The sequence below is a fragment of the Anoxybacillus ayderensis genome (genome assembly GCF_000833605.1).
In the GTDB taxonomy this organism is placed as follows: domain Bacteria; phylum Bacillota; class Bacilli; order Bacillales; family Anoxybacillaceae; genus Anoxybacillus; species Anoxybacillus ayderensis.
Genome location: NZ_JXTG01000010.1, coordinates 1 through 92,269, shown reverse-complemented (window position 1 = coordinate 92,269; position 92,269 = coordinate 1). Strand labels below are relative to the sequence as shown.

Genomic DNA, 92,269 nt, shown 5'->3' with positions numbered 1-92,269 from the left:
CTTTTTATCTCGTTTTTCCGCTAATGTGTGATCGATGTCCTCCAACAACTGTTGAAGCAGTTGACCATATTCTTTTTGCATATGCCGAAACAAAGATTGTTCAATGTCTTTCAATGTGACTCCATTTGTGATATAATCCTGCATGGGCTCTACTCCTTTCTTTGGTTGTTTTTTCGCACTTACTACCTTACAGGAGGAGGGCCCATTTTTCATCTATTTTGCTTTCACATCCAACAGATTCCTAATTATACTGAATTAGGAATCTGCTTTCTTTTCTCCCACAAACATTTTACTCATACGGATTTGTTCATTATGGATATAAACGATTTAATAAACGCGGGAATGGAATCGTTTCACGAACGTGTTCGACGCCACAAATCCACGCAATTGTCCGCTCAAGACCTAATCCGAAACCAGAATGCGGCACAGAACCGTATTGACGAAGCTCTAAATACCATTTGTATGCATCAAGCGACAGTTGATGTTCTTCTAACCGTTGCTTTAATAAGTCGTAGTCGTGAATGCGCTCCGAACCGCCGATAATTTCGCCGTATCCTTCTGGAGCAATTAAATCGGCGCAAAGAACAACTTCAGGACGCTTCGGATCCGGCTGCATGTAAAACGGCTTTAATGTCGTTGGATAATGTGTAATAAATACCGGTTTATCAAAACTTTCGGCAATCGCCGTTTCATGTGGAGCACCGAAGTCATCGCCCCATTGAATGTCGTCAAACCCTTTTTCATGAAGAAGCTGAATCGCTTCATCATACGTAATGCGCGCAAATGGCGGCTTTACATTTTCTAATTTCGACGTATCACGACCGAGCGTTTTTAGCTCTAGCTGACAATGTTTTAACACCGACTGTACAATATGCGATACGTATTGTTCTTGTACTTGTAAATTGTCTTCAAACTGATAAAACGCCATTTCCGGCTCGATCATCCAAAACTCAATTAAATGGCGACGCGTTTTTGATTTTTCGGCACGAAACGTCGGACCGAACGAAAATACTTTGCCGAGCGCCATCGCTGCTGCTTCCATATAAAGCTGGCCACTTTGAGAAAGGTACGCATCTTCATCAAAATATTTTGTATGGAACAATTCTGTCGTTCCTTCTGGCGCGCTTCCTGTTAAAATGGGTGGATCGACTTTGACGAAGCCATTTTCATTGAAAAATTCATACGTTGCCCGAATGACTTCGTTGCGAATTTTCATAATTGCATGTTGACGTTTCGAACGAAGCCATAAATGACGGTGATCCATTAAAAACTCGATCCCATGTTCTTTTGGTGTAATCGGATAATCAACAGCCATATGAATGAGTTCAATGTTTGTGACAGAAAGCTCGTATCCGAACGGTGAACGGGCATCTTCACGCACAACACCTGTGACATAGAGCGAACTTTCTTGCGTCATGCTTCTTGCCGCTTGAAAGACGTCTTCGCTCACTTGCGCTTTTTCCACGACTCCTTGAATAAAGCCTGTACCATCGCGCAATTGTAAAAAGGCAATTTTTCCGCTTGACCGTTTGTTCGCAAGCCAAGCCCCAATCGTTACTTCTTGACCTACATATTTATGTACTTCTGCAATCGTCGTTTTCACAAAAAGTCCCTCCAAAGACGTTCAACTAGTATGTACATCATCAATATTATACATTTCGACAAAAAAACGCAAGATCATCTCGCGTTCAGAAGAAAAGGCTAGTCACATCGACTAGCCGCGCGTCTTTTCACTAATAAACGTTTCAATGCGATCGAGTGCTTTATGCAGAAGATCAAGCGATGTCGCATATGATAAACGCACGTTATTTGGCGCACCGAAACCTGAACCTGGCACGAGCGCCACTTTCGCTTCTTCAAGCAACGCTTCGACAAACGCATCGACGTTTTCATATCCGGTCATCGTCGCCGCTTCTTTTGCATTCGGGAACAAGTAAAATGCTCCTTGTGGTTTCACGCAAGAAAACCCTGGAATTTGAACGAGACGATCATAAATAATGTTTAAACGTTGTTCAAACGCTTGACGCATATGTTCTACTGGCTCTTGCGGCCCGCTATATGCGGCAATTGCTGCATATTGAGCAATCGATGTCGGATTCGATGTGCTATGGCTTGCTAAGTCTGTCATCGCACGAATGATGTCAGCATCGCCTGCTGCATAACCAATTCGCCATCCTGTCATTGAATGTGATTTGGACACACCGTTAATAATGATCGTTTGTTTTTTCAATTCCGGTGAAAGTTGCGCAATCGAAACGTGTTCATGTCCACCGTAAACGAGCTTTTCATAAATTTCATCAGAAACGATGAGAATGTCGTGGGCTAAGCATACTTCACCGAGCGCCTGTAGCTCTTCTTTCGTATAAATGACGCCCGTTGGGTTGCTTGGCGAGTTAATAATAACCGCCTTCGTCCGATTTGTTATTGCCTGTTTTAGTTGCTCCGGTGTAATTTTGAACTCGTTTTGTTCAAGCCCTTCCACATAAACAGGGACGCCACCTGCCAGTTTGACTTGCTCTGGATAACTAACCCAATACGGCGTCGGAATAATGACTTCATCGCCTTCGTCTAAAATAACTTGAAATAGCGTATAAAGCGCATGTTTTGCTCCAACACATACGATAATTTCTGACGGTTTATAATCGAGCTGTTGATCTTGTTGAAATTTTTTTATAATCTCTTGTTTTAACGTTGCTAATCCACCGGATGGCGTATATTTTGTATGTCCGTCGTACATCGCTTTTACAGCAGCTTCCATAATATGTTGAGGCGTATTAAAATCTGGTTCACCAGCACCAAGCCCAATTACATCATGCCCTGCTGCTTTTAATTCTTTTGCTTTTGCCGTAATGGCAAGCGTTGATGACGGCGTTAATGCGGCGACGCGTTTCGCTAATTTCATACATCCTTCCCCCTCGTCAAATGATATCTTTTCAAAAAGGCCCCGTCTTCAAAACGAACGTAATAAAACGAGTAACGGTTTTGTTCGTCAATATATGTAATTTCCCAAAGCGGGATCCCTTTTTCCATTCCTAATTTTACGGAAATGACTGTTTTTGGACGATACGGCTTAACGGAAGATAACGCTTGTTGTTTCGTCAGTCCTTCTGAAGCCCGATGCATCGCAGCCACTTTCCCTTTTTCTGTCACCCATACGATCCATTGTTCACCTTCATCGTCTTTCCCTGTCACAATGACGTATACGTCGTTTCCTCGATACGTATATACGTCAGTCACTTGAACAATTCCTTTTTTCTCGGCTTGTTTCACCGCACGCTGCTCGCTTTCATTTTTAGACGATACCGCATCACTATATGCATGAATATATAGCGATAACGCAGCGAACAAAACGCACGCGAAAGCAATGATTATTTTTTTCACCCTCATCCCTTCTTACGTTCGATAAATCGTAAACACGGCCTTTTCTTTATTTTCTTCATCAAGCGCGAGCCCGAACATTAAGTCTTTTTCTTTTAACGTCCGATTTAAACAATCGACAATTTTGTATAAATCTGATGAGTATTCAACTTTTACAGTAGCTAACACTTCTATTTTACTTTCCACGACCCGATCCTCCATGTGCACAAATTTTGTTACTTATATCGTTCATCGCGAACGGAAACAATACAACTACACACCGATTTTAGTGTATAAACATCTTCATTGTAGCAACGGTTTCCTACATTGGTCAATTTGAAATAAAAAAATTCCTATCGTACACACCGCGGGCCGAACGTTGGCCCTTTTTTTAAAACGTTATGACGTCATATTCGTGTAAATTACATTTCACAGCAATGACTCCGAAACGGCTCGTTTCATAGCAATCAATCCAGGCCGCATACAACCGTTCAAGCAATCGTTCATTCGGCCAACTTCCGTGCTTTTTAAAGATGATGGCCACTTGCGGATCGACATGTTTTAAAAAAGAGGTACGCGGATAATCATTTAAACCAAAATGTGCAATTTTCAATATGTTTACATCGCTAAGTGGCATCGTCATTAATTTTCGTTCAACGTCATTGTCAGCATGCGCCATATATAAAAGGCGAAGCTGGCCGTATTGAAGAGACATCGTCACATCCCCATGGGCAATATAGAGCGGCTGCATACGAAAATGCGGAAACGGCTCATACACTTTTTGTTCTTCCCATTCATTCACAATTTTCGGACCGTACGTTTGTTCAATCCATTCTACATTTCCCACATACTCTTCATCATCGCTCGTGAGAATGAGTTCATCAATTTCAGTAATATGAAAATGTTCAAACCATCTTTTTAGTTCCCGCTCTGTATGTGGGGCACCTGTATTGAACAATATTGTCTTTCCGCTTGCATGTTTAAATAACGTCGCTTCCCCGTTACTGAGGGGCAAAAAAATGATCGCCATTTCTTCTTCTTCAAGCATCATATCAATTTTTTGAATATGCTCTCCTGTCGCAGAAGGATGCATTAAACTATTGAGTAGCAAAAATAATAACGCCCACGGCAAAACCGCCCACTCCCTTCATCTACCCCTTTTATTTTTCACCGATGAAGGGAAAATTATAGCCACTCATTTACATGTTGTAAAAGTTCCGTAAGCGGCGCATGATATACACGGATAGGCGGTAAAGATTGCAAAAAATATTTACTGTATGATGCGGTTAATAAACGTTGGTCTAAAACGAAAATGATCCCGCGATCTTCTTTTGTGCGAATTAATCGTCCGAATCCTTGTTTAAAGCGCAAAATCGCTTGTGGCAACGATAAATCGTAAAATGGATTGCCCCCTTTTGAACGAATATAATCGCTTTTTGCCGCCATGACCGGATCGTCTGGTGGAGCGAAAGGTAAACGAACGATAACGACGCATGTCACTTCATCTCCCGGAAGATCTACCCCTTCCCAAAAGCTACTTGTCCCAAATAAAATGGCTTGCTCAAACTGTTGAAAATGGCGTGTTAATTTAGCTGCATTGCCTCCGCTCACTCCTTGCGCAAGCAATACAAATGATTGCTCGTCATTGAGCTGTTTAGCAAATGCATACGTTTGTTTCAATAGCTCATACGACGTAAATAATACGAGCATTCGTCCTTTCGTATGTTTAGCGATACGTATTATTTGTTGTGCCGCTTGCTCAGCGTATTGTTCAACCGTAGCGGAAGGAAACGTCGGCAAATCGGTCGGAACCATAAGCGCTGCTTGTTTTTCATATGAAAATGGCGACGGAATGGTACGTGTAAACGGATAAAAATCATCGAGACCAAGCCGTGAAATCATGAATGAAAAACGATTGTTTGTCGTTAACGTAGCCGACGTTAAAATGACGCTTCGCTTACGTGAAAATAGTTGATCTGCAAAAAACTGGGCTAAATCAAGCGGCTGTGAAATAACCGTAACCGCATTGACCGCCGCTTTTGTATCTACCTCTAGCCAGCGGACGATGTCGTCATCGTCGCTCGTGAGTAAATGTTGTAACGTATATAAAACGTCTATAAACGTTGTAAAAGGTTTGACATCTTCTTTCGGAACATCGTTCATCATATATGACAATTGCTGTACATCGCTCATAATACGCATAAGCAATTCTATCGTTCCGCTCCATTCTTTTCCGTACTCTTTCCAAGGAACGAAACGGTAACGGATGCGACCGTCCCCTTTTTGTCGGCGCAGTACGTAATGGCGAAGAGATTGAAACAGTTGATTTAGTTCATATTCTAAATCCCCAAGAAGCGAGCGAAGTGCGCCCATTTGGTGCACCGTGGCTATATCGTTCATCCGCGTCCATAATAGCCGAACGTACTCATATGACACGTGCCGTCCGAAAAAATGAGCAGCGACATCTTCCAAATGGTGTGCCTCATCGATAATAAGCTGTTCGTGTGGCGGCAAAAACTTTTCGTCTGCTGTTAAATCATGCATAACGAACGAGTGATTTGTAATAATCACATGCGCATGTTTCGCTTTTTCTTTAGCGCGCACAAAAAAATCGTGTTCTTCATTTGTTTCATCGCTATGCACCTCTTCCCAAAATAGCGCTCCCCCTGCAGTTAAGTTTAATTCATCGACATCTCCTGTTTCCGTTTCCGTTAGCCAAACGAGCAATTGACATTTTGTTAAAGCAATATCATAGTTTGCATCGACATGTTTTAACGTACGGGCAAATTTTCGCACGCTCATATAGTTTCGTTTACCTTTTAACATCGCGGTCGTAAATGAAAAAGGAACGAGCTTAGCGACGCGTGGTAATTCTTTTTCAATCATTTGTTTTTGCAACTGGAGGGTATGTGTGCTAATGACGACAGGGCGCTGTTGTGTTACTGCATAAAACGCTGCAGGAAGTAAATAAGCGAGCGTTTTTCCAACGCCTGTTCCTGCTTCAATGAGCGCATGTTGACACGTTTGCAACGCTTCGTTTACGTCGATCATCATTTGCTGTTGCCCGTCGCGATATTCAAATGGCGCAACAAACGGATTTGTCGCAAGCCATTGTGAAAAAGACGGAACATGTTCATTCCGTTCTTCACGTTTCGGCAAAAACCATGCTTTTAAAGCGATTCCTTCATATTCAACGACTGATTCATCCGGTTGAACCGTGCGTTCTTTTTTAGCAATGAAATGATTGAACAGAGCGGTCAAATCGCTTTTTAACGGTTGGCTATGTCGGCGTAATTGCTTTAATGTCACAAGCGGTAAGCGAGATAGCTTGTGAAGTAAAAAAAGAAGAAGTTGGGCAGTCGCTTCCGCGTCGTAATCGGCTTGATGTGGGCGATCGTGCGCAAGCGACAACGATTCAGCTAAATGGCTAAGCTTATAACTTGATTGTGTCGGCATGAGAAAACGTGCGAGCTCTACCGTATCTAAAAGCCGACATGTCGGTGGTTGTACCCCGCTACGAATAAATTCCTCTTGCAAAAACGCCCAATCAAAATGGACGTTATGGGCAACAAAATAAGCTCCTTCCCATTTTTCAACAAGCATCGGTGCAATATGATGAAACGAAGGAGCATCATGCACCATCGTATCATTAATGCCTGTTAACTGTTGAATAAATGGCGGGATGTCCCGCTCAGGCTGAATAAATGTTGAAAAACGTTCGCTAACTTTGCCGTCCTCGATGACGACAAAACCAATTTGAATGATACGATCTTCTTTTTTCGGGGCATTTCCTGTCGTTTCAATATCGACGACGACAAAGCGATCATTCATATTTCTCCACCTCACATGTATAACAAACAAAAAGAGGCGGCATGGCTCCCGTTATAAAACGGTCGCCGCCGGCTCTTGAACAATAAGCTCTTTAATGCGATTATGCTCGTCCATAATCGCGATTTTCGGACGGTGTGAAGCGACTTTTTCTTCTGGTACGAGCACATATGAAATGACGATAATGACATCGTCTTTTTGAACGAGACGAGCTGCTGCCCCGTTCAAACAAAACACGCCGCTCCCTCTTTCGCCTGGAATAATATATGTTTCAAATCGTGCACCGTTATTGTTATTTACAATTTGCACTTTTTCATTTGGAACCATGCCGACTGCATCTAAAATATCTTCATCGATCGTAATGCTGCCAACATAGTTTAAATTCGCTTCTGTCACGCGAGCACGGTGAATTTTAGCGTTCATTAATGTGCGAAACATGATGTTTCCCCCTTATTGTACGTTCATAACGATATTATCAATCAAACGAGCGTTTGTAAACCGCACAGCGAGCGCAATAATGATATTTCCTTGCAACGTTTGAATTGGCTTTAATTCAGGATACGAATACATTTCAACATAATCAATCACACCGCTTGTATGTTGTTCGATATGATGCACAATGGCTTGTCGTACCTTCTCTACGTTGCGTTCCCCAGCTTCGATGCATGCTTTTCCTTTTTGTAAAGCAGCATATAATGCAGGGGCTTCTTGTCGCTCACGCTCGCTTAAATATACGTTGCGCGAGCTTTTAGCAAGTCCGTCCTCTTCACGAACGGTCGGAACGACAATTAACTCAATCGGAAAATGAAAATCCCGAATAAGCCCATCGATCACAGCGACTTGTTGTGCATCTTTCATTCCGAAATAGGCGCGATGTGGCATGACAATATGAAATAGTTTCGTCACAACCGTCGCAACACCATCAAAATGACCTGGGCGCGATTTTCCACAAAGCACATCGACGCGCTCATGCACTTTCACCGTCACAGATGGCTCGTGTGGGTACATTTCATCGACGGATGGATAAAAAACAATGTCGACACCTGCCTGTTTAGCCATTTCACAATCGCGTTCAAAATCGCGCGGATAACGATCAAAGTCTTCATTTGGTCCGAATTGGAGCGGATTGACAAAAATACTTAAAACAACGATGTCATTTTCTTGGCGTGCTCGTTTTAATAATGCGACATGCCCTTCATGTAAATAACCCATCGTCGGTACAAAACCGATTGTTTTTCCTTTTTGTCGTTCAGCAATGATATGCGCTTGCATTTGCTTAATTTTTTCAATGATAACCACCTTATTTCCCTCCATACAATGCAATCCATTGTTGCTCGTTCATCGTAAATGATTGTTCATCGCTCGGGAATTGACGTGTTTTGACGTCAGCAACATACTCGGCAAGCGCTTGTTGCATCGTTTGTTGAACGTTCGCATATTGTTTAACAAACTTTGGCACACGGTCTACACCATATCCAAGCACATCGTGATAAACGAGCACTTGTCCGTCAGTACCAACTCCCGCTCCAATGCCAATCGTCGGAATCGTTAGTTGTTTCGTGATCGCCTCTCCAAGTTGTTTCGGCACACATTCTAACACGAGCGCGATCGCTCCTGCTTGCTCACACGCTTTCGCTTCTTCTAAAAGACGCTTTGCACTTTCGGCATCTTTTCCTTGCACTTTATATCCTCCTAATACGCCGACCGATTGTGGCGTTAAGCCGAGATGGGCAACAACAGGAACGCCCATTTCTGTTAAAGCAGAAATGACTTGCAATACGGAACCTGCTCCTTCTACTTTTACAGCATTTGCACCGGATTGTTGCATGATCGCTTTTGCATGTTGCAAAGCGTCGTTCACCGTACTATAAGACATAAAAGGCATGTCTGTGACGATAAACGTATTCGGTGCACCACGTCGAACAGCTTTCGTATGATGAATCATATCTTCAACTGTTACAGGGATCGTTGAGTCGTATCCTAATACGACCATGCCGAGCGAGTCGCCAACTAAAATCATATCAACACCGGCCGCTTCAGCAAGCTTGGCTGACGGATAATCGTAAGCCGTCAGCATAACGATTGGCTCGTGATTTTTTTTCATGCGAAGAAAATCTAATTTTGTTTTCATATACATCCTCCTCTCATATGCAGAGGAAATGGACAAAAAAAGCCTTCTTTCTGCCAACATCGAGAAAGAAGGACTTTTTGTTTCGCTCCATCCCTCTGTCCCCGTCCGCTTCATCGGATCAAGGCAGAAATCATTTTCAACGTATCGTCCATGCGTGGTGCAGTTCTTACAAAGATACTGCCCAATTTCAACCGCTTTCATTTTAACAAATATTTCGAAATTTTCCTACTGTTTTTTTATTTCAATATCTGCTGAGTAAATGTAATGAATCGCTCCGTCTTCTGTTTGTACTTTTAATGTCCCCGAATCTGTAATGCCAAGTGCAACACCGCGAATCGCTCCGTTTAGCGTACGCGCTACAATTTGTTGACCAATCGTTACCGCATAACCTTCCCACAACAGTTTAATTGGTAAAAATCCGTGCTGTAAATATTGTTCATATAACTGTTCTAATTTTTGCAATAACGTTTGAACAATTTTCGGACGATGAAACGTTCGTCCTGTTTCGATCGCAAGCGATGTCGCAATCGAGGCAATATCGCTTGGAAATTGTGTTTGATTGACGTTCATGCCAATGCCGACGATGACCGCCCGCACTTGATCGGGATCCGCTTGCAATTCTGTTAAAATGCCCACAACTTTTTTCCCGTTGATTAATACATCGTTTGGCCATTTAATGTCTGGTACGATGCTTGTTACTTCTTGAATCGCTTGGGCAACCGCAACGGCAACTAAAAGCGTCAGCTGAGGTGCTTGTTGTGGCGGAACGGACGGACGTAAAATGACGCTCATCCAAATGCCTGTTCCTTTCGGTGAATGCCATGATCGGTTTAAACGTCCTCTTCCTGCTGTTTGTTCCTCAGCAATGACAATCGTTCCTTCTTCGGCACCTTCGTGCGCAAGTTGATGGGCTAATTGTTGCGTGGATGGCACGCTTTCTTGATCGTATACGTTCCAACCAAAACGTTTCGTTTTTAACCCAAGTTGTAATTCATTCGCGTTCAGTTTGTCAGGCATTTGTTTTAGGCGATAGCCGAGCCTTCGAACAGCTTCGACCTCAAACCCTTCTTTTCTTAAGTCTTCAATATGTTTCCAAACTGCTGTTCGTGAGCAACCGAGCAGCTCGCTAATTTTTTGTCCCGATAAAAATGACTCGCCTGCTTCTGTAAATAGTTTCAATAGTTGTTTTCTCGTCTCTGATTGCACACCGCCCACTCCTTTAACTTCTCTTTCTCGTTTTCCACTTGACGATGCAGTACGGCACGCTCGATATTTTCAATCATTTCAGCTAACCACGGACCGGATTTTCTTTCGAATAACGCAAGCAAATCGTGACCGTTGATCGCAAGCTCTTTCCGATCACGAATCGGCAACGCTTCCCACTGTTTCATTAACAGAGACACATGCGGTTCGTCACCATAAAGCGCTGCGCGTGTACGCTCGATATGCGGAATGTACGGTCCGTACTCATACAGTGCATCGATTGTCCAATCCGCAAGAGAACGAATATGTTCGAGCGCTTTTAAACAAATCGAAACGTCGCGAATGAGGTGGTTTGGCAATTTCCATTTTTTCAATTGTTGGTTGTCAAAATGGACGACAAATGCTAATCGCGCCCACGCTTCAATGCGATGAGCTGGCACAAGTGAAGAAGCACCGAGTTGAGCAAGCTCTCCTTTTTTTGTCGCAAGCTCAGGCAAGTACAAAAATAAATTCGTTTCCATTAAAAGCTCGATCGCTTTAGACATGAACGGGCCGAGCAACAACTTTTCGAATTCAACCGCTATGCGCTCAACTGCAATATGTTGTAATAAATGACCGTATTGCATGATCGCTTGTTTTGTCCCTGTTGATAAAGAAAAGCCCAGCTGACTAACAAATCGAAGCGCGCGCATCATTCGCAACGCATCTTCGTTAAATCGCTCTGCGGCATCGCCAACTGTTTCGATGATGCGTCGTTTTAACGCTTCGATTCCGCCAAACGGATCGATCATCTCACCGTGTTCATTCATCGCAATGGCGTTCATCGTAAAATCCCGTCGCTGCAAATCTTCATAAAGAGAACGAACAAACGTGACGTCTTTCGGTCTTCGATAATCTTCGTAACGCCCCTCTTTTCGAAATGTCGTCACTTCATATGAAATGCCGCGCTCAATGACCATCACTGTTCCGTGAGCAATACCAACGGGGACGGTTTTCGGGAAGATGGCCATCACTTCTTGCGGGTGGGCGGATGTCGCAATATCAATATCTCCGATTGGTCTTTGCAATATGTAGTCACGAACTGCGCCGCCGACAAAATACGCTTCATGCCCGTGACGTTTTAATGTTTCAATGACAGAAAGCGCCTGTTGAAATTGTTCGTTCATCATTCATCCCCTTTAAGTTGAAAATAAATGTGTTCATATTGTGCCACAATTCGCTCGGAATAAAATTTTTCATACACCGTTTCATACGCCTTTTGTCCCATCGTTTCCCGAAGATCTTCATCCGTCAATAAGCGAACCGTGTGATGCGCCGCTTCGTTTATATCACCGAGCGCACATAAAAAGCCGTTTTTTCCATCTTCAATCACTTCAGGAATGCCGCCAATCGCAGTTCCTACACAAGGAACGCGACAAGCCATCGCTTCAAGCAAGACGAGACCGAAACTTTCTTTTTCTGACAATAACAATTTTACATCGCTCATTGAATATAACTCCGCTAAGTTTTCTTGTTTTCCTAAAAAACGAACGTGATCGCATAGTTTTAATTCTTTTACAAGGCGACAAACGACCGTCATTTCCGGTCCATCGCCGACAAGAAGCAATTTCGCAGGGACTTGTTTCACGACGAGCGCAAACGTGCGAACGACATCGCATACCCGCTTCACTTTACGAAAATTCGAAACGTGAATGATCACTTTTTCATGCGGGGCGATGCCGTATTGACGACGAAGTTCATCATTTCGCTGTTTGCTGTATACACGTTCATCAACGAAGTTGTACACCGTTTGAATTGGCTTTTGTACGTCAAGTAGCTCATACGTTTGAATCGCTAACGCATTCGATACCGCCGTTACAACATCTGATTGTTCAATGCCAAATTTAATTAAGTCGCTTAATGACGGGTCGTATCCAAGAACGGTAATATCTGTCCCGTGTAGCGTCGTCACAATTTTCAAATGGTCGCCGACCATTTGTTTTGCTAAAAAGGCGCAAAGGGCGTGCGGAACAGCGTAATGTGCATGAATAATATCTAGCTGCTCCCGCTTTGCCACTTCCGCGATTTTGCTCGCCAACGCTAAATCGTATGGCGGATATTGAAATACAGAATACTGATTGACTGTCACTTCATGATAATAAATGTTTGGATACACTTTATTTAGCCGAAACGGAATGCTTGAAGAAATAAAATGAATATCATGACCGCGTTCGGCAAGCATTTTTCCTAATTCCGTCGCAACGACTCCAGAGCCGCCGACTGACGGATAACAAACAATTCCTATTTTCAGTTTCATCGTTCTTCCCCTAACAAGTCATGTGCAAGTATAAGTGGTTTTTTTGAAATAAATCCTTCCGCAAACGAAACACCAACTTCTTTTCCGAACAATCGCTCGCGGCTTTCAACGGTTTCAATATAGCCGTTTGTTAACGGTGTGTCAACTGAACCGCTCATTCGTTCAAACTGGCTTTCATATGCTCGTAAACTCGCCAATTTTTTGTCGATCGTATCGCTAATATCAACGACAAAATGAGGGCGATGAAATCCGTTAATCATATAAAAATAAACCGCTTGCACGCGATGAGGGGGAAGTTCTCCGTAACGGCGAATAGCGGCTGAAAACACCGCTTCTTCCACTAACTTCGCACATTGTCCATGATCGGGATGGCGATCTTCCCAATATGGTGCAAATACGATGCGCGGCCGATACGTACGAATGACAGTCACGATCGGATCAATATGCTCCTTTTGGATCGTTAATCCTCGATCAGGAAGTTTTAGCTGTATGCGCGTGCGAACGCCGAGAATGTCGGCTGCCCGCTTCGCCTCTTGTTGCCGAATATGTACGGTTCCGTTCGATGAAAGTTCTGCTAGCGTCAAATCGCATATGCCGATGTCATATCCTTGTTGGGCGTATTTCGCAATCGTCCCACCCATTCCGATCTCTACGTCGTCCGGATGGGCGCCAAACGCTAACATATGCATTATTGTTTTCCTCTCTTCACAATATTTCGCCATGCAAAATCGCCACGCTCTAAACCGTGTATGAGCACCTCAGCTGTTCCCATGTTCGTCGCTAACGGAATGGCATACACGTCACAAAGGCGAATGAGCGCGCTCACATCTGGTTCATGTGGTTGGGCAGTCAACGGATCGCGAAAAAAAATAACCATATCCATATCGTTATTTGCAATCATCGCACCAATTTGTTGATCGCCGCCAAGCGGGCCAGATTGAAAACGGTGAACAGAAAGACCGGTCGCCTCTTGAATACGCAATCCTGTCGTACCTGTCGCATATAACTCATGTTCCGCTAAAATATGTTGATAAGCTGTCACAAATTGTACCATGTCTTCTTTTTTCTTGTCGTGCGCAATTAATGCAATTTTCATTGTCCTCGCCTCCTTATTCAATTAAATGCTCTAATCCATATACGAGCGTTTCTAGCTTCATCACCGTTTCAACAGCAAAGCGAACGCCTGACATAAATGACGCGCGGTTAAACGAATCGTGACGAATCGTAAGCGTCTGTCCATCGCCACCAAAAATGACTTCTTGATGCGCCACAAGCCCCGGCAAGCGAACGCTATGAATGCGCATGCCGTCATATAATGCACCGCGGGCACCTTCAATCGTCTCTTTCTCAGCTGGATGCCCTTGCATGAATGAAGAACGCACTTGTTGAATGAGCTGGGCCGTTTTTAACGCTGTCCCTGATGGGGCATCAAGCTTTTGATCGTGATGAAGTTCAATGATTTCCACGTGAGGAAAATATTTGGCCGCCATTTGTGCAAATTTCATCATTAAAATGGCACCGATAGCAAAGTTTGGCGCAATGATTGCACCTATTTTTTTCTCTTCAGCAACTTGTGTTAAACGTGCGATATCATCTTCTGTAAATCCCGTCGTACCAACAACAGGCCGAACACCATAGCGCAATGCGATTTCTGTATGAAGTTTTCCGACTTCTGGCGTCGTTAAATCGATCACTACATCCGCTTGCACCGTTTGCAAGCACCGTTCTAAATCGGTAAAAATCGGCGCCTCTATCGCAGGAAAGCCGTCAAGTTCCGCTAACGTTTTTCCTTCATTCATTCGATCTACAACTGCCACGAGTTGAAAATGTTCTGTATGATGAACGAGAGAAACAGCCTCCCGTCCCATTCGTCCACGTGGTCCAGCAATGACAATTCGAATCATCGTTCCTCTTCCTTTCTTGTCCAACGATCGCGATCTCGCGTTTGAAATTTATGCATGACTGCATCATGTGCCTCTTGTAAATCGATATGTAACGAATTCGCCATGCATATAAGTACAAACAATAAATCGCCTAGTTCTTCTTGAATCGTTTTTTCTTGTTCCGTTTTCTTTTTTGGTTTTTCCCCATAATAATGGTTGACTTCACGAGCGAGCTCCCCCAATTCTTCTGTTAAACGAGCGAGCATCGCCAGCGGACTAAAATACCCTTCTTTAAACTGTCCGATGTATGCATCGACTTCTTGTTGTAGTTGCCGCATCGTTTTCTCCATTGCGATCACCTCTTACATTCATGTTAGCCAAAAGTGGGACATTTGACAAATGTTTTTGACGGGTATGCTGACATTCCTCTATAATAAAAAACGCAGTCATATTCAAGGGGTGAAGTTAATGAAGCTAAAAAACGTAGCATTTATTTTACTAGGTTCGGCCATTTTTGCGTTTGGACTTGTCCATTTCAATATGGAAAATAAATTAGCGGAAGGCGGGTTTACAGGAATTACGCTTCTTTTATACTTTTTGTTCGGGATCGATCCTTCGATTTCGAACTTAGTGTTAAATATTCCTCTCTTTTTTATCGGTTGGAAATTGCTCGGGCGAACGACGTTTTTTTATACGATTCTCGGAACGGTTAGTTTATCTGTCTTTCTTTGGATTTTTCAACGATACGGATTTCACATTCCGTTAAATAACGATCTCACGTTAGCTGCGTTGTTTGCAGGGGTATTTATCGGAGTCGGTCTCGGTATTATTTTCCGCTACGGAGGAACAACAGGTGGTGTCGATATTATTGCTCGACTCGTTTATAAATATAAAGGCATTAGTATGGGAAAAACGATGTTTCTATTTGACTCGTGCGTCATTTTTCTCTCGTTGCTTACGTATTTACCTTATCGTGAAGGGATGTATACGCTCGTTGCGGTGTTTGTCGGTGCGCGCGTCATCGACTTTTTACAAGAAGGAGCATATGCAGCAAAAGGGGCAACGATCATTTCTGAAAAAAGCGACTTAATTTGCGAAAAAATTATGACAGAAATGGAACGAGGGGTTACGATTTTAAAAGGAATCGGCTCTTACACAAAACGCGAGCGCGATGTTTTATATTGCGTTGTAGCGAAAAACGAATTATCGCGTTTAAAATCAATTATTACGTCCGTCGACCCGTATGCATTCGTTGCGATTAGCGATGTGCATGATGTGCATGGAGAAGGATTTACGTTAGATGAAAATAAACAACCGCTACATGAATAAAAGCGTCCGACGTTGGACGCTTTTATTGTTTATCCCTTACCATTTTTCGTTCTTTTTCACCACGGTATTTTCGCCACCCTACATACGTTAACGTCATCACGATCATGCCACCGATCGACGTCATCACCCACCAAAGTGAAGGAAGTGCCGTTTCTTTTTTTCCATCCGCAAACAACGCTTGCAAATCTTCTTCCATTTGCCGCAACTCTTTCATTCGCTCCGTTGCATGCAGTTGACGAAAAGCGGGTGCTTCCAAAAGGGAAATATGGGCAGATACACGTTGTACTTGTTCACGATCAGCGTTAATTTTCACGCTCGGTTCAATGAGTTGGTACCGTTGTAAAAATTGATGAAACGCCTGTTGAAACGATTGCTCGTCTTCTCGCTCCATCGCTTGCTTCATCTTGTCAAACGCGGACATGACAGCGTCTTTCATTTCTTTCCAAAGCGGTTGATGTTTGGCGTGAACAGCATCCACCGCAAGCCGAAATTGCGTCAATTGGTTAATTCGTTGTTCCATCGGTACACTTGATGCCGTGACCGCTTTCAACGCTTCTTCGTGTGTAGCTGTTAACACATATATGACATCCATCGAATGAATATCTTCACGAAATAAAGTGAATTGTTGTTCAAAGTATTCCAATAACTGCTTTGCTTCTTGCAAGCGGTCATTTTTTGTTAGCTGAAGCGCTTCGTCAGAAATTTGATCTAGTTTGTCCCATTCATGACCGGTTGCATATACTGTATACGGAAATAAATAAATGATGATAAACATCACGACGAGTCGAATGCGCATCTCCTTGTCCCTCCTTACGATCTTACTATTGAATATATGACCGTAAAAAGAGACATAGACCATGATTTATCGCCGACGTGAAAAAATGTAAGCCACAGCAATCGAAACGATGCTGAGCCAAAACGTAAAATAGCCAATTTGTAACGTATATTGCGCTAACATATGATATTGTGGCATCATGCCAAACACGTAATCGATGACGTCGTTATGCAACGTCCAAATCGCTGCGACAACAACATGAACGAACGACATTCGATAGTGTGGAGCATACAACAACGCTTGCACCGCCATCGCCCCGTGCGATATAACGAGCATCCATCCTGCCCAACCGAGTTGCCCGGTCACAACAAATACAAGCATATTCATCACAACAGCCCAAATGCCATATTTCACAAGCGTTACAACGGCTAACGCTTCCATAAACGGCCAATGCGTATGACGAAGCCATGCCATTAAAACAAATACGAAAAATAAGCTCGCTGTCGGACTATCTGGAACAAACGGAAGAAAGATCGTTGGCGTTTCCGACAATTGTGGTCCGTACCATATGTAACCGTAAATCGTCCCAATGACATTCACGATCAACAAAAGCATAAGAAACGAACGATGCATTAACAAAGTACGTATGTGTAGCATATATTGACCTCCCGTATGTACAAAAAAGCTGACTGATGTTCAGTCAGCTTTTACACATTATTCTGCTTTTAAACCGGCGACAAACTCTGCAAGTTTTTGCAATTCTTCATCTGTACCTTTGAAAATACCTGCAGGCATGCTCCCTTGACCATTTTTAACAATATTAATAACTTCTTCAGGAGATAATCCTGTGCCAACGAGCGATGGTGCCGCTGGGCCCCCTTGCAAGTTTTCACCGTGACATGTTAAACATGTATTTGCTTCTAAGATTTTATATCCTTCTGCATTTTTGTCAATGTCTACTTCCGCACGAATTTTTCCTTGCTCAGCCGCTGCTTCCCAGTCGTGCGTGACGACAGATTCCCATGTTAAGAAAATGATTGCCGCAAGCGTAAGCAACATCATCCCGACAGCAACTGGACGTTTTGATGGACGACGTTCTGGACCACGATCTAAAAACGGCGCAAGCAATAGCGCTCCAAACGCAAGCCCAGGAATAATAATCGCTCCAACAACTGTATATGGACCAGATGCAAACGAGTACTTCAATAGTTGGTATAAGAATAAGAAGTACCAGTCTGGAAGCGGAATATAACTTGTATCTGTCGGATCCGCAATTCGCTCAAGTGGCGACGGATGCGCAACGGTTAAACATAAAAAGCCGATTAAAAAGACGGAGCCGACCATCCATTCTTTTAATAAAAAGTTCGGCCAAAACGCCTCTGTTTTCCCCGGATATTCGGAATAGTCTTTCGGAATGTTCGGCTTGCGTACTGCAGGTACGCGCGAGTCGCCGACAAATTTCATCCCTTTTCCGCGATGCATAGTGTTCCCTCCCTTATGCTAAATTTTACAGTGGACCAGAAATTCCTTGTTTCCGAATCATTAAGAAGTGTGCAGCCATTAATCCTAATAACGCTCCAGGCAAGAAGAAGACGTGAATCGCAAAGAAGCGCGTTAACGTTTGTGCCCCAACGATTTCGTGATGACCCGCTAATAACGTTTTAATCGCTGGACCGATTACTGGTGTCGCCTCAGCAATTTGCAATCCTACTTTCGTCGCAAAGAGCGCTTTCATATCCCAAGGCAATAAGTAGCCTGTGAAACCAAGACCCATCATGACCATAAAAATAAGTACGCCAACGATCCAGTTTAATTCACGTGGCTTTTTGTAAGCACCTTGGAAAAATACGCGCAACGTATGTAAAAACATCATCACGATAACGAGACTTGCTCCCCAGTGATGCATGCCGCGCACAATTTGTCCAAAGGCTACTTCGTTTTGTAAGTAATAAACAGATTCCCAAGCGTTTTTAATATCTGGTACGTAATACATCGTTAAAAACATACCAGATAAAATTTGAATGACTGTCACGAAAAATGTTAATCCACCAAAGCAGTAAACAAAGGCAGAAAAGTGATGCGCAGGGTTTACGTGCTCTGGCACTTCATGGTCTGCGATATCGCGCCACAAAGGCGTAATATCTAGCCGTTCGTCAACCCAATCATAAATCTTATTAAGCATGTATTACGCCTCCCCTCGTGGTTTCGCTTTCCCTAAATACAACGTGCCATCTTTTACTTCGTACTCATATCGATGCAATGGAGCCGTTGGCGGTGTGTTCGGCACGTTCGTTCCGTCCTTTTCATATAAACCGTAGTGACAAGGACAGAAGAAACGGTTCGGATTGCTTTTTTCACCGTTCCAGTTTACCGTACAGCCAAGATGTGTACAAATTGGTGATAGCGCAACGATATCCCCTTTTTCATCTTTAAATACCCAAGCAGATCTTGGCTCTTCTGATTCGTACCACGCGTCTTTTACTTTTACTTTAAAGTCAAAGCGCTGTGGCTCTGTCGTAATGTCTTTTACTTGGGCAACCGCAACCATATCTTGCCCAGCTTCTTCTTTCAAGATCGGATCTAAGGCGAAGCGCACCATCGGTGATAAAATGCCAGCCGCCATAAATCCGCCTACACCTGTTAACGTGTAGTTTAAAAATTGCCGTCTTGACACGCGATGCTTTTTCTCGCTCATCGTTTTCCCCCCTCTATGCGAAGTTAAGTCCATCCGGACGAATTGTTATAACACATATATAAAACTAGGACAACCTAATGATATATCATGTTTCCACCAAGGTCAATATAATGATAGTGTAAACGCTATCTAATTTTTTAACGTCCATTTTGCGACTAACGCATCCATTACTTGTTCCACTTGTTGACGAGCAACTTTTTGCTTATATTCCTCATCCGCATGTTCAAGCGGAAGCGCTGGTACATAAATAAACGAATCATCAGCAACGTCCGCATGTGAAGTGACAAAACATACATGTTGAAATCCCGCTTGTTTAAGCACGTTTGTCCATTCATGCACGCGCGCTTGGATTTGTTCTTGTACGAAATATGTCAATGGTGGAAATAGCATCACCCTCCCTTTAAACTGTCGTTCTACTTCATTTGTAATAAACAACGTATGCTCGCTCATTTCAGCAAACGCTTTCATATTTGTGCTTCCTATCGGTATGCACGGAACGAGCGCTGTATCAACATACTCTTTTGCTTGATGATACGCATCTACATCTTTTGCTGTCCATTTCATTGAAACCACTCCTTATGTTTCCATCTTACACGAAACGCATATGTATTTTTTTGAACATTTTGTGAAAAATATATGCATCGTAAAAAGCGTTGCGAAACCACGAGGTTAACGCAACGCTTTTAATTGTTCGGTCAGCTCGCGAAATTTTTGTTCATCTTGCTGATCAAGCGCCTCGTCAATTAATCGCATAATTTTTTGCCGTTGAAAATGTTGAATCGATTGATGAACGATTGTTTCTACCAGTTGTTCATCTTGTTTATTCACCCGTTTTGGCATGTACGGATTTTCTTCAAGCACCGCCACATATTGTGGCGAATGAAAGGCCCCGCGAAAGTTTAATTGAATGTAAATGTCTTCATCGCGGTTTAACCGAATGTCGTGAAACGATTTTTCTGCATCCGTCGTGATGACGTTTTGCTTATAAAACCGAAACGGTACGTCGTCTACACAATGTGTCGACATCATCATGCCGCGCGGGCAATATTCAGCATGTTCTACAAAATGCACTTTTTCCATTAGCGCATCATGGCTAAGTAAATAGTTTAAAATCCATACACATTCGCGCCGTTTTAATTGGTAATTATTCAAAAACCAGCGCACGAACTCTTTTTTCTCCCGGACAGAAACCATTCCCTTTCCCCCTTGCATCCGAATGACATCTTCATTCAAATTGCAACATCATGTGGGCAATCTCTTCGTTTGTCGGATCAATACGCAATAGTTGTTCAAATATGTCTTTCGCCTTTTCTCTTCTCCCCTCCTCAAATAAAAAATAGCCAAAATCATATAAAAAGTTTGGGTCATCTTTAAAAAAAGTATATGCCTCTTCATAATGATTTAATGCCTGATCATACATTTCAAGCTTTTGCTTCGCTTTCGCAAGCTCCCACTCAAATTGCGGATCGTATTCCCCTTGATCGAGCGCTTGTTGAATGATACGGACGACATCTTCGTACCGTTCTTCGTGAAACAGCAAGCTTGTCTGTATGAACAACGCTTCTAAATAGCCTGGATCGATACGAAGCGCTTGCTCGATATACCCGATCGCTTCTTCCCGCTTCCCAAGCTTCAATGCAATTTTTCCAGCATATACGAGCAATTCTTTATTCCATTCATCAATCGTTAACCCTTCTTTTGCTATTTCGTAACTTTGTTGTATATCTCCTTCTTGTTCATACGATTTTGCTAAAAATAAATAAAGCGGCACGTATTCGCGATCAAGCGCCTTTAACTCACTTAGTTTGGCAATCGCTGTTTTATATGCTTCCGCTTGATATGCCGTAAATCCGTATTGGAATAACGTGTGAGCATCGAAACGTTCATTTAATGCTTGTTCATAATAAACCATCGCTTGTTCAAATTCACCTAGCAAACTATAGGCTTCCGCCATACGTTGAGCGAGCACTGTGCCTGCCATCGTCTTTGTTTGCTTCATGACTTGCTCATAATACGGCAAGCTTTTTTGATATTGTCCGCTCGTAAAATATAGCTCAGCTAACGCAAATTGAACAAGTGGTTCGTTTGGCATTTTTTCGTACGCTTTTAATAGTTTTTGTTCACTTACTTCATCTAATCCTTGCATTTGATAAAGATCCGCCATTAGCAAGCATGCGCGCACGTAATACGGATCGTCTTCTTCTATATCAATCAACAACTCAAGCGCTTCTTCCTCTTTATCCATTTCTGTATATATTTCTGCTAAAAAAAGTTGCAATTCACGTTCATCTGGATAGCGCGCAAGCAGCAGGTGAACGAGCGCTTCTGCTTCTTCTAAAAACCCCCATGAAAACAAGTGATCCGCTAGCATATATCGCTCTTCATCGCTTCCGTTTTGTTTCACTTGCTCCACAAGCGCTAACGCACGTTCAACGTCACCTTGTTCAACAAGTTGCACGATTTCATCTAGTTTTCCCATCAATCTCACCCTTATCATTCATATCGTCACGCTTTATCATACCATCGAACAAATAAGCATGCAAAAAAAGAAGCTGATCCATGATCGAATCAGCTTTGTAACATGCGGAGATGGTCAAAAAACGTCGGATATGACACCGCAATCGCTTCCGGACGTTGAAGAGTAACATGTCCTTTTGTGATGCACGATGCGATCGCTAACATCATGCCGATGCGATGGTCGCCATAACTATCGACGAGGACATCGTTCGCATGTAGCGGCGTTTTCCCATGAATAATCATTCCGTCTTCTGTCGCTTCAATGTGTGCGCCAAGCTTTCGCAATTCAGACACGACCGTCGCAATTCGATCTGTCTCTTTCACTTTCAACTCGCTCGCATCTGTAATGACTGTCGTTCCTTCTGCTTGCGTCGCCAAAAGAGCAATAATTGGAATTTCATCAATTAATCGAGGAATGATGTCACCACCAATATGCGTTGCCTTTAACGTCGATGTGCGAACAGTAATGTCAGCTACCGGTTCACTTTCTTCGTGGCGAACATTTTCAATGGAAATGTCTGCTCCCATATTTTTCAACACATCAATAATCCCTGTGCGCGTCGGGTTTATTCCGACATGCTTTAGCGTAATTTCGCTGTTTGGAACGATCGCACCAGCCACTAAAAAGAAAGCTGCTGAAGAAATATCTCCCGGCACTTCTATATCGATCGCGCGAAGCGTTTGCCGTCCTGTAATAGAGACGCTCAATCCGTCCACACACACCTCTGCACCAAATGCCCGCAACATTCGCTCGGTATGATCGCGCGATTGGTGTGGTTCGATTACTGTCGTCGTTCCGTCCGCATGCAATCCTGCAAGCAAAATGGCCGATTTCACTTGCGCGCTTGCAACTGGGGAATGATATGTGATGGGCTGGAGTTGTCCGCCACGTACCGCTAACGGTGTATATCGTCCTTGTTCCCTTCCATCGATGTGTGCGCCCATTTGTTTTAACGGTTTTGTGACACGATCCATCGGCCGTTTAGCAATCGAATCATCCCCAATTAAACAAGCATGAAACGGACAAGCAGCTAAAATCCCTAACAATAAACGGGTAGTTGTACCTGAGTTGCCGACGTTTAATATATGTGTAGGTTCTTTTAACCCGTCGATTCCTTTTCCTTCAATGATCACTTCATTTCCTTGTTGCGTAATGGCTACACCCATTTTCCGAAAACAATCGATGGTGCTTAAACAATCTTCCCCTGTTAAAAAGTTGGTCACCCGTGTCGTTCCATTCGCCAATGCTCCAAACATAACGGCACGGTGAGAAATGGACTTATCACCTGGAACAGCAATTTCTCCTCGTAATGCATGGACATTTGTTTTTAAATTCACAATCTCACCCTCTTTTACACAACATACGTTTCGTAGTTCGTATTCGCTTCGATGCAATGTTTCGCGCGTTGCCGATCATCGTCTGTTTGAAAACTTAAACGAAGCACGCCGTAAATATCTTCCCGCGTTTCGATGATGCGAATATTCGTAATGCTAATACGCTCTTTTGCCAAATAACCGGTAATTTCAGAAATAACCCCCGGATAGTCTGGCACATCAACATATAAATCGTAAAAGGAAGGAATCGCTCCTTTCGTTCGGACAGGCAGCCCATCACGAAACTGTTTCGCCTCACGAAAGTATTGATAAATCCGTTCGCTATCACCGTCCGCAACGTACGTACGAATTTTTTTCATTTCCTCTATCCAACGATCAAACAAATGTAGCAATTCCTCTTTATTATGTATGAAAATATCGCGCCACATTTCTGGGTTGCTAGAAGCAATGCGCGTAATATCACGAAAACCACCTGCCGCTAATCGACTCACAAGCTCATCTTCCCGTTCGTACTGTTGCGCTTGGTGAACGAGGCTTGCCGCAATGATGTGCGGAAAGTGGCTAATGACGCCAGCGATGCGATCATGTTCTTTCGGTGTTAATGTAACAAAGTGTGCTTTCGTTCCTTCAAGCCATCGCTTTAATCGCGTGATTTGTTCTTCTTTTACATGTTCTGTCGGTGTTAAAATGTAAAAGGCATTTTCGAACAAGTGTGCCCGCGCAGCCGCAACTCCGCTTTTATGTGAACCGGCCATCGGATGTCCGCCGATAAACGTGACTCCTTGTTCTAATAACGGCCATGCTTGTTTCACAATGCGCTCTTTCGTACTCCCAACATCTGTGACAATGACGTCTGGTCGTAAAGGAAGAGCGACTAATTCACGAAGCAATTGTTCCGTTTGGGCAACAGGTGCAGCAAGCACGATGACATCCGCCTCACAAGCCGCATGAGCAAACGACGGTACCGCTTCATCAATTACGCCAAGTGAGCGAGCCAAACGCAACGACTCGCCTGATACGTCATACCCAATCATTGTCGCGTCCGGATGCACCCGCTTGATCGCAAGCGCAATCGAACCGCCAATTAAGCCGAGACCGGCAATTAAAACGTTTCCTCGCAAAGTTTTTCCCTTCTTTCTTTCAACATGTTTGTTAACGCTCGGATGATCGTTTCGTTTTGTTCTGCCGATCCGACTGTAATGCGCACAGCTGTCGGAAAACCGAGAGCGCATCCTGAACGTACAATGATGCCACGTTGAAGCAAATACGTAAACACTTCATCACCGCTAAAGCCAAAATCAATTAAAATGAAATTTCCCTCGGACTTGTAGTAGTGCAAACCGTATTGATCACAAAAAGAATAAAATTCGTTTAACCCTTGTTTATTTTTTTGGACACATTGTTGAATAAATGTTTGGTCGTTTAATGCGGCTAATGCAGCGACTTGCGCAAGACGTGATGTATTAAATGGCTCGCGTGCTGGCTCCATCGCTTGTAACATATGCTCATGTCCAATGCCGTATCCGATACGAAGCGCGGCTAACCCGTATGCTTTTGAAAACGTGCGTAAAATCATTATATTTTCATATTGTTGAAGCAAAGAAACGGTATTTGGATAGTCATCCGCTTGCACGTATTCATAATACGCTTCATCGACAACGACGAGCACATGTTTCGGTACTTTTTCTAAAAATGCACGCAAAGAAGCGTCATTGACATACGTACCTGTCGGATTGTTTGGGCTACAAATCCAAACGACGCGCGTATCGTCATCGATCGCTTCAAGCATCGCTTCTAAATGATGATGTCCGTCTCGAAGCGGAATTTCACGCACTTCTGCACCTTCGATGATCGCGTTATGACGATATTGCGGAAACGTTGGTGTAGCCATCACCGTGTTCGTTCCTTTTTGTAAAAAAGCGCGACAAATCATTTGAACAACTTCATCCGACCCGTTTCCAAAAATGAGTTGCTTTTCATTGACGCCAACATGCTTAGCGAGCGCCTCGCGCAACGCTCGGCTATATCCGTCAGGGTACAACGCCAAATGAGCAAGCTCGGCAGTGATCGCTTGCTGAACGAGCGATGAGCAACCGTACGGATTTTCATTTGATGCTAACTTAATGACCGTTTCTAATTGATATTCGCGTTTTACTTCTTCAATCGGTTTGCCCGGTTGATACGGTTTTAGTTGTTTTAGTTGTTGTTTCACTTTCATTTTTTCTCACCCTCATTTTCAGTGGTTCAATGAGCGAAGCGACGTATTGTGAAAAAACGCGAAGCGCCTCTTGACGTGTATGCACATCGTTCAATTCGTCTTGAAGTTGTTCAATTTTTTGTACAATGGCGCTGCCGATGACGATTCCATCACATACATGCTGAAGTCGCTCCACTTGTTCTGCTGTCGAAATGCCGAATCCGACGACAACGGGAACACGGCTATATGATTTCACTTGTTGCAAAAATTCGTGCAATTTTGTCGGCAACGAGTCCCGAACACCTGTGACACCTAATGATGAAACACAATATAAAAACGATTGTGCTTTCGATGCAATCATCGCGATGCGTTCATTAGACGTTGGAGCGACAAGTGAAATATAAGGGATGTCGTACGTTTCGCCTAACGTTCTCATATGCTCGCTCTCTTCGAAAGGCAAATCTGGAATGAGCACACCGCTCGCACCGTTTTGTTGCGCTAAAGCAAAAAAGCGTTCTTCTCCTAATTGTAACACAGGATTATAATACGTAAAGACAATAATCGGAATTTTTACACCTTTTTTTCGCATTTGACCGATGAGAGTAAGCGCTTTTGTTAACGTCATGCCATTTTTCAACGCCCGACTCGCTGCTCGCTGAATAATCGGTCCGTCTGCAAGCGGATCAGAATAAGGAACGCCAAGCTCTAACATCGTTGCCCCTGTCTGCTCAAGAGCGATCGCTAAATCAATCGTCACTTCTTCACACGGATCGCCCGCCACGATAAATGGAATAAAATGTTTCATTCCTGTTCATCCCCTTCCAAATAGTTCATCACTGTCTGCACATCTTTATCCCCTCTTCCTGATAAACAAACGAGAATGATTTCCTCTCGTGAGCGAAGGGGAGCGATTTGAAACGCTTTGGCGAGCGCGTGTGCGGACTCGATAGCTGGGATGATCCCTTCCATTTCTGCTGTCATTTGAAGGGCAGCGATCGCTTCTTCATCTGTGACACTTTCATAGCGAACGCGTCCAATGTGTGCTAAATACGCATGCTCCGGTCCGACACCTGGATAATCTAAACCGGCTGAAATCGAATACGGTTCTGTAATTTGACCGTGCTCATCTTGCAATACGTATGTGAGCGAACCGTGAATGACACCTTTTGTTCCTTTTGTGATTGTGGCGGCGTGTTCCGTTGTATGCACACCTTTTCCAGCCGCTTCAACACCGATACATTCCACGTCATCGTCTAAAAATGGATGAAACATGCCGATCGCGTTACTCCCTCCACCAACACAAGCGATAATTGTATGAGGAAGTTTTCCTTCTGCTTTTAACATTTGTTCGCGCGCTTCTTCCCCGATAATGCGTTGAAATTCCCGTACCATCATCGGATACGGATGAGGTCCAACGACAGAGCCAATCATGTAAAAATGATCATCACAATGCTCGACCCAATAACGAATCGCTTCATTTGTCGCATCTTTTAACGTACGATTGCCACTTGTCACCGGAATGACTTGCGCACCAAGCAATTTCATGCGAAAGACATTTAATGCTTGCCGTTTCACATCTTCTTCGCCCATAAATACTTTGCATTCCATGCCAAAACGAGCGGCAACGGTCGCCGCAGCTACTCCATGTTGCCCTGCCCCTGTTTCAGCAATAATTTTTCGTTTTCCCATTCGTCTCGCTAACAACGCCTGACCAATGGCATTGTTAATTTTATGAGCACCTGTATGGTTCAAGTCTTCACGTTTAAAGTACATTTTCGCCCCGCCTAATCGTTCTGTCAAGTTTTTTGCAAACGTTAAAGCGGTCGGTCGTCCCGAATATTCATACAAATGACGCATATATTCAGCGTGAAACGAAGGATCCGCTAACGCTTCATATAATTGTTGTTCGATGTCAGCTAACGGACGCATTAATGTTTCAGGCACAAATTTTCCACCAAACATCCCAAAACGGCCACGTTCATTTGGTAATGTCAACATGTTTTCACCTTCTGTTCAATGGTTTTTATTTTTTGTTCACTTTTCCGCTCATTTTCTTCAATTCCGCTACTCATGTCTATCCCGAACGGCTCATACATCAACAACTGTTCGACGTTATCTGGTGTAATGCCTCCTGCAATGAAACAAGGTACACCTTGACGACTCGCTTCTTCCATGTAATAAGGAACAACGCGCCAATCAAACGAAATGCCTGTTCCACCCCACGCTCCTTTCCGACCGCTATCAATAACAAAACCGTCCGCGATTCCTTTCCAAGCGCGCATATATGTCCACGCCTCTGGAGCATGATGGATGACTTTCCAAACAGGAAGTTGGAACGTTTCTTTTAATTGCTTTACCGTTTGTATCGTCTCCATCCCATGACATTGAATGATCGATAAAGGAACGTGCGCAAGAACAGAAGCGACAGACGTCATTGTTGGATGAACGAAGACGCCAACAATTTGTTTCGTTTCTAGTTGAACGACAGATAGCCATCTTTTTACATGTTGCGGTTTGACCTTCCGCTTACTTTCAGCAAACACGAATCCGATGTAGTCTGCTTCGCTTTTTGCAACAAGTTGCACATCTTGCAACGAGCGATTGCCACAATATTTCAAAACGGTCATACACAACGCTCCCCAAACAATTCATAAACAGCCGCCCGAACATCTGGCTTGCGCATGAGCGCTTCGCCGACGAGCATCGCATGTGCACCTGCTTGTTGTACCGTCTGCACATCATCGAATGTGTGGATGCCGCTTTCACTAACAATGATGCAATTTGGCAATAGCGGAACGATTTGTTTTGTTACATGAAGCGATGTATGAAACGTCATTAAGTCACGGTTATTAATGCCGATCACTTTCGGTGTGAACCGTTTTAAAATGGCCTCTACCGTGTTTGGAGCATGCACTTCCACTAAACAGTGCAATCCCATTTCGTGCGCTTCTTCATATAATTCGTGTAAAACACTTGGATCGAGCGCCTCACCGATGAGCAAAATTGCATCTGCCCCAATACGGACACTTTCAACAAGCTGTTTGCGATCAATAATAAAGTCTTTACGTAAAACCGGTATTTGAATATGTTTTTTCACCTGCGTGACATATGAGCGATGACCAGCAAAATATCGTTCATCTGTTAATACAGACACAGCATCCGCACCTGCTTGTTCATATGCACGTGCAATATCAACGACATTCATATGTTGTCGAATGACGCCTTTCGACGGCGATGCTTTTTTCACTTCCGCAATTAACCCTAAAAAGCGATGCGGCTTTGCTAATGCGTCATAAAACGAGCGACGAGAAAATCGTTCGCACGGTTCTGGTAATTGTAACGATGCCACTTCTTCTCTTTTCGTTTGCAAAATCGTTTCAAGCATATAGTTCACCTCTTAATCTTTGTAAATACGCATATGCATTGCCGTTCTCAATCGCACGTTTTGCCATATTTACTCCATCTGAAATATTCGACACAACACCAGCGACATATAAAGCAACACCCGCATTTAGTAAAACAACATGAGTTGCACTTTCATTCGCGCAGTTTGCAAACACGCGCTCAATGAGTTGGGCACTTTCATCTACACTATGAACACATATGTCGGACAACCGCCCGCGCGGTAAACCTACATGTTCGGGAGCGATGATGCGTTCAATCATATGTCCGTTTTTTAGTTCAATGAGTTTTGTTTCGGCAGCAATGCTACATTCGTCTAAGCCGTCGCGGCTTGTAACGAATACGGCATGTTCGGTTCCGATTCGCCACAACGCTTCCGCCATTTTTCGCGCATCTTTTTCATCATGTACACCAATCACTTGTCGTTTCGGTTGAGCCGGATTAACGAGCGGTCCAAGCAAATTAAATACCGTTCGCATTTTTAAACTTTGACGAACAGGGGCAACGTGCTTCATCGCTTCGTGATAAAATGGAGCAAATAAAAAGACGAGTCGATGTGTACGCAACGCTTTTTTTGCTTCTTCTTCCGTTTTCGGCATCGGAATGTGAAAATGTTCAATGACATTTGCGCTTCCACTCTTTGATGAAACCGCCCGATTCCCATGTTTTGCAACTGCGACATCGAGCGAAGCAACAAGCAAAGCGACGGCTGTCGAAATGTTAAACGTCCCTTTTCCGTCTCCACCTGTTCCACACGTATCGATCACCGATTCCCCAAGGGAAACCGTCCGCATTCGGTCGCGCATCGCCTGAATAAAGCCGACAAGCTCATCGACCGTTTCACCGCGAAACCGTAATAAAGCTAAAAAAGCTGCCACTTGCTTTTCATCCACTTCCCCGCTCATCATCGCATGCATCGCTTCATACGCCTCATGCTCCGTTAACGTTTCGCTTCTCGCACATTTATGCAGCAACTGTTCAAACACGTTGTTCTCCTCCTTTAAATACGTGCTCTGCAAGCTGAATCGCATGAATTAAAGCGCTCGCTTTATTTCTCGTTTCTTTCCATTCTAGCTCGGGCAATGAATCAGCAACGACTCCCGCCCCTGCTTGCACATATGCTACTTTATTTTTTAACACCGCCGTTCGAATGGCGATGCACGAGTCAATATTGCCGTCGAAGCCGATATATGCAATCGCCCCTGCATATACGTTGCGTGCCGTCGGTTCTAACTCTTGAATAATTTGCATCGCACGAATTTTCGGTGCCCCGCTCACCGTTCCAGCAGGAAAAGCAGCGATTAACGCATCAAGCGGATGAACGTCTTTCCGAAGCGTTCCCGTTACTTTTGAAATTAAATGCATGACATGCGAGAACTTCCCCACTTGCATAAATTGCGGTGTACGAACCGTTCCATACATAGCGACGCGACCAATATCATTGCGGGCAAGATCGACAAGCATATAATGTTCCGCTCGCTCTTTTGGGTCATGAAGCAACTCATTCATAAGCACAGCATCTTCTCGTTCATCTTTTCCGCGACGACGCGTGCCAGCGATCGGATCGATCTCAAGTTCCCGATTTCGTACTTGGATGAGCTTTTCCGGAGAGCTGCCGATAATTTGTTCTTCACCGAGTTGTAAATAAAATAAATACGGCGATGGATTTAATAGACGCAATAATCGATATAGCTCAAGTCCATCAATGGACGTTTCGATCGCAAATCGTTGCGACAAAACCGTTTGAAACACATCTCCGCTTGCAATGTATGATTGAATGTTTTCCACCGCTTTATAAAACGTCTGTCGATCCATATTCGAATGAACACGATCAAACGAAACCGAAATATTTCGATCGAACATCATATGTGCTTGTTCATTACAGCCTTGAACCATTTTGCGCGCAAGCTCATCGATTGTTCGACATGCAGCTTCATACTTTTCTACTCGCTTTGCCTCGTCATCTGTTTCTTGTACACGCACATAATGGATAAGCAACAACTCTTTTTTTACATGATCAAACGCAAAAAGTGATTCACAAACGACGAAATGAACGATTTTCATTTGTAAATCGTTATACGCATGATAAGGAACTTTCTCAATAGAAGAAATAAAATCGTAGCTAATATAACCAACAGCTCCCCCACGAAATGGAACGTCTAATGATAACAGTTGAACGTGAAGATGTTGCTGCATAATAGCAAACGCCTCTTGAATCGTCCCGGTGCACGCTAACACTTGTTTTTGTTCTTTTACAAAAAATTGTTTGCCATCATCGCTTTCAATGGACATGAACGGCCGAATGCCGATGAATGAATAGCGAGACCAAGGCGACACGTCGTCTCCACTTTCAAGCAAAAAGGCTGCCTCATCGCGTAAAGACATAAATAGTTGAATCGGTTGAAGCGTGTCAGCGAAAAACCGACGCACAATCGGAATCGTCCGAAATTGGGAAGCTGTCTGCAAAAATGTAGATATATTCATGATCGTTCTCCTTTCTCGGAGAATGAACATGAGGGGAAACAAAGAGGAAACAAAAAAGCCTAAAGACGGGCAGTCTTTAGGCATACGTACCTTAACGATCCTCTGCTCCGCTCTCACTCATTCTCTACTCAACTCTTACTCTACTCAGCTAACTTATAAACCATCATATTATATGTCTGACTTTTTTGTCAACTGCAGATCCGGCCGAAGCTGGATTGCATCGCGTAAATATACGTGATGAATATCTTGCTGCGCTCGCTTCGTATGTACAGTCATCATGACGCGAATACATTTCGGTAATGCATGCGGAACGTTAATTTCGCGCATACACATCACTGGAACATACGTCCATCCATCGAGATGACGCAACGCTTTCGCCGGGAACGTGGCGTTTAAATCATCGGTCATCGAAATGAGTACCGATACGACGTCTTCTGCGTTCACATCGTTTTGGCGGATCATTTCTATTAACAATCGTTTCGTTTCATCGACAATCTCTCGTTCATCGTTATTGCTCACAGTCGTTGCCCCGCGAATCGCTCGAATCACATGTTTCCCCTCCTTCTTCGGCAAACGCGTATAACCATTGCAACAATTGTTCATCGCTTATCTGTTCTACACATACCGTTCCGATCTCTTTCATTAACACCATGCGCACCGTTTGATCTTTCGCCTTTTTATCTTTTTTCATTTTTTCAAGCAAACGTTCAGGCGATACGTGTGATGGAAGCGAAGTCGGAAAGCCGTAATGATGAAATAACGTCCGAAACGACGAGTAAAAAAGCGGTTGGTTGTAAAAACGTTCACTGACAAAAATGGCAAATAACATCCCGAGGGCAACCGCATCTCCATGCGTCATCACTCCGTACCCGAGCTCGCTTTCTAGCGCATGACCAAGCGTATGACCGAAGTTCAAGTGGGCGCGAACCCCATGCTCTTTCTCATCTTGTGAGACAACTGCCGCTTTAATTTCAATTCCTCTTTGAATCGCATATTGTAATCGTTCGCCATTCAAATCCTCTATCTTTTCTACGTTCGCTTGTAACCAGCCAAAAAAAGCGCGATCATAAATTAAGGAATGTTTAATAATTTCCGCAAAACCAGATCGCATTTCTCTTTTTGGGAGGGTGGACAGAAGAGAAATATCATAAAAAACGAGTTCAGGCTGATAAAAAGCACCAATCATATTTTTCCCAAGCGGATGATTGATGGCCGTTTTTCCTCCAACAGCGCTATCGTGCGCTAATAACGTTGTCGGCACTTGAACAAACCGAATGCCACGCATATATGTCGCTGCGACAAAACCAGCTAAATCTCCAACGACCCCTCCGCCGAGGGCAACAATTAATGAATCACGATCTAAATGGTTTGTTAACGCTGCGGTATGACAAGCATAAAATTGTTCAAACGACTTCGCCTCTTCCCCGCTTGGAATCACATGCGCGTACACACGGTCATATGTTTGATGAAGAGCTTGTTGCACATCAGCTAAATAAAGCGAAGCGACCGTTTCATCTGTAATGATGAGCACAGCTGTCACATGCGGGCAAACGCGATCAATCATCCGATCCATCATGTGCAATAATTCATTCCCAATGACGACTTCATATCGTTTCGACGGCGTAGCGATGTGAATGCGTTTCATCATTAAAACTCCTTTGCGTACCGACGCATGTTTTCGACATTTTGGATAATCAGATCCATGCGATCTTGTCCAAATTGTTCGACAATGGCTGCGGCAATTTCCCACGCCACTACTGCTTCAGCGACAACGCTTGCGGCAGGGACAGCGCAACTATCTGAACGTTCAATGCTTGCGGCAAACGGTTCTTTCGTTTCAATATCGACACTCATAAGCGGTTTATATAACGTCGGAATCGGCTTCATCACCCCGCGCACAACGATTGGCATCCCTGTCGTCATGCCACCTTCAAATCCGCCAAGTCGATTCGTTTTTCGCGTATATCCCGTTTCTTTGCTCCATATAATTTCGTCATGCACTTCACTTCCGAAGCGGCGTGCCGCTTCAAAGCCGATGCCAAACTCAACTCCTTTAAACGCATTAATGCTTACAATAGCTGCGGCAATTTTTGCATCTAACTTGCGATCATAATGGACGTAGCTTCCAACGCCAGTCGGAACACCTTCCACAATGACTTCGACAATTCCACCGATCGAATCACCTTTTTCTTTCGCTTCATCAATGGCCGCCATCATCTTTTTTTCCGCTTCTGCATCAAAGCAGCGAACAGGAGATTGCTCTGTCACTCGTTGCAACTCTTCAAGCGATGTATATGCGATATGCTCCGCCTTGACTCCTCCAATTTCAACGACGTGGCTTGCGATACGAATGCCTAACTCCGACAAAATTCGTTTCGCTACCGCACCAGCAGCGACGCGCACCGTTGTTTCACGCGCTGACGAGCGCTCTAACACATTGCGCATATCGCGGTGGCCGTATTTTATCGCCCCATTTAAATCTGCATGCCCTGGACGTGGACGCGTCACTTTTCTTTTCACTTCTTCTGTATCGTCAACTAACGGTTCAATGCCCATAATGTTCGTCCAATGTTTCCAATCGCGATTTTCAACGACAAGGGTAATTGGAGAACCGAGCGTTTTCCCGTGTCGCACCCCGCTTAAAATTTTCACTTCGTCTTTTTCAATTTGCATGCGTCGTCCGCGACCGTATCCTTTTTGCCGACGCGCTAAATCTTCGTTAATATGCTCTGCGAAAAGCGTCAATCCTGCCGGAACACCTTCAATAATTGTTGTGAGTTGTGGACCGTGAGACTCACCAGCTGTTAAATACCGCAATTCCCTCTCTCCCTTCATCTCTTTAAAGCGATTATGTATGAATATAGCACATTTTTTCTACAGACGTAACCCCTTAATTACACAGAAAGCGACCGAGTTCGGCCGCGGCTACATTTTTCGATAAAAAAACGTATCTTCCACTTCAAAACCGTATGCAGTCGGATTAAAAATTTGTTCCGTGCTACCGACAAAAAATATTCCTCCCGGACGAAGAGCGCCATTAAATTTCAAATACAATTCGTGTTTTGCTTCTTCCGTAAAGTAAATGAGCACGTTGCGGCAAACGATTAAGTCGAAATTCGCATCAAACGGGTCGGCAAGCAAATTATGTTTTTTAAATGTGACCGTTCGTTTAATGTCATCAATAATTTTGTAATGAGATCCTTCTTTGACAAAAAATTTTTTCTTTACATCTTCTGGCACTTCTTGAAGGGAACGCTCCATATAAATGCCGAGCTTCGCCCGAGCCATTGCGTTATCATCAATGTCAGTCGCTAGCACACTGACTTGCGATAGCGGCATAAATTTGGACAAAATGATGGCCAACGTATACGGCTCTTCTCCTGTCGAGCAGGCAGCGCTCCATACTTTTAATCGTTTGTTTTTTTCAAGAAGTTTTGGAATAATCTTTTTTTCAAGCACTTCCCATCGTTTCACATTGCGGAAAAATTCAGATACATTAATCGTCATGCGATCTAAAAACTCATGGAACAACGCTTGATCATGATTCATCGCCCGAAAAAATTCATCGAAATTTTTAAATCCTTTTTTTTCGTACAGAGAAGTTAAGCGCCGTTTCATTTGCGCTTCTTTATACAACGCTAAATCAATACCTGTTTTTCGTTTCACGTTTGCAATAAATTGTTGATAATCACTCATACAAAAAACTCCTCTTCCTTTTCTTTCATAAATACAGTATAACGAAAATGTGAAAAAACAGAAATAAAAAAATAAAGATAGGCGTGTGCCTACCTTTTTATTAGTATATCCACTCGTTCATCAGTTTGCTGTAAGAAACGAGCTCTTCTTCTTTGAAAAATAGTTGAATTTCGCGCGCTGCGCTCTCTTTTGAGTCAGAACCGTGAATAATATTTTTTCCGACCGTTAAACCGAAGTCACCACGAATCGTCCCAGGCAACGCTTCTTGCGGGTTTGTTTTCCCCATCATTTGACGAGCTGTAGCGATGACGTTTTCGCCTTCCCATACCATCGCAAATACTGGACCGGACGTAATAAATTCAACAAGTTCACCAAAAAACGGGCGCTCTTTATGCTCTGCGTAATGTTGTTCAGCAAGCTCGCGCGATACTTGCATGAGCTTTGCGCCTACAAGCTGAAAGCCTTTGCGCTCAAAACGCGCAACGATGTCACCAATGACACCGCGTTGTACCCCATCTGGTTTGACCATTAGAAATGTTCTTTCCATGACGAATTCTCCACCCCTGATACGTTATGTATTGGAATTCACTCCTCCGCAATTATACCACCTTGTATGCAAATTAGCAATATTCGCCATGAAAACGATTTAATTTTTTCTTTTCATACGTCTAATATTTCCGTTTTCCGATATATTTCGCAATGTTGTAAAGTGCCGTCCAAGCACGGTTGCGTGGCAGTTTTTGTAATGTGTGAAGTGCTTTTTGTAAGTAGCGATCTCCGAGCTCATATGATTTTTCAATGGCGTCTGTTCGCTTAATGCCATCAATCACGTGCGCCATTTCATGACTTGTTGTATGTTCGTTTACTTTTATAATTTGTTCTTTTAACGTCTGTTCCTTCATCGCGTACAAAACAGGGAGCGTCACATTTCCTTGCGATAAATCGCTGCCTGCTGGCTTGCCGAGTTGTTTTTCTGTTCCGATAAAGTCAAGAATATCGTCTGTAATTTGAAAAGACATTCCAACGTAATAGCCAAACCAATACAACTTTTTATGAACCGCTTCAGGCGCCCCTGCAACGACGGCACCAAGCTGACAGCTTGCCGCAATAAGTAGAGCTGTTTTTCTTTTGATTCGTTGTAAATAGCGACGCAAATTTTGGTCAAAGCGATATTTGTCGCTAATTTGTTCGATTTCTCCACGACATACTTCGACGATGGTTTTCGCTAAAATATGATGGGCAACAGGATCATCAATTTCACACATTTGTTCAAGCGCTCGAGCGAACAAATAATCGCCAACGTACATCGCAAATTGGTCGCCCCATTTCGCTTGAATCGTCTCTTTTCCGCGTCGTAACATCGCGCCATCAATGACATCATCATGGACAAGAGAAGCCATATGAATGAGTTCAAGAGCAACAGCTACCCGTTTCATTTTCTCAAAATGATATGTGCCAAATTGTCCACCAAGTAAAACAAAAACCGGACGAATGCGCTTTCCGCCCGCCTCAAGCAAATGCAACGATGCTTCATTGACGAGCGGATCAGACGTTTGCACCGTCATTTTTAATTGTTCTTCAATTCGGTTTAAATCTCCATTTAAAAACGAATACATCGCTTTTAGCTTCATCACTATTCACCTTAACGTCCATCAGGTTTATATCCGAGATGCATCGCTGCCACTCCGAACGTATACGGTTTCACTTGTACACGCACGAGACCAGCTTGGCGAAACATGTCTGCTAGCTCGTCCATTCCCGGAAATTCACGTGCCGATTCTTGCAACCACGAGTATTCTTCATAACTTTTCGCGAAAATTTTCCCGAAAAAAGGCATGATGTAACGAAAATATGCATAGTACAGTTGTCGAAAACCGATGAGCGTTGGCTGTGACGTTTCTAAACAAACGACTTTTCCACCTGGCTTTGCTACGCGATACATTTCTTTTAATACGGTCATATAGTCGGGAACGTTACGCAATCCGAAACCAATCGTCACATAGTCAAACGTGTTGTCAGGAAACGGTAAGTTCATCGCGTTTCCGTGCACGAGCGTCACATGTTGAAACCCGCGCTCTTTTACTTTTTCTTCCCCTACTTTTAGCATATTGCGACTAAAATCAAGCCCGTACACTTCGCCGCTCGGTCCGACCGCTTCCGCCAACGCAATCGTCCAATCTGCTGTTCCACAGCATACATCGAGCGCTTTCGCTCCTTTTTGTACATTCATTCGTCTCATCGTATCTTTTCGCCATGCGACATGACGTTTAAAGCTAATGACTGAGTTCATGCGATCATAATGATCTGAAATTTTTTCAAATACGCGATGAACACGTTCTTCTTTCGACTGTTGCATAAAAATCCCCTTCTTTCAACTGAAATCAAGCGAGGAGATGAGAAAACCGCTCTTTTACCTCTTCGTGTATATGAAGCGGAAGAAGATCTTGTAATTTCCGCTTACAGTAGTCGATATAATCTATCGATGCTTTCGATTTCGCTCCATCACGATGAACGCGTTTCAGCGAGAACAAGTAATACGCTAATTCTCCCCATTCATCAGCATGAACATGCTCTGCAAGCTTACAAAGCAAGGCGGACTCAATGACACCGATGCAATGAAAGCGCTCAAGATCATCCAAGGATAGTTGCCGTAAACGAATTTTTTGTATATTGATCTCTTTGATCGCTTCAGCAAAGCGACGAATGAGTGAAATGTCATGCCGTCGCGCTAAAAACTCGTAATACAATCCGCTATATAAATCTCCCGCAAGCACTGTTAATTGCCTTTGTTGTATCGTTTGTTGCTCATCTATTTCATCATGGGTATCAAGGGCGAGCTGAATGAACATCATGGCAAACACATAATCGAGTGCGATGTTTGCGTCCACTTGAGCCGAACGTAGCATAGAAAGAGCAAACAATATGCGATCTTCGTCTACGATACGTGGCTGTATATAGCGATCGACATACGAATGGGCAATTGCCCGTTGAATGCGCGTTCGTACTTGTTCCATTTGCTGTTGCATATCCATGACTCATCACCCTTGCTTCCCAAAAACTCAAACTTTATTATATCATAAACTGCCTTTACGTTAACGATGATTTTTCGCATCAGATTGGATTTCACCGTGCTGCGTTTGAATCAGCGCTTTTCCGCGCACTTTGATCGCTGATGTATGCTCCGTAAATTGTGCAATGAGCACTTCCCCTTGATCGAGCTTTTCTGAATGGTGGAAACGCGTATCTGAACCGCGTGTCAATCCAATGACGTTCACTCCGTCCTCTAACGCTTTAATGACGACATAATCTCCTTGCATCATGATCCCTCCTACTTAATGAGCGCTAATATTTCAGCACGTGCTTTCTCGTCCGTTGCAAGCGTTCCACGAACCGCAGTTGTGACCGTTTTCGCTCCTGGTTTTTTCACGCCGCGCATCGTCATGCACATATGTTCTGCCTCAACAACAACCATCACTCCATGCGGCTCGAGCGTCTCCATAATCGCATCAGCGACCGTTGCCGTAATTCGTTCTTGTAACTGCGGACGGCGCGCCACTGTTTCGACTGCTCGTGCGAGTTTGCTTAACCCTGTGACTTTGCCGCCACGCGGGATGTATGCGACATGAGCCACGCCGAAAAACGGGACGAGATGATGTTCACACATGGAATAAAACGGAATATCTTTAACGAGGACAAGCTCTTCATGATCTTCACTAAACACCGTTTGCAAATGTATTTTCGGATCTTCATTCAAGCCTGAAAACACTTCTGCATACATTTTCGCCACTCGCTTCGGTGTATCGAGCAACCCTTCGCGATTCGGATCTTCTCCAATCGCTTCTAAAATTAAGCGGACAGCCTGTTCGATTTGTTCTACATTCATTTGTTGCATCCTCCTAGCATTCAACTTCACGTAATCCGATTCTAGCATATAAAGATGAAAAAAGGCAAAAAAGAAGAGGTAGCTCGCAACCGGCTACCTCTTGGCTGTATGTAATTTCTTACTTTACAGCATCTTTTAACGCTTTCCCAGGTTTGAAAGCAGGAACTTTGCTTGCAGCAATTTCGATTTCTTCTCCTGTTTGCGGGTTGCGTCCTTTGCGCGCCGCACGCTCACGCACTTCGAAGTTACCAAAACCGATTAATTGCACTTTATCACCGTTTTTAAGCGCTTCTGTAATCGCGTCAAAAACAGCATCAACTGCTTTAGATGCATCCTTTTTAGAAAGACCGCTTGCTTCAGCTACCGCATTAATTAATTCCGTTTTGTTCATGCCATTCACCTCCTCCCAAAGCGTATGTATCATACATTACTTTCAGTTGTTTACACTTTCTATTGTTTCTATACATTAACATGCCTTATATTAACTGATTCTTGCTCATAATTCAACATTTTTTCAGCAAAATCATGCAATTTGCCTATTATTCTCCAAGGAGCCTAACATTTTCTGAATAAAGATTATCATATTGCTCTTTTTCACTGCAAGAGAAAATTTTCGTTTAAAAGCAAAAAAGACCCCAAATGGAGTCTTTTTATAAGATGATGGCAATGAGTCCACCGGATCCTTCATTAATGATGCGCTCTAACGTCTCTTTTAATTTATAACGCGCATTTTCAGGCATGAGAGCAAGCTTGGCTTGAATGCCTTCACGAACGATCGAGCTGAGCGAGCGGCCAAATATATCTGAGTTCCAAATAGAAAGCGGATCATCCTCAAAATCTTGCATTAAGTAACGGACGAGTTCTTCACTTTGTTTTTCTGTTCCGATGATCGGTGCAAACTCCGATTCGACATCGACTTTAATCATATGAATAGACGGTGCTACCGCTTTTAAACGCACACCAAAACGTGATCCTTGGCGAATAATTTCCGGTTCATCTAAGCTCATATCAGAAAGCGATGGAGCAGCAATGCCATAACCTGTTTGTTTCACCATGCGGAGCGCATCAGCAATTTGGTCGTATTCCGCCTTCGCATAAGCGAAATCTTGCATTAATTGCAACAAATGATCTTTCCCGCGAATTTCTACGCCGACAACTTCTTTTAAAATTTGATCGTACAATTCGTCTGGGGCGTATAAATCAATTTCTGCGATGCCTTGCCCCATTTCAATGCCAGCCAAGCGAGCTTCATCAATAAAATCGTACTCACTAAATTGTTGAACGACGCGATCGACATCACGCAAACGCTTAATATCTTTTACTGTATCGCGCACCGCTTCTTGATAACTTTCACGCAACCAATGGTTTTCGCGCAAAACCATGACCCAGTTCGGTAAATTTACATTCACCTCTAATACCGGGAATTCATACAATGCTTCACGAAGCACTTGATACACATCCGCTTCACGCATTCCTTCCACGCTTAACGCTAATACCGGAATATCGTATTTTTCACTTAGTTGTTGCTTCAATGTTTCTGTTTCAGGATGTTGTGGACGAACGGTATTAATAATCATAATAAATGGCTTACCAACTTCTTTTAATTCATTTACAACACGTTCTTCTGCTTCCACATAGTTTTCACGCGGAATTTCTCCAATCGAGCCATCCGTTGTAATGACAACACCGATCGTCGAATGTTCTTGAATGACTTTGCGCGTACCGATTTCAGCTGCTTCTTGAAATGGAATTGGTTCTTCATACCACGGTGTATGGATCATACGTGGCCCATTTTCATCTTCAAATCCTTTTGCCCCTTGTACTGTATAGCCGACACAATCAACGAGGCGAATATTTACTTCCAATCCATCGTCTACTTTTACTTTCACCGCTTGATTCGGAACAAACTTCGGCTCTGTCGTCATAATTGTTTTTCCCGCTGCGCTTTGTGGCAGTTCATCTTGTGCTCGAGCTTTATCTGCTTCGTTTTGAATATTCGGAATGACAACAAGTTCCATAAACTTTTTAATAAATGTTGATTTGCCTGTTCGAACGGCGCCGACAACTCCTAAATAAATATCTCCGCCTGTTCGTTCGGCAATATCTTTAAAAAGATCGACCTTTTCCAACTGCCTTCCCTCCCTTATATTTAAAACATATGAGGACACTATATGCATATGTCGTTGTCCTAATTGTTTATGACTAAAAAAATCCCTTCTCTAAAATGTATTTGCTTAGAGAAGGGATCATGACTTATTTCACAAGAAAAATAGGTTCTTTTTTCTTTTCATCAATCGTGTAGGGAAGGGAATAAGCTGGGACAAAAAGCGAATGCTTAACAAGCAAGTCGCGAATATCATCTCCATAGCGATAGTGATGCGCCTCTGATTGCAATTTTTCATACAAGTCGATACGGTAGTCGATATAAATTTCTCCCTTGCCGTCAATAATGAGCGGAAGATTTTTTCCTGAATATGGGCTGACGACATAAGGCGGTGCGTCTAAACGAAGTTTTTTATAATCGAGCGTAAATACTCCTTTAGCGAGCACATCTTTAAATGGTGGATAACCGTGAGCGTCTTGATACATGCGAATGCGCAACTTTAAATCGCGAATGGCTTCCGCCGCACGCAAATCTAGCAATTTGACCGTCGGATTTGTTTCTACATCGACAAGAACGTATTGATATACGCCGCCGCTTTCAAACGCATTGCCCGGTGGTTCAGCCATATATCGCGGCACAAGCAAATTGAAATCAATCGGATATTTTTGATAAATGGGCGTAGACATATCTCGTGTTTTAATAGGTAACAAACCGCCTGTCGCCTGCTTATATTCATTTACTGCTTGTTGAACACGTTCGACTTGTTCTTTATATGGAATTTGGTTTTGCGCTAGCCGCTCTTGCGGGTATAAACACCCAGATAATAACACAGACACGACAACGATCATTGCAGAAAGTATCCACTTTTTCATCATTCATCCATCCTTCTATTCTTGCACCGGCCCGCTAAATACGACAAATACAATAATAAGGCCAGCGATGATCATACTTATGTATGCAATCGTCGCTAAAACAATTTTTACCACCTTATTTTTCACCTTGTATCGACTAAAATAAATCGAAAATACAGCAACAAACATTAACCCGATTCCTGTTAACGAAATCCACATTTTTAAAAGACCCGGTGACATTCCTCTCCCTCGCTTTCTCTTAATTGCTGCATAAAAAAGCTGAAGTAAAGCGGGGCTTCTTTACTTCAGACGATGACTAAACATGCACCATCCATTCGAGTCTGAGAATGTTTTCATAGCATTGTATGCAACATACATAACAAAGCTCTCTTCACATGCCTATTTCAAAGAAAATTATAACGAAATGTTCGCTAAATCTTCAAGTTCTGACGTTTTCCCGCGCGCCATAAGCGAATCGACCGCACTTTTCACATCTTTTCCGTTAAACAAAACATCGTAAAGTGCATTTGTAATCGGCATATCCACATTCATTTTTTTCGCTAGCTGATAGGCCGCTTTTGTCGTTCGAACACCTTCAACGACCATTCCCATGTTCGCGAGCACATCATCAAGCGCATATCCTTTTCCAAGCAAATTGCCCGCACGCCAGTTGCGTGAATGGACGCTTGTACACGTCACAATTAAATCACCGATGCCAGTCAACCCTGCAAATGTGAGCGGATTGGCACCGAGACGGCTACCGAGACGAGCCATTTCTGCAAGTCCGCGCGTCATAAGCGCCGCTTTTGCATTATCCCCATAACCAAGTCCATCCGTAATTCCAGCAGCTAGCGCAATAATATTTTTTAACGCCCCGCCAATTTCTACGCCAATTAAATCTGGGTTTGTATATACGCGGAAATATTGATGATTCATAAATAAATCTTGAATGCGTTCGGCTGCTTCCATGTTTTTCGATGACACCGTCACGGTCGTTGGATGGCGTAAACTCACTTCCTCCGCATGACTTGGACCTGATAAAACGACGACATCTTGCAATTGTTCTCCCATTTCTTCTTCAATAATTTCTGAAATGCGTTTATGTGTATCCGGTTCAATTCCTTTACTAACCGAGACGATTGTAATTGGCTGTTTCAAGCACGTACGAACACGCTGCAACACTTCGCGAATCGCTTTTGTCGGAACGGCTAATACAACCGTTCCAACTCCTTCAAGCGCTTTGGCAAGATCGATATAACCAACAATCGCCTCAGGAAGATGAATATTTGGCAAATATTTTTCGTTCGTATGTTTTTCATTTATTTCATCCATTTGTTCTTGACGTTGTCCCCATAGCCGAACGTGATGTCCGTTATCAGCAAGAACGATCGCTAAAGCTGTGCCCCAACTACCTGCACCTAATACAGTAACCATTTTATCCCCCCTTTAATTTCGTGGGCGTGCAATAATTTTAATTGGCGTTCCTTCAAATCCGAACGTATCGCGAATTCGGTTTTCTAAAAAGCGTTCGTATGAGAAATGCATCAATTCCGGATCGTTGACGAATACAACGAACGTTGGTGGCTTTACCGCTACTTGCGTCATGTAATAAATTTTTAATCGTTGTCCGTTATGCGTTGGTGTCGGATTCATCGCCACGGCATCCATTAGCACTTCGTTTAATACGTTCGTTTGAACGCGCATCGCATGGTTTTCACTGACCATTTGAATAACTGGAAGTAACTTATGCAATCGTTGTTTCGTTTTTGCTGATACGAATACAATAGGTGCATAGTCAAGAAATTGGAAATGATCGCGAATTTTTTGCTCAAATTCGTTCATCGTCTTTTCATCTTTTTCAATCGCGTCCCATTTATTCACAACGATTACGACACCACGACCTGCTTCATGCGCATATCCCGCAATTTTTTTATCTTGTTCAATAATTCCTTCTTCTGCGTTAATGACGACAAGCACAACATCGGAGCGCTCAATGGCTTTTAACGCTCGCAACACACTATATTTTTCGGTGCTTTCATACACTTTTCCTCTTTTGCGCATCCCTGCTGTATCAATAATGACATATTCTTGGCCGTCGCGCTTAAATGTCGTATCGATCGCATCGCGCGTCGTTCCTGCTATATCGCTCACAATGACCCGTTCTTCACCTAAAATGGCGTTCACGAGCGAAGATTTCCCAACATTTGGACGACCAATTAAACAAAACTTAATGACATCCGCATCATATTCTTTCGTCTCGCGCTTTGGAAAATGGGCAACGACAGCATCTAACAAATCCCCGATCCCTAATCCGTGCGTACCAGAAATCGGAATCGGCTCTCCGAATCCGAGCGTATAAAAATCGTAAATGTTTTCACGCATGTCTGGATTATCAATTTTGTTTACTGCCAAAACGACTGGCTTATTGGAACGATATAAAATTTTCGCCACTTCTTCATCTGCTGCTGTGACACCGTCCCGACCATTCGTCATGAAAATGATCACATCCGCTTCATCGATCGCAATTTCGGCTTGTTGACGAATTTGCGTTAATAGCGGCTCATCGCCAATATCAATACCACCTGTATCAATAATGTTAAACGTTGTATTTAACCATTCTGCGCTACTATAAATCCGGTCGCGTGTCACTCCCGGTACATCTTCTACAATCGAAATGCGTTCCCCGACAATGCGGTTAAAAATCGTCGATTTTCCGACGTTTGGACGACCAACGATTGCTACAACTGGTTTCGTCATATTCTCACACTCCTTCACTAAAATTCGAAACCCGAACAAAAAAGAAGCCCTTCGACTGAAGGGTCTAGCTTTCCCATTTTATCAAAAAAATCAATGTTTCACAATAATGAGCAAGTCATCGCTTAGCGCATGGGCAATCCCGTCTAAAATCGCTTCTAAATTCGCTGCGATTCGTTGCATTTCTTCATTGTTTTCACAAACGAACGTAACGCCGCCAGCCACTTTATGTGGCGACGTTGTAATGACAGCTAAAATCATTTTTTCTACAGTCATCGTAACACCCTCCCTGCTTGATTCGTTTCAGATTTCGTCGGCATGCGAATCGCATTTTCTAACGTCGGTACATTACGAATGATCGCTTTTGCTTTTTCGACATCTTTTTCTTGAGGCAAAATAAAAATACCAACTCGTCCATCGTCTAAATCGCGTTTCGCAAGTGGCACAAGCGCTGGCGTACCTGAATCGCGGTATACGCCTAATGCCGTTGAAATATCGTGTAAAATCGCTTGGCGTTGTCCGAGATTAGCGATTGTTGAGCGAGCGTTAAAGTTTTTCGGTTTTAAAATAAATCCCATGCCATACCGTAAAATTTCTTCTCGTCGCGCTTCTAAACCGATGTTCATAATATAAATATTGTCAACGTATAATCCCGCTCCTTTGAAATGCGGCTTCACGTATTCTACTTCAACAATATCGCCGAGCCGGCTGCCAGACATAAGTTTGCGAGCAACGATAAAGGCAATCGCTGCCGCAACAATTCCAAGCCATATATTCCAAACTAAATAAGCGAACGTGCTTAAAAATGACGCAAAAATAACTAAATAGTTTCTCCCTTCAAAAACAATAGCAATTCCTTCAATATACGTTTTTCCGCGTGGGACGAGTTCATACTGGTCAAGCTCATTTAACGTATTTCGCTCCATATTGCGCACATCACGAAACTGTGAAGCAGCGAGTGCTAAAAATGTAATGGCAGCAAACTCTTTTTCCATAATGGCAGGCACTGCAATCGTCCCAAGCCCTGCAGCAATAAAACCTAAAGCAATATGAATAATTTTCCCATGCAAATACGTCGGATATTGACGATAATCTGTTTTTAATAAATACAAGCGGGTCAATACACCAATGGTTACGCCAAATAAAATCGGATACGTATATTCGTTCACGTATTAGCCTCCTTTGCTCGCTTTTGAAATCGTGCATCGATATATATTGGTAACTGTTCGAGCCATTTCCATAAAAATAAACATACGGTTGCTAACGCCCATCCATCTAAAAACGAAAGGGAACCGATCGAATGAGAAAAAGAAAATTGTTTTAACACAAACGCATACAAAAAATCACCTTGACAGCATCCGACCGTCAAAACAAGCAAGCGTTCATCAAACGATCGATATAGCGCAAACGAAGCAAGCAAAAGCGCAAATGCAAGCAACCATGTCGCTTCAACAAACGCCCAAACCGGATCAAACAATAACAAAAAATGAAACGCAGCATACAACATCGTGACACTTGCACTTGCAAAAGAAAAATAAATGAATGCTGTTCCTGTTTGTTTCATGACAAACGAGTAACTAACAATCAACATCAATATGTAAGCAAATGAAATATGAAAGGAATAAATCGTTATCTCATGCGCAGATAGGGTAATTAACAATAAAATATATAGACAAATGCGTAAACGAACATGATTTTTCGGAGCGAGAAACGTATACACAATCCATAAAAACCAAGAAACCCAGTAAAAATAACTTCCTTCCAACCATAACACCTCCACTTTCCATTATGTCTTATTTTTAAAAATTTAATCTTTGTATGCGAAAAAAGGGAATGGAGAAAATAAAGGACTAAGGAGGGATGAAAATGGGGAAAGATCGCCAAGAAAAAAAATTAAAGCAATCGCGTCGTGTCGAGTCCGATCGGGATCCAGCAAAAAATTTTAAAGGAAGTACAAAAACAGAACAGTAAATATACACATAGGAAAAGGTGTCCTCTCAAGGACACCTTTCTCCGTTATCGCTGGCTATAACGGGTCGTTTCAATGCCACGCTCCCGCAACCAATGGTATGTTGTTCCCGTAACGACGAGCGGGACGTTTTGCAAATCGGCAATCGTTCGAGTACCGAGCGCGGTCATAATAAGTGTTAAATCTTCGTGCAGTTGATTGATTTCTGCAATTAACGCTTCCACTCCTTGCTCGATAAGAAGACGCAACATATAGCCAGCCATTCCTACCGCGGAAGCGCCGAGTGCAATACATTTCGCTACATCAAGCGCATGCTGCACCCCTCCGCTTCCAATAATACGGATGCGTTGAACTTCCGCTGCTACTTCGGCAATCGATGCCGTCGTTGTTATTCCCCACTCGTTAAAATAAGCAAGCTGTCTTTCGCGTCGCTTATTTTCAATTTGCGCAAAATTTGTGCCTCCAAAACCGCCAACATCAACGGCACATACCCCTACGTTTTCTAACTGTCGTGCCGTTTCTTTACTCATTCCAAATCCGACTTCTTTTACGATAACAGGTACATCAACAGCAGACACAATTTGTTCAATGCGTGAAAGCGCCCCGCAAAAGTTGCGATCTCCTTCGGGCATAACGAGCTCTTGAACGACGTTTAAATGAATTTGAAGGGCATTCGCCTCGATCATATCGATCGCTCGTTTTGCTTGTTCAACCGTTGCTTCGCTCCCTAAGTTCGCAAATACAATGCCACGTTTATTGACTTGGCGAATAATTGTAAACGATTGTCGCTCTCGTTCATCTTTTAAAGCGGCCATTTGCGAACCAACAGCCATCGCAATGCCGCATTCTTTCGCAACATAAGCGAGCTGCTCGTTAATTTTTGTCGTCCCCTCGCCTCCACCGCCTGTCATCGCATTAATAAAAATCGGCGAACGGAAAGAAAGTTCGCCGATTTTTGTTTGCAAGTCAATATGGGCAGTGGAAATATTCGGCAAGCTATTATGCACAAATGTAATATCTTCAAAACCATGCAAGCGACGTTGTCCCGTTGAGAGCGCATATTCAATATGTTGTAGTTTTCGTTTTGCACGTTCCACTGCCATCACCGTTTATTTTAATTTTTTTAACTGGTCTCCGATGACTTCACCAATTTGAAATCCTGTCGTCGTCTCTGTTGACGTTGTATATTCATGATAGTCTTCTTCCACATCTTCTTCAAGCAACTCACGAATGCTTAACGATAATCGTTTTTCTTGTTCGTTTACTGCAAGCACTTTCACTTTGACGACATCGCCTTCTTTCAACACTTCATGCGGCGTGCCGATATGCTTTGTTGAAATTTGCGAAATATGAACGAGCCCTTCAACGCCCGGCAATACTTCGACGAACGCTCCAAACGGGGCTAAACGTTTCACTGTCCCTTCTAATACATCGCCTTCTTTTATTTTTTGTTCGATTCCATCCCAAGGAGCTGGCAATGCTGCTTTCACAGACAAAGAAACGCGGCCGCTTTCTTCATCAATCGCAAGCACTTTTACTTTGACGACATCGCCTTCTTTTACAACATCTGACGGATGATCTACACGCGTATGGGCAAGTTGAGAAATATGTACGAGACCATCAACCTCGCCGATATTGACGAATACGCCGAAGTTCGTCATGCGCACGACGGTCCCTTCAAGCACTTGACCAACTTGAATTGACTGTAATGCGGCTTTCTTTTTCGCAGCCTCTTCTTCTTCTACAACTGCCCGATGTGATAAAACGACGCGATTTTTTTCACGATCGAGCTCAACTACTTTTACAGTTAATGTACGTCCTTTATAGTCTGAGAAATCCTCGACAAAATCTTTTTCCACAAGCGACGCTGGGATAAATGCGCGAACACCGACATCCGCAACGAGCCCACCTTTTACAATATCTTTCACGACTACATCAAACGTTTCACCGTTTGCAAGCTTCTGTTCAAGCACTTCCCATGCTTGTTCTGCATCTGCTGCTTTTTTCGATAAAATAAGCGCTTCATCTTCTACTTTTTTCACTTTTGCGACGACTGCATCTCCGACTGACAGAACATCGCTTGCTTTTTCGATATGAAGACTTGATAGCTCGCTGATCGGGATGATGCCGACAAGCTTGCTTCCTTCCACATCAATGAGCACTTGTTTGTCTTCTACTTTCGTTACTTGACCTTTCACCGTGTCGCCTACTTCATAGACGCGCACATCGACTTGATTCATCTCTTCCATAGTGAATACCTCCTTACACTCCACACCTGCTCGACGACAGAAATATATGTTCAATGGGCGAACAACAATATGCTCGTCCATTTGACACAAAGAAAAAACTTCCTTTTTTACTAATCTGTATTAAAACATTCATTTTGTCAAGTCATAACTATTGATGCGCATGTAAAAGTTTTTGAATATGTTCCATAATGACTGCGGTCACTTCATCGGCACTCGCCTTTCTTTCGCGCCATGGTGTAAAGTCAATCGGGGCACCGTATACAACTTTTAACTTCTTTCCGATGCGATAAGGACCGACGATAGCACAAGGCACGACAACCGCATCGCTACGCAATGCAAAAAATCCTGCTCCGGCTAGCCCTTTTTTCAACTTTCCATCCTTACTTCGCGTTCCTTCAGGAAATAGCCCGAGTACATGTTTCTCTTTTAATAAGGCTAATCCTGTTCGCAACGCTTCACGATCACCCATTCCGCGACGAACGGGAAACGCATGTAAGCGAGAGACGAGTTGTTTAACGATAGGTGTGCGAAACAGTTCTTCTTTTGCCATAAAATGAACCGGGCGCGGGCATGTAATACCGACAACTGGCGAATCTAAGTTGCTAATATGATTGGCGCAAATGATAACCGCACCTTCTTTTGGAATATGTTCGACTCCACTAACTTCAATACGATAAAGTGGAGTAAGCACTTGTTTCACAAGCGCGCGGGCAAACGTGTAAAAACTCACTACCCCTTCACCCTTTCTTGGACAATGCGCATAATGCGATCAACAACTTCATCAATGGATAGCGATGTTGTATCAATTTCAATGGCGTCTTCTGCTTTTTTTAACGGAGCGACGCTACGTTCAGAGTCAATTCGATCACGCTGAGTAATTTCCTCTTTTAGTTGTTCTAAATTAGAAGGAATGCCCCGCACCATATTTTCTTCATGGCGACGTTTTGCCCGCTCTTCTACAGAGGCGAGCAAAAAAATTTTTACTTCAGCGTGTGGCAACACGTGCGTACCAATATCGCGACCGTCCATCACAACACCGCCATGCTGCCCTAACTCGCGTTGGCGTTTCACCATTTCTTCTCGCACTGCCGGATGTTTAGCAACGTACGACACGTTGTTTGTCACATCGTTTTTCCGAATGGCCTCCGTTACATCTTCACCGTTGGCAAACACAAGCTGTCCAATTGGAGACGGCTTTAATTCAATATATGTATCATGAAGGACGTTCATTAATTGTTTTTCATCATGAACATCTACTCCGCGCTGTAAAGCGCAATATGTTAAGGCGCGATACATCGCTCCTGTATCAATATAAACATAAGATAATGCTTCAGCTAATCGTTTCGCAACCGTGCTTTTTCCAGCCGCTGCCGGTCCGTCAATCGCGATCGAAATTTTCTTTTCCATAATGCCTCCCATACATCGTTTTGTTTTCAACAAAAAAGCAGGAACACTCCTGCTTCTTATATTGTATCATACCGTTTATCGTTGGTCGAATGTTTCAACCGTTTTCGTAGCGGAATTTTTCATTACCCCTTCGTAATGAATGACTTTCACAATATAAGGGGCAATGGACGAATGGGAAACGATAAGTTGGGCGATAAATAAAAAAATAAATTGAATGATCGCTAGCTTCCATAACATTCGTTCAACCGTTTTCATTCGTTTCTCCCTCTCTTTTTTATTTTTTATTATGGGAGAAAACGGTTATATTTATGCGTCCAATTGCTCCTTTTTTCTCATCTCAAGCTGCTTTTCAAAACTGTAACGAATCAATGTCAGACGGTCTACATCGTTCACTTCCAAAAATTGCAAAGATGCTTTTAAAACATTTTCTTCAAAAATGCGAACAACGCGCGCAAGAAAACGTAAATAGTGATAATCTCCTGAACGCATATGGAGTGCGAGCCAAATTTCAATGGTCATCCCGTGTTTTAATCCTGTTTCATCGTTTGGCAATACAATCGCTGCACCACCCGCACTTATATCGCTTGTCACAGTCGTAAATGGGACAAATTCGTCATTGAGCGGATGAACAGCCACGTCTACAGTCGCATCGACACGTACAAACTGACGACGTTGAATACGAATGAGATGTTGATCCCCAGGATACGACAAAACAAGAAGCGGAATATTGCGCTTTGTTCGGCCTAACACTTCTGCTTCAAACGCATAAACAGCTTCATCTTCCCCGACAAAACTTACTTTTAATTGCGTTCCGTCGATCAAAAACGCAGTGCGATTCGTGCTCATATCAATCGGATAATCAATATAAATTTTCCCATCTTCCATTTCTGCTACTTTACATTTGTATTTTTCCATTTTTTCGCTATATTTCGGTTCAAGCGTTAACGGCACCCCAATTTTAATCAACGTATAAATCCCCCTCGCTAAAAACAGTTCTTTCTTTATTGAAAAATACACCTTATAGCATTTTCAATTTGACAATAACATGATACCATCAAAATGAAAAGAAAAGAATTGGGAACGAGGAAAAAATGATGTGGGCTATTATTTCTGCAGGGATTGCTCCCGGATTAGCGCTGCTCAGTTATTTTTATTTAAAAGATGAATACGAAACGGAACCGTTATCACTCGTTTTACGCATGTTTTTATACGGTACGTTTTTAGTGTTTCCACTCATGTTTATTCAACACGTATTAAAAGTCGAGCATATGCTCCCAAACGCCTTTGTTGAAGCGTTTTTATCAACAAGTTTGCTAGAAGAGTTTTTCAAATGGTTTGTTTTTTACTATGCGATTTATGACCATCGAGAGTTTAACGAACCATATGACGGCATCGTTTACGGGGTAAGTGTATCGCTCGGATTTGCTACGCTTGAAAACATTTTATATTTATTTGCAAATGGCGTTGAATTTGCGGTTACGCGCGCCCTTTTACCTGTATCAAGCCATGCGTTGTTTGGTGTCATTATGGGCTTTTATTTAGGAAGGGCAAAATTCGGTTTACCTAAAAAAGAAAAAAACTATATATGGTTATCTTTTCTCCTTCCGTTTTTATTTCACGGCATATACGACTATATTTTATTAACGCAAGAACGTTGGATATATTACATGCTTCCGTTTATGATTTTTTTATGGTGGCTCGCTTTGCGAAAAGTCAAACTTGCGAGAGGCATGACGGTCGAGATTGCCCAATCATCAAGCCAGGCGTAACGCTTGGCTTTTTTATTTATGTGTATAAAAACGTTATTGTGACAAAAAATAGCGTCAAAAGGTATTGTTTACACATCAAGGGAGGAGTCACAATGCGCAAATGGTTCATTTGTTTATTTTTGATTTTTTCGTTTAGTTATACATCGCAGGCGCACGCGTTTTCGAAACAAGTCATCCAACGCGGAGCTGTCGGCGATGATGTCATTGAACTACAAGCACGATTGCAATATCTCGGCTTTTACAGAGGGAAAATTGATGGAGTGTTCGGTTGGCGGACGTATTGGGCGCTAAGAAAGTTTCAATACAAATTTAAGTTGCCTGTCGATGGGCTAGCAGGAGAAACAACGAAACAAAAACTCGTACGCGCTTCAAAATATTACAAATCATTTGTTTATAACAATTTACGAAAAGGAAATACGTTTACTCATTACGGCGGCGTTCCGTTAAGCAAACAAGTGAAAGCACGTCAAACAAAAACGAAAAATCAAGCAACCGCTGCAAAAGCAACAAATACAAAACAAATGGCCGTAAAACGCGTCAAATCCGCTGCAGTGAACGTTCCAAACGGATTCTCACAAAATGATATACAGCTTATGGCAAACGCTGTACACGGTGAAGCACGCGGGGAACCGTATATCGGACAAGTGGCTGTTGCCGCAGTCATTTTAAATCGCATCAATAGCCCTTCGTTTCCAAACACTGTCGCGGGCGTCATTTTTGAGCCAGGAGCGTTTACAGCTGTCGCAGACGGACAAATTTGGCTTACCCCAAACGAAACGTCTCGCAAAGCCGTACTTGATGCCTTAAACGGATGGGATCCATCAAGTGGAGCGTTATATTATTTTAATCCACATACAGCGACAAACGGGTGGATTTGGAGCCGTCCGCAAATTAAAAAAATCGGAAAACATATTTTTTGTAAATAGGAGGGGAGTTTTTTGCTACGAATTTTACTTATTGGAGCACTATCGATCGGCATCGCTGGCACAGCCTATTGGGGATACCGCGAGCACCAACAAAAAAATGCGATTTTAATTCATGCGGAAAACAATTATCAACGCGCATTTCATGATTTAACATATCAAATTGACTTACTTCATGATCAAATTGGAACAACGCTCGCGATGAATTCTCGCCAATCGCTGTCACCAGCACTGGCGGAAGTTTGGCGTCTTGCGTCAGAAGCACACGCGACAGTCGGACAACTTCCGCTCTCACTTTTACCGTTCAATAAAACAGAAGAGTTTTTGTCTAATATCGGCTCATTTAGCTACCGTGCTGCCATTCGCGATTTAGATAAGCAGCCATTGAACGCTGAAGAATATAAAACATTACAACAACTATATAAAAAATCTGCTGACATTCAACAAGAGTTGCGAAATGTACAACATCTCGTATTAGAAAATAACTTACGCTGGATGGATGTCGAGTTGGCGCTCGCGACAAACAATCGCCCAAATGACAACACCATTATTGATGGATTTAAAACGGTAGAGAAAAACGTCCAATCTTATAACGAAACCGACTTTGGCCCTTCGTTTACAAGCATCGAAAAGAGAACGAAAGGGTTTGAACATATTTCTGGGAAAAAGATTACAAAAGAAGAAGCAAAGCAAATTGCAAAAACGTTTCTCGGTTTAAAAGGAAATGAAGACATACAAGTCGTGCATAGCGGAGAAGGAGCAAGCGATGCTTTTTATAGTGTAACGATTAAACATCCGAAAACAAAAAGTGAAACGTATATGGATATTACCGAAAAAGGAGGATATCCGATTTGGGTCATTGAAAACCGTCCCGTCAATAAACAAAACATTAGTTTAAATGAAGCAACGATGCGCGGGCTGCAGTTTTTAAAACAACATAAATTTAACAACTTCGAATTGTACGAAAGCACGCAGTATGATCACGTCGCTGTTCTCACATTCGTTACAGCACAAGATGGCGTTCGTATTTATCCTGAATCCATTAAAATGAAGATTGCATTAGACGATGGAAACATTATCGGCTTTTCCGCTCGCGATTACTTATCGTCGAAACGCGAACGGAAGATTCCAAAACCATCTATTTCTATTGAACAAGCACGAAAAAAAATGAACCCAAATGTCGCCATTATGGAAGAAAGAAAAGCGATCATTATGAACAATATGAATCAAGAAGTGCTTTGCTATGAGTTTTTAGGAACGCTCGGAGATGACACGTACCGCATTTTTATTAATGCGCAAAATGGGATTGAAGAGAAAGTAGAGAAACTTCAAAATCCTGAACCTATATATGGTGAAATATAAGGGGCTGACCATTAGCCCCTTTTTTCTGTCGTTTCAATAATCGCCTCTTTCATGATCGCAATCATCGCCTCTAACTGCTCAAACGTACTCGCTAACGGCGGCATGAAGACGATCACATCGCCAAGCGGACGTGTTAACATCCCTTTTTCTCTCATTTTTAACGTTGTTTTATATCCCATCCGTTCCGTCCACGGATACGGTTCATGTGTATGTCGATCGCGCACAAGCTCGATGCCGCACATGAGCCCAAGCTGTCGCACATCACCGACATGATTGAGTTCATTAAACGATGCGAGCTGTTCGGCGACAAATGTCGCTTTTTGCTCAATTTGTTCAATGAGTCGCTCGCGCTCAAAAATTTGTATATTGGCTAAAGCAGCGGCACAGCCAAGCTGATTTCCTGTATAAGAATGTCCATGAAAAAACGTTTTAAACTCCGTGTAATCGCCATAAAACGCTTCATAAATCGTTTCCGTCGTCAACGTAGCGGCAATCGGCAAATAACCGCCCGTAATTCCTTTTGCAACTGTCATAATATCTGGTTTCACGTCTTCATGTTCAATCGCAAATCGTTTTCCTGTCCGTCCAAATCCAGTCGCCACTTCATCGACAATGAATAAGATGTGATAGCGGCGACATAATTGTTCGACTCCTTTTAAATACCCCGCTGGCATGACATGCATGCCACCCGCTCCTTGAATCATCCCTTCGACAATAATCGCAGCAATTTCTTCATGACGTTCGGCTAGTAGTGTTTCTAATGCATGCAACGCTTCATCGCGCACAACGTTTGGATCGTTGCTCGGATGGCGATAGACGAGCGGAAACGGTGCTTTATAGCTTGTAAACATAAGCGGTTCGTATACGGTATGAAAAAGATCAATTGCTCCGACGCTAATGGCGCCGACTGTATCTCCGTGATAACCATTTGTCAATGTGACAAATTTTTGTTTTTTATGTTCCCCGATGTTTCGCCAATATTGAAAGGCGATTTTGAGCGCAATTTCTACAGCTTCCGCTCCGCTGTCTGAATAAAACACGCGCGTTAAATGACTTGGCGTCCATTCAATTAATTTTTCTGCCAATGCAATCGCAGGAATATTCGCTGCGCCTAAAAGCGTCGAATGAGCAATTCGCTCAAGTTGAGCGCGAATCGCATCATCAATTTCTTTTTTGCGATGCCCGTGAACGTTTAGCCAAAGTGATGAATATCCATCATAATACGTTTTTCCGTTCACATCTGTTAAAAAAATCCCTTCCCCACTTTCAATGACGAGCGGATGTTGTTCATAATCTTTCATTTGCGTAAACGGCAACCATAAGTATGTTTTGCTTTTTTCGATCCACTCGTTCATTGCCACCATTCCTTTCTCCATACAATGTCACTATCAGAAACGCTTGGCATATGTGGAATTTCACCAATTACCGGAACACCTGTCATCGTTTCAATCATCCGTATGTTGTCTTGTTCAATTTCATTTTTCGGTGTAGAAAAGCCGTTCATCACAATGCCGGCAATTTGCAAGCCAAACGCTTTCGCATATTCCACCGTTAACACCGTATGGTTAATTGTTCCGACGCTCGCTCGCGCAACGATAATGAGCGGAAGCGATAACAATTGAGCTAAATGAGCAACGAGAAATGATTCGTCAACGATCGGAACAGCAATTCCTCCCGCCCCTTCGACAAGCACGAAATCATACGTTTGTTGCAGCTTTTGCATATGCGCCACAATCCGTTCCGGCTCTATAGTTACCCCATCGATTTTTGCAGCTAAATGCGGAGAACAAGGGGTTTTCAATACATATGTACATCCTTCTTCATCGGTGACATCGATGATTTTTCGATACATGTCCACATCAGGTGCAATCCATTTTCCCTCTTTCCATTGCGCTCCGCTTTGAACAGGTTTATAAGCCGTTGCACGTATACGTTTATCGATCAGGGCGCGCAACATACAAGTGGTGACAAATGTTTTCCCTACATCTGTATCTGTACCTGTAATAAAAAATCCTCTCATCCTCTTCCTCCTCCTTTTTGTTAACTTATATTTTACGATAGTTAACAAAAAGAAACAATAAGAAAAGCGCAAAGCGCCCGCCTATCGGCGAAGAGCGCACAAGCCCCACCGAGGAGGCTGTCGCCGCCGCAGTGTGGGGCGGAGCGACTCGAGCCGATGGCGCTTGGAGCTAGACAGCTCCCCAAATCTGAAATTTTATACTTTCTTATCTTGTAAAAAAGCGTCCGAAAGTTATTCGGACACTTTTCCTTCTCTTTTTGCGATACACGCAGCAATTAAATCGCCATGAAAGCGACCGTTTTCAATAAAAATTTCATTCGCGTTATTTCCAGCGGCAATGACACCGGCAATAAAAATACCTTCCACATTTGTTTCCATCGTTTCCGGATGATACATCGGCCGCCCTGTTTCAACATCGATATGAACGCCCATTTTCCTTAAAAAATCATGGTCAGGATGATATCCTGTCATCGCAAAAACGAAATCGTTTTTGATTGACTTCACTTCATCGTCAACGCGATAAATAACCGCGTCTTCCGTAATTTCTTGCACATGGGCGTTAAATTCCATTTGAATGATCCCTTGGCGTACAAGCGAGTCAAATTCGGGCAAAATCCACGGTTTAATGCTCGAAGAATATTGTGAGCCGCGATATAATACGGTGACGCGCGCCCCTGCTTTCACGAGTTCTAATGCTGCATCGACGCTTGAGTTTTTCCCACCAATGACGACGCAATCTGTATTGTAATAAGGATGTGCTTCTTTAAAGTAATGCGTCACTTTCGGCAAATGTTCCCCAGGCACGTTCATATAGTTCGGGTTGTCATAATATCCTGTCGCAATCACGACGTACGTTGCTTCGTACGTATGTTTGCTCGTTTCAACGATAAATGTTCCATCCGCTTGCTTCGTGACACGCTCTACTTTTTCAAACGCATGAACGCGAATGTTTTTTCGCGTCACCACTTCACGATAATAAGCAAGCGCTTGATTGCGTTTCGGCTTTCGATTTTCTGTAATAAACGGCACACCACCAATTTCTAACCGGTCACTCGAACTAAAAAAAGTTTGATGTGTCGGATAATGGTATATAGAATTCACGATATTTCCTTTTTCAATGACAAGCGGTGAAAAGTGCGCGTTTTGTAACGAGATCGCAGCAGCTAATCCACACGGTCCTCCACCAACAATAACGATTTGTTCTTTTTTCACTTGACGCTCACCTCAATGAAAAATCTCCTATCATACAATGATAGGAGATTTTTCGCATTCGTGCAAATATTAAATCCAGCCACGGAAACGGCAAGCTTCCGCCATTTTCCGCACCCCGACCATATATGCAGCTAAACGCATATCGACGCGACGTGTTTGCGACGTTTCATATACGTTATTGAACGCTTTTACCATCACTTTTTCGAGCTTTTCTTCTACTTCTTCTTCCGTCCAATAATAACCTTGGTTGTTTTGTACCCATTCAAAGTAAGAAACGGTAACTCCGCCAGCGCTTGCTAGGACGTCAGGAACAATTAAAATTCCGCGTTCTGTTAAAATTTCTGTCGCTTCTAATGTTGTCGGACCGTTTGCGGCTTCAACGACAATTTTCGCTTTAATGTTGTGCGCATTTTCTTCTGTAATTTGATTTTCAATCGCTGCTGGAACTAAAATATCACAATCTAACTCAAGCAACTCTTTATTTGTAATTGTATTTTTAAATAGTTTCGTCACCGTACCAAAGCTGTCGCGACGATCTAATAAGTAATCAATGTCAAGACCGTTTGGATCATATAAACCGCCGTATGCATCAGAAATGCCGATCACTTTCGCTCCCGCATCGTGCATAAATTTCGCTAAATAGCTTCCAGCGTTACCGAATCCTTGCACAACAACACGCGCGCCTTTTAAGTCAATGCCGCGCTTTTTCGCTGCTTCACGAATACAAATCGTAACCCCTTTGGCCGTAGCCGTTTCACGACCGTGCGAACCACCTAACACAAGCGGTTTTCCGGTGATGAACCCCGGCGAGTTAAATTCGTCAATGCGGCTATATTCATCCATCATCCACGCCATAATTTGTGAGTTTGTAAACACATCGGGCGCAGGAATATCTTTTGTTGGACCAACGATTTGGCTAATGGCGCGAACGTAACCACGACTGAGTCTCTCTAGCTCACGGAATGACATTGTACGCGGATCACATACGATTCCACCTTTTCCACCGCCATACGGTAAATCAACAATGCCACATTTTAAACTCATCCAAATGGAAAGTGCTTTCACTTCGCGTTCTGTTACGTTCGGGTGAAAGCGAATACCCCCTTTAGTTGGACCGACCGCATCGTTATGCTGTGCACGGTAGCCAGTAAACACTTTCACTGAGCCATCGTCCATGCGCACCGGAATTTTCACCGTTAACATGCGCAACGGCTCTTTTAACAGCTCGTATACTTCTTCAGGATATCCGAGCTTTTCAAGCGCTCTATGTATGACGATTTGCGTCGCTCGTAGGACATCATGTTTTTCTTCGTTGGTATGCTTTTCGGCTACCATTTGTAAACCTCCCATGACCTTTTGTAAAATATTGTCCGCCCTTCATGTCATAGTATACACCTTCTATGCGCATATGCAAAGAAGTTTTTATCGATTTTTTGTAATCGTTTTCAAAAAAAATCGCTCATTCACATCATTATACGAAAGAGATATAATGAGTGTACGCATAGAAAGGGGCGAAAAAATGAAAAAGCGAATTTTATTTTGCTTTGCACATCCGGATGACGAAACGTTTACTGTTGGAGGGTTGCTTGCTTCATTAGCGAAACGTGAAGATGTGGAAACCATTGTATATAGCGCCACGCTTGGCGATGCAGGAAAATGTGGGAATCCACCGGTTTGTACAAAAGAAGAACTACCTCACGTACGTAAAAAAGAATTAGAACAGGCGACAGTGATTTTAGGCGTCGATCATGTCATTACTGGTACATATCCAGATGGGAAGCTGCCTGAATATGAAAAACAACTTGTCGATTCGATTTGTCATATCATTGAACAATATAAGCCGTCCGTTGTCGTTACGTTTCCGCCACACGGCATTTCCGGTCATCGAGACCATCAAGCTATTCAACGAGCAACGTATCAAGCGGTCAAAGCAATGGATCATATCGTAGAACAGCTATATTACGTGACTGTCGTCGGTCGTCCGGATCGCTACGGTGATCCGATTGAAAATATTGATATTGTCTTCACGTTTACAGATGAAGAGGCAAAAAAAGTGCGTCAAGCGCTGCTCGCGCACCGTACGCAACATTTATCGGTCGAACGTGTATTTCCAACTGTTCATCATGATTCGTTTCATAAGTTTCAAAATCGCGAATACTTCATCCGCGCATGGTCAAAAGAAAGCGAGCCACCTTATCCATTTTAAAAATAACCTTCGCGTGTGAGCGAAGGTTATTTTTTCACAAAGTATTGATATAGCTGGGCGATCGCTTCATTTGCGATCAATTTTTTCCCGTACTCTTCGACACGATAAATCGTTAATGTGGACGGACTACCATATTCAGCCAAAATGGCAACAAAGTTATCTGTTTGAATGACAGATTCAGCAAAATGTAAATAAAAGCGTCCTTCATAACTGTAAAGCGAGCCACCATGGCAACCGAGCGAATAGAGACGCGTCGCTAATTGGATAACATCTTCAAACGTTTGAAATTCGAAAAATATATCATCGCTTTCATCTAGCGTGACTTGCATTTCAATATAATCATCGCTAAACTCGTCTTCCTCATCTGTCATCTCACCTTCGCTCGTTACGATGACAACCATCCCCTGTGCCGGTAAAGAGTACACTTCCACAGCGACCGACCCGTTAATTTCAAAGCCGAGCTCTTCACTTGCTTCCTCAATCATATCACGAAATAGCTCATGCACTTTGAACGTATCTTTCCATAAATCTTCTTTCGTTAAACCGCGCTCGACTAAATCGTCAAATGTGAGGAATATTTTAATTTTATTGTAGTTTAAGCGTTCAAGCCGCATAAACATCCCTCCTTACCTACACAGACTTTACTGTTAGCATATGACGAACGCATAAAAACGTTCGTCATATTACTAATGAGTTTACATCGTTTTCTCCCTTTTAGACAAGTATTTTTCATTCGATTTTAGCCATTCGTCCCATTGTTCTTTTGATTGTCCAAGAAAATGAGCACCGTACGTTTTTTTTATTTGCTCATCCACTTCATCAAACGCCCGTCCACCTACTCCAATACGAATAGATGGATACGTTTGTTTCAATTGATCGACAAGTTGTAGCGTCGCCTGTACGTTTTGTTGTAACGTGCACGATAAAAATATATAAGATGGCTTCACTTCATCAATGACAACAGGTAAGTCCTTTTGGTCAATACTTGCCCCTAAATAAATCGTTTCGTATCCTCTTCTGCGTAAGTATAAGGTAAAAATAAGCAGCCCAAGTTCATGCCATTCATTTGGCCCGCAAACTGAAATTGTTTTTGGTAACAAACGATTAACGGGTAGCATAGAAAAAGCCATTCCAAGTCGTGAACGTAAAAAAGCAGAGGCGAAATGTTCATGAGCGCTCGTAATTTTTCCGTTTTCCCATAAGTCCCCGATCCGTACAAGAAGCGGACCTAATATATCAATTGCCACTTTTTCAACCGTATATAAACTGAACGCCTCATTTAGCAATTCATGCGCTGTCCACTCTTCAAACGATAAAAGAGTTTGCAACAAACGTTCGCGAAGCCCAGTCACATGATCTTCTGCTTGCACGCGCACGTCAGAAGGTTGTTGTTCTAAGAGAGATACGGCTTGACTAATCGTAAAACCTTGATTCACTTTATCAACAAGCCATTTTAATATTTGGACTTGTTCCTCCGTATATAGCCGATGCCCAGCTTCATTGCGCGGTGGAGCGATGATTTGATAACGACGCTCCCATGCTCGTAACGTCCCAGGCTGAATGCCTAACATATTTGATACGGCTTTGACATTATACTTTCCTTCTTGCGTTGACATATAAAATCCTCCATCTTTCGCATCATTCTGTCAACATTATAGCGAACATGAGGGAGGTGTGTAAAATTTGTATAAGTTTTGCTTAACCTTTTTTATGTTCTAACTCGATCAAATGCGTCTCCGCACGCGCACCTAAACGAAGCGGAAGCGTCGTTGTTCCATATCCGTTGCTAACAAGTAGCATCGTTCCATTCACGTTTTGTAAACGTCCTTTTTCATATAAACCAAACGGACCGAAACGAATTTGCCCACCGTGCGTATGTCCGCTTAAAACGAGAGAAATGTTATGTTCTGGCGTTATTTTTTGAATGATGCGCGGATCATGACTAACAACGATGCGAAACGTCGCATCGCCCGCATCACTTAACGCCAAATCAAGCCGATCTCGCCTTTTATTCATATCGTCCACACCAAGTAAAGCGATGCGATCACCTTGCTCACTTTCAAATATGACCGCCGTATTATCTAATATTTTCACACCACTTTCAAGCAATAGGGCATCTAATTCATGGTAATCTACTTCATAATCATTATTTCCCCAAACAAAATAAACAGGGCCGAGCTGCTTTAACCATTCAATGTTTTGTTTGACACGTGAGAACGGTACTCCTTTTTCTGTTAAATCTCCGCCGATGACAACAAGATCGACTTTTCCTTTCAACGAGCGAATGAACGTTTCGGATAAACGCCGTCGATGAATATCTGAAATAAAGAAAATACGAAACCGAGAAAAGCTTTCCGGAAATGTCGGAAACGATAATGACTGAACAATGATCCGATTGCGATGCGCTTCGATCCACATGTATATGATGAAGCTAACGAACGCTATGACAACATACATCATTTCAATTTTCCCTCTCTTTGTATACACTCATTGACATCATACCATATACGAAAGAAAAGAGAAAAAAAATGACCGTTTTTTTCACATCAATGGCTGCTAATATCATAAACGTTAGCAAAACACTGTACGAAAGAAAACATTCTTTTTGATTCATCGTCTCCTTTCGCCATGCCCGTAACGTATGCCAAATGGCCGTGCGAATTAAAACAGCATTGGCGATAAAACCGATCAAAAAACTAACAAGCGCAAAAAATGTTTTCATTGGATCAAAAATCATATCGGTCAAAAGCAATTCAAGTTCAAATGGTTCCACTGTTGGCGTCCAAGCAATCATAAAATAACCACAAGTCAAACCAATGATTAAAAAAAGCCACATATGTCTCCCTCCTTTTCTCACTGTATGAAACGAGAGAGCATGTGGTCACTTATTTTCATGGTAAAGCGAAATATCATATTTATCTTTTAGCCAAGCATAAAGAATATGTCGTTTTTCCCATGTTTCTTTTTGAAGTAACTCGCTACTTTTTTGAATCAACTCGCAGCGGAGTGCATGAAAATCTTGCTCCGCTTTTTCGCTTTTCTTTTTATAAAAAGAGACGAGCCAGCCAAATGATGAAATAAATGCAACAAACCAAAAAATACGTTCGTCAATAAGAGCCATCACGACTCGCTCCACAGACGTACGATGTAAAACGAAAACCGTTTGATATACATACATTCCAAATAAAGCGAGAGAAAATAAAAATAAACTGAATGACCACTTCATTCTTTTTTTCATATCGTCCCATTCTTTTTTGTGAGCGATGATGCGCTGTAAAATGACTTTTGTCACTTCATCTAATTCCATTGGGAAAATCATAGCCACCCCTACCGATCGTGTTTTACTACGATTGTATGTCCATCGGCAGAGGTGTATACCTTATTTTCCGTTCATATTTGGGATTTTTAATACTTGTCCTTTTTGGAGCTTCGTGCTCGTTAAACGGTTCCATTCTTTGATAAGGTCCATTCCTTTTTCATTTCCGTAATATTTCATCGCAATGCTATATAACGTTTCATTTTCTTGTACTGTATGATAAATAAAAGACGGCTCTGTTTCATCGGATCCATCTTCCTCTTGCTTTGCTTCATTTTCGAGCGGTTTTTGTTGTGGCATCTCTTCTTTTTGTTGATCGACGTCTATCGTTTCATAACTCTCGTCATCAATCGTCACAACTTGGATTGGGCGTTTGTCGACTAAATGGTATATGCTATAAATCGAAATCGGCAATAAAACGAAAAAGAGCGCAAGAATGCGAACGAGTGGGTGTTTTATTTTCCATTTCGTTTTTTTCTTTTTATGCACTTCACTTCGTGGTGGCAAATGAAGTTCGTCGCTCTCTTGTTGCTTATCGATACTTTCCATTTTTTTTCTCAAGTTTTCTGCTTGATCTTCACGCATCGTTATTCACCTCTTTTGTCCGATATCGAATGTGTAACGCTAAAATAAAATCAATGAGAAAGTGGGCAAAAATCGTAACCCATAAATTGCCCGTCCATTCATATATAAAGCCAATCCAAAAACTTAAACTGACGACAGCAACAAGAAGAAGCCATTTTCTCCAATAACGAATATGCAATAAACCGAAAATGACGCTCGCAAAAAGTAAGCCAACGTGCGTCTGAATGACACCGCGAAATAACAATTCTTCACAAAATGCAATTATTGCAGTCATAATAAAAATGTGCGGAACCGAGCGAGAACGAAATAGCTTTTCGTTAATCCCACCATCATCATACCACTGTTCAGGCACATAACGAATGAGTAAAAAATCGACAAAAAGAACGAGCGCTGCACAACCGCCACCATATAATAATATTTCCCGCACATCCCATTGCCATATCGCAAAAAATGTTGCAGGGGTAAATAAATATATGCCTAATGCGAGCGCAATAAGAAAAATAAGCGCTTGTGTGAAATACAAGTGATATACTATTTCCTGTTCACTTATTTCATTGGCGATCTCGATTTGTTTTTTAATCATTTGTCCTCCACCTTTATCGAAAACATCGCACGAAGCTCTTCGCGCCACGGGCGCAACCGCATTTGCGGAATATGTTTCACAGGAGCATTTACGTATATATGGGCACCACATCGGTCACAACAACGTTCATTCGGAAGTGGTTGTTGTTCAAAATAGGAAAGCATCGCACGCCGACGACAAGTTTGTTCGTGTACCCATCGTTGCATAAATATCCATTTGTTCATTTTTTCTTTTTTTCTTTGCTCGATATAGGCATACAGTTGTTTGGCTAATATGTGTATATCTTCTTGAGCATTCATTTGTTCTAACCAATATAAAAGAAGCCGTTGTTGTACATCTGTTAATCCCGTCTCTTTCTGTCCATGACGTAAAGCATCTAGCGCATAAACGATTTGCTCTTTTGTCGGAAATTCCGCATCGATCATCGCTTGTCCAAGTTGTTCGTCTCCTAGCGCATACAATAATATCGCTATACTTTCTTTTCCGTCTCGCCCGGCGCGTCCAACTTCTTGCCAATATGCTTCCGGTTGCGTTGGCAAATGAAAATGAATGACGAAGCGAACGTTCGGTTTATCAACACCCATTCCAAACGCATTCGTACAACAAATGACATCTAACTGATCATAAACGAACTGTTGTTGAATAAGAAGCCGCTGTTCGCCATCCATGCCTCCATGATAGTAGCCAACACGATGATCTCCATGTAACATGTTTGCTAACGTCTCTGCCCATTGCCGACTCGATACATAAACGATGCCTGGCTTAGGCAATATAGCGATAAGCTGTTTTAACACTTCTATTTTCTCTTCTAACGTATGGACGTATTGAACATATAAGCAAATGTTCGTCCGATCAAGTGGGTACATATGCTGTTTCACTTGATCAAGTTGAAGCGTTGCTACAATGTCATCAATCACTTGACAGGTTGCGGTTGCTGTTAGCGCTAAACAAGGCGGGTTGCCGAGCGTTTCACGAAGAAGACCGAGCTTTAAAAAATCCGGACGAAAATCGTGTCCCCATTGTGAAATACAATGCGCTTCATCTACAACAAACAACGAAATGTTTATACGCGTTAGCGCTTCAATGAGCAAAGGAGATTGTAAAATTTCAGGCGAAGCATAAATAAAACGGTACGATGCTAATTCATGTAGCACGTCTTTTTTTCCCGATAGGAAAGAAAACGATTCAGTGCGACAACACGTTTTTCGCCGCGGTTTTTAAGCTGTTGTACTTGGTCTTCCATAAGGGAGACGAGCGGTGAAATAATTAGCACACTACCGTCCAATATGTAGCCAGGAAGCTGATAGCAAAGCGACTTTCCCCCACCGGTCGGAAGCATAGCGACACAATTTCGTCCGTTAAGCACATCTTCAATAATTTCTTTCTGTCCGATGCGAAACGAATCGTAGCCAAATCGCTCCTTTAATATGTTAATCATCTTCCTGATCCCACCTTGCTAGTGCGAGCCGAATTTCAAAATAAGAAACGTCTGGCAGCGCTTCTTTCATTGCCCGTAATTTTTTCGTTTTTAATTGTCGTGCCTGTTGTATAATGCGCTTACGTTTATTTTCCTCTAAAAATGGCGCTGTCACAAACGACGGGATATATGTCGCAATCTCTACAATATGATCTTCAATCGTTCCTTTTTTCAATCGCCGCAACTCGGCAATTTGTTCAATTGAATATCCTTCTTTTAACATTTCCCAAGTTTTTTGAGCTGAACTCGTTAATTGTGTGCGCGTTTGTTCACGCAATGAAAAGAGAAGCGGAAATGTTTCCTTTTCTTTTTCTATCGTCTCAAGTATAAAATGCAACACATTTTGAAACGATAGCGATACAGCTACATCTTCTTCTTTTATGGCATAAGCAATTTGTTCGTTCGTCCATCCGATGCGCTCATGACTTGTCAACCGCCAAACAAAAATGTTTGCGTCTTTTTCTTCTACACGGCTGAGTAGCTCATACATTTCTCCATATAACGACCGCGCGATCGTCTGCATATGTTTATGTTGAAAAAGCCATCGCTTTACAAATGATTGAATGCGCTCATCGCGATGTACGGGCTCAAACGACATACGATGAATGATGTTTGTGACCGTTTGAATAAGCAAAGAAAGTCTCTTCCAAAATAAAGAGGCTTCATTCATATATTTCCATCCATTCACGTAAGGAGGAAAGACAAAACGACGAAGTTCCTCTTTTCCACTTAAAGTTGTGCGATATATATGCTCGTCTACTTGTCTAATCCATCCGTTAGCTTCTAATTCGCGCGCCATATGAAGCAAACGAGAACGATCAATCGGCACTGTTCCAAATAGCCGACTAACGTTATACCATTTACTATCTTGCAACGTTTGCGCCGTTTTTTTCCCATTCAGCAAATGATCAATGGCAGCGAGTGACCGCTCACCACGAAAACGATCGATACAAAATAAAACGATGTGTTGTAACATGCAACATTCACTCCATTTTCCCTTTCATTTTACCAGATTAAGCGAAAGGATGTGAGGGAAAACTAAGGACTGATAAGCATTTTCAATGGAGTTTTTTATTGAAAAGTTGTCGGAACACATTTATTATAAAAGTGTGAGGAATACGTTTCCAACGTTTCATACGAAGCGATTGGTTCCATATAATTAAGGAGGGTCATTGTATGCCAAAGTACACAATTGTTGACAAAGAAACATGTATTGCCTGTGGTGCATGTGGAGCAGCTGCACCAGACATTTACGACTACGATGATGAAGGCATTGCGTACGTTACATTAGACGACAACCAAGGCATTGTGGAAGTGCCAGACGTATTAATCGATGATATGATGGATGCGTTTGAAGGCTGTCCAACAGACTCCATCAAAGTCGCGGACGAGCCATTTGATGGCGATCCAAACAAATTTGAGTAAGAGCACCGAAGGGCAAACTTCACATGAAGCTTGCCCTTTTCTTTTGTTCAGTCATTGTCACTACTTGTCCAATCGACTATAATAAAAAAGTATACATAATGAAAAGGAGGAATTTGGCATGGCGTTTGAAAACAAAGTTGTTGAAGCGTTTATTGAAATTCCAACGGGTAGCCAAAACAAATACGAATACGACAAAGAGCGTGGTGTGTTTAAGCTCGATCGCGTCTTGTATTCACCAATGTTTTATCCTGCTGAATACGGTTATTTGGAAAATACACTTGCGTTAGACGGCGATCCACTTGATATTTTAGTGATCGTCACAAATCCAACATTCCCTGGTTGCGTCATCGAAACGCGTGTGCTCGGCTACTTAAACATGGTAGACGGCGGAGAAGAAGATGCAAAATTAATCGGCGTTCCTGTTGATGACCCTCGCTTTGCTGATGTACGCAGCCTTGAAGACCTTCCGCAACATAAGTTAAAAGAAATCGCTCATTTCTTTGAACGTTACAAAGACTTAGAAGGAAAGAAAACAGAAATTGGCACGTGGGAAGGTCCGGAAGCAGCAGCGAAACTTATTGAAGAATGCATCGCTCGCTACAATGAACAAAATAAATAAATGTCACGTTTGAAGCTGGCTTTTCGCCAGCTTTTTGTCTTTTTTCCGAACATTTATACATAAAAACGCTTTCATTTGTATGACCTTTCCGAAAGTTATTGACACATGTATACGGTTATGTTAAATTATCAGAAATTTAAAAACTTATGATTTGAAAGGAGCGGATATTTGTGGTTCGCATTTTAGTATCTGATGCGATGAGCGAAGAAGGTCTTGCCCCACTTCTTGCTGATCCAACGATTGAAGTCGTACAAAAGAAAGTCACAGAAGTAGAAGGTGAGCTTGACACATTTGATGCGTTGCTCGTTCGTAGCGCAACGAAAGTCACGGAACAACTACTTCAAAACATGCCGAATTTAAAAATTGTTGGGCGTGCTGGAGTCGGCGTCGACAATATCGACGTTGACGCAGCGACACGATACGGTGTCGTCGTCATTAACGCTCCAAATGGCAATACGATTTCTACAGCGGAACATACATTTGCGATGATGGCTTCATTAGTGCGCCGTATTCCACAAGCGCACATTTCAGTCAAATCACGTGAATGGAATCGTTCCGCTTTCGTCGGTGTCGAGTTATTCGGAAAACATTTAGGAATCATTGGCTTCGGGCGCATCGGTTCTGAAGTAGCGAAACGGGCGCGCGCGTTCGGTATGCACGTCCATGTGTACGACCCATTTTTGACGAAAGCACGGGCAGAAAAAATTGGCGTCGATGTTTGCACGCTTGATGAATTGCTTGCGCAAGCGGATATCATTACGGTACATACACCGCTTACAAAAGAAACGAAAGGTCTTCTCGGCCCAAAAAACTTAGCAAAAACGAAAAAAGGAGTCTATTTAATTAACTGCGCGCGCGGTGGAATTATCGATGAACAAGCACTTCTTTCGTTTTTAGAAAACGGACACGTGGCAGGCGTCGCCCTCGATGTATTTGAACAAGAGCCGCCAGGAGATCATCCGCTTCTTTCGTTTGATAACGTTATCGTCACTCCGCATCTTGGGGCATCAACGATCGAGGCGCAAGTGAATGTCGCGACACAAGTCGCCGAAGAAGTATTAAAATTTTTACAAGGAAAACCGGTCACATCGTCCATCAACTTACCGACATTATCAAAAGATGTATACGAAAAAATTCAAGCGTTTTATACATTAGCTCGCAAAATGGGCATTGTCGCTTCCCAATATATGAGCGAACCTGTACAAGAAATTGCAATTACGTATTCCGGTTCCGTCGCCGATTTAGAAACGACATTTATTACACGTAGCTTGCTCGCTGGATTTTTAAAACCGCGCGTCGCTTCAACAGTCAATGAAGTGAATGCGGCAATGATCGCTAAAGAGCGCGGTATCGCCTTTAGCGAAAAGTTTTCAGCTAATGGCAATGACTATAACAACAGCATTACATTAACGGTATATGGCGAAAACAAAACGTTTACGATGAAAGGAACGCACATCGCCCACTATGGCGATCGCATCGTTCATTTTAACGGCTTTGCGATCGACTTTGCACCAGAAGGACACTTACTATACATTCAACATCATGACAAACCAGGAATGATCGGAAAAGTCGGAAACATTTTAGGCGACCATCAAGTAAACATTGCAACGATGCAAGTCGGTCGCCAAGAAGCGGGCGGAAAAGCGATTATGATGCTTTCGCTCGATAAACCGCTCGATGATGCACTCGTTGAAATACTTGAGAAAATTGACGATATTGACGTTGTAAAGAGATTGGAAGTATAAAAGGTTCAGCCTCGTGGCTGAACCTTTTTTATCCAAGCGGAACGGCTTTTCGTTGTCCTTTCGAAAACGTCATAATTTCCGTGTAACCGACTGTTTTTGCGAGAGCGATCGCTCGATCATAATCCGCTCCGACATCTTGAGGAACGTGCGCATCAGACGATAACACAATCGGAATGCCTTTGTCATAGCACATTTGCAGTAGACGAGGATCAGGGTATAGCTCTCCGACTGGTTTACGCAATCCTGCGGTACTAATTTCTACGCACGTTTTCGAGTTTGCTAATGCTGTCGTTGCCCGATCGTACTGTTCAAGCAAAAATTCCTCATTTTCTGGCACGTATTTAAAAATTTTTACTAAATCTAAATGACCGATGATATCGAATAAGTTCGATTCAGCTAACGTCACGACTTGATCGAAATATTTTCGGTATGTATCATATAGATCCCGACGATCCCATTCTTTTCGAAACTCAGCTAAATCAATGCCGAAGTCATCCACCCAATGAATCGAGCCGATGACATAGTCAAAATCATAAGCGCGAATAAATTGCGCCATTTCTTCATGTTTACCTGGCGTGTAGTCCATTTCAATCGACATTTTCACATCAATTCCAGCATTCCACGCTTCGTGAAATAAACGAACATAATCAGCCATATCATAATAACGGCGCTCTTCAATCCACGCATTCGATAAAATGTTTTTCGTTTGATAAAAGTGATACGCATGTTCGGAAATACCAAAATGTTCAATGCCTTTTCGCGCGGCTTCGTCCGTAAATTTCTTCAAATAGTCGAGCGTCAACGTCCCGCGCTCTAAATGATTATGGTAATCTGTTAACATTGTTCTCTCCCCCTCTCTCGTATTGTTTTACATTATATAGCACATCTCTCTCTTTTTCTAGTTATTTAAACCAACAAGAAACAATAAATGAATGCACGCGGCCATACCAACAACAACGAGCACTCGTTTCATCATATCTTCCATCGTCTATTCCCTCCCGTTTGCTATAACCATATATGTTGTATGCAAAAATACGAACGGTTAGAACGATAGAAGGTTACATTTTACAATGGGATAAAAAAGTGGTCCAGCGAGCGATTGCAAGAAATGTTGTTGTGCCCGATCATAGCTAATAAGCACACACGTAGCTGGACCAGCAGAAGCATATAGCGGAAGGGAACAACGAAGTGGTCGTTCCCCATGCAGAAGCTTCCACTCATGCCATATTCCTTTTGAGCCAACTGGAATGATTTCATATACACTATCTAACTGCAACAACGTGCGAAATAACGAAAGCGGAATGATCCGATCTTTTTTTTGTATAACCGCCTCACCAACGAGCGGCTCGCCAATGACCGCCCAACATGCATCATTTGGCGTAACATTTATCCTTTTTTCTGTTTTGCGCACCGTGCCGACAGCTACAAAACCGACAGCTGATTGCATGAGCGGCATATTTGATTCGCTACTTCCTGTTATAGGGAGCGACAACTGCAATTCTTCCATCGTTTGTTGAACGCCTGCGACAAGTGCATGCCATGCATGGTCGTTCACAAAATTTTGTAAAACAAAAGCTTTTGGTGTGGCCCCTATACTCATCAATTCCATCCATGCTACTCGCGCGCCGTAGTACGCAACAACATCGTATGGTACATTTACAACATCATCTTGTTTTAAGCCAATGCCACCCGAACAATCTGTCGCCAAAACGAGTTCGTTTTCTTCATCAAGCGGCACACATAATACGTCACGCATGCCGTTCCCCCCATACTCGTTGCAACGTTTTGGAAACGACAACAGCAATCGCTACATTGACTCCCGTAGCTAGTGCAAGAGAAGGGATGATGGAAAGTACAAATGCTGGGCTTATGATCCATACAAAAGGCAACGGTGCAATTAGTGCATTACCGATAAAAAAACATACATAACTAGAAATGAACCATCCTCTTCTCATCAACAAGCCGACAACGTATAAAAGAGCTGCCATTTCCACCGCCACAAGTATATGAAAAGGCCCAAGCGGAAATCCGCCAAATAGGGCCGATACAATATGCCCAACACTTGCAACGACCGCCGCAGCTGTTGGACCGAGCAAAAGCGCAGCAACAACCGCCGGTGCACTATCTAATGCAATGCTTCCAATTGTAAATGGAATTTTTATAAGTGAACCGATGACAGATAAACTAATAAACATAATGAGCAACGTGAAACGCCTCATCATGATTCACCCTTTTTTTCATTTTTATCACGAAACACGATGGCGCTTCGCTCATATTCTACGTCTTTTACGTGTAAACGAGCGTTAACAACGCGTGCAATCGCAAATAAATAGTCTGATAAACGATTCATATATTGTAAGACGACTTCATTCGTTTGTTGTTGCTTCATCAGCGCAACGACACAACGTTCTGCTCTTCGCGTCACGGTACGTGCCATATGCAAAGCTGCTGCTTGTGGTGAACCTCCCGGCAAAATAAACCGTTCAAGCGGCGGCGCTTGTTGAATATATGCATCGATGCGTTCTTCTAAAAACGTCACCATTTCCGCTTTTACTTTGTATGGTATTTTTTCACCGACAATAGCTAAATCACCGCCACAATCAAACAGTTCATGTTGAATGCGTTGCAATTCTTCATAAATGTCGCGAAATTTCTCATCCTGTAATAACGTCATTGCCCAACCGATGACAGAATTCGCTTCATCAATCGTTCCGTACGCTTCAACACGTACATCGTTTTTATCGACTCGCCCTCCAACTAAACTCGTTTGCCCTTTATCGCCTGTTTTTGTATATAATTTCATGTTCTCCCTCCTATTTGATTCGTTCATTGATTCCACACCATACGTAATCGACACGGTTGCATATGCTCGCTAACTGTTGATACGTCCAGCCAACGATATCTCTCCATGCTCGTTCATGCGCATCGATCGGCACGATACCTTGCCCAATATCGCAACCGATCCAAACGACCGTCCGTTCTCCCGCTTGTTCCCATCGCTTCCACGCACACATATACGATCGGATCGCTTCTTTTTCATCGTCCGTATAAGGAGAAAAATATTCGCGAATCCAATGTTCTATTCCTTCAAGCACAACAACAGATGCAGTTTCTTCATATGGAAGCGGAAACATATTTTCATATGCACAATACCAACTGTATGATGTATGCGCGAATGAATAATGGGCATTTACCCATTTTCGCTTCCCTTGAAATGCACCGCCGCTAACGAAATGCATCGCATTCTCTCCTTCCATCGTTCCTTCGTATTATAAAGCGTCACTCCTTCGCCAAACGGAACGTGCCATTCCCAAAACGGACGGATGTCCGGTGCGTACTTCGATAATATATAACGAATCACACCGCCGTGCGTCACAACGACAACATGTGAAACGGATCGATGAATCGCATCGCTAACGGCTTGTTCAATACGAGCTTCAAACTGAGCAAACGTCTCACCGTTTGGAGGAGCATAGCGAAACGGATCGTCTAACCAACGACGATACGCCTTGACCGTTTGCAATTGTTCATACGTTTTTCCTTCAAAATCACCAAAATTTAGTTCTCGCCAACGATAAGAACATTCAATGACGTGATTCGGAAACAACAAATGCGCCGTTTGGCGACAACGAAGCAAATCGCTTGTCATGACGATTTCTGCCTTCAGCTCATGCGACACATTTTTCGGCTGAATTACTGGCACATTCGTCCAACCGATATATTGTTTCGCTTCATTTTCTTTCGTTACAAAATGGCGAACGTATGTAATAGCCAAATGACGAGCCATAAAAACGTTTCGCCTCCTTCAACAAACGCCCCAAGCACATCGCCTGTAATTCCACCAAATTGCTTCACAGCAAATGCACGCGCGACAACATAAAACAACATAAGCGCCAAAAACAATATGATCGTTTCACGCGATAACAAAACAATGAATGCGTACACCATAACGAAAGGTACATAGCGGTGATCGACATGTTGACGAAATGCGGCTGCCATCCCTGTCTGTTTCGCAAGCGGCGTCGTCAATAAAAGCAACGTCATGCCAAGACGTGAAAGTAACGGAATGCAAAAAAGAGAAAACAACGACACGTGCGCAACGGTCTCAAATAGAAAAACGAAACGGAAGCCAAGTAAAAATAAAATGGAGAGCACCGCAAACGCCCCGACGCGCGAATCGCTCATAATATCAAGACGACGCTGTCGATCGCGATATGAAAAATACGCATCGCTGCAATCCATCCATCCGTCAGCATGCAAACCTCCGGAAAGAAAAATAGAAAAAAACATGAGCAAAAATGATAAGACGAGCACAGACACATGATGAAACATGAACATGTACAAAACAACGAGAAACGATCCAATTATCGCACCGACGAACGGAAACGACAGAACAGCTGCGCGTGCTGTTCGTTCATTCCAGTCCACTTGTATACGGAGCGGAAGCACAGTTAAAAATTGCGCAGCCAACATTACGCCACGCCACATGGCCATCTTCCTTTCTTTACAATCGGCAATCCGTAACGCATCAAAATCGCCACATCGCTTAATGTGACAAGATGTTGATGTAATAAACCGAGACCGTGCATATACATATACGTTCCTCGTTCATTAGGTACACCATCATAAAACACTTCATTACTTACAATGATTAGTCCTTTAGCTTTGTTACCTAACTGTTTCATTTGTTGAACGATGCGCGGTACTTTTCCATGTACATCCCATATATGATCGCGAAACAACTCATTTGCCCATAAATTTGTTAAGCAATCAAGCAGCACGATATCACGTTTGGAAAACATAGAAATGATGCGATCGAGATCATACGGCTGTTCCCACGTTTGCCACCGATCACGTTTTCGTTGTTGTTGATGATGAGCAATGCGCGCCTCCATTTCTTCATCTGTGCGCATCGCTGTCGCAATATAATGAAGTGAATGTGTTGCTTCCGCCATTGTTTTTGCCCATTGTTCTGCAAATGAAGACTTTCCGCTACGCACCCCACCGCTAATAAATACGATCATTTATTCCACCTCTTTAAATAATGAAGGAGGCGATCGTTCTCTTCTTTCGTTCGAATCGCCAAACGGATATATTTTCCGTCCAGTCCTTGAAAATTAAACGTATGGCGAACGACGATACCTTGTTGCAACAAAAAAGGAAAAAGCGTCATCGTCTCATCATGCAACATATAAAAATTGACAACAGACGGTGAATAGCGATAACCCATCTCAGTAAGCTGTGAAAATATTCGTTTTCGCTCTGAAGCGATGTATGTTTTTGTTCGTTCGACAAATGCCTCATCGTTCAATAATTGTTTTCCGATTTGTTGAGCGATCGTGTTCACGCTCCATGGCGGTTGCTTTTCCGTTAACTTTTTTACGACATGCTCATGCGCTAACACATAACCGAGCCGTACACCTGCCAATCGGTACATTTTCGTTAATGACCGTAGCACAATTAAACGATCAAATGTGTGTAAAAAAGAAGAAACGGAATAACCATCGAGCCAAAAATCGTAAAACGCTTCGTCGACAATAACATATACCCCTTCATCATGTGCTGCTTTTAATAAAGCATACATCGTTTCTTTTGGCCATATCGTGCCTGTTGGATTGTTTGGATGACAAACGAATAGCGCGTGTAAAGACGGCAAGCGTTCTATCATTTGTTCGATCGGTAGTTGCCAATGTTCATCTAACATAAACGAGTGAACGGTACAACCGTAAGCTTCACATGCGCGACGATATTCTGTAAACGTCGGCTCAATGATGCCAATATGTTGACCGGCAAATTGTTCAGCAAGTAAATAAATGCATTGGGCAGCACCATTTCCGACAAATACATGGCTGCGCGCGACACGCTCTCGTTCAGCAATCATCGTTTGAAGCGATTCACTTCGCTCCTCTGGATATTCGCTCATCCAACGTAACCACTGTTGTTCTGTTAGTATATATTCGTACTGCATTGGATTGACATTGACGCTAAAATCAATATATGAGCTCGGCATATTTATTTGCATCGCTTCATATAAACGATGTGGATTAGCCCCATGTGCAGGCAAGCGCAAGCAAACTCCCTCCTATCGTAAAAGCAACGGTCGTGCGTATCATGATTGCCACCGCTCGTTTAATGTGCCGAGCAGCAAGCGGAACAGACGCATCTCCAATCGTTGGTCGGACGGATACGACACTGTAATATGTGTTTACTCCTCCGAGTTGAACATGTAACAACGCAGCCATCGCCGCTTCGCACCATCCGCTATTTGGACTTGGGTGATTGCGGGCATCGCGAAATAATAGTTTCCATGCTCGTTTATTTGCACGATGAACAAACAGCATAACGAACGCTGTTAGTCTAGCAGGAATGTAATTAAGTACATCATCAAATCGAGCCGATGCCCAACCAAATTGAGCATATCGCTCGTTTTTATAGCCGAGCATCGAATCGCACGTATTTACAGCGCGATACAACATCGCTAACGCTCCCCCGCCAATAAAAGCATAAAAAAGAGGGGCGGTTACTCCGTCACTCGTATTTTCGGCTACTGTTTCCACACATGCACGTACGATCCCTTCTTGTTGTAACGTTTTTGTATCACGCCCGACAATCATTCCCACCTTTTTTCGGGCTTCATCAATATCCCCTCTTTCTAACGGATCGAGGACATCGTACGCTGCGTTCGCTAAACTGGTTGGCGCAATCGAAGTAAAAATGATCATTGCTTCAATGAATATGCCGAATATAAATGAAAGTCGGTAGGCGCTAACAATCAGTCCGTAACTTATGATCAACGTCACCGTACAAACGACAAACAGCGTGAATATTCCTTTTCCTTTTCTCCATCTTCCTTTGTTCAAATGACGATCCATGAACGCAATCATTTGCCCAATCCAACAAACAGGATGAAATCGACGAGGATCAGCAAATATGCGATCGAGCAAAAGCGCAAGCCACACCGCCCATATGTGCGTCATCGACTTTCACCCTTTCGCTTTCGGTAGCGATCAATGGCTGTTTGCGTCGCTTCATATACAAGACGAGCGATTTGTTTGCCGATCGATGTAATCGTTCCAGCGTATTCATAATACGTTCCTTGTTGAGACGCAGCGATGACCGTCGAATCTGTCGATGTTCCTGTCGCAATGGTGTGGGTTTGGGGATCGATGACTTGTTTATCGTACAGCGCCTTTGCTTTTGCTTCTGTTGCGGTCATTAACGCTTGCACAAACGCAGCTTCTGATAAGTGTGCATCAATAAAAATAAACGTATTAATCGTGCCCGGAGAAGCGACTACATCTGTACGACGCCACGCCTGTGCACTATCAACCGCATTTCCAACCCCTGCCGTTACGGCAACGAAAAGGCGAACATCTTCATAAACAGACGCAAACGCGACATCATTTACACAAACAGCAGTCATCATCCCAACGGTCCACTGCTCATCAAAACCGTGTTGCCGCAAAAATTGAATCATCTCTTCCTTTGCATCATCACAACGATAATCAAGCGGAACATGCCGATTGACAAACGTTGTTGCCCAGCGCGTTCCACCGCCAACGAGCGCAGAGGAAAGCACTTTAAACGGCTTTACCGTTTCAATGACGATCATCGTTTCATTTTGCTTGACATGCCATAGCACATCATTCATAGGCTGCTCTAAAAACGGAACGAACGTCACAAGCGGTTTTGGCAACACCGGATGCTCATATCGTTTCATGTTTGTTTCGAATACGGATGCAATCATCGATTCATTTAACAACTCTTTCGGTGTACCGCATGCAACGGCTTCTCCATCTCGCAAAAAAAGAAGGCGATCACAGTAGAGCGATGCAATGTTTATATCGTGAAAAATAGCAACGATCGTCAGCTTCGATTGCTTTAACAAATTAAGCAATTTAAATTGTTGCGCCACATCCATATGGTTCGTCGGTTCATCTAGGAGCAATACGCGCGGTTGTTGTGCCAGCGCTCGAGCAAGTGCGGCACGCTGACGTTCTCCACCGCTTAACTGCTCTAACAAAGCATGTTGTTTATGCGCCAATGTCACCGCATGGAGTGAGTCGCTAACAACTTGCTCATCTTCCTTTGTCCATTTCGGAAAAAGAGTTGATTGATAAGGATAGCGACCGAGCTCAACCATTTCTTTCACTGTATATCCAAACGAAACATCTGTATGTTGCGGCAACGTAGCGATCAATTTTGCATATTGTTTCGGCTTATATGTTTCAATATGTTGACCACAAACAAAAATGTCCCCTTGCTGTAAAGCAAGTTCGCGGCTTAACAGTTTTATTAACGTCGTTTTTCCTGACCCGTTCGGACCTAAAATACCGAAAAACTCTCCTTCATATACTGTAAATGAAACATGTCGTAATACTTGTTTTTCACCATATCGATACGAAACATCCTTTACATCAATCATGTTGATCCCGTCTTCCGTCTTAAACTTTTAAACAACAATATCGCGAATAAAGGGGCGCCGATGAGGGCGGTAATGACCCCGATCGGCAACTCTCGCGGTGAAACGATCGTTCGCGCGACGACATCCGCCAATACTAAAAACGTTCCGCCGTATAAAAAGGAGAGCGGCAACAATTTTCGATGGTTCGCCCCGCAAATGAGACGAGTCATATGGGGAATAACGAGCCCGACGAATCCGATCGTTCCCGATACAGCTACCGCCGCTCCTGTAAGCAAGGAAGCGCTAAGTAAAATCGCGAGCTTTTTTTGTAACAAATGTACGCCAATATTGGCAGCGACCCGCTCACCGAATGAAAAGGCGTTTAACTCGCGAATATGTGCAAATAAACCGAGAGAACCGATGATAAAAAACGGAACAAATAAAGACACGTACGACCAGCCGCGCATCGCGACGCTCCCCATGAGCCAGCTAATAACTTGACGCAACTCTTCGCCGCTAAAAGCGACCATAAGCGAAATGAGCGAGCCGAAAAACGCATTCATGATAATGCCGATTAAAACAATCGTCTCCATCGCCATATTTCGTTCCGCAAGCCGTGCAAATAATAAAACAAACAATAATGTCACGAGCGCAAATATAATGCTGACGATCGGGAGCGTAAAACGCCCGAGAATCGAAAACTGAAGCTGAAAGAAAAAGACGAGCACTGCGCCAACGGCTGCCCCAGACGACACCCCGATTGTATACGGATCAGCAAGAACGTTTTTCAAAAGCGCTTGAAACGCTACCCCTGCCAGTGCTAAAGATGCCCCGATCAGAAAGGCGAGTATGACTCTCGGCAAACGAATCGCAACAATAATTTGCGAAACGGTGGCAGGAACATTTGTCGGCGTATGAAACAACTGATGTAATACCGTCTCCCATATAGAAGAAAAGGGAATCGATTGTGATCCAATCGATACCCCTAACAACAAAGCAAACGTTGCAATAAGCGATGCGCTCATGTAATTATTTAAAAATGTCTGGATAAACGACTTTGGCAATTTCTTCGACCCCTTCAGCTAAACGTGGTCCCGGACGAGAAACTAAATCAGAATTGACATCGTATACTCGTTTATTTTTAATTGCAGGGACATCTTTCCAAGCTGGGCGAGCGAGCACTTGCTCGACAGCGTTCGGTGTGTAATAACCGTATGTCGTAATAATGACATCTGGATTTAGCGCCACTGCATCTTCTTCTGTAAACATCGGCCATCCTTCTTGATCGCCTGCTGCATTTTTCGCATGAATGGTCGTTAACATTTCATCCATAAATGTTCCTTTTCCAGCGGTATAAATTTCAGGTGCAGGAGAAACTTCCACCCAAACGGTTGCTTCTTCCTTTACTTCTTTTGCTTTTTCAGCAATGGCATCAATTTTTTGCTTCATTTGCTGCACAACATCGGCTGCCTCTTTCTCTTTCCCTGTCGCTTTCCCGATCAGTTCAATCGACGCATATACATCATTGAACGATGTGGCGTTTGGCACTACAATAACTGTAATGCCTGCATCTTTTAATTGCTTTAATCCTTCCTCAGAATTGTGAGCGCTTGATGCATGCGCAAGCACAACGTCTGGTTGAAGTGAAATAATTTTTTCAACATTAAACTCCATACCACCAATTTTTTCTTTGTTTTTCACATCTTCTGGATAGTTATCAAAATCGCTTACACCGACAATTTTGTCACCAAGCCCTAACGCGTATGCAATTTCTGTATTGCTCGGAATGAGCGAAACAATTTTTGTCGGTTCTTTTTCAATCGTGACATCGCCAACCGCATCCTTTACCGTAACCGGAAATGCAGCCTCCTCTGTTTTCGCCTCTTGCTTCGTTTCTTTTGCTGGCTCCGCGTTATTGCTGCACGCTGCTAATCCGAGCGTCAATACGAGCGCAAGAAGCCACACATATTGTTTCCATTTCTTCATCGTTTTTCCCCCTTTTATGTATATCAAATAAAAAAGCTCATCCCAAATGGAATGAGCTGGAAACAACAAAAGACAGTAACTTCCCCTTGTCGTTTCGCCGTCTCACTCCCCGAAGACGCGAATGACGGTGCAAAAAGGCAGGTCTACTGACTTATGCGTCATCCTACTTTGAAGCCTTCCCGTACAAATTGTACAGTGGCGATTTTCATTTCGTCAGCATTTACAGTTGCGGGGACAGTTCTGGACTTGCACCAGATTCCCTATTAAGTCTACTAGGTTGCCCGTTCGACACCTTTTTGCAACGAATGTATGTAATTGTCGAACAATTTCTACGTTTCTATCATAGCGAAAAATATCGCTGATGACAATAAAAAATTTCTATTTCAATGGCAATGTAAACGTAAACGTCGTTCCTTCTCCTAGTTTGCTATGGACAGCAATCGTTCCTTTATGCGCTTCAACGATGTTTTTCGCAATCGCAAGACCTAAACCTGTACCTGAGCGACCGCGCGTGCGCGCTTTATCCGCTTTATAAAAACGCTCAAACACAAACGGCAAATCTTCTTCTGCGATACCTGAGCCAGAATCTTGCACAGAGATGCGCACGACTTCTTCCCCCGTATCGACAATGACACGTACTTCGCCACCGTTATCTGTATGACGAAGCGCATTATCAATTAAATTCGTCAACACTTGTTCAATGCGGTCGGGATCGAACGAAACGATGAGCTCATCGTTCATTTCAACAAGCAAACGAACTCCTTTTTCTTTCGCTAACGCTTGAAACTTATGGATGATGCGCTCGATATACGGTCTAAGCGGCACTTGTTCTTCATGGAGCGTTAAATGCCCTGCTTCCATGCGCGCTAAATCAAGCAAATCGTTCACAAGGCGACCCATGCGCAACGATTCGTCATAAATGACTTTTGCCAATTCTTTTTTCTCTTCATCTGTCGCGGCAATATCATCGACAATCGCTTCGCTATACCCTTGCAACATCGCAATCGGTGTGCGCAACTCATGCGAGACGTTTGCGATAAAGTCTTTGCGCAACTTATCAAGCCGTCGTTCCTCCGTCATATCGCGAAGCACCGCAACGGCTCCTCGAATGACCTTGCCGTTGTATAACGGCGTCATAACAATGACCCAATTGCGACCTTGTAAAGCCATTTCTATCGCTTGTTCTTTTTCCTCCACTACCGCTTTCGTAAACAATTCATTCACTTCGGGAGGAAGTGGCAATAAATTATCGCTTTGCCCTTGCTCGTAATACCACGCTTGTAAAAATCGGTCAGCTGGTGGATTTGTAATGAGCACTTCACCGTTTCGATTAAATGTAATGACACCATCGGCCATGCTACTTAAAATGCTTGCTAACTGCTCCTTTTCTTGATTTAACGCATTAATATGAAACTGCAACTGCCGTCCCATTTGATTAAAAGCCATCGCCAGTTCTCCGATTTCATCATGAGTGACGATCGGCACTTTTGAATCAAATTTTCCACGCGCAATTTCGAATGCTACTTGCCTCATTTTTCGAAGCGGCGCTGTAATGCGTGTAGATAAGAAAAAGGCGAACACGGTCGTTAACACAATGGCGATAAACGCCGCAAGAAAAATAAATTTTGTCGTCTGTCTTGTCGTTTCTTCGACCGCTTTTAACGACTGGTATACAAATACCGCGCCATTTCCATCCGATGTATGAAGCGGAACACCGACAATAAATAGTTCATTATATTCGTCGTTTCGCATCGTTTGATTTGGCATAAGCGTCCGTTTCACTACTTTTTCGCCATCAAATACGCGCCCTAACTGTTGATCTTGCTGAATGAACGATAGTGGCAAATCAGGAAGTTTTTCATTTGGTGAATACCAATAATGACGATCATCGATAATGATCATTAACTTTGACACATCATCCACCATCGTCCACGCAATCGAGCGCGCAAACGGCTCGTCATGTTCCGCGACGACCCGAGCCACTTTTGTCGCTTGTTGGGTAAGCTGATCACTTGTTTTTTCCAAATAATATTTTTCAAAAAAACCGAGCAATAAGACGGTTAAGATAAAAAGGACGAAAGCAACAAGCAACAAAATCGTCAGCCATAGTTTGCCGACTACACTACGCCATAACGCCATCATTCATTCACGACCTCAAATTTATACCCGACACCCCAAACGGTGACGATCATTCTCGCTGCAGCTGGCGACACTTTATTTAGTTTTTCACGCAATCGCTTGACGTGTGTATCCACTGTGCGCAAGTCACCGAAAAATTCGTAATGCCATACTTCTTTTAGCAACTGTTCACGGTCAAACACTTTATCTGGCGATTTCGCTAAAAAGTGAAGCAACTCATATTCTTTCGGAGTTAAACTGACTTCATGTCCGTCCGCGGTCACACGATGTGCATCATGATCAATTGTTAAATGTGGGAAAACAAGCACATCCCGTGCTGTCGTATCCGTCGGTACGTAGGAAGCGTTGGCTGTGCGACGAAGCAATGCTTTCACACGAAGCACGACTTCACGCGGGCTGAACGGTTTTACAATATAATCGTCTGTTCCTGCTTCAAACCCTTGCACGCGGTTCGCTTCCTCTCCTTTTGCTGTCAACATAATGACAGGCGTTGCTTTTTTCTCACGCAACTGTTTACATACTTCAATCCCATCTTTTCCTGGTAACATGAGATCAAGCAAAATTAAATCATAATCATTTTCAAGTGCTAACGCTAGCGCTTCTTCGCCGTTTTCCGCCTCATCAATGACATATTGTTCACGTTCTAAATACATGCGAAGCAAGCGGCGAATTCGTTCTTCATCATCCACAACTAAAATTTTAATTTCCTTCTCCATGATGTCATACCTCCTCCTTTTCTATTGTACAAAACCGCCAAACTTTTTTCTACTTCTCATAAAGAAAAGCGTAAAGCGCCCCCATTTCGCCTAAAGGCAGCCCGCGTCCTGCGGGCAACGGCGAAATGTCGCCATCCTTGGCTCCGCGAAGAGCGCACAAGCCCCACCGAGGAGAGCTCGCACCAAGCGATCGCTTGGTTCTGCGTGGGTAACATCATTGAAGTATTTCAGTGTGTCGCCGCCGCAGTGTGGGGCGGAGCGACTCGAGCCGATGGCGCTTGGAGCTAGACATCAACTCAAAATTTTATACTTTCTTATCTTTAAAAAAACGCCTTCGCAATGAAGGCGTTTTTAAGATCCAGCATATGAGTGTAAGCCAGCAATGACTAAGTTTACCGCCACTAAGTTAAACATAATGATCGCAAAACCAATAACCGCAAGCCATGCGGAACGTTCACCATGCCATCCTTTCGATAGTCGCAAATGTAAAAAGGCAGCATAAAACAACCACGTAATGAGCGCCCATACTTCTTTCGGATCCCAACCCCAAAAGCGCGTCCATGCAATTTGTGCCCAAATCATCGCAAAAATAAGCGCACCGAGCGTAAATACTGGAAAGCCGATCGCTACGGAACGATAGCCAATTTCATCAACTAAATCTAAATTGACGTTTTTTACAAGCGGTTGTAACGCGGCTGCGATACGTTTCCGTAAAAGCAGGCGAAGCAAGCCATATAACGCAAGGCCAGAAAACAAAGACCAAATGACCGTATTTAATTTCCGCGCGTTAATGATTGCTGGCATGTCCACAAGCGGCTTCATGCGTTCTTCCGTTTTTAGCACTCCTTCATGCGGACCAACAAGCGCAGGCATATGGTATACCATTTCATCTTGCTTGCCATTTTTATCGATCCACTCAAACGTTGCTTCATAACCAGCAACGCGAAACGATGTTGTGACGATGACAAAACCAAGCGTACTAATTAAGAAAAATAATACGAACTCAAGCCAAAACGTTCGCTTACTCGGTTTCGATTGATCGACAACGCGAATTAAATAAATAAGTCCCGCGGCAAAACTAATCGCTAAAATCGCTTCTCCAGCTGCTGCTGTAATGACATGAATATGCAACCAGTGACTTTGTAAAGCTGGAATGAGCGGTGAAATCTCCCGCGGAAACATGCTCGCATAAGCGATAACTAAAATGGCAATCGGTAAAGTAAATAAGCCGAGCAAACTCGTTTTGTAAATAAAATAAATGACGATAAACGCCCCGACAATCATCATGCCGAAAAACGTTGTAAACTCAAACAAATTGCTGACAGGTGCATGCCCAGCGGCAATCCAGCGCGTAATAAAATAACCGAGTTGAGCAATAAATCCAACGATCGTCACAAAAATCCCAATCGTTGCCCAACGGTCCACTCCTTCTTTCTTTTTGACTCGAATCGCGCCACCAAAGAAAAGCGTTGCAACTAAATAAAGAACAAATGCCACATATAGTAACGTGCTACTTAGCTGAACCACGATGTTCCCCCCTTATGACCGCTTGTCCGCTTGATCGATTGGCATGACAAACGGCGTATCTTTAAATATGCCTTCAAGCTCTTTTTTCAGTCCAAACCAGTTTTTATTCGTATGTGCGGCAACGAGCACTTCGTCGTTCATCCGTCGAATCCATACGCGACGATGGTTCCAATACATCCCTTGAATAAGGCCGATCATAAAAATCGCGCCACCAACGCCTAAAATCCAAAGTGTAAAATCACGACGAACCGTTAATGCCGATACGTTTCGTGTTTCAATATTCGCAAATGCCATCTTATATTTGTTATTACCAAGCGGTTCAATTGTTTGACGAATGGCCGTGAAGCTCACTTCGCCTTTCGGACGATCTGGTGCAAACATTTTAAATACGAACGCTGGATTGTTCGGTACTTTCGAGCGCGTATTCGGATTGCCGTTTTCATCAAAATAAAAATCTGGAAAATAGCTTAATAGTTGTACTTTATATCCGTTACCAAGATCATATTCTTTTTCTGGTTGAATTAAATCAACTGTAATTGTGCCAAACGATTTGTTCGTTTCCTTATCGGTGAAATGAAACGACATACTTTTTAACTCATCTAGCTTAAAATCAACTTGGTATAATGCGTAATGATCATGTTTTAACGGTTCATTAACCCGAATTGAAAAACTTTTTATTTTTTTTAATTTCGGCTCTTCGCCCGCAACGACTGGACCAACACGTTCGTATAATACGACGTCGGTTTGATAGTTTTTCGCCATCATTCCGCTACCGACGCGATCAATCGCTGCTTGAAACGCTTCTTTCTCCTTTTCTTTCTCATAGACTTCAAAAATAAACTTTTTATTTTCTAAAAAATATTTTCCGTTCGTTCCCGGAATTTCTTTTATTTCTCCTTCACGAATCCACATACTTTCGTCGACATACATGCCCGGAACGAAACGAAGCATCGCACCGATTAAAAAAATGATAAGCCCAATATGATTCACATACGGTCCCCAACGAGAAAATCGCCCTTTTTCAGCTAAAATATTTCCGTTTTCTTCTCGAACGCGATAGCCACGCTTTGTTAGCTTGTCGACGACGTTTCGAAATGCCGTTTCATCATGTTTTACTTTCGCGCGACTAAATAGACGTTGTCTTTGTAAAAATTGCTCGTTGCGCGTCACTCGTTGATTGTTTAACGCACGATATAGCGGTACAACACGATCTAAACTACAAATGACGAGCGATACGCCAATGAGTGCAATAAGCAACATGTACCACCAAGAACTATACAAGTCATGAAAGCCAAGCGCATAGTACCATTTTCCAAGCAAACCGTACTGCTGCTCATAATATTCCGCTGGTGATACGGTTGGCGGAATGTACATTTGTTGCGGATAAATCGTACCGATCGCGGAAGCAACTAGCGTAATGACAATGAGCCAAACCCCAACTTTGACAGATGAAAAAAAGTTCCAAATTTTATCAATGATCGTTTTATTGTACGTTTGTGAACGGCGCGCGCTCCCTTCATAGCGCATATCTAACAACGCTGGCACTTCTTCGAGCGGCTTACCACACGCTTCGCAAAGCACTGTTCCGATCGGGTTGACATGCCCGCATTCACATTTTACTTGTTCCATGTTGAAAACCCCTTACGGCTTAATTCGTTCCATATATTTTTTTACATCTTCTTCTGTCATCGTTCCTGTAATGATGTCTACAATTTTTCCGTCTTTGTCGATTAAAAATGTCGTTGGCAGCGGGTTAATATCGTACGCATTCATCACTTGATCTTGTTGATCAATGACAACTGGGAACGTAAGCTGAAAGCGATCAACGAATGTTTGTACCGTCACTTTCGCTTCCCCAACGTTAACAGCAATCACTTCTACCCCTTCATTTTTATATACGTTGTATTGACTATTGATGTGTGGCATCTCTTTTTCACACGGTTTACACCACGTTCCCCAAAAGTTTAAAAAGACACCTTTGCCACGGTAATCGGATAGTTGAATTTTGTTGCCATTTAAATCAGTAAGTACGAAATCTGGTGCTGAATCTCCCACTTGAATCGCTTTTTTCTCGACAAAAACGTTCGAATAAATCGTATAGCCGATCGCTGCAAGCATGATGGCTAAAATGACTGTTCGAAGCCAAAATCGCTTTTCTTTCATCGCCAACTCTCCTAATAAACCGTTTTCATCAACCTCATTATACAAGTTACCACTATATAAATAATGAAAATTATTTGAACAAACTGTGACAAAATTATGATACATACGGCGAACCAGCTAATGCAAGGGCACGCAATTGCTTCACTTCATGTGGTGACAATTCGCGGTAATCTCCAGGATTTAAGCCTTTTAAATCTAAAAAGGCGTAACGTTCCCGCTTTAACTTTAAAACAGGGTGACCAATCGCTTCAAACATGCGGCGCACTTGACGATTGCGTCCTTCATGAATGCGAAGCTCAACAATCGCCGTCTGTTTTCGCTTATCAATTGATAATACTTTTGCTTTCGCTGGCGCTGTTACACCGTCTTCTAACATGACACCTTTTTCAAGTTGTTTCATTTTTTCGCGCACTGGAATACCTTTTACTTTTGCGATGTACACTTTTTCAATTTCGTAGCGTGGATGCATTAATATATTCGCAAACTCCCCGTCATTTGTTAACAACAACAACCCTGACGTATCGTAATCTAACCGCCCGATCGGATAAATGCGCTTGTTTACATGCTTGAAAAAGTCGGTCACTACTTTTCTTCCCTTTTCGTCTTTTACGCTAGAAATAACACCGCGCGGCTTGTACAACAAATAATATACCGGCTCTTCGCGCTCAAGCGGAATGCCATCTACTTCAATGCGATCTTGTGGACTAACTTTCACTCCAAGCTCTGTGACAACTTTTCCATTTACTTTCACTTTTCCTTCGACGATCAATTGCTCTGCCTTTCTTCGCGATGCTACACCTGCATGAGCAATGACTTTTTGTAATCGTTCCATTTCATTCACCTCACTATATAGTTTTACCACATTCGGTACAGGAGTTCAAAAATAAGAAAGGAGAAAATCGCACAGAACGCGACTTTCTCCTAGCCTCTCTTGTATGAGGGAAAAGAAAGAATAATAAAAGAGAGAAACAACAACCAAACGATCTTCACTTGAAAAAACACATATACAATCAAAAGTAAAACAAGACCAAACAAATAGAAAACAATTATTTTCCTTTTCATTGATCCAGCCATTTTATTTGCGATCATGTAATATAGCCATGAAATAAATAGATGAAACACATATAAAATCAAAAACATAGCTGTAAAAACAACAATATTTGACGGACTACTCAATTCGTTGGAAAAAAGAGAATGTTCAATCATCAGAAGCAAAAAGCTATATACAAAACTTAAAAGAAGAGATAAAACTGTGATATTTAGGACAAATTTCCTTTTCACTTTATTTCCTCACCTTTTAAAGTGATACAATACTTATTATAAAGTTTTCCACCTATATTTACAACATTTCCTCTTTATTCCCCGAACATCCATAGTACGATAAAAAACGATACAACAAAGCTAATGAGGTCCGCAAGCAAGCCGACTTTCAGCGCATCGCCCATTTTGCGAATGCCGACCGCACCGAAGTAGACGGTAAGTACATATAACGTCGTTTCTGTGCTTCCTTGGATCGTAGAAGCTAACCGACCGATAAATGAATCGGGTCCATATGTGGCGATTAAGTCGGTCACGATGCCAAGCGATGCCGTTCCTGAAATTGGACGAATGAGCGCAAGCGGCACGACTTCGGGCGGCAATCCGAGCGGGACGATGAACGGCTTCATATACGAAATAAAAAAATCAAGTGCACCGGAAGCGCGAAAAACGGAGACAGCTACAAGCATGCCTACTAAATATGGAATAAGGGAAAAAGCAATTTGAATTCCCTCTTTTCCCCCTTCGACAAACGCTTCATACGTTGGAACGCGCTTGTACGTCCCGTGCAGTAAAATACAAGCGATGACCATTGGAATAAGCCAAAGCGACAAAAATTGAATGACGTACATTACATTCCTCCTTTTTTACGCCTCCGTATGTAAAATGCGCGGTCGATCATGATCGCTGATATCGTGGCAATGAGTGAGGCAACAAACGTTGTGCCAATAATTTCTCCTGGTGAAGCAGAGTGGTATGTCATCCGAATCGATATGACGGTTGCAGGAATGAGCGTAACGCTTGCGGTATTTAAAGCGACAAACGTAATCATCGAGCGGCTCGGTTCGTCTTTTTGACCGTTTAGTTTGTTCAATTGCTCCATTGCTTTAATGCCGAGCGGCGTCGCCGCATTCCCAAGACCGAACATGTTTGCGACCATATTTGATAATATATACCCAAGAGCCGGATGGTCGGACGGCACTTCCGGGAAAATTTTTTTCGCTATTGGACGGAACAAATGAGCAAAAAAAGAAAGCAATCCAGATTGCTCGGCGATTTTCATTAAACCGAGCCAAAAAACGAGCACGCTAATTAAACCAATGCTAATCGTTACCGCTTCTTTCGCCCCTTGAAACATCGCCTCGTTCACGTCTTTCATCGTCCCGTTTATTCCCGCAAACACAAGCCCAATAAGCAAAAGCGCCATCCAAATGAGATTAACCATCGCGCCCCACCCCTAACAACCAGTCAAAAAAAGAACGTGTTTTCTTTTGTTGCTTATAAAAAATAGGTGTTTCATCGACTTTTTCGTTGCCGATATATAGTTCCGCTTTCCCGACAATCGATGGCACGCCTATCTCTTTCCATCGTTCTTGTGGGCGAAGTAATTTTCGCTTTAAATGAATGAGTGCTTCTTCTTTTTTTGTGACCGGATATATAAAATCGCGTACAACAAATAGATGTTTGTCATAAAACGGATCTCCAATCTGTTCTACAATCTCGTCCGCTTTTACCGTCACAAGTTCATAGTGCGCAAAGCCGTGTTCATACATGGCCATATGATCGTTCCAATCATCGCCTGCGTCAATCGTCACCGCAATGAGATCAAGCCCATCTTTTGATGCCGTTGTCACTAATGTACGTTTCGCTCGCTTCGTATATCCTGTTTTCCCCCCGGTACAATATTTATACAAATGCGTTAATAGCTTATTTTTATTGCGCCAAACGCGGTCCCAATCTTCCGTTGGATTTGGTGCTCGGTACAATTTCGTTCCCGATACTTCGCGAAATTGCTCATTTTGCATCGCATATCGCATAAGTAACGCCATATCGTACGCAGTCGAATAATGATTTTCTGCATCATCTAACCCGTGTGGATTCGCAAATTCTGTATTTGTCATGCCGATTTCTGCTGCTTTTTTGTTCATTAAAAAAACGAAGCCTTCGACGCTACCGCCAACATGCTCAGCGATCGCCACCGCTGCATCGTTTCCAGAACGAAGCATAAGCCCATATACTAAATGTTTGAGCGCAATTTTTTCGCCCGGCTTTAAATAAATCGAAGATCCTTCTGTCCGAACCGCCCGTTCACTTACCGTCACAAGCTCTTCCCATTTTCCTGATTCAATCGCTAAAATGGCCGTCATAATTTTTGTAATGCTCGCAATACGTCGTTTTGTATGCGCATCTTTTTCAAATAACACGCGCCCTGTCGTCTGTTCCATTAAAATCGCGCTTTTCGCACTCACCGACATCGCCTTCGCTTCATTCGGAAAAAGCGAACAAAAAAAACAAAGCACGATCATCCATACAAACCATTGCCGTCGCATACACCCTCATCCCTTTGTCCGTTTTGTACAAGTGTATGCGCTAGTCAACGATGTATGACAAAAAGACCGCTACATGACGCGGCCTTTTGCTTTTATGAATCGCTGTTGCACATCGTCCCAATTGACGACGTTCCACCATTGTTGAACGTACGTTGCGCGATCGTTTTTATATTGCAAATAATACGCATGCTCCCACACATCTAACACAAGGAGCGGAACGGTCGTCCATTGCGTCCCGTTTTGATGTTTTTCCGCCTGTAAAATGTCTAGCCGTTCAGCAAACGGTGACCAAACAAGAAGCGCCCATCCGCTTCCTTCCACTTGCTTCGCCGCTTCGGTAAAATGTCGTTGAAACGCTTCAAAGCTCCCAAAATCGCGCACAATTTGTTGAAGCAGCGCCCCCGTTGGACGTCCGCCTCCACGCGGTTTCATATTGTTCCAAAAAATTGTGTGCAAATAATGTCCCGAACCATGAAACGCAGCTTCCCTCTCCCAATGTTTTAATAACGCATAGTCATTTTTTTCACGCGCTTGTTGCATCATTTTTTCGGCGCGATTCAAACCGTCCACATAGCTTTGATGATGTTTTTCATGATGCAATCGCATAATCTCTTCAGCAATATACGGTTCCAATGCATTGTACGCATAAGGCAGCTGAGGTAGCGTATGTCCTCCAATCGGTACGCGTTTACGTTGTATTTGTTCATATATGTTTGTCACTTGCTCATGAATGCGCACGACATCTCCACGCTCTAGCTCCACGTTTAGACGTTCCACCGTTTCTGCATCAACATATGGCTTTACTCTCTCAAGCCACGCTTGCACGCTATGAATATATTGTTGCATATACACACCTCCTCCGGCATCATATGCAACAAAAAAAGAAGCTGACACACGCAGCTTCCTATTGCGATTGGATCATTTTTGTTCGGTAGTCTGTTTCATAAAATTCGAGTTCTTCTCGCATCGTTTGAAAATCAGCTTCAATCGCATGAAGCAATTGTTGTAACGATGGAGGAGCAGGTTGTCTCAATTTAATCGAATGTCTTCCTGTATACGCTGAGCGGCTATCTTCATACCATAAATCGCGCTTTGGGGTAAAAAATTCTGCCACACATGAATGATAAATTTTATATAATGCTTGTTCGGCGGCTGCTTTCCGAAACGGCTCTTCTTGAAGCACAATGCGGCACGCATCGACACCTTCTTCACCATATACAGCTAAACGGCGCAAGTCCGCAAGCACTCCTTCATAATAACGACGGTCGCCTGCGCATTCTTCTTGCATTTGTTCAATCGTCGTTTCATTTAAATAGCGAGCAATTTGTTCTACAATGCGGCTTAACAACTGCTCCACTTGCTTCGTTTGGTTAAGAACAACAGTATTCCCCATATGCAAGCCTCCTTTACGGTTGCGAAATAAATAAAAGCGGTGATTTAACCGTATACGATTGTTTTTTGGCAAGCGCCTCAAATACTTCTGGTAATTTCGCTAAATCGATGGATGAAAAGTAACGTCGAAGCTCTTCTTCCTCACTAATATATACACGTTTTCGTGCCCGAAGTGATGGATCGACGAGCAAACAGACGAGCGCAACAATGTCTTTAAAATATACGTCTTTCCCACCCGCTTGAAATACAGGATCTTGTTCATACGGTGTCCATTGTGAAAAACGCTCATCGAAATAACGAACATATAGTACGTGCAATGTACGTTCTACTCCATCATCGTCAACAAACGTCACTTCCGAACGATTGAAAAAATCTTCTGACGTATTCGGCTGTGCTTTTTGTAATTCATATCCATGACACGAAATAATTTTCACAAACGATGCACCCCTTTTTCAACAACAAAGCTATAACCTGAATCCGTGATGAATTGAAATCGACTTTGATTTTGTTGTAATTTTGATGGATTGATAATCCATAAAACCCTTTTTATGCTTATGACCTATGTCATCTCTATTTCCGAAAATGGAACAAATCTCTTTTTTAGGTATACGAACCAAAAAAATAGACAAAAAAGCCCAGGGAGTGACGTTGGACATCAGTGCTCGAACATTCGTTCGTTATCTTGCCTCTCTCCATTTCTGATAGACGTTCAGTAGGGGCTCGCTATAGCCACTCCTTCGCGTCAGTTTCATCCAGATCTGTCGTGAT

At 42.9% G+C, this 92,269-nt stretch carries 104 protein-coding genes, 1 pseudogene and 1 riboswitch; of the genes and pseudogenes, 9 read left to right on the top strand and 96 right to left on the bottom strand.

Annotated elements, in window-relative coordinates; translation table 11 throughout:
* Window positions 1-310: 310 nt before the first annotated feature.
* From asnS to JV16_RS09830, 16 genes are all read right to left on the bottom strand, one after another.
* Window positions 311-1,603, bottom strand: a complete 1,293-nt coding sequence (gene asnS / locus JV16_RS09900; protein WP_021094979.1) for an asparagine--tRNA ligase — start codon at window positions 1,601-1,603, stop codon at window positions 311-313.
* A gap of 111 nt (window positions 1,604-1,714) precedes the next feature.
* Window positions 1,715-2,902: a pyridoxal phosphate-dependent aminotransferase gene (locus tag JV16_RS09895; protein WP_021094980.1), complete on the bottom strand. Its 1,188-nt coding sequence runs from the start codon at window positions 2,900-2,902 to the stop codon at window positions 1,715-1,717.
* Window positions 2,899-3,387 carry a cell wall elongation regulator TseB-like domain-containing protein gene (locus JV16_RS09890; protein ID WP_035063233.1) on the bottom strand — a complete coding sequence of 163 codons (489 nt, stop codon included), beginning with the start codon at window positions 3,385-3,387 and terminating at the stop codon, window positions 2,899-2,901. The genes JV16_RS09895 and JV16_RS09890 overlap by 4 nt, the downstream gene beginning before the upstream one ends.
* 6 nt (window positions 3,388-3,393) lie before the next feature.
* Window positions 3,394-3,564 carry a YpmA family protein gene (locus tag JV16_RS15270; RefSeq protein WP_006319505.1) on the bottom strand — a complete coding sequence of 57 codons (171 nt, stop codon included), beginning with the start codon at window positions 3,562-3,564 and terminating at the stop codon, window positions 3,394-3,396.
* Window positions 3,565-3,748: 184 nt separating this feature from the next.
* Entirely contained in the window at window positions 3,749-4,489 is a 741-nt protein-coding gene (locus JV16_RS09885) for a ComEC/Rec2 family competence protein (protein ID WP_021094982.1), read from the bottom strand.
* 53 nt (window positions 4,490-4,542) lie between these two features.
* The gene (gene dinG, locus JV16_RS09880; RefSeq protein ID WP_021094983.1) at window positions 4,543-7,188 is read right to left on the bottom strand and encodes an ATP-dependent DNA helicase DinG; all 2,646 of its coding nucleotides are present in this window, start codon (window positions 7,186-7,188) and stop codon (window positions 4,543-4,545) included.
* 51 nt (window positions 7,189-7,239) lie between these two features.
* Window positions 7,240-7,623, bottom strand: a complete 384-nt coding sequence (panD, locus tag JV16_RS09875) for an aspartate 1-decarboxylase (protein WP_009373643.1) — start codon at window positions 7,621-7,623, stop codon at window positions 7,240-7,242.
* Window positions 7,624-7,635: 12 nt separating this feature from the next.
* Window positions 7,636-8,484 carry a pantoate--beta-alanine ligase gene (gene panC / locus JV16_RS09870; protein WP_021094984.1) on the bottom strand — a complete coding sequence of 283 codons (849 nt, stop codon included), beginning with the start codon at window positions 8,482-8,484 and terminating at the stop codon, window positions 7,636-7,638.
* A gap of 1 nt (window position 8,485) precedes the next feature.
* Window positions 8,486-9,316, bottom strand: coding sequence for a 3-methyl-2-oxobutanoate hydroxymethyltransferase (gene panB, locus JV16_RS09865; RefSeq protein WP_021094985.1), 831 nt, complete (start codon window positions 9,314-9,316; stop codon window positions 8,486-8,488).
* Between the two features lie 225 nt (window positions 9,317-9,541).
* A complete protein-coding gene (locus JV16_RS09860) occupies window positions 9,542-10,522 on the bottom strand; it encodes a bifunctional biotin--[acetyl-CoA-carboxylase] synthetase/biotin operon repressor (RefSeq protein ID WP_021094986.1) in 981 nt (326 codons plus the stop codon).
* Window positions 10,492-11,685 carry a CCA tRNA nucleotidyltransferase gene (locus JV16_RS09855; RefSeq protein ID WP_035063236.1) on the bottom strand — a complete coding sequence of 398 codons (1,194 nt, stop codon included), beginning with the start codon at window positions 11,683-11,685 and terminating at the stop codon, window positions 10,492-10,494. The genes JV16_RS09860 and JV16_RS09855 overlap by 31 nt, the downstream gene beginning before the upstream one ends.
* The gene (gene bshA / locus JV16_RS09850; protein ID WP_021094988.1) at window positions 11,685-12,815 is read right to left on the bottom strand and encodes an N-acetyl-alpha-D-glucosaminyl L-malate synthase BshA; all 1,131 of its coding nucleotides are present in this window, start codon (window positions 12,813-12,815) and stop codon (window positions 11,685-11,687) included. Before bshA ends, JV16_RS09855 begins: the two co-directional genes overlap by 1 nt.
* On the bottom strand, window positions 12,812-13,504 hold the full coding sequence (gene bshB1, locus JV16_RS09845) for a bacillithiol biosynthesis deacetylase BshB1 (RefSeq protein WP_167333731.1): 693 nt from the start codon (window positions 13,502-13,504) through the stop codon (window positions 12,812-12,814). Before bshB1 ends, bshA begins: the two co-directional genes overlap by 4 nt.
* Window positions 13,504-13,911: a methylglyoxal synthase gene (gene mgsA / locus JV16_RS09840; protein ID WP_042535577.1), complete on the bottom strand. Its 408-nt coding sequence runs from the start codon at window positions 13,909-13,911 to the stop codon at window positions 13,504-13,506. Before mgsA ends, bshB1 begins: the two co-directional genes overlap by 1 nt.
* A 13-nt stretch (window positions 13,912-13,924) precedes the next feature.
* The gene (gene dapB / locus JV16_RS09835; protein WP_042535575.1) at window positions 13,925-14,719 is read right to left on the bottom strand and encodes a 4-hydroxy-tetrahydrodipicolinate reductase; all 795 of its coding nucleotides are present in this window, start codon (window positions 14,717-14,719) and stop codon (window positions 13,925-13,927) included.
* The gene (locus JV16_RS09830) at window positions 14,716-15,048 is read right to left on the bottom strand and encodes a nucleotide pyrophosphohydrolase (protein WP_021094990.1); all 333 of its coding nucleotides are present in this window, start codon (window positions 15,046-15,048) and stop codon (window positions 14,716-14,718) included. The genes dapB and JV16_RS09830 overlap by 4 nt, the downstream gene beginning before the upstream one ends.
* A gap of 118 nt (window positions 15,049-15,166) precedes the next feature.
* Here JV16_RS09830 and JV16_RS09825 point away from each other — a divergent pair, with 118 nt between their 5' ends.
* On the top strand, window positions 15,167-16,027 hold the full coding sequence (locus JV16_RS09825; RefSeq protein ID WP_035063237.1) for a YitT family protein: 861 nt from the start codon (window positions 15,167-15,169) through the stop codon (window positions 16,025-16,027).
* Between the two features lie 22 nt (window positions 16,028-16,049).
* Here the strand turns inward: JV16_RS09825 and ypjB are convergent, their stop codons facing one another.
* The 36 genes from ypjB to JV16_RS09645 all read right to left on the bottom strand — a co-directional run bounded on the left by ypjB (window position 16,050) and on the right by JV16_RS09645 (window position 46,494).
* A complete protein-coding gene (gene ypjB / locus JV16_RS09820) occupies window positions 16,050-16,823 on the bottom strand; it encodes a sporulation protein YpjB (RefSeq protein WP_021094992.1) in 774 nt (257 codons plus the stop codon).
* Window positions 16,824-16,889: 66 nt separating this feature from the next.
* Complete coding sequence (lhaT, locus tag JV16_RS09815) at window positions 16,890-17,459, bottom strand: lipoprotein heptaprenylglyceryl N-acetyltransferase LhaT (RefSeq protein ID WP_021094993.1); 570 nt, start codon at window positions 17,457-17,459, stop codon at window positions 16,890-16,892.
* Window positions 17,460-17,516: 57 nt separating this feature from the next.
* The gene (locus tag JV16_RS09810) at window positions 17,517-18,284 is read right to left on the bottom strand and encodes a menaquinol-cytochrome c reductase cytochrome b/c subunit (RefSeq protein ID WP_021094994.1); all 768 of its coding nucleotides are present in this window, start codon (window positions 18,282-18,284) and stop codon (window positions 17,517-17,519) included.
* A gap of 25 nt (window positions 18,285-18,309) precedes the next feature.
* On the bottom strand, window positions 18,310-18,984 hold the full coding sequence (qcrB, locus tag JV16_RS09805; RefSeq protein WP_006319468.1) for a menaquinol-cytochrome c reductase cytochrome b subunit: 675 nt from the start codon (window positions 18,982-18,984) through the stop codon (window positions 18,310-18,312).
* Between the two features lie 3 nt (window positions 18,985-18,987).
* Window positions 18,988-19,497 carry a Rieske (2Fe-2S) protein gene (locus JV16_RS09800; RefSeq protein ID WP_021094995.1) on the bottom strand — a complete coding sequence of 170 codons (510 nt, stop codon included), beginning with the start codon at window positions 19,495-19,497 and terminating at the stop codon, window positions 18,988-18,990.
* 129 nt (window positions 19,498-19,626) lie between these two features.
* Window positions 19,627-20,061: a YpiF family protein gene (locus tag JV16_RS09795; RefSeq protein ID WP_021094996.1), complete on the bottom strand. Its 435-nt coding sequence runs from the start codon at window positions 20,059-20,061 to the stop codon at window positions 19,627-19,629.
* 105 nt (window positions 20,062-20,166) lie between these two features.
* Window positions 20,167-20,691, bottom strand: coding sequence for a ReoY family proteolytic degradation factor (locus JV16_RS09790; protein WP_021094997.1), 525 nt, complete (start codon window positions 20,689-20,691; stop codon window positions 20,167-20,169).
* 31 nt (window positions 20,692-20,722) lie between these two features.
* Entirely contained in the window at window positions 20,723-21,976 is a 1,254-nt protein-coding gene (locus JV16_RS09785; protein ID WP_042535573.1) for a tetratricopeptide repeat protein, read from the bottom strand.
* A gap of 89 nt (window positions 21,977-22,065) precedes the next feature.
* Entirely contained in the window at window positions 22,066-23,352 is a 1,287-nt protein-coding gene (gene aroA, locus JV16_RS09780; RefSeq protein ID WP_042535571.1) for a 3-phosphoshikimate 1-carboxyvinyltransferase, read from the bottom strand.
* A 14-nt stretch (window positions 23,353-23,366) separates the two neighbouring features.
* Window positions 23,367-24,470 carry a prephenate dehydrogenase gene (locus JV16_RS09775; protein WP_042535569.1) on the bottom strand — a complete coding sequence of 368 codons (1,104 nt, stop codon included), beginning with the start codon at window positions 24,468-24,470 and terminating at the stop codon, window positions 23,367-23,369.
* Entirely contained in the window at window positions 24,452-25,567 is a 1,116-nt protein-coding gene (gene hisC / locus JV16_RS09770) for a histidinol-phosphate transaminase (RefSeq protein ID WP_021095001.1), read from the bottom strand. The genes JV16_RS09775 and hisC overlap by 19 nt, the downstream gene beginning before the upstream one ends.
* On the bottom strand, window positions 25,509-26,351 hold the full coding sequence (trpA, locus tag JV16_RS09765; protein WP_021095002.1) for a tryptophan synthase subunit alpha: 843 nt from the start codon (window positions 26,349-26,351) through the stop codon (window positions 25,509-25,511). Before trpA ends, hisC begins: the two co-directional genes overlap by 59 nt.
* A complete protein-coding gene (gene trpB / locus JV16_RS09760) occupies window positions 26,348-27,544 on the bottom strand; it encodes a tryptophan synthase subunit beta (RefSeq protein ID WP_042535567.1) in 1,197 nt (398 codons plus the stop codon). Before trpB ends, trpA begins: the two co-directional genes overlap by 4 nt.
* Window positions 27,538-28,173 (bottom strand): phosphoribosylanthranilate isomerase, encoded by a 636-nt coding sequence (locus JV16_RS09755; RefSeq protein ID WP_042535565.1) that lies wholly within the window; start codon window positions 28,171-28,173, stop codon window positions 27,538-27,540. The genes trpB and JV16_RS09755 overlap by 7 nt, the downstream gene beginning before the upstream one ends.
* Window positions 28,170-28,931, bottom strand: coding sequence for an indole-3-glycerol phosphate synthase TrpC (gene trpC, locus JV16_RS09750; RefSeq protein ID WP_021095005.1), 762 nt, complete (start codon window positions 28,929-28,931; stop codon window positions 28,170-28,172). Before trpC ends, JV16_RS09755 begins: the two co-directional genes overlap by 4 nt.
* Entirely contained in the window at window positions 28,924-29,934 is a 1,011-nt protein-coding gene (gene trpD / locus JV16_RS09745; RefSeq protein ID WP_021095006.1) for an anthranilate phosphoribosyltransferase, read from the bottom strand. The genes trpC and trpD overlap by 8 nt, the downstream gene beginning before the upstream one ends.
* Entirely contained in the window at window positions 29,927-31,432 is a 1,506-nt protein-coding gene (gene trpE, locus JV16_RS09740; RefSeq protein ID WP_021095007.1) for an anthranilate synthase component I, read from the bottom strand. Before trpE ends, trpD begins: the two co-directional genes overlap by 8 nt.
* A gap of 168 nt (window positions 31,433-31,600) precedes the next feature.
* Window positions 31,601-31,981 (bottom strand): chorismate mutase, encoded by a 381-nt coding sequence (gene aroH / locus JV16_RS09735; RefSeq protein WP_021095008.1) that lies wholly within the window; start codon window positions 31,979-31,981, stop codon window positions 31,601-31,603.
* Window positions 31,941-33,080: a 3-dehydroquinate synthase gene (gene aroB, locus JV16_RS09730; protein WP_021095009.1), complete on the bottom strand. Its 1,140-nt coding sequence runs from the start codon at window positions 33,078-33,080 to the stop codon at window positions 31,941-31,943. The genes aroH and aroB overlap by 41 nt, the downstream gene beginning before the upstream one ends.
* Window positions 33,080-34,249, bottom strand: a complete 1,170-nt coding sequence (gene aroC, locus JV16_RS09725) for a chorismate synthase (RefSeq protein WP_021095010.1) — start codon at window positions 34,247-34,249, stop codon at window positions 33,080-33,082. The genes aroB and aroC overlap by 1 nt, the downstream gene beginning before the upstream one ends.
* Before the next feature lie 108 nt (window positions 34,250-34,357).
* Window positions 34,358-35,128, bottom strand: coding sequence for a CheR family methyltransferase (locus JV16_RS09720; RefSeq protein ID WP_021095011.1), 771 nt, complete (start codon window positions 35,126-35,128; stop codon window positions 34,358-34,360).
* A 100-nt stretch (window positions 35,129-35,228) separates the two neighbouring features.
* Window positions 35,229-35,675 (bottom strand): nucleoside-diphosphate kinase, encoded by a 447-nt coding sequence (gene ndk / locus JV16_RS09715; protein ID WP_009373682.1) that lies wholly within the window; start codon window positions 35,673-35,675, stop codon window positions 35,229-35,231.
* A gap of 121 nt (window positions 35,676-35,796) precedes the next feature.
* Window positions 35,797-36,759 (bottom strand): heptaprenyl diphosphate synthase component II, encoded by a 963-nt coding sequence (hepT, locus tag JV16_RS09710; protein ID WP_021095012.1) that lies wholly within the window; start codon window positions 36,757-36,759, stop codon window positions 35,797-35,799.
* An 11-nt stretch (window positions 36,760-36,770) separates the two neighbouring features.
* Entirely contained in the window at window positions 36,771-37,484 is a 714-nt protein-coding gene (locus tag JV16_RS09705) for a demethylmenaquinone methyltransferase (protein WP_021095013.1), read from the bottom strand.
* 25 nt (window positions 37,485-37,509) lie between these two features.
* Window positions 37,510-38,160 carry a heptaprenyl diphosphate synthase component 1 gene (locus tag JV16_RS09700; RefSeq protein WP_042535563.1) on the bottom strand — a complete coding sequence of 217 codons (651 nt, stop codon included), beginning with the start codon at window positions 38,158-38,160 and terminating at the stop codon, window positions 37,510-37,512.
* Window positions 38,161-38,220: 60 nt separating this feature from the next.
* Window positions 38,221-38,448 (bottom strand): trp RNA-binding attenuation protein MtrB, encoded by a 228-nt coding sequence (gene mtrB, locus JV16_RS09695; protein ID WP_004889838.1) that lies wholly within the window; start codon window positions 38,446-38,448, stop codon window positions 38,221-38,223.
* An 8-nt stretch (window positions 38,449-38,456) separates the two neighbouring features.
* Window positions 38,457-39,020 (bottom strand): GTP cyclohydrolase I FolE, encoded by a 564-nt coding sequence (folE, locus tag JV16_RS09690; protein ID WP_035063241.1) that lies wholly within the window; start codon window positions 39,018-39,020, stop codon window positions 38,457-38,459.
* A gap of 109 nt (window positions 39,021-39,129) precedes the next feature.
* Window positions 39,130-39,402, bottom strand: a complete 273-nt coding sequence (locus tag JV16_RS09685; protein WP_003394524.1) for an HU family DNA-binding protein — start codon at window positions 39,400-39,402, stop codon at window positions 39,130-39,132.
* A 259-nt stretch (window positions 39,403-39,661) separates the two neighbouring features.
* Complete coding sequence (gene spoIVA, locus JV16_RS09680; protein ID WP_009373691.1) at window positions 39,662-41,140, bottom strand: stage IV sporulation protein A; 1,479 nt, start codon at window positions 41,138-41,140, stop codon at window positions 39,662-39,664.
* A 124-nt stretch (window positions 41,141-41,264) separates the two neighbouring features.
* Window positions 41,265-41,987, bottom strand: coding sequence for a hypothetical protein (locus tag JV16_RS09675; RefSeq protein WP_042535585.1), 723 nt, complete (start codon window positions 41,985-41,987; stop codon window positions 41,265-41,267).
* A 15-nt stretch (window positions 41,988-42,002) separates the two neighbouring features.
* A complete protein-coding gene (locus JV16_RS09670) occupies window positions 42,003-42,206 on the bottom strand; it encodes a DUF2768 domain-containing protein (RefSeq protein ID WP_042535560.1) in 204 nt (67 codons plus the stop codon).
* 174 nt (window positions 42,207-42,380) lie between these two features.
* The gene (locus tag JV16_RS09665; protein WP_042535559.1) at window positions 42,381-43,400 is read right to left on the bottom strand and encodes an NAD(P)H-dependent glycerol-3-phosphate dehydrogenase; all 1,020 of its coding nucleotides are present in this window, start codon (window positions 43,398-43,400) and stop codon (window positions 42,381-42,383) included.
* Between the two features lie 12 nt (window positions 43,401-43,412).
* On the bottom strand, window positions 43,413-44,723 hold the full coding sequence (gene der / locus JV16_RS09660; RefSeq protein WP_042535557.1) for a ribosome biogenesis GTPase Der: 1,311 nt from the start codon (window positions 44,721-44,723) through the stop codon (window positions 43,413-43,415).
* Between the two features lie 90 nt (window positions 44,724-44,813).
* Entirely contained in the window at window positions 44,814-44,996 is a 183-nt protein-coding gene (locus JV16_RS09655; RefSeq protein WP_042535555.1) for a capping complex subunit for YIEGIA, read from the bottom strand.
* Window positions 44,993-45,889, bottom strand: a complete 897-nt coding sequence (locus tag JV16_RS09650; protein ID WP_042535553.1) for a YIEGIA family protein — start codon at window positions 45,887-45,889, stop codon at window positions 44,993-44,995. Before JV16_RS09650 ends, JV16_RS09655 begins: the two co-directional genes overlap by 4 nt.
* Window positions 45,886-46,494 carry a YphA family membrane protein gene (locus tag JV16_RS09645; protein ID WP_244463822.1) on the bottom strand — a complete coding sequence of 203 codons (609 nt, stop codon included), beginning with the start codon at window positions 46,492-46,494 and terminating at the stop codon, window positions 45,886-45,888. Before JV16_RS09645 ends, JV16_RS09650 begins: the two co-directional genes overlap by 4 nt.
* A 92-nt stretch (window positions 46,495-46,586) precedes the next feature.
* Between JV16_RS09645 and JV16_RS15265 the strand changes: the two genes are divergently transcribed.
* Window positions 46,587-46,691 (top strand): YpzI family protein, encoded by a 105-nt coding sequence (locus JV16_RS15265; protein WP_009373698.1) that lies wholly within the window; start codon window positions 46,587-46,589, stop codon window positions 46,689-46,691.
* A gap of 45 nt (window positions 46,692-46,736) precedes the next feature.
* Here the strand turns inward: JV16_RS15265 and fni are convergent, their stop codons facing one another.
* From fni to JV16_RS09615, 6 genes are all read right to left on the bottom strand, one after another.
* Window positions 46,737-47,786 carry a type 2 isopentenyl-diphosphate Delta-isomerase gene (gene fni, locus JV16_RS09640; RefSeq protein ID WP_042535549.1) on the bottom strand — a complete coding sequence of 350 codons (1,050 nt, stop codon included), beginning with the start codon at window positions 47,784-47,786 and terminating at the stop codon, window positions 46,737-46,739.
* A gap of 12 nt (window positions 47,787-47,798) precedes the next feature.
* Entirely contained in the window at window positions 47,799-48,938 is a 1,140-nt protein-coding gene (gene rpsA, locus JV16_RS09635) for a 30S ribosomal protein S1 (protein WP_042535547.1), read from the bottom strand.
* A 148-nt stretch (window positions 48,939-49,086) separates the two neighbouring features.
* Complete coding sequence (locus JV16_RS09630) at window positions 49,087-49,668, bottom strand: lysophospholipid acyltransferase family protein (RefSeq protein WP_042535545.1); 582 nt, start codon at window positions 49,666-49,668, stop codon at window positions 49,087-49,089.
* Window positions 49,668-50,345: a (d)CMP kinase gene (gene cmk, locus JV16_RS09625; protein ID WP_042535543.1), complete on the bottom strand. Its 678-nt coding sequence runs from the start codon at window positions 50,343-50,345 to the stop codon at window positions 49,668-49,670. Before cmk ends, JV16_RS09630 begins: the two co-directional genes overlap by 1 nt.
* Window positions 50,346-50,420: 75 nt before the next feature.
* Window positions 50,421-50,600 carry a YpfB family protein gene (locus JV16_RS09620; RefSeq protein ID WP_042535542.1) on the bottom strand — a complete coding sequence of 60 codons (180 nt, stop codon included), beginning with the start codon at window positions 50,598-50,600 and terminating at the stop codon, window positions 50,421-50,423.
* A gap of 51 nt (window positions 50,601-50,651) precedes the next feature.
* Entirely contained in the window at window positions 50,652-51,311 is a 660-nt protein-coding gene (locus JV16_RS09615) for a flagellar brake protein (RefSeq protein ID WP_042535540.1), read from the bottom strand.
* Window positions 51,312-51,439: 128 nt separating this feature from the next.
* Here JV16_RS09615 and prsW point away from each other — a divergent pair, with 128 nt between their 5' ends.
* The 3 genes from prsW (at window position 51,440) to ypeB (ending at window position 54,399) form a co-directional block, all read left to right on the top strand.
* Window positions 51,440-52,114, top strand: coding sequence for a glutamic-type intramembrane protease PrsW (gene prsW / locus JV16_RS09610; protein WP_042535538.1), 675 nt, complete (start codon window positions 51,440-51,442; stop codon window positions 52,112-52,114).
* A 92-nt stretch (window positions 52,115-52,206) separates the two neighbouring features.
* The gene (gene sleB, locus JV16_RS09605) at window positions 52,207-53,040 is read left to right on the top strand and encodes a spore cortex-lytic enzyme (protein WP_021095026.1); all 834 of its coding nucleotides are present in this window, start codon (window positions 52,207-52,209) and stop codon (window positions 53,038-53,040) included.
* Window positions 53,041-53,052: 12 nt separating this feature from the next.
* Complete coding sequence (ypeB, locus tag JV16_RS09600) at window positions 53,053-54,399, top strand: germination protein YpeB (RefSeq protein ID WP_042535536.1); 1,347 nt, start codon at window positions 53,053-53,055, stop codon at window positions 54,397-54,399.
* Window positions 54,400-54,410: 11 nt separating this feature from the next.
* On the opposite strand, the gene bioA is transcribed toward ypeB, so the two are convergent.
* From bioA to JV16_RS09580, 4 genes are all read right to left on the bottom strand, one after another.
* On the bottom strand, window positions 54,411-55,775 hold the full coding sequence (bioA, locus tag JV16_RS09595) for an adenosylmethionine--8-amino-7-oxononanoate transaminase (protein ID WP_035063244.1): 1,365 nt from the start codon (window positions 55,773-55,775) through the stop codon (window positions 54,411-54,413).
* Window positions 55,751-56,419, bottom strand: a complete 669-nt coding sequence (gene bioD / locus JV16_RS09590) for a dethiobiotin synthase (protein ID WP_021095029.1) — start codon at window positions 56,417-56,419, stop codon at window positions 55,751-55,753. Before bioD ends, bioA begins: the two co-directional genes overlap by 25 nt.
* A 231-nt stretch (window positions 56,420-56,650) precedes the next feature.
* Complete coding sequence (locus tag JV16_RS09585) at window positions 56,651-57,631, bottom strand: YpdA family putative bacillithiol disulfide reductase (protein WP_021095030.1); 981 nt, start codon at window positions 57,629-57,631, stop codon at window positions 56,651-56,653.
* Window positions 57,632-57,700: 69 nt separating this feature from the next.
* On the bottom strand, window positions 57,701-58,966 hold the full coding sequence (locus JV16_RS09580; protein WP_006319394.1) for a Glu/Leu/Phe/Val family dehydrogenase: 1,266 nt from the start codon (window positions 58,964-58,966) through the stop codon (window positions 57,701-57,703).
* Between the two features lie 184 nt (window positions 58,967-59,150).
* On the opposite strand from JV16_RS09580, the gene JV16_RS09575 reads away from it, so the two are divergent.
* Window positions 59,151-59,837: a PIG-L deacetylase family protein gene (locus JV16_RS09575; RefSeq protein ID WP_021095031.1), complete on the top strand. Its 687-nt coding sequence runs from the start codon at window positions 59,151-59,153 to the stop codon at window positions 59,835-59,837.
* Between the two features lie 26 nt (window positions 59,838-59,863).
* Here JV16_RS09575 and JV16_RS09570 read toward each other — a convergent pair whose 3' ends face one another.
* The 9 genes and pseudogenes from JV16_RS09570 to JV16_RS09530 form a co-directional block, all read right to left on the bottom strand.
* On the bottom strand, window positions 59,864-60,451 hold the full coding sequence (locus tag JV16_RS09570; protein WP_021095032.1) for a genetic competence negative regulator: 588 nt from the start codon (window positions 60,449-60,451) through the stop codon (window positions 59,864-59,866).
* An 81-nt stretch (window positions 60,452-60,532) separates the two neighbouring features.
* Complete coding sequence (locus JV16_RS09565; protein ID WP_021095033.1) at window positions 60,533-61,453, bottom strand: MerR family transcriptional regulator; 921 nt, start codon at window positions 61,451-61,453, stop codon at window positions 60,533-60,535.
* An 82-nt stretch (window positions 61,454-61,535) separates the two neighbouring features.
* Window positions 61,536-62,297: a metallophosphoesterase gene (locus JV16_RS09560; RefSeq protein WP_021095034.1), complete on the bottom strand. Its 762-nt coding sequence runs from the start codon at window positions 62,295-62,297 to the stop codon at window positions 61,536-61,538.
* 1 nt (window position 62,298) lies between these two features.
* Window positions 62,299-62,673 (bottom strand): hypothetical protein, encoded by a 375-nt coding sequence (locus JV16_RS09555; RefSeq protein ID WP_021095035.1) that lies wholly within the window; start codon window positions 62,671-62,673, stop codon window positions 62,299-62,301.
* A 45-nt stretch (window positions 62,674-62,718) separates the two neighbouring features.
* Window positions 62,719-63,156, bottom strand: a complete 438-nt coding sequence (locus JV16_RS09550) for a YpbF family protein (RefSeq protein ID WP_042535533.1) — start codon at window positions 63,154-63,156, stop codon at window positions 62,719-62,721.
* Between the two features lie 60 nt (window positions 63,157-63,216).
* Entirely contained in the window at window positions 63,217-63,738 is a 522-nt protein-coding gene (locus JV16_RS09545; RefSeq protein ID WP_021095037.1) for a LysM peptidoglycan-binding domain-containing protein, read from the bottom strand.
* The gene (locus JV16_RS09540; RefSeq protein WP_021095038.1) at window positions 63,731-64,321 is read right to left on the bottom strand and encodes a CPBP family intramembrane glutamic endopeptidase; all 591 of its coding nucleotides are present in this window, start codon (window positions 64,319-64,321) and stop codon (window positions 63,731-63,733) included. The genes JV16_RS09545 and JV16_RS09540 overlap by 8 nt, the downstream gene beginning before the upstream one ends.
* Window positions 64,318-65,759 (bottom strand): annotated as a pseudogene (locus JV16_RS09535) (RecQ family ATP-dependent DNA helicase). Before JV16_RS09535 ends, JV16_RS09540 begins: the two are co-directional and overlap by 4 nt.
* Window positions 65,752-66,774 (bottom strand): YpbB family protein, encoded by a 1,023-nt coding sequence (locus JV16_RS09530; protein WP_021095040.1) that lies wholly within the window; start codon window positions 66,772-66,774, stop codon window positions 65,752-65,754. Before JV16_RS09530 ends, JV16_RS09535 begins: the two are co-directional and overlap by 8 nt.
* Window positions 66,775-66,974: 200 nt before the next feature.
* Here JV16_RS09530 and JV16_RS09525 point away from each other — a divergent pair, with 200 nt between their 5' ends.
* The 3 genes from JV16_RS09525 to serA all read left to right on the top strand — a co-directional run bounded on the left by JV16_RS09525 (window position 66,975) and on the right by serA (window position 69,587).
* Window positions 66,975-67,223 (top strand): ferredoxin, encoded by a 249-nt coding sequence (locus JV16_RS09525; RefSeq protein ID WP_003394452.1) that lies wholly within the window; start codon window positions 66,975-66,977, stop codon window positions 67,221-67,223.
* A 118-nt stretch (window positions 67,224-67,341) separates the two neighbouring features.
* A complete protein-coding gene (locus JV16_RS09520; protein WP_021094541.1) occupies window positions 67,342-67,842 on the top strand; it encodes an inorganic diphosphatase in 501 nt (166 codons plus the stop codon).
* Between the two features lie 170 nt (window positions 67,843-68,012).
* The gene (gene serA / locus JV16_RS09515) at window positions 68,013-69,587 is read left to right on the top strand and encodes a phosphoglycerate dehydrogenase (protein WP_042535530.1); all 1,575 of its coding nucleotides are present in this window, start codon (window positions 68,013-68,015) and stop codon (window positions 69,585-69,587) included.
* Window positions 69,588-69,615: 28 nt separating this feature from the next.
* On the opposite strand, the gene JV16_RS09510 is transcribed toward serA, so the two are convergent.
* The 25 genes from JV16_RS09510 to JV16_RS09385 form a co-directional block, all read right to left on the bottom strand.
* Window positions 69,616-70,428 carry a histidinol-phosphatase gene (locus JV16_RS09510; RefSeq protein ID WP_042535528.1) on the bottom strand — a complete coding sequence of 271 codons (813 nt, stop codon included), beginning with the start codon at window positions 70,426-70,428 and terminating at the stop codon, window positions 69,616-69,618.
* Between the two features lie 201 nt (window positions 70,429-70,629).
* Window positions 70,630-71,343 (bottom strand): hypothetical protein, encoded by a 714-nt coding sequence (locus JV16_RS09505; RefSeq protein WP_042535526.1) that lies wholly within the window; start codon window positions 71,341-71,343, stop codon window positions 70,630-70,632.
* The gene (locus JV16_RS09500; RefSeq protein ID WP_084220334.1) at window positions 71,336-71,806 is read right to left on the bottom strand and encodes an ECF transporter S component; all 471 of its coding nucleotides are present in this window, start codon (window positions 71,804-71,806) and stop codon (window positions 71,336-71,338) included. The genes JV16_RS09505 and JV16_RS09500 overlap by 8 nt, the downstream gene beginning before the upstream one ends.
* Complete coding sequence (locus tag JV16_RS09495) at window positions 71,806-72,390, bottom strand: cob(I)yrinic acid a,c-diamide adenosyltransferase (RefSeq protein ID WP_021094536.1); 585 nt, start codon at window positions 72,388-72,390, stop codon at window positions 71,806-71,808. Before JV16_RS09495 ends, JV16_RS09500 begins: the two co-directional genes overlap by 1 nt.
* A 10-nt stretch (window positions 72,391-72,400) precedes the next feature.
* The gene (locus JV16_RS09490) at window positions 72,401-72,826 is read right to left on the bottom strand and encodes a bifunctional adenosylcobinamide kinase/adenosylcobinamide-phosphate guanylyltransferase (RefSeq protein WP_042535521.1); all 426 of its coding nucleotides are present in this window, start codon (window positions 72,824-72,826) and stop codon (window positions 72,401-72,403) included.
* Entirely contained in the window at window positions 72,778-73,374 is a 597-nt protein-coding gene (locus tag JV16_RS09485) for a histidine phosphatase family protein (protein ID WP_042535519.1), read from the bottom strand. The genes JV16_RS09490 and JV16_RS09485 overlap by 49 nt, the downstream gene beginning before the upstream one ends.
* The gene (locus JV16_RS09480) at window positions 73,332-74,081 is read right to left on the bottom strand and encodes an adenosylcobinamide-GDP ribazoletransferase (RefSeq protein ID WP_042535517.1); all 750 of its coding nucleotides are present in this window, start codon (window positions 74,079-74,081) and stop codon (window positions 73,332-73,334) included. Before JV16_RS09480 ends, JV16_RS09485 begins: the two co-directional genes overlap by 43 nt.
* Entirely contained in the window at window positions 74,060-74,611 is a 552-nt protein-coding gene (locus tag JV16_RS09475; RefSeq protein WP_042535515.1) for a bifunctional adenosylcobinamide kinase/adenosylcobinamide-phosphate guanylyltransferase, read from the bottom strand. The genes JV16_RS09480 and JV16_RS09475 overlap by 22 nt, the downstream gene beginning before the upstream one ends.
* Complete coding sequence (gene cobD, locus JV16_RS09470; RefSeq protein WP_042535513.1) at window positions 74,608-75,657, bottom strand: threonine-phosphate decarboxylase CobD; 1,050 nt, start codon at window positions 75,655-75,657, stop codon at window positions 74,608-74,610. The genes JV16_RS09475 and cobD overlap by 4 nt, the downstream gene beginning before the upstream one ends.
* Window positions 75,632-76,564 (bottom strand): adenosylcobinamide-phosphate synthase CbiB, encoded by a 933-nt coding sequence (gene cbiB, locus JV16_RS09465; protein WP_042535511.1) that lies wholly within the window; start codon window positions 76,562-76,564, stop codon window positions 75,632-75,634. Before cbiB ends, cobD begins: the two co-directional genes overlap by 26 nt.
* Window positions 76,561-78,012 carry an adenosylcobinamide amidohydrolase gene (locus tag JV16_RS09460; protein WP_084220332.1) on the bottom strand — a complete coding sequence of 484 codons (1,452 nt, stop codon included), beginning with the start codon at window positions 78,010-78,012 and terminating at the stop codon, window positions 76,561-76,563. The genes cbiB and JV16_RS09460 overlap by 4 nt, the downstream gene beginning before the upstream one ends.
* Window positions 78,009-79,055 (bottom strand): FecCD family ABC transporter permease, encoded by a 1,047-nt coding sequence (locus JV16_RS09455; protein WP_042535507.1) that lies wholly within the window; start codon window positions 79,053-79,055, stop codon window positions 78,009-78,011. The genes JV16_RS09460 and JV16_RS09455 overlap by 4 nt, the downstream gene beginning before the upstream one ends.
* A complete protein-coding gene (locus tag JV16_RS09450) occupies window positions 79,021-79,977 on the bottom strand; it encodes an ABC transporter substrate-binding protein (protein ID WP_042535583.1) in 957 nt (318 codons plus the stop codon). Before JV16_RS09450 ends, JV16_RS09455 begins: the two co-directional genes overlap by 35 nt.
* Before the next feature lie 119 nt (window positions 79,978-80,096).
* A riboswitch (cobalamin riboswitch) is annotated at window positions 80,097-80,288 on the bottom strand.
* Window positions 80,289-80,355: 67 nt separating this feature from the next.
* The gene (locus JV16_RS09445; protein ID WP_021094526.1) at window positions 80,356-82,119 is read right to left on the bottom strand and encodes an ATP-binding protein; all 1,764 of its coding nucleotides are present in this window, start codon (window positions 82,117-82,119) and stop codon (window positions 80,356-80,358) included.
* The gene (locus JV16_RS09440; RefSeq protein ID WP_021094525.1) at window positions 82,116-82,832 is read right to left on the bottom strand and encodes a response regulator transcription factor; all 717 of its coding nucleotides are present in this window, start codon (window positions 82,830-82,832) and stop codon (window positions 82,116-82,118) included. The genes JV16_RS09445 and JV16_RS09440 overlap by 4 nt, the downstream gene beginning before the upstream one ends.
* Window positions 82,833-83,183: 351 nt before the next feature.
* Window positions 83,184-84,359, bottom strand: coding sequence for a c-type cytochrome biogenesis protein CcsB (gene ccsB, locus JV16_RS09435; protein ID WP_021094524.1), 1,176 nt, complete (start codon window positions 84,357-84,359; stop codon window positions 83,184-83,186).
* A 12-nt stretch (window positions 84,360-84,371) separates the two neighbouring features.
* Entirely contained in the window at window positions 84,372-85,988 is a 1,617-nt protein-coding gene (resB, locus tag JV16_RS09430) for a cytochrome c biogenesis protein ResB (protein WP_042535505.1), read from the bottom strand.
* 12 nt (window positions 85,989-86,000) lie between these two features.
* Window positions 86,001-86,522 (bottom strand): thiol-disulfide oxidoreductase ResA, encoded by a 522-nt coding sequence (gene resA / locus JV16_RS09425; RefSeq protein WP_021094522.1) that lies wholly within the window; start codon window positions 86,520-86,522, stop codon window positions 86,001-86,003.
* A gap of 94 nt (window positions 86,523-86,616) precedes the next feature.
* A complete protein-coding gene (rluB, locus tag JV16_RS09420; protein ID WP_042535503.1) occupies window positions 86,617-87,354 on the bottom strand; it encodes a 23S rRNA pseudouridine(2605) synthase RluB in 738 nt (245 codons plus the stop codon).
* A 523-nt stretch (window positions 87,355-87,877) separates the two neighbouring features.
* Window positions 87,878-88,411, bottom strand: a complete 534-nt coding sequence (locus tag JV16_RS09410; protein WP_042535501.1) for a spore maturation protein — start codon at window positions 88,409-88,411, stop codon at window positions 87,878-87,880.
* Window positions 88,411-89,004, bottom strand: a complete 594-nt coding sequence (locus JV16_RS09405; RefSeq protein WP_042535499.1) for a nucleoside recognition domain-containing protein — start codon at window positions 89,002-89,004, stop codon at window positions 88,411-88,413. Before JV16_RS09405 ends, JV16_RS09410 begins: the two co-directional genes overlap by 1 nt.
* The gene (locus tag JV16_RS09400) at window positions 88,997-90,109 is read right to left on the bottom strand and encodes a D-alanyl-D-alanine carboxypeptidase family protein (protein WP_042535497.1); all 1,113 of its coding nucleotides are present in this window, start codon (window positions 90,107-90,109) and stop codon (window positions 88,997-88,999) included. The genes JV16_RS09405 and JV16_RS09400 overlap by 8 nt, the downstream gene beginning before the upstream one ends.
* 69 nt (window positions 90,110-90,178) lie before the next feature.
* Window positions 90,179-90,955: a superoxide dismutase gene (locus tag JV16_RS09395; protein ID WP_042535582.1), complete on the bottom strand. Its 777-nt coding sequence runs from the start codon at window positions 90,953-90,955 to the stop codon at window positions 90,179-90,181.
* Between the two features lie 58 nt (window positions 90,956-91,013).
* On the bottom strand, window positions 91,014-91,502 hold the full coding sequence (locus tag JV16_RS09390) for a YpuI family protein (protein ID WP_021094515.1): 489 nt from the start codon (window positions 91,500-91,502) through the stop codon (window positions 91,014-91,016).
* Window positions 91,503-91,515: 13 nt separating this feature from the next.
* Complete coding sequence (locus tag JV16_RS09385) at window positions 91,516-91,935, bottom strand: hypothetical protein (protein ID WP_035063082.1); 420 nt, start codon at window positions 91,933-91,935, stop codon at window positions 91,516-91,518.
* Between the last annotated feature and the right edge of the window lie 334 nt (window positions 91,936-92,269).

Excerpts from the sequence above, each read along its gene's own strand:
- JV16_RS09895 (WP_021094980.1), bottom strand. The coding sequence starts at position 2,902 with ATGAAATTAGCGAAACGCGTCGCCGCATTAACGCCGTCATCAACGCTT.
- JV16_RS09890 (WP_035063233.1), bottom strand. The coding sequence starts at position 3,387 with ATGAGGGTGAAAAAAATAATCATTGCTTTCGCGTGCGTTTTGTTCGCT.
- dinG (WP_021094983.1), bottom strand. The coding sequence starts at position 7,188 with ATGAATGATCGCTTTGTCGTCGTCGATATTGAAACGACAGGAAATGCC.
- panD (WP_009373643.1), bottom strand. The coding sequence starts at position 7,623 with ATGTTTCGCACATTAATGAACGCTAAAATTCACCGTGCTCGCGTGACA.
- panB (WP_021094985.1), bottom strand. The coding sequence starts at position 9,316 with ATGAAAACAAAATTAGATTTTCTTCGCATGAAAAAAAATCACGAGCCA.
- JV16_RS09855 (WP_035063236.1), bottom strand. The coding sequence starts at position 11,685 with ATGAACGAACAATTTCAACAGGCGCTTTCTGTCATTGAAACATTAAAA.
- bshA (WP_021094988.1), bottom strand. The coding sequence starts at position 12,815 with ATGAAACTGAAAATAGGAATTGTTTGTTATCCGTCAGTCGGCGGCTCT.
- bshB1 (WP_167333731.1), bottom strand. The coding sequence starts at position 13,504 with ATGCATATGTTAGCGTTTGGCGCCCATCCGGACGACGTAGAGATCGGA.
- mgsA (WP_042535577.1), bottom strand. The coding sequence starts at position 13,911 with ATGAAAATTGCATTAATTGCGCACGACAAGAAAAAAGAAGACATGGTA.
- dapB (WP_042535575.1), bottom strand. The coding sequence starts at position 14,719 with ATGATTCGAATTGTCATTGCTGGACCACGTGGACGAATGGGACGGGAG.
- JV16_RS09830 (WP_021094990.1), bottom strand. The coding sequence starts at position 15,048 with ATGGAGAAAACGATGCGGCAACTACAACAAGAAGTCGATGCATACATC.
- JV16_RS09825 (WP_035063237.1), top strand. The coding sequence starts at position 15,167 with ATGAAGCTAAAAAACGTAGCATTTATTTTACTAGGTTCGGCCATTTTT.
- ypjB (WP_021094992.1), bottom strand. The coding sequence starts at position 16,823 with ATGCGCATTCGACTCGTCGTGATGTTTATCATCATTTATTTATTTCCG.
- lhaT (WP_021094993.1), bottom strand. The coding sequence starts at position 17,459 with ATGCTACACATACGTACTTTGTTAATGCATCGTTCGTTTCTTATGCTT.
- JV16_RS09810 (WP_021094994.1), bottom strand. The coding sequence starts at position 18,284 with ATGCATCGCGGAAAAGGGATGAAATTTGTCGGCGACTCGCGCGTACCT.
- qcrB (WP_006319468.1), bottom strand. The coding sequence starts at position 18,984 with ATGCTTAATAAGATTTATGATTGGGTTGACGAACGGCTAGATATTACG.
- JV16_RS09800 (WP_021094995.1), bottom strand. The coding sequence starts at position 19,497 with ATGAGCGAGAAAAAGCATCGCGTGTCAAGACGGCAATTTTTAAACTAC.
- JV16_RS09795 (WP_021094996.1), bottom strand. The coding sequence starts at position 20,061 with ATGAAATGGACAGCAAAAGATGTAGATGCGTATCATCAAGCAAAAGAG.
- JV16_RS09790 (WP_021094997.1), bottom strand. The coding sequence starts at position 20,691 with ATGGTTTCTGTCCGGGAGAAAAAAGAGTTCGTGCGCTGGTTTTTGAAT.
- JV16_RS09785 (WP_042535573.1), bottom strand. The coding sequence starts at position 21,976 with ATGGGAAAACTAGATGAAATCGTGCAACTTGTTGAACAAGGTGACGTT.
- hisC (WP_021095001.1), bottom strand. The coding sequence starts at position 25,567 with ATGAAAGTGAAACAACAACTAAAACAACTAAAACCGTATCAACCGGGC.
- trpA (WP_021095002.1), bottom strand. The coding sequence starts at position 26,351 with ATGAAACATTTTATTCCATTTATCGTGGCGGGCGATCCGTGTGAAGAA.
- trpB (WP_042535567.1), bottom strand. The coding sequence starts at position 27,544 with ATGTTGACATTACCAAATGAACGTGGCCGTTTTGGGATGTTTGGTGGA.
- JV16_RS09755 (WP_042535565.1), bottom strand. The coding sequence starts at position 28,173 with ATGACCGTTTTGAAATATTGTGGCAATCGCTCGTTGCAAGATGTGCAA.
- trpC (WP_021095005.1), bottom strand. The coding sequence starts at position 28,931 with ATGCTTGAAACGATTTTGCAAACGAAAAGAGAAGAAGTGGCATCGTTA.
- trpE (WP_021095007.1), bottom strand. The coding sequence starts at position 31,432 with ATGAATATATCTACATTTTTGCAGACAGCTTCCCAATTTCGGACGATT.
- aroB (WP_021095009.1), bottom strand. The coding sequence starts at position 33,080 with ATGATGAAACGCATTCACATCGCTACGCCGTCGAAACGATATGAAGTC.
- JV16_RS09720 (WP_021095011.1), bottom strand. The coding sequence starts at position 35,128 with ATGAGTGATTATCAACAATTTATTGCAAACGTGAAACGAAAAACAGGT.
- ndk (WP_009373682.1), bottom strand. The coding sequence starts at position 35,675 with ATGGAAAGAACATTTCTAATGGTCAAACCAGATGGGGTACAACGCGGT.
- hepT (WP_021095012.1), bottom strand. The coding sequence starts at position 36,759 with ATGAAGCTAAAAGCGATGTATTCGTTTTTAAATGGAGATTTAAACCGA.
- JV16_RS09705 (WP_021095013.1), bottom strand. The coding sequence starts at position 37,484 with ATGCAACAGTCGAAAGAAGAACGTGTTCATCGCGTATTTGAAAAAATT.
- JV16_RS09700 (WP_042535563.1), bottom strand. The coding sequence starts at position 38,160 with ATGGATATGCAACAGCAAATGGAACAAGTACGAACGCGCATTCAACGG.
- mtrB (WP_004889838.1), bottom strand. The coding sequence starts at position 38,448 with ATGATGCAAGGAGATTATGTCGTCATTAAAGCGTTAGAGGACGGAGTG.
- folE (WP_035063241.1), bottom strand. The coding sequence starts at position 39,020 with ATGCAACAAATGAATGTAGAACAAATCGAACAGGCTGTCCGCTTAATT.
- JV16_RS09685 (WP_003394524.1), bottom strand. The coding sequence starts at position 39,402 with ATGAACAAAACGGAATTAATTAATGCGGTAGCTGAAGCAAGCGGTCTT.
- JV16_RS09675 (WP_042535585.1), bottom strand. The coding sequence starts at position 41,987 with ATGAAAAAGTGGATACTTTCTGCAATGATCGTTGTCGTGTCTGTGTTA.
- JV16_RS09670 (WP_042535560.1), bottom strand. The coding sequence starts at position 42,206 with ATGTCACCGGGTCTTTTAAAAATGTGGATTTCGTTAACAGGAATCGGG.
- JV16_RS09665 (WP_042535559.1), bottom strand. The coding sequence starts at position 43,400 with ATGGTTACTGTATTAGGTGCAGGTAGTTGGGGCACAGCTTTAGCGATC.
- der (WP_042535557.1), bottom strand. The coding sequence starts at position 44,723 with ATGACGAAACCAGTTGTAGCAATCGTTGGTCGTCCAAACGTCGGAAAA.
- JV16_RS09655 (WP_042535555.1), bottom strand. The coding sequence starts at position 44,996 with ATGACTGTAGAAAAAATGATTTTAGCTGTCATTACAACGTCGCCACAT.
- JV16_RS15265 (WP_009373698.1), top strand. The coding sequence starts at position 46,587 with ATGGGGAAAGATCGCCAAGAAAAAAAATTAAAGCAATCGCGTCGTGTC.
- rpsA (WP_042535547.1), bottom strand. The coding sequence starts at position 48,938 with ATGGAAGAGATGAATCAAGTCGATGTGCGCGTCTATGAAGTAGGCGAC.
- cmk (WP_042535543.1), bottom strand. The coding sequence starts at position 50,345 with ATGGAAAAGAAAATTTCGATCGCGATTGACGGACCGGCAGCGGCTGGA.
- JV16_RS09620 (WP_042535542.1), bottom strand. The coding sequence starts at position 50,600 with ATGAAAACGGTTGAACGAATGTTATGGAAGCTAGCGATCATTCAATTT.
- prsW (WP_042535538.1), top strand. The coding sequence starts at position 51,440 with ATGTGGGCTATTATTTCTGCAGGGATTGCTCCCGGATTAGCGCTGCTC.
- sleB (WP_021095026.1), top strand. The coding sequence starts at position 52,207 with ATGCGCAAATGGTTCATTTGTTTATTTTTGATTTTTTCGTTTAGTTAT.
- bioA (WP_035063244.1), bottom strand. The coding sequence starts at position 55,775 with ATGGAGAAAGGAATGGTGGCAATGAACGAGTGGATCGAAAAAAGCAAA.
- bioD (WP_021095029.1), bottom strand. The coding sequence starts at position 56,419 with ATGAGAGGATTTTTTATTACAGGTACAGATACAGATGTAGGGAAAACA.
- JV16_RS09580 (WP_006319394.1), bottom strand. The coding sequence starts at position 58,966 with ATGGTAGCCGAAAAGCATACCAACGAAGAAAAACATGATGTCCTACGA.
- JV16_RS09575 (WP_021095031.1), top strand. The coding sequence starts at position 59,151 with ATGAAAAAGCGAATTTTATTTTGCTTTGCACATCCGGATGACGAAACG.
- JV16_RS09570 (WP_021095032.1), bottom strand. The coding sequence starts at position 60,451 with ATGCGGCTTGAACGCTTAAACTACAATAAAATTAAAATATTCCTCACA.
- JV16_RS09565 (WP_021095033.1), bottom strand. The coding sequence starts at position 61,453 with ATGTCAACGCAAGAAGGAAAGTATAATGTCAAAGCCGTATCAAATATG.
- JV16_RS09560 (WP_021095034.1), bottom strand. The coding sequence starts at position 62,297 with ATGATGTATGTTGTCATAGCGTTCGTTAGCTTCATCATATACATGTGG.
- JV16_RS09555 (WP_021095035.1), bottom strand. The coding sequence starts at position 62,673 with ATGTGGCTTTTTTTAATCATTGGTTTGACTTGTGGTTATTTTATGATT.
- JV16_RS09550 (WP_042535533.1), bottom strand. The coding sequence starts at position 63,156 with ATGATTTTCCCAATGGAATTAGATGAAGTGACAAAAGTCATTTTACAG.
- JV16_RS09545 (WP_021095037.1), bottom strand. The coding sequence starts at position 63,738 with ATGCGTGAAGATCAAGCAGAAAACTTGAGAAAAAAAATGGAAAGTATC.
- JV16_RS09540 (WP_021095038.1), bottom strand. The coding sequence starts at position 64,321 with ATGATTAAAAAACAAATCGAGATCGCCAATGAAATAAGTGAACAGGAA.
- JV16_RS09530 (WP_021095040.1), bottom strand. The coding sequence starts at position 66,774 with ATGTTACAACACATCGTTTTATTTTGTATCGATCGTTTTCGTGGTGAG.
- JV16_RS09525 (WP_003394452.1), top strand. The coding sequence starts at position 66,975 with ATGCCAAAGTACACAATTGTTGACAAAGAAACATGTATTGCCTGTGGT.
- JV16_RS09520 (WP_021094541.1), top strand. The coding sequence starts at position 67,342 with ATGGCGTTTGAAAACAAAGTTGTTGAAGCGTTTATTGAAATTCCAACG.
- JV16_RS09510 (WP_042535528.1), bottom strand. The coding sequence starts at position 70,428 with ATGTTAACAGATTACCATAATCATTTAGAGCGCGGGACGTTGACGCTC.
- JV16_RS09505 (WP_042535526.1), bottom strand. The coding sequence starts at position 71,343 with ATGCGTGACGTATTATGTGTGCCGCTTGATGAAGAAAACGAACTCGTT.
- JV16_RS09500 (WP_084220334.1), bottom strand. The coding sequence starts at position 71,806 with ATGAGGCGTTTCACGTTGCTCATTATGTTTATTAGTTTATCTGTCATC.
- JV16_RS09495 (WP_021094536.1), bottom strand. The coding sequence starts at position 72,390 with ATGAAATTATATACAAAAACAGGCGATAAAGGGCAAACGAGTTTAGTT.
- JV16_RS09490 (WP_042535521.1), bottom strand. The coding sequence starts at position 72,826 with ATGCATTTCGTTAGCGGCGGTGCATTTCAAGGGAAGCGAAAATGGGTA.
- JV16_RS09485 (WP_042535519.1), bottom strand. The coding sequence starts at position 73,374 with ATGGCTCGTCATTTGGCTATTACATACGTTCGCCATTTTGTAACGAAA.
- JV16_RS09480 (WP_042535517.1), bottom strand. The coding sequence starts at position 74,081 with ATGGCCATGTGGCGTGGCGTAATGTTGGCTGCGCAATTTTTAACTGTG.
- JV16_RS09475 (WP_042535515.1), bottom strand. The coding sequence starts at position 74,611 with ATGATCGTATTTATTAGCGGTGGGGTGCGTAGCGGAAAGTCTTCATTT.
- cbiB (WP_042535511.1), bottom strand. The coding sequence starts at position 76,564 with ATGACGCACATATGGGCGGTGTGGCTTGCGCTTTTGCTCGATCGCATA.
- JV16_RS09460 (WP_084220332.1), bottom strand. The coding sequence starts at position 78,012 with ATGATTGATGTAAAGGATGTTTCGTATCGATATGGTGAAAAACAAGTA.
- JV16_RS09450 (WP_042535583.1), bottom strand. The coding sequence starts at position 79,977 with ATGAAGAAATGGAAACAATATGTGTGGCTTCTTGCGCTCGTATTGACG.
- JV16_RS09445 (WP_021094526.1), bottom strand. The coding sequence starts at position 82,119 with ATGATGGCGTTATGGCGTAGTGTAGTCGGCAAACTATGGCTGACGATT.
- JV16_RS09440 (WP_021094525.1), bottom strand. The coding sequence starts at position 82,832 with ATGGAGAAGGAAATTAAAATTTTAGTTGTGGATGATGAAGAACGAATT.
- resB (WP_042535505.1), bottom strand. The coding sequence starts at position 85,988 with ATGGAACAAGTAAAATGTGAATGCGGGCATGTCAACCCGATCGGAACA.
- resA (WP_021094522.1), bottom strand. The coding sequence starts at position 86,522 with ATGAAAGAAAAGCGATTTTGGCTTCGAACAGTCATTTTAGCCATCATG.
- rluB (WP_042535503.1), bottom strand. The coding sequence starts at position 87,354 with ATGGAACGATTACAAAAAGTCATTGCTCATGCAGGTGTAGCATCGCGA.
- JV16_RS09410 (WP_042535501.1), bottom strand. The coding sequence starts at position 88,411 with ATGTACGTCATTCAATTTTTGTCGCTTTGGCTTATTCCAATGGTCATC.
- JV16_RS09405 (WP_042535499.1), bottom strand. The coding sequence starts at position 89,004 with ATGGTTAATCTCATTTGGATGGCGCTTTTGCTTATTGGGCTTGTGTTT.
- JV16_RS09400 (WP_042535497.1), bottom strand. The coding sequence starts at position 90,109 with ATGCGACGGCAATGGTTTGTATGGATGATCGTGCTTTGTTTTTTTTGT.
- JV16_RS09395 (WP_042535582.1), bottom strand. The coding sequence starts at position 90,955 with ATGCAACAATATATTCATAGCGTGCAAGCGTGGCTTGAGAGAGTAAAG.
- JV16_RS09390 (WP_021094515.1), bottom strand. The coding sequence starts at position 91,502 with ATGGGGAATACTGTTGTTCTTAACCAAACGAAGCAAGTGGAGCAGTTG.